A 112205-nucleotide genomic window follows, 5' to 3' on the forward strand; every position below is an offset into this window, starting at 1 on the left:
GGTCGGCCTTCTTCGTCTGCAGGTAAGGGATGCGGTTGGCGCTGGTGACCGGCACCAGCTCGACCTTCACGCCGAGCTTGGCGGCGATCAGCTCGGCCATCGCGACGTCCAGGCCTTGCGGCTTCATGTCGGGACCGACGAAGCCGTACGGCGGGTAGTCGGTCGGGATCGCGATCTTGATGGTCTTGGACTTGGTGATGGTGTCCAGCGCGGTCTGCGCCTGCGCGCCCATCGAGAGGACGCCCAGGCCGAGACCGAGGCCCGCCGCCAGCAGCAGGCGACGCGGCAGGAAAGCGCGGACGGAGGGACGGACGGCGTGGCTCATAACAAGGCTCCTAGGTAGGGGGCGGGGGCGGAATCGGAAGCGTCGACCGCCGCCGTGCGTGCGCGCGATCGGCGCGCCGGCGCGGCGGAAGTCGATGAGACGGAAGACGATGCAGAGGCGCTCGACGCCAACGGCGATAGCGCCTGGCGCAGGTGGTGCAGCGGGTCGTCGGTCTGCGTCTCCAGCTGCAATCCGGCCTGCACGCTGGCGAGGTGTTCGGCCATCAGCGCCTCGGCGCGGACGGCATCGCCCTGTTCAAGCGCGGCCACGATGGCGACGTGCTCCTGGCAGGACTGCGCGGCGTCGTGCGACGACTGGTAGAGCATCGCGATCAACGTGGTGCGCGCGGTGTAGTCGCGCAGCGTGTCGGCGAGCAGGCTGTTGCCCAGGCATTCGGCGAGACAGACGTGGAAGTCGCCGAGCAGGAAGCTGCGCGCGCCAATGTCGTCGCCGCGCAGGGCGGCCTTTTCCTGCGCGAGGTGTTTCTTCAGGCGCGTGAGCGCGGGTTTGTCGAGTGAGCGTCGGCCGCGCAGCAGGCCGAGCTCGATGACGCGTCGTGCCTCGAAGGCTTCACGGGCTTCGTCCCGCGAAGGAGCGATGAGATACCAGCCGCGGCGCGCGCTGACGGTCACGATGCCGCGCGCGGCGAGCCGGGTCAGCGCCTCACGGACGATGGTGCGGCTGCAGTCGAAGAGCAGCGCGAGTTGCTGCTCGCCGAGACGCGTGCCCGGCGCCAGCTTCTGCGCGAGCACGGCATCGATGATGCGTTGGCTGATGTCGGTGGCGGTGATGCCCATGCACGGGGCTTTGCAGCTTCCGTGCCAGCGCGGGTACTCCCTGCCTTCCCAGGCTCATCTGTCTTGTATGCAAGCCAGAACGACACCCGCGCACCGCCGTTGCGCACAAGCTTGGTGTGGCGGGCACTGGCAAGGTGCCCGACCAATCTGGCGCCCAGTCAAGCCGCAAGCATGAACGGCGCATGGCGGAGATGCCGGTCAAGGCCCAGCATCCGCGTCTCTGCGCGCGTGAGCAGCGTCTCGTACAACATCGGCACGATGCTGATGGAATCGCCCCTCTTCGCCACCATCGCCTCACATGGTTCGATCTCATTGCCCAGCACGTAGGCATCTACTCGAGTACCGACGCGCACGTATCCGCGCTCCATGAGTTCCTTGATGTACTTCCAGGCCTGATCGACATCCTTGCCTCCGATGGCGACGTCCGTCGTCTTCAGCTCGACAACCACCACCTGCCCGACACCATTCACCTCGTGTTCTTTGTCCCAAGACGGCTTGGCGTACAGGCCAACGCTGCTGTTGGGCAAGGCGATGAAGTCGGGCCGGTTGCGCGATCCCTTGCCGGTGCTGTCCTTGAAGAGTTGGCGGAGGACACGGGACATGCCCAAGTTGGACGTGAACTCGACGGACTCAAGTTGGACCCCAAACATCCACAGCCCGCGCTCGAACAAGGGCTGAAGCTCATGAAGCTCGTCCACCCCCACCTTCGCGACTCGTTGCCTCAGCTCATTGATGAGCGCTAGTCGCTGTTCGATCTCATCCAGAACGAGCTTTGCTGAACTCGCACTCCACCTCGACAGAAGGTGGTGAAGCTTGTCGTAGTCAGATGATTCACACCGATCGAGCACCTCCAGCAGACCGAATCGCGACGTCGAGTGCTCCAACTTCATCAGCAGCCGCTGCAGGTGGAATGCCTCCTTCTCACCAAAGTAAGGACAGCTCGCAACCACCTCCTCCACAAAGGCGGCAATTCGATCGGGGCCAAACGACGACATTGCTTTCGAGGCTCGTTCAGTCCGATCCATCCGCTCTTCGGGGCTGGCTGACTTGCCTTGCAAGGTCCCGACGACTTCGAACAGTCGCGGTGCCATCGCTTCATCACTTGTTTCCATACTTGCTGTCTCCTTCGGTTGGGAAGACAGCCAGTGTCAGAAAGAGCTTCGGCGCCGAATATGGCGCCGAATTGCAGGAGTCGCTGATATCGAAGTCAGCGTCAGCCGTCGACCCGCATCGAATAGTCAACCGCCTTCGCGTCCTTGGTCAGGCGTCCGACCGAGATGCGGTCGACGCCCGTCGCCGCGATCCAGCGCAGCTGGTCGATGGCCACCCCGCCGGACACTTCCAGCAAGGCCTGACCCCCGGCGATCGCCACCGCCTCGCGCATCATCGGCTCGCTGAAGTTGTCCAGCAGCACGCTGACCGCGCCGGCGTTCAAGGCCTCGCGCAGCTGCTCGAGGGTCTCGACCTCGACCTGGATGGACACGCCGGCCTCCAGCGCCTGCGCCTGCTGCAGCGCCTGGGTGACGCCGCCGGCCGCGGCGATGTGGTTCTCCTTGATCAGGATCCCGTCGTAGAGGGCCAGGCGCTGATTCGCCCCGCCGCCCACGCGCACCGCGTACTTCTGCGCCAGCCGCAGGCCGGGCAGCGTCTTGCGCGTGTCCAGCACCGCGCAGCCGCGCGGGTTCGGGCTGGCGCCCTCGATCGCGCGCGCATGCGCGCGCGTCGTCGTCGCCGTGCCCGAGAGCAGCTGCAGGAAGTTCAGCGCCGGCCGCTCGGCCGACAGCAGCGACCGGCCTTCGGCCTCGATGCGGCAGACCACCGTGTCGGGCGCCATGTCGGCGCCCTCTTCATACGACCACTCGATCCGCGACGACCCGTCCAGCGCGAGGAACACGCCTTCGAACCAGTCGCGCCCGCACAGCACCGCCGCTTCGCGCACGCGGACATGCGCCGTCACGCGCCGGCCCGCCGGCACCAGCCGCGCGGTCCAGTCGCTGACGCCGACGTCCTCGAACAGCGCATCGCGGATGTTGCGCGCGCGGGCCTCGTCCAGGGTCTCGTTGTGGTCGAACATCGTCGCGGGTCTCTGCCTTGCGCTCGTTGAACTTGCTAGTTGACGTTGTTACTCGGCCTCGCCGATCGTGATCGACAGCTCGCCGAAGCCCTCGATCACGCCGGTGATCTGGTCGCCCGGCTTCACCGGACCGACCCCTTCCGGCGTGCCCGTGTAGATCAGGTCGCCCGGCTCCAGGTGGTAGAACTGCGACAGGTTGGCCACCAGCTCCGGAATGCTCCAGATCATGTCCGACAGGTCGCCGCGCTGCTTCTCCACGCCGTTCACCGCCAGCGTGATCGCGCCCTTCGTCAGGTCGCCCTGCTCCGAACGCGGCACCAGCTCGGTGATCACCGCCGAGTGCTCGAAGCCCTTGCCCAGGTCCCAGGGCCGGCCGATGGCCTTGGCCTCGTTCTGCAGGTCGCGGCGCGTCATGTCCAGTCCGGCGGCGTAGCCCCAGACCGCATCGCCGGCCTGCTCGGGCGTCGCCTTGAACACCGGCTTGCCGATCGCGACGACCAGCTCCATCTCATAGTGCAGGTTCTTCGTCCCCGGTGCGTACGGGATCGTGCCGCCCGACGGCGCCAGCGCGCTGGCCGGCTTGGTGAAGTAGAACGGCGGCTCGCGATCCGGGTCGCTGCCCATCTCGCGGGCGTGGGCGGCGTAGTTGCGGCCGACGCAGAAGATGCGGCTGACGGCGTAACGCGCGTCGGTGCCGCGCACGGCCACGGCGGCCTGCGGCGCTGGGGAGAAGATGTAGGTGCTCATGACGGTGCGGACGTAACGATCGAAACGATCATGAAAGGGAAGAAGCGAGCGCGCAGCATAACCTTGGCAAATCCGCGCCGCATTGCTAGGGTTGCGGCCATGTTTGAAGCCCGCCCCGCCGGTCAGCGCCTGACCGTCCTGACGTGTGCCCTGATCCTGGCCGCCTGCGCCAGCCCTGGCCCCTCCTCCAACCGATCCTCGTCCGGCGGCGCCAAGGTCTCCTCCTGGCCCGACCGGGACGGCCCCGACGCCGTCGTCCCGCCCGACCTCAAGAAGGTCCCGGATGCCGTGCCCAGGCTGGAATCCATCCGCAAGGGCGGCCCCAACAAGCCGTATGAGGTGCTCGGCGAACGCTACGAGCCCATCGCCGAGGACAAGCCGCTGGTGCAGAAGGGCCTGGCCTCCTGGTACGGCCGCAAGTTCCACGGCAAGCCGACCTCCAGCGGCGAGATCTACAACATGTACGCGATGACGGCCGCGCACGCGACCATCCCGATCCCCAGCTACGCCCGCGTCCGCAACCCGAAGAACGGCCGCGAGATCATCGTGCGCATCAACGACCGCGGCCCCTTCCACAAGGGCCGCATCATCGACCTGAGCTACACCGCCGCGCTCAAGCTGGACGTGCTCAACGGCGTGGCGCCGGTGGAGATCGAGCGCATCACCTACGAGGACATCCGCACCGGCGCGTGGACGCGCGACCGCGACACGCTGTCGCCCGATCCGAAGGTCGCGCCGGACACGCCCGTCTATGCGGCGGCCACGCCCAGCGGCGCGCCCGACCTGACGACCACCGCGCAACTGCGTCCGCCGGTCACGCCGGTGCCGGCACAGGTGCCGCTGCCGACGCCGGTGATCCCGCCGGTCGCCAAGGCGGATCGCCCCACCACCTCCGCCTCGCCCAACGCCCCGTCCGGCTCGACCTCCACGGCGCCCACGTCCGCGACGACGACCGACGCGGGGATGACGCCGATTCCCATCACGGCCCTGCCGCCCGGCAGCGACCTGCCGCCGTCAGGCCAGTCCAAGGCCGACGCGATGGCGGTCGCCACGGCCGGTGCGATCGCCGCGACCGATTCCCAGGCGCCGGTGCCCGCGCTGAAGATCGCCGCGGCGGCCCAGGGCTACTGGCTGCAGTTCGGCGCGTTCTCGCGCATGGAAGGCGCCGAGCAGCTGCGCGAGCGCTTCACGCGCGGCATGGAGGAGCTCGCGCCGATGCTGACGATCTTCAAGGACAAGAACCTGCACCGGCTGCAGGCCGGCCCGTTCGCGAGCCGCGAGGATGCCCGCGCTGCCGCGGACCGCGTCCGGACGTCGATGGCGCTGACGCCGATCCTGGTCGAACGGCGCTGAACGGCGCTGAGCGGTCGCCGGGCGTCACGGGCGATCCGCGCCCGGCGCGCCGTGATGGCCGCGCTCCGGCGGGGGCGGTCCAGCCGGTCTCAGCGCCCGCCGGCCACGTCCAGCGTGGCGCCGACGGTGAAGCTCGCCGCGTCGGACATCAGCCAGGCGATCGCCTCGGCGATCTCTTCCGCGCGGCCGAGCCGGCCGATGGGAATGCCCTTTGCCGCCTCCGCCAGCAGCGCGGGAAGCGTCTCCGCGGGGAGGCTGTCGGCATGGATATCGGTCTCGATGATCCCGGGGCGCACGCCGTTCACCCGGATGCCCTGCCCGATCAGTTCGTGCGCGAGGCTCAGCGTCAACGTGTCCACCGCGCCCTTGCTGGCGGCGTAGTCCGAATAGAGGTTCGCCGAGCCGCGCTGCGCCGCGCGCGACGACAGGTTGACGATCGCGCCGCCGCGTCCGCCGTGCGCGGTGCTCATCCGCGCGGCGGCCTGCTGCGTGCAATAGATCAGTCCGAAGACGTTGACCTCGAAGACGCGCCGGATGCGATCGGGCGTGAGGCCCGCCAGCGAGGCCATGCGCCCCACCATGCCGGCGTTGTTCACCAGGCCGGTCAGCCGGCGCCAGCAGCAGCGCGGTCGCCGCGCCGATGCCGCGGCCCGCGCCGGTGATCAGCGTGACCGGGCGATCGGTGGCATGGATCGTCGCGGCGGGGGAGCGGCCCCCTCGGAGTCAGGGACATCATTCGTCATGCGCGCGATTGTGCGCGCGACACCGCTTTGCGATGATGGTCCGCATGCCGCCGCTCGACGCCGCCACGCTGCTGATGGTGATCGCCGTGATCGACGCCGTCGCGTGTGTCGTCTGGCTCGCGCTCGGCGATGTGCTGCGCATCGCGCCGCGCGCGTCGCGTCGGATCTCCGCCCATCACGGCCTGCTCGCCTTGAGCTGGTGGCCCGCGCTGCCGGCGTCGATGGAGCGGCTGGTCGGCCTGCCGCTGGACCTCGTCGCCGCCGGCTTCCTCACCGCGGGCGCCCGCGCCCTCACGCGGGATCGCGACAACGCCCGCGACATCATCGCCATCGTCCTGCTCGGCGTCGTCGCCGTCGCCTGCACCGCCGGCGATCCGGATCCCGACCGGGCCCGCGCCTTCTCCAACTTCATCGTCGGCGTGCTGGCGTTGATGGCGGCGCGCGACGTGGCCATCGGCACGGGCTTCCGCATCGCGCTCACCAGCGTCCTGGTCCTGCCCTTCGTGGCCTTCGCCATCGTCTGCATCTGGCGCACGGCGACCTTGCTCGGCTGGCTCTCTCCGGCGTACGTCCTGGCGGGACCCGGCACCAACGTGCCGCTGGTCATGCTGATCCTCGTCGTGGACGTGACCATGGCCACCGGGCTGATCGCACTCGTCATCCAGCGCCTGATCGCGCGGGTGCGCCACCTGATGCGGCGCGACGCGCTGACCGGCCTGCTCAACCGCCGCGCGCTGGAGGAGCACCTCGCCCGCATGCAGGCGCGGACCGACCGGGGCCGGCGCAACGCCGTGCTGGTGCTGGACGTCGACCACTTCAAGCGCATCAACGACGAACTCGGTCATGCCGGCGGCGACGCCGCGCTGCAGCATCTGTCCGCCGTGCTCGGCGAGACGCTGCGCGATGCGGACTGCATCGGCCGCCTGGGGGGCGAGGAGTTCGCGGTGCTGCTGCCCGACACCGACCTCGACGGCGCGCTGCTGGTCGCCGAACGGCTGCGTGACCTGCTGCAGCGGCAGCCGCTGGCCTGGGGCGACAAGATCTGGCCGATCAGCGCGAGCTTCGGCGTGGCGACGATGCGGTCGGGCGACGCCAACGGCCACGGCGCGCTGTCGAGGGCCGACGCGGCCATGTACGCGGCCAAGGCGCGCGGACGCAACCGCGTGCTCAGCGCCGCCGGCGAGGCGGAGTTCGCCTGATGCTGCCCGTCGCCGACCCGGTCTCGCTGATCGCCGCGCTGGTGGTGCTGTTCGGCGTCGCGGCGACGGTCTGGCTGATGATGGCGGTGGGCCTGCGCGAGTCGCCCTGGGCCTGCGCGAGCGTCGCCGCCGCGAACGGGGCGCTCGGTGCGTCCTTCCTGCTGCACGACGCGCTCGGCCTGGTGCCGCGGATGACCTACGGCTGGTCGGACTTCCTGTCGGTGGCCGCCTTCGGCTTCATCCGCGTGACGGTCCCGCTGGTCGGCGACCGGCCGGCGCCGTGGCGCGCCACGCTGTTCGTGATCATCGGCGTCGGCCTGCTCACCGCGCTCTTCACGCACGGGCCGGAAACGCTGCCGCACAAGCTGATCCTCTTCGGCACGATGTGCGTGCTCGCGCTGCTGGCGGCCGTCGATGCCTGGCGGCTGATGCGGGCGCGCGGGCTCCATGTGCGCGCGGCGCTGCTGCTGGCCTCGCCGCTGGTGGTCGTCGGTCTGCTGCTGCTCTCGCGCCCGCTGGAGGCGGCGCTCGCGCCGGGCCGCACCGAGGACATCGACGTGGCCAGCGCCTTCAACCTCGCGTGGCTGTGGGCCTCGCTGGTGCTGGCGCTGCTGATCAACGGCTGGATCGCCTTCTTGCTGCTGATGAAGCTGGTGCTGGAGATCCGCCGGCTGACCGAGCGCGATCCACTCACCGACGCGATCAACCGCCGGGCCTTGTCCGAGGCGGTGGACCTCGAACACGCGCGCCAGATGCGCGGTCATGGCTATGCGCTGGTGCTGCTGGACATGGACCGGTTCAAGCTGTTGAACGACACGCTCGGCCACCCGGCCGGCGACGCGGCGCTGAAGTCGCTCGTGGCGCTGCTGCGGCCCTGCCTGCGCGAGGTGGACCGCTTCGCCCGCCTGGGCGGCGAGGAGTTCTGCGCGCTGCTGCCCGACACCGGCATCGCCGGTGCCGCGCTGGTGGCGGAGCGGATGCGGGCCTTGCTCGCGGAGCACCCGTTCACGTGGGAAGGTCAGGCCTGGCCGCTGACGGCGAGCTTCGGCATCGCCGAGTCCGCCCCCGAGGACGCCAGCGCCGCCGAGGTGCTCAAGCGGGCCGATCAGGCGCTCTACCGGGCGAAGGGTCAGGGGCGCAACGTGGTGCAGGCGGTGGAGCTGGAGCCGGCGCCACGACCGGCGCGCTGAGCCATTCCGCCGGAGCGGTGCGACCCGGCGCCCCGCCGGGTCGCCGCGTCAGAACCGGCCGCGCACGCTCAGCATCACGCTGCGCGGATCCCCGTAGTTGGGATAGTCGAGGTTGGCCCAGTAGGTCTTGTCGAGCGCGTTGCGGACCGACAGGCCCAGACTGAAGTGGTCGTTCAGCTGGTAGTTGGCATGCAGGTTCAACAGCACGTAGCTGCCCTGCGTGACGGTCACCGTGCCCAGCGTCGGATGCGGAATGCCGTAGCCCGCGACGCTGCTCTGGGCGTTCACCCCGGCGCCGACGGTGAGCCGCTCCCACGCGCCGCGCAGCCGGTAGCTGGTGCTGAGCTGCACCGTGTGGCGCGGCAGGTTCGCATAGATCAGGTCCAGCGCATTGCGCGTGATGCGCGTGTTGGCATAGCCCGCGTTCAGGGTCCAGCCGGGCGCCAGCTGACCGGCGACGTCGACCTCGAAGCCCTTGGTCTTCGTGCCATTGACGCCGATGTACGCGGAGCCGCCGTCCGGCAGCGTGCCTTCCGGCACCGACGAGTCGCGCACCGCGTAGTTGTCCTGCTTGGCCTCGAACACCGCGGCCGATACCGCCAGGCGCTTGTCGAGGAACTCGCCCTTGAGGCCGAACTCGGTGTTGCTGCCGCGGACCGGCGCCAGCAGGTTGTCGTTCTTGTCCTTGTAGTTCTGCGGCTTGAACAGGTCGGTGTAGCTGGCGTAGAACGAGACGGCCTCGGTGAGGTCGTAGACGACGCCGAAGTACGGCGACACCTCGTCGGTGACCTTGTACGCGCCGGTCCGGGCCGTGAAGTTGCCGGCCGCATTGAACGCGTCGGTGCCGGTCTTCCAGTAGCTCAGCCGTGCGCCGGTGATCAGCGACAGCGGCTCCAGCAGCTTCCAGCGGCCCATCGCGAAGACGCCACTCTGCTCGGTCTCGGCGACGCGCTTCGCGCCGGTGGCGCTGAAGGTCGGCGCGGGCGCGTTGCCGTCCCAGGTCCGGATGTCGGGGATGTTGTAGCTCCACGAGGCGACCGAGGTCAGCGTCGGCGTGGTCGTGGTCGTCTTCACGCCGTTGGCGCCGATCACCAGATCGTGCCTGCGTCCGAACAGGTCGAGCGTGCCCGAGGCGTAGAGGTCGAGGCTGTCGCGCTTCTCCCAGCTCTTGCCGACGGCCGCCAGCAGCTTGAGCCCCGCGCCGGTCTTCGGATCCGGATACCCGCTGGCATAGGTGCGCAGGCTGAAGGTGTTGCCCTCGCTGTGATTGGCGATGGCCTTCAAGGTCCAGTCGCCGCCCAGCTTCTGCTCGAGCTGCGCATAGGCCGTGCCATTGTGGCGCGACCAGCGCGTCCACGGCGGCGAGAAGCTGGTCTCGCGCGGCAGGCCGGCCAGCGAGCCGTCCGAGGCGAAGCGCGGGATCGTGCCCCAGATCGGGCCCTTGGGCACGTTGTTCTGGTCCTGGTAGCCGAGCGTCAGCGTCGTGCTGTCCGTCAGGTCGGCCTCGACCGTCGCCATGAAGGCGGTCTTGGTTTCGCTGTGGCGGTCGCGGTAGCCGTCCTTCTCCTGTGCCGACGCGATCAGGCGCGCGCGCACGCGGCCATCACGGGTGATCGGCGTGTTGAGGTCGGCCTCGACGCGGTGGAAATCGTTCGAGCCCATCACCAGCCCGCCGTAGGCCGAGAAGACCTTCTCCGGCCGCTTGCGGATCATGTTGACCGTCGCGGACGGAATGCCGGCGCCGGTGGTCAGGCCGTTGGCGCCGCGCACGACGTCGATGCGGGAGTAGAAGACCGTGTCGTACTCCTGCTGCGTGCCGCCGCTGTAGGTCGGCACGCCGTCGATCTGGAAGTCGGTGATCTGGAAGCCGCGCGCGAAATAGAGCGGGCGCTGCGTGTCGTAGAACGACACGTTCACGCCGGTGATGTTCTGCATCACGTCGTTGATGCTGATCAGCGTCTCGTTCTCGAGGCGGCTCGCGTCGAGGCTGCTCATCGACTGCGGGGTCTCGCGCGCGGTCAGCGGCAGGCGCGTGCTCGCGCCTTCGAGCTTCTTGCGCGCGGCACTGATGGTCACGCGGTCGAGCGCGCGACGGCGGTCGGCGCGGGTCGCGCCTTCGCCGGAGGATTCAGCGGCGGCCTCGGCCGCCTGCGCGTCCGGCGCATCGGCATCGTGGGCAGGCACCGGCGTCGACTGGGCCACGGCGGCACCGGCGGACAGGAGGAACGCGACGGCGGCCGCGACAGGGGTTCGGGAGGAGCGTGACATGGGAAAGAGCAGCATCGAGCAGGCGTGAGCCCGCATACCGGCGCGCGCAAGCGCACCAGCCCCGGGGAGGGAGGTGGAGGACGAAGGCTTGCGGGATCGGCTCCGGGGTCGCGCGACGCGGGCAACAGGCGTTGCCGGGCGCGATGGAGCGGAAGATCAGGCTGGCTGGACGCTCATCGACAGGGATTTACCTGCCAGATGAGAACTGTTCTCATTGTAGAAACAGTCTCGAGAGGGGCTGAGGCAAAACCTGTCACCTTGTGCGGTCTTCAGGCCGGGCCTCGTTCGAATCCCAAGCGCGGGCCAAGCGCGGGCTCTCCACGGGGCGTGGGGCGCCCCTCCAGGGACTCCAAGCCCCATGCCGGCCCCAGTGGGAGTCGTTGATCTCGGCGAGAAGAGATCCGCGCGGCAGCGTGGCCGGGTCAAGCCAGGGCGACGCGGTTGCGGCCGAGGTGCTTCGCGCGGTCGACGGCGGCGCTGGCGCGCGCGATGAGGAGATCGGTCGCGTAGGGCGGCGCGCTCGCCAGGCCCATGCTCAGCGTCACGTCCAGGCCCGGCGCGAGCTCGTTCCACGGATGCACCGAGACGCTGGCGCGGATGCGCTCGCAGACCTCGAAGCCGCGGTCCGCGATGGTGTCGGGGAACACGACGAGGAACTCCTCGCCGCTCCAGCGCAGCAGCAGGTCGGAACCGCGCGTGTTCTCGCGCAGCAGTTCGGCGAGTTCCTGCAGCACACGGTCGCCGATCTCGTGACCGTGGCGCTCGTTGATGTTGCGCAGGCCGTCGGCATCGATCAGGGCGACGGTCAGCGGCCGGGATTCCTGCTCCGCCGTGCGCAGCAGCGGCGGCAGGCGCGCCTCCAGGCAGCGACGGTTGCCCAGACCCGTCAGCGGATCCTTGAACTCGGCGGCATCGCGTGCGGCGACGCTGGCCGGGTCGGCAGCGAATTCCGCCTCCATGCGCGAGACGAAGTACTGCGATTGCGCCATCAGTTGGGAGACCGCACGGCGACGCTCCAGCGTGCGCGCCTGCTCGAGGTGGAACAGCGACGGTCCCAGCAGCGCGAGCGCCTTCGCGGCTCGATAGCTGGCCTGGTGCAGGCGCACGCGCAGGAACAGCGGGACGTCGCTCAGCGGGGGATGCCCCGGCGTCGTGGGCGTGGTGGGCGTGGTGGGCGCGATGGGTGTCGCGGGCGTGGCCGGCACGTGACCGCTCGCGCCCTGTTCGGTCTCGTCGCGCAGGGCCTGCAACTGCTGCCAGGCGGCGGTGGCCTGGCCACGCGCGAGTTGCAGCTCGGCGAGCATGCAGCGCAGGCGCCAATCCAGCAGCCGGAAGCCCGCTCGCACGCACTCGTCGCGAGCCTCCGTCAGCAGCGGCTCGGCTTCGTCGAGACGCCCCATCAACAGGAGCACCTCGCCGAAGTTGGAGGCGGTCAGCGCGATGCCGTAGCGGTCGGCGAGTTGCAGCGAATGCGGCCGCGCTTCGCGGGCGAGTTCGAGCGCGCGTTCGAGCGTGCGCGTCGCCTGCTCCGGTGCGGCGCCGTCGCGCTGCAGGTGGTAGGCGCCGATGGCGACGGTGCACAGGTTGGTCAGCGTGACCACGCGTTCGAACGGCGTGGCGTTGGTGCGGAGCAGGCCCGCGGCCTCGCTCATCAGGCGCTCGGCCTGCCACGGGTCGCCCATGCGCTCGAAGCAGGCGCCGAGCCCGTTCAGCGCGACGGCGTGCAGCCGCACGTCGCCGAGCTCGCCGGCGAGCTTCAGCGCCTCATGCGCGCAGGCCAGTCCTTGTTCGTAGGCGCCGAGCTCGCAGGCCGCGAGGCTCATCCAGCGCAGCAGCTCGCACATCGCGGGGCTGGCGCCCAACGGACGCATCAGGCGCAGCGCGCGCTCGCCGACGTCGAGCATGCCGGGCAGGTCGCCCATGCGCAGCCGGAAGAAGCTGCGCAGCTTGCCGGCCTCGGCCTGCTCGTTGATGAAGCCCTCGGCATCGGCGCGGGTCCAGATCGCATCGGCCAGCACGACGCCGTCGTCGAGCCGCGCCTGCTGCTGCGCGAGACGCGCGCGCTCAAGCAGCTCGCTCAGCGGCAGGCCGTCGAAGGCAGCCGCGGAGGTGGGATCGGAAGAGGGGACACCATGCGGAAACATCCGGCAAGGTTAGCCCAACATCGACGCGATCCCGGCAGAACGCCGAGCATCGCGTGGGCATCAGTTGCCTGGGGACATCATTCGCGGACGGATCCCGCCAGCGAGGTCATGCCGCCGCACCGCTCACTTGCTCGTCGGCATCACGAACTCGGCGCCCTTGGCGATGCTGGCGGGCCAGCGCTGCATGACGCTCTTCTGCTTCGTGTAGAAGCGGACGCCCTCTTCGCCGTAGGCGTGCATGTCGCCGAAGAGGCTCTTCTTCCAGCCGCCGAAACCATGCCAGGCCATCGGCACCGGGATCGGCACGTTGATGCCGACCATGCCGACCTGCACGCGACGCGCGAACTCGCGGGCGACATTGCCGTCGCTGGTGAAGCAGGCGACGCCGTTGCCGAACTCGTGCGCGTTGACGAGGTCCAGCGCCTCGCCGAAATCCTTGACCCGCACGCAGGCGAGGACCGGGCCGAAGATCTCTTCCTTGTAGATGCGCATCGTCGGCTGCACGTTGTCGAACAGCGTGCCGCCGGTGAAGAAGCCGTCGGGCAGTCCGTCGACGCGATGGCCGCGGCCGTCGACGACCAGCGTCGCGCCTTCCTCGACGCCGTGGGCGATGGTGCCCTCGATGCGATCGCGCGCCTCGCGCGTGACGATCGGCCCCATCTCGGCGTCGAGCGCCATGCCGTTCTTGATCTTGAGCGCCTTCGCGCGCTCGGCCAGCAGCGGCACGATGCGGTCGCCGACGTCGCCGACCAGCACCGCGACCGAGATCGCCATGCAGCGCTCGCCGGCGGAGCCGTAGGCGGCGCCGATCAACGCATCGACGGCCTGGTCGATGTCGGCGTCGGGCATGACGACCATGTGGTTCTTCGCGCCGCCGAGCGCCTGCACCCGCTTGCCGTTGCGGGCGCCCGTCTCGTAGATGTACTGCGCGATCGGCGTGGAGCCGACGAAGCTCAGCGCCCGCACGTCGGGATGGTGCAGCAGCGCGTCGACCACCTGCTTGTCGCCCTGCACGACCTGGAAGATCCCGTCGGGCAGGCCGGCCTGCTTGAAGAGCTCGGCGATGGCCAGGCTGGGCGACGGATCGCGCTCGCTGGGCTTGAGGATGAAGGCGTTGCCGGTCGCGATGGCCAGCGGCGCCATCCACATCGGGACCATGAACGGGAAGTTGAACGGCGTGATGCCGGCGACCACGCCCAGCGCCTGGCGCGTGGTCCAGTTGTCGATGCCGGTGGAGACCTGCTCGGTGTAGTCGCCCTTGAGCAGCTGCGGCACGCCGCAGGCGAATTCGACGACATCGATGCCGCGGCTCACTTCACCCTGCGCATCGGTGAAGACCTTGCCGTGCTCGGCGGTGATCATCGCGGCGAGGCGGTCGCGGTGCTGGTTCAGCAGCTCGAGGAACTTGAACATCACGCGCGCCCGGCGCAGCGGTGGCGCGTCCGCCCAGGCGGGGAACGCGGCCTGCGCGGCGGCGACGGCGGTGTTCACGTCGTCGGCGCTGCCCAGCTGGAGCTGCCGCGCCACCTGCCCGGTCGCCGGATTGAAGACCGCCTGGCTGCGGCCGGACGTGGCCGGCACCCGCTCGCCGGCGATGAAATGGGTGATGTCGGCACCGTCGGTGAAGGCGGCGGGGGCGTTGGCGGACGAGGTCACGGCGGTCTCCTGCTTCTGGGGCCCTCGCTGCCGCGCGGACCTGTTGGGGTGGGAACGAGTCTAGGCACCGCCCCCTCCCCTGCCTAGCCCAGATCGCCAACCACATTGTTCGATAGACTGAACAATCATGACCCGCCGTTCCCCCTCCCGCCCCCTTTCCCCTTCGGCCCTGGGTACCGGGGTGTCTGCAGCGACCACGCTTGCGGCGCCGCAGGAAGCCGCAGGCTCCGCGCCCCTCCGGGGCGACGCACGGGATGAGTTGCTGTGGTCCCAGCTGCAGGCGCTGATCGCGGTGGCGCGGCTCGGCAGCTTCACCAAGGCGGCGCAGCGTCTGGGCCTGTCGAAGGCGGCGATCAGCCAGCGGGTGGCGGAGCTGGAACGGCACCTCGACCAGCAGCTGGTGCAGCGCACGACGCGTTCGGTGCGTCTCAGCGAGGCGGGATCGCGGCTCGTCGAACAGGCGGAGCCGGGTCTCGCGCTGCTGAGCCGCAGCCTGAGCGAAGCGCGCGAGGCCGCGGGCGCACCGCGCGGGCTGCTGCGCGTGACCGCCCCGGTGGCGCTCGGCAGGCAACACGTGGCCCCGGCGCTGCCGGCGTTCTTCGAGCGCTATCCGGAACTGCGGATCGAACTCGACCTGTCGGACCGGCTGGTGCCGCTGGCGCAGGAGGGCTTCGACCTGGCGATCCGGCACACCAGTGCGCCGCCGGAGACGCATGTGGCCTTCAGGCTCTGCGGCTCACGCGCGTTGCTCACGGCAAGTCCGGCCTATCTGGAGCAGGCCGGCGTTCCGCAGCATCCGGCGGAACTGGCGCGACACCGCTGCCTGCCCTACCTGCGGCCAGGGCCGGCGCAGTGGTTCTTCGAACGGCGCGACGGTGATGCGGAGCCCGAGCGCATCCGCGTGCCGGTCCAGGGCCACGTCCGCGCGAGCAACAGCGAGGTGCTGCGGGACGGGGCACTGTCAGGCCTCGGCATCGCGCTGCTGCCGGACTTCAGCGCACGGGACGCGATGCGGGAGGGCCAGCTGGTCGAGGTGCTGCCCGACTGGCGCGCAGTCGGTTTCTTCGGCGATGCGATCTACGCGATCCACCCGTGGAGCAGCCACACCCCACAAGGGGTGCGCCTGCTGATCGACCACCTCAAGGGAGTCATGCGCGAGGGGTATTGACCGGCCTCCCCCACAGTGGGGAGCTACCCCTTACCCGTGGGGCCTCCACCTCCCTCCCATGGGGGCAGTCATCCCTAGAGCGACAGTTTTTTGCGCGGCGCCGCCGCCGAAAGTCGCCCCGGGCGGTCGATGTTGGCCGTCAGGAGACAGGTATGAATTCGTTGTCAACGATGCGTCGTCGCATGGCCGCCTGGGCGGCCCTGTGCGGTGCAACCGCCGCCCTGCTGGGCATGAACCCGGCCGCGGCACAAACCCTCAAGCCGGACGCCGACCTGGTGCCGGGCGTGCAGTTGCGCACGGGGGAGACCCTGCGCGTGGCCGGTTATGCCGCGCTGCGGGCGAAGGCCTTGCAGTCGCCGCGCAAGGTGCGCGTGATCGCCAGGCTGTCCGCCCTCGCGACCGGCGACGGCGTCAGCGCCGAGCCGCTGCGCGCCCTGGGCGAAACGCCCGCCATCCGCGTCGCGCGTGACCAGCTGGTGCTGCGTCTGCGGGCGCGCGGTGCGGAGGCCGTGGCAGGCCTGCCGGACACCGCGCTGGTGGTGATGGAGGTGGACGCCGCGCAGCTGGACGCGCTCGTCGCCAACGGCGAGGTGGCCGAACTCACCGAGGACGTCCCGGTGCCGACGACGCTGGCCGATTCGGGCCCGCTCGTGCGGGCGCCGCAGGCCCAGGCGCTCGGCGCCCGGGGTGCGGGCACCACGGTCGCGATCCTCGATACCGGCGTGCAGTCCAACCATCCGTTCCTGACCGGACGCGTGGTGGAGGAGGCCTGCTTCTCGACGACGTCGGCGGCCAACAACTCGACTTCGGTGTGCCCGGGCGGCGCCTCGAGCAGCACCGCCGCCGGCTCCGGCGCGGCCTGCGCGATCAGCGGCTGCGACCACGGCACGCACGTGGCCGGCATCGCGGCGGGCCGCGCCAGCGGCGCCACCACCTTCAACGGCATGGCGCCCGACGCCGGCATCATGGCCATACAGGTGTTCTCGCGCTTCACCGACTCACCGGGGAACACGCCCTGCGCGAGCCAGGGCAAGGCCTCGCCCTGCATCCTGAGCTTCACCTCGGACCAGATCCGCGGCCTGCAGCGCGTGCTGGAGCGGGCCGCCGCCCGCAACATCGTCGCGGCCAACATGAGCCTGGGCGGCGGCGTGAACGCGGCGGCCTGCGACGCGGACGCCCGCAAGGACGTCATCGACGACCTGCTCGCGGCGCGCGTGGCGACGGTGATCGCCTCGGGCAACAACGGCGCGTCGACCGGCGTCAGCGCGCCGGGCTGCATCTCGACCGCGGTGACGGTGGGATCGACGACGAAGACCGACGGCATCTCGAGCTTCTCCAACAGCTCGACGCTGGTCGACATCCTGGCACCGGGATCGAGCATCAACTCGTCGGTGACCGGCGGCGGCTTCGGCGTGAAGAGCGGCACCTCGATGGCGACGCCGCACGTCGTGGGCGCCTTCGCCGCGATCCGCTCGATGGTGCCGGGCGCCAACGTCAACGACATCCTCGGCGCGCTGCAGTCGACGGGCGTCGCGATCACGGACAGCCGCAACGGCGTCACGCGCCGCCGGATCAACATCGAGGCGGCCGTCAACCAGCTGGCGCCGCAGCCCTTCGCGCTGTCGGCCGGCATGCTGTTCCAGATGCACGCCAACGGCCGCATCTGGGCCCATACCGGCGTGGCCTGCTCCGGCACCGCGTGCCCGGGCTGGGTGCTGCTCGACGCGAACCCCGCCACACGCGCGATCGCGGCCGGCGGCAACGCGCTGTACCAGCTGCATGCCGACGGCAAGATCTGGCGCTACACCGGCATCCGCTGCGGCGGCGCCTCCTGCCCGGGCTGGCAGATGCTGGACAACAACCCCGCGACCAAGCAGATCGCGGCGGGCGGCACGGCGCTCTACCAGCGGCATGCGGACGGGAAGATCTGGCGCTCGACGGGCGCCGCCTGCTCCGGCAACAGCTGCCCGGGCTGGACGATGCTCGACAACAACCCGGCCGCGGTCGACATCGTCGCGGACGGCACGCGTCTCTACCAGCTGCACAACACCGGCGCGATCTGGCGGTCCACCGGCACGGCCTGCTCGGGCAGCAGCTGCCCCGGCTGGACCATGCTCGACAAGAACGCGCACACCAAGGCGCTGGCGGCGGCGGGCGGACAACTCTTCCAGCTGCATGACACCGGCGCGATCTGGCGCTCCACCGGCGTGGTCTGCTCGGGCAACAGCTGCCCCGGCTGGACGATGCTGGACAACAACCCGGCGGCGCGCGAGATCGCGGCCAATGTCGGTGGTCTGTTCCAGCGCCACGCGGACGGCAAGATCTGGCGCTCCACCGGTGCGGCCTGCTCGGGCAACAGCTGCCCGGGCTGGACGATGCTCGACAACAACGGCGCCACGGTGCAGATCGAGGCGACCGCGAGCGGCCTGTTCCAGCGGCACGGCAACGGCCGCATCTGGCGGTCGACCGGCGCGGCGTGCTCGGGCAGCAGCTGCCCGGGCTGGGTGATGCTGGACAACAATCCGGCCACCAGCACCATCGTCACGGCGCAGCCATGAAGTCCCGGTCACCGCGTCTGTCCCGCATCCCCCTGCCGGTCGGACTGATCGCCGCCCTGGCGGTCATGGCCGCCGTGGTGGTGGGGGAAGGCGGCGCGGTGGTCGGCGGCCCGGGCGCGACGGCGGCCTCCGCCGCCCGCCCGGCGGCTTCCCAGCAGGAGTGTTCCGCGATGGATCGCATCGAAGGCGCCGAGGCGCTGCTCGCCACCATGGACCGCACGCCGACCCAGACCGTGCGCGTGCTCATCAAGGCGAGGTCGGGTCCGAAGGTGTTGGCCGACCTGCGGCGCGCATTGCAGGCGGAGAAGGTGACCATCGATCCCGTCGGTCACGGCCCCTGGCTGGTGGCGGAACTGGATGCCGCTCAATTGCGGGCGCTGCTGGCGACGTGCCAGGTGCTGGCCGTCCAGCCTGATCAAGCCGCGCCGACGGTCTGACGTCCGCTTCCCGCGACCGGCCTGCCGTCGGCCCTAGCCGAGCGTCCGGGCCATGTACCGGACCCACCCGATGCGGCCCTGCTCACGCACGCCTGCGTCGATGAACCCGGCCTTCTCATAGGCACGCCGTCCGGGCGTGTTCCCTTCGTCGACCGAGAGCACCAGGCGCCTCGCCTCCGGCCACTGCTGCCGGACCCAATCGACAACGGCACGGAGCGCCAAGGTGCCGAAGCCCTTGCCCTGGTGCGCGAGGTCGATCCGCATCGCGCTGATGACGGCGTCCGACGCCTGCGCCCAGGCGGGCAGGCTCGCGCCGCGCTTCAGGACGAGGAAGCCGACGATCGGCTGTTCGACGATCGCCAGCCCGGCCACCTGGCCCTCCGCGCTGGCATCGCACACCTGCATGGCCCGCTCGACACTGCCGGCGAATTCGATCTGCTCCTGGGTCACCGACAGCGCCGAGACGGCCTGCCGTTCGGCATCGGTCAAGGCATCCCAGGACTTCAACGAGATGAGAGTCTCGGCGGGACGCAGGTAGTAGCAGTCGAACTCGCCTTCGTCGACCAGCGCGAACCCGTGGCGCTGATAGAAGCGATTCGAGTCGCTCTGCTTCAGCGCACCGACCCTGACCGGCAGCCCGAGCCGCCGCGCTTCCTCGAAGACGTCCGCCAGCACCGCCGCGCCAAGCCCGCGACCCTGGCTGGCCGGATCGATGTAGAGGTGGTCCAGCGACAGGTACGCCGTCTGCGGCGTCGTGACGACGAAGCCGACGCGCCGTCCGTCGACGACGATGTGGCGCGTGCGTGCCGGGTCGAAGCTCGACAGGAAACGCTCTCGGGCACGCTGGGGATCGAAGCGGCCGATGCGCTCGAGGCTTTCGCGCATGGCAGCGATGCGCAGGGCGACAAGTGCTTCGGCGTCGTCGGCGCTCACTGGCGCCAGATGCACCTGTTCAGGCGGAGTCATCAGCGTGGACATGGCGCGGGATAGTAGCGTCGCGAAAGGTCCTCTTGACCGACCCACAAAAAGGACGCCCGACCAGCAGAGCTGACCGGGCGTTGCAAGTCCTAGAAAGGACGTCGTTGGGATCGGTGCCGTCCATCGGGGCCTTGCGGACCGCGCCGTTGGAGGGCGTGAGATGAACTCTAGGGCGAACCCTGAGCATGCGGCATCCCCTCAAGGTGGGATACCTGCATGAAATGGTCAGCAGGTGTAAGAGCAACTCCGCATTACGAAAAAACTCGCCAGCCTTGCCTCTTCCGGACCATGACTTCCGTGCGGCGGCGAACGGAAGACCGGCGAACCCCCTGCCTGGACGGGCCCGCCCGGATAATCACAATCCATGACCGCGCCCAAGCACCCCAACAAATCCGCGCCTCGCCGGCCCGCCCCGAAGACTTCCGGGGGACCCGCCAAGGCCGGCACGCCGTCGCGGGGTCCGCGGCCACAGCAGGGTTTTGCGCCATCGGGGCCGCCCGCGCCGTCCGCCGCCATGGCGCCCGCCGCGCCGCCCGAAGCCTGGAGCGATGCCGATCTCGAAGAGCTTCAATCCCTGCTCGACGAGGTGCCCGCGCCGCTGGAACCGCTCGACGTCTCGATGCTCGACGGCTTCCTGGTCGCGGTGATCCTGCAGCCCAAGCCCGTCCCGCTGTCCGACTGGTGGCGCTGGGTGCTCGACTCCGAGGAAGGCCGGCCCGCCCCCGCCCGCTACGACGCGCGGCCGCTGCTGCAGCTCGTCCAGCGCCGCGAGCACGACCTCCGGCTGGCGATCAATGATCGCCAGTGGTTCGATCCGTGGGTCTTCGAACTCGATGAGGACGCGTCGGCCTCCGAGACCGTGCTGCCGTGGGTCGCCGGCTTCGCGCTCGCCGCGGACCTGTTCCCCGCGCTGATGAACCTGGACGAGACCGAACTCACCGAGCCGCTCGCCCAGCTCTACATGCATCTGGACCCCGACGACCTCGAGGATGCGGACGCGCTGCTCGTGGAAATCGAGAGCCTGGAGCCGCCGGAAGAGCTCGACGACGCGGTCGAAAGCCTGGTGCGCGCCAGCCTGCTGCTGGCCGACGTGTCCCGGCCGATTCCCGCGTCCAAGCCGCAGCGGCCCGGCGGCCACCGCGGGGGCCGGGCGGCCGCGGCGGACCACCGCCGCGTCGCCTGCGCTGAGGTCGTCGGCGCTCCGCCTTCAGGGCTGAGGAATCGGAGCGCCGGGTCCGACCTGGCGCTTCATCCACTCGCTCATCTCCCAGAGCGTGTGACCCACCGACTCGCGCGCCGAGTAGCCGTGCGACTCGAACGGCAGCGTCACGTAGCGCACCGAGCCGCCTGTGCCCGCCAGCGCCTGGTACAGCCGCGCGCTCTGGATCGGGAAGGTGCCCGAGTTGTTGTCCGCCTCGCCGTGGATGAGCAGCAGCGGCTCCTTGAGCTTGTCGGCGTAGTTGAACGGCGAGAGCTTCTGGTAGACGTCCTGCGCTTCCCAGTAGGTGCGACGCTCGCTCTGGAATCCGAAGGGCGTCAGGCTGCGGTTGTAGGCGCCGCTGCGCGCGATGCCCGCCTTGAACAGGTGGGTGTGCGCCAGCAGGTTGGCCGTCATGAACGCGCCGTAGCTGTGGCCGCCGACGACCATGTGCTCGCGGTCGCTGACGCCGAGCTCCACCGCCTTGTCGATGACCGCCTGCGCGTTGGCCGTGATCTGCGCGATGAAGCTGTCGTTCACCGTCTTCGGATCGCCGACCACCGGCATCGTCGCGTCCATCAGCACCACGTAGCCGTCCAGCAGCAGCATCAGCGGGCTGGTGTTCGCGAAGCTGTTGAAGCGGTTGCCGGAGCCGCTCACCTGGCCCGCCGTCGAGGCGTCGGTGTACTCGAGCGGATAGGCCCAGACGAAGGTCGGGCGGCGCTCGCCGGCCTTGTAGCCCGGCGGCTTGTAGAGCCAGAACGAGAGCTCCACGCCGTCCGCGCGCTTGAAGCGGACGAACTCGCGCTGGATGTCGCGCAGTTGCGGCGAGGGATCCTTGGCCTCGGTCAGCACCTGGGCCGTCGCGAGCGCCGCGCCGCCGCGCAGCATCACGTTGCCAGGCTCGCTGGCGCTCTCGCGCACCGTCAGGACGCTCGCGCCTTCGGTGTCGAGCACGGCCAGCGGGCGCTCGTAATGCGCGCTGTCGCCGCCGTTGGCCTCGGAGCCGGACTGGAACACCCGCGTCTTCCTGTTGTCCGCCAGCACGAGCCGGTCGATGAAGGGCTTGTCGCCCTCCGGGCTCGCGCCGGTGCCGAAGTACCAGATCGCATCGCCGTCCAGTCGCACCACCGCGCGTCCCGTCGACTGCATGCGATGGACCGGCGTGCCGGGGTCGCGATAGCGGTCCCGCACGGAGCGCTCGATCAGCGACTGCGCCGGTGACGCCCCGTCCATGGCGACGAGCGCCGTCGACGTGCGCATCTTCGCCAGGTCGAAGTCCTGCACCAGCGCCTGCCTGCCGCCTTCGAGGAACTCGAGCCGCGAGAGCCGCTGCGGCACGCGATGCACCTCGCGTGCCTCGCCGGTGTAGGGCGCGTCCAGGCGCATCAGCCGGTCGCGATGAGGCACCTGGGCGCGGTTGTCGCCGCCGTCCAGCGCCTCGACCCAGTACACCGCGCCGTCCGCGCCGGGCGACGCGAAGAAGTTGCGCGGGCCGGTGATCACGCCTTCCACCGGCACGCCCTCCTTCAGCTTCACCTTGCCGATGGACGCGACCTTGCCGTCGACGCCGCGGACCTCGGCCTGGGCCGCGAAGTCGTCCCAGCCCACCTGGTAGCTGAACGGCGGCAGCAGTCGCATCGTCAAGACCTGACCCGGCGTGCCGAGCGCTTCGAGATGGCTGAAGAGTGCGGGCTCGCCGACCGGCCGCACCGCGCCGGAGTTCAGGTCGATGCGCGCCAGCTGCGAGGTCGCGTGATGCGCGAAGACGGCCGCCTCCTGCGCATTGGTCAGCAGGTCCTGCTGCGTGCGCTCCGGCGAGTTGCGCGCGATGGATTCCTGGATCGACGGCCCCGACGGCGCGGCGAAGGTCGGCGCCGGACCGCGCCTGGCCGGCACGGTCAGCGTGACGAGCTCATGGTCGTTGAGCCACACGACGTCGTTCTCGAGCATCGTGTGCAGCTTGAGCCTGGGCACCGCCTTGAGCCTGCCCGTCGCGACGTCGCCGACCCACAGCTCGACGGCCGTGTCCGTGCGACGGTTCAGCAGGAAGCGCTTGCCGTCCGGCGAGAAACGCAGGTGATGGAACGCGCCGCCCGTCGGCAGCACGACGGGACGTGCCACGCCGCTCGCGCCGTTCTGGAGCGGTCGCAGCGACAGCGACTCGATGGTCGTGATCAGTTGCGGACTGTCGGTGGCCGGGTCGTAACGCAGCCCGGCCTGACGCAGCACGGGCCGGGCCAGCTCGACGATCGCACGGGACTTGCGGTTGACGATGATGGCCAGCGTGCGCTGGTCCGGCGAGACCTGATAGACCGGCAGGGCCTTGGCGTCGAGCACCGCGCGGATCGCCTCGGACGGCTGCTGGTAGATCTGTGCCAGGGTCGCCGCGGAGGTCAGGGCCGAGGTCGACGCGGCCTCTTCCGCCGGTGCCGCGATCGCGGAAAGACCACCGAACGCGGCGGACAGGGACAGGGTCAGCGGAATCAGCGGGATCAGCGACGAGGCGCGAGGCTTGGGCATGTGTCGACACCGTGAAGACAGGGGAAGGCGGCAATCTAGCAGCGCCCTCCCCCGATGTCCGACGTCAGCCCTCGGGGTGATCCCGAGGTTTCAGGCCTGCGGCCTCACGTCCGAATCACGCAGCGAACAGACGCGCCGCATGCAGGCCCAAACCGGTCGCGACCGACGCGAAACGGTCGCCGCGCACCGTCTTGGCGTCGGGGTAGTCCGCCGCGATGCGATCGGCCAGCACGGTCAGGCCGGTCGAGCCGCCGGTGAAGTACAGCGCGTCGATGTCCGACGGCTTCAACCCCGCGCGCTCGACGGTCTCGCGGCCCGCCTGCGCGATGCGCTCGATGTCGCCGCGCAGCGATTCCAGCGCCACGGCTTCGGAGAGCGGCACCGTCAGGCCGGACTCGATCAGCTGCAGGTCGATCATGCAATCGCCGCCGCCGGCGACTTCGATCTTGGCGTCTTCCGCGCGGTTCGCCAGTTCGTGGCCGAGCCGCTCGTCCAGCACCGTCATCAGCCGCTGGTGATGGCGCGGGTCGCCGTAGAAGCCCTTCATGTTGCGCAGCTCCAGCACGCGTTGCGGGCTGTAGCAGGTGTTGATCAGGTGCCAGGTGGCGAGATCGAAATAGACGCCGCTGGGCACCTCGCGCGGCGTCTGGCCCGGCTTGGCGGGGCCGAGCGCGCGATAGCCGAATTCGCGCAGGATGCCGGTCAGCTCGATGTGGCGGTCGAAGTCGGTGCCGGCGATGTGCACGCCGTGGCTCGCGAGGATGTCGTCGCGGCGGTCCAACCGCTTCGCGCGGTCGGGGCCGACACGCACGATCGAGAAGTCCGACGTGCCGCCGCCGATGTCGGCGACCAGCACGAGCTGCTCGCGATCGGCCTGCTGCTCGAAGTCGAACGCGGCGGCGATCGGCTCGAACTGGAAATGCACGTCCTCGAAGCCGACCGCCCGCGCGGCCGCGGCCAGCGAGGCCTGCGCCGCCGCGTCGCGCTCGGGCTCGCCGTCGACGAAATAGACCGGCCGGCCCAGCACGACCCGGCGGGGCTCGTGGCCGCCGGCGTCGGACGCGCCGGCCTGCTTGCGCAGACGCTTGAGGTAGCCGCTGAGCATGTCGATGTACTTCACGCCGCGGCCGCCGCCGACGTCGGTGACCTGATCGATCAGGCTGGAGCCGAGGATGCTCTTCATCGAGCGCATCAGCCGGCCGTCGGTGCCCTCGACATAGGCGCTCATGGCCGCGCGGCCGAAGGCGCGCGGCGGGCCGTCGGCGTCGTGGCGGCCCTCGGCGAAGTAGAAGACCGCCGTCGGCATGGTCACCTTGCCGTCTTCGAGCGGCACCAGGCGCATGGCGCCGGGGCGCCCTGCGTCGGGCACGGCGACCGCCGAATTGGAGGTGCCGAAGTCGATGGCGCAGAAATCGCGCGGCAGGTCGGAAAGCGGAGAGGACATGGCGGCGCGGCGGAAATGCGAAAAGGGCGCGGATTCTAGCCGCGCCCTGGTTTCAGGGGTTCGGGCGCCCGGATGACGCCGTCAGGGGTTCGGTCGGATCAGGCCGGTTGCAAGTTGCGGACCGCCTTGGCGGGCAGCGCGTCGCCGTAGAAGCCGAAGTCCAGTTCCGGACGTTTCCCGCTCATCAGTTCCGCCAGCGCGCGGCCGGAGCCCGCGCCGTGCGTCCAGCCCAGCGTCCCGTGCCCGGCGTTGATCCACAGGTTGGACGCCTTCTGGCTGCGGCCGATGTAGGGCACGTTGGTCGGCGTGCTCGGGCGCAGGCCGGTCCAGAAGTTCGGCTCGGACAGGTCGGCGACGCCGGGGAACAACTCCTCGTAGCGGCGCACCAGCGATTCGCAGCGCACCTTGGAGGTCGGGCTGTCCAGGCTCGTGTCCAGGCCCACCAGCTCGGCCGTGCCGGCGATGCGGACGAAGTCGCCCAGGCGCGAGATCGCGATCTTGCGCGCGTCGTCCAGCAGGCTGACGGTGCTGGCCTGCTCGGGCTTCTTCAGCCGCAGCGTGGCCGAGTAGCCCTTGGCCGGATAGATGTTGAGGTGCTCGCCCAGCGACTTGGTCAGCGCCGGCGCGTACGACGCCAGCGCCACGACATAGGCGTCGCCCTTCAACCATTGCGTCTGGCCGGTCTCGCGCGACTGGATCTGCACGCCGGCGATCTCGTTGCCTTGTGCGCCGCCCTGCGGCTGCAGCGTCACGATGTCGTGATTCCACAGGAACTGCGCGCCGCGCTTCTCGGCCAGCTTCGCCAGCGCCTGCGTGAAGACGCGCGCGTCGCCGGATTCGTCGCTCGGCGTGTAGGTGCCGCCGAACACCGCATGCTGCGCCGAACGCAGCGCGGGCTCGATCGCCAGCACCTCGTCGCGGCTCAGCACGCGGCGGTCGACGCCGTGGCGGCGCATGATCTCGGCGCCCTGCGCGCCGGCCTCGAAGTCGGCCTCGCTGCCGAAGAAGTGCAGGATGCCCTTCTGCAGGCGGTTGTACTCGATGCCCGTGTCCGCGACGAGCGACTGCAGCGACTCGTGGCTGTAGCGGCCCAGGCGCACGAGCTGCTCGACGTTGCGCTCGAACGCGGCCGTCGTGCACTGGCCCAGGAAGGACAGGCCCCAGCGCCATTGCGCCGGATCCATGCGCGGGCGGAACAGCAGCGGCGCATCGTCCTTCAGCAGCCACTTGGCGACCTTGAACGGCGCACCGGCGTTGGCCCAGGGTTCGCAGAAGCAGACCGAGATCTGCGCGCCGTTGGCGAAGCTGGTTTCCAGCGCCGCATCGGGCTGGCGGTCGACGACGACGACATCGTGACCCTGGTCCAGCAGGTACCAGGCGGTGTGGATGCCGATGATGCCGGCGCCGAGGACGATGACCTTCATGGAGAGCTCCAGGTGAACTTGTGGTTCTGCTGCGGTTCAGCGTTGGACATGCAGGGTTCAGGCCAGCGGGCGCAGGATCAGCTGCAGTCCCAGCAAGGCCATCACGAGGGCGATCAAGGCATCGATGCTGCGCCAGACCGCCGGCCGGCGCAACGCCGGCGCCACCGCCGCCGCGCCGAAGCCCAGCAGCGAGAACCACATCCAGGACGCCACCGAGGCGCCCGCCGCGAATGGCCATTGCAGGCCCGCGGGCTGCTGCGCGCCGACGGTGCCCAGCAGCACCACCGTGTCCAGGTAGACATGGGGGTTCAGATACGTCATGGCCAGCGTGCTGCCCAGCACCGTCGTGAGCGAGGCGCTGCCCGCCTGCGCCTGCAGGCCGGCCCGGGGCGACAGCGCGCGCAGCGCCGCCTTGGCACCGTAGGCCAGCAGGAACGCCGCCCCGCCCCAGCGGAAGACTTCCATCAGCAGCGGGCTCGCCGCGATCAGCCGGCCCAGGCCGAACACGCCGAGCCAGATCAGCAGCATGTCCGACAGCGCGCAGACCACCACCACCGGCGCCACGTGCTGTCGCATCAGGCCCTGGCGCAGCACCAGCGCGTTCTGCGCGCCGATGGCGACGATCAGGCCGGCTCCGGTGAGCCAACCTTGCAACAGGGCTGCGCTGGGTGATGACATCGCCGGATTGTCATGAGCCCCCTGGCTTTGATGAAGCAGGATTAATATCTCAGCGAATCCATTAGAGACGCTTATGAAAGACCTGGACGCCGCCGGCCTGGACTGTCTGGCCGCGCTGGCCGATGAACGCAGCTTCGAACGGGCGGCCGAGACCTTGGCCATCACGCAGAGCGCCGTGTCGCAGCGATTGCGCAGCCTGGAGGCGCAGGTGGGCCAGTTGCTGGTCGTGCGTTCACGGCCGCTGCGACTCACCGAACCGGGCAAGCGCCTGCTCCGGTATGCCCGCCAGTTGGCGGCGTTGCGCTCGGACGTCGTCCGCGAACTCGGCGTCCAGGCGGCCCAGGCCGAACGGCTGCCGATCGCCGTGAACGCCGACAGCCTGGCGACCTGGGTCCTGCCGGCGCTCGACCCGCTGGTGCAGCGCGGCATGCGGGAGGGATTCGGACTGGAACTGGTCGTCGACGACCAGGACTTCACCCACGACTGGCTGCGCCAGGGCGAGGTGCTGGGCTGCGTCACGACCGTGCCGCAGGCCTTGCGCGGGTGCATCGCCCAGCCGCTGGGCGTGATGCGTTACGTCGCCGTCGCCAGCCCGGACTTCGCGGCCCGGATGCTGCCCGCCGGGCTGGGCGCGGCCAACTTCGCGCAGGTCCCGTTCCTGGTGTTCAACCGCAAGGACGACGCCCAGCAGCAATGGGTCCGCCAGGCGATGGGGCTGCGCTCCGCGCGCCTGAACGCCCGCTACGTGCCGTCCAGCGAGGGCTACGTGAACGCGGTGCGGATGGGCTGGGGGTGGGGGTCGCGCCAGAACTCCAGGTCAGGCCGCTGCTCGCGAGCGGGGAACTGGTGGCGCTGCGGCCGGAGGTCCAGGTCGAGGTCGCCCTGTACTGGCACCAGTGGAAGCTGGGCGGCGAGACCGCCTCGAATGCCGCAAAGGCGTCGGCGCCGGAAGGCGGGACGCCTCCCGGGTTGCTGGATCAGATCGGGGAGGCGCTGGCTCGAGGGGCCCGGGACGCGCTGGTCAGCGTTTGAGGGAAGCGACCTGGACCTGGACCTGGGCTTGCGCCTGGACCATGGCCGGCGCCGCCGAGGCGGGCTTGGCGCCCTGCTCGACCAGGCGCATCCGGAATCCGCCACGCTCGTGCTTGTCCTGGACGGAGTTGGCCCAGCCAGGCGGAGGTCAGCACGACACTGCTGACGATCGCCCAGGTCATCGACTTGTGAATCAATGGAGACATGAGAAAGCAACGGCGTCCGCAAACCAGGGAAGTCCCGGAGCATAGTCACCCCTGAATGAGGGGGGCATCACACCTAAGTGGGGCACGTGGTTATTTCGCCGCACTGTGGCGGGCACGCCCCAATCTGTGTGTATTTGTGAACACCATTTCGGCGCACCCGCGATCTGGGGATTTGCCTGAAGACGAAGGCGCGCAAACTGTGCTTATCGCGGGGTGCGGCATCGGCACCGCGCGACGGTCACACCCCGTGCTTTCCGACGAGGTCCATCATGCGCATCACTTCCGCCCTCCGCCTTTTCCGTCGCAACTCGCCTGGCAGCCAAGCGCCGGAGCCGGCCGACATGGGTACCGCGTTCGGGATGGAAGCCAGCTTCGGGGACGACAGCGAGTACGAGGACTTCCGACGCAGCGATTACGGGCTGGAGTCCGAGTCGGCACCGCCGGCGACGATCGAGTCGCCCCTGTCCTGGATGGCCGCACGGCGCGGCTGAAGCGACAAGGCGCCCCACGCGGGCGCCTTTTTGCATGGCGGGTGCGTCGTTCCGCGTCCCGGGCGGGCGGATCAGCGGATCAGCAGCACCGGCACGTCGCTGTGGGCCATGACCTTCGTGGCGACCGATCCCAGCACCAGCTTGCCCAGCGCCGTGTGGCCGTGCGAGCCCATCATCAGCAGATCGAAGCGGCCCTTCTCGGCGACGGCCGTGATCGCTTCCGACGCATGCCCGGTCTTGACGACGTACTGGGCCTTGATGCCGCGCTTGTCCATGAACGTGCGGATCGGCTTGAGGACCTTCCCGGCCTCCTCCTGGTAGTACTCGGCGAGCACGGCCTTGTCGAGCACCGCGGCCGCGCGAGGCGGGACGCCCGGGACGACGTGGACCACCGTGTAGTCGTGGGATCCGCCGAGCCACTCATCGTGGGCGGAGAGGTAGGCCAGCATGCGTTTCGAGTACGTGCTGCCATCGACGGCGACGAGGATCTTCATCGTGATCTCCCTCTGTGACGGCCGACGTCCGGCCTCGGACCAGTGTGGCACAGGGTCGCTTCCGGAAAGCCGCACCGATGCCGCAGGCTGCGTCGTCCTTGACGTTGGACAATCGCGCTTTCCGTCCTCTGCTCTCCGCCGACCTGCCGTGCGCCTGCAACTGATCTCCGACCTCCATCTCGAACGCCAGACCGACTTCCAGACGACCGCCGCGCCGGACGTCGACCTGCTGGTGCTCGCGGGCGACGTCGGCTCGTACCAGACCGGCTCGCGGCTGGTGACGGACGATTTCGGCCTGGGCCGCTTCTCGCCGAGGCGCGACGGCGCGCCCTGGTCGCGGGTGCTCTACGTGCCCGGCAACCACGAGTACGACGGCATCGACTTCGTCACCGCGCACGCACGGCTCCGCCAGACCTGCGAAGACCTCGGCATCGACTGGCTGGACCGCGAGGAGATCGTCATCGGCGACGTGCGTTTCCTCGGGACGACGCTGTGGGCGGACTTCGACGCGTTGGCCGCGCGCGAAGCGACACCGACGAAGCAGCTGGCGGCCAGGGAGAAGGCGTTCCGCGCGGCGAATCACTACCTGCGCCGGTTCTCGACGCTGGTCGACGGCCAGCACATGCTGGCGGAACGACAGCGCGACCTGGCGCTGGAGTGCCAGGCCTGGCTGCGCGAGGCGCTCGCGCGGCCTTTCGACGGGAAGACGGTGGCGGTCACCCACTACGCGCCGACCCTGCGCAGCGCCGACCCGCGCTACGGCCTGACGCCGGGCACGGCCGGCTTCTGCAATTCGCTCGACGACCTGCTGCCCTACGCGGACCTGTGGCTGCACGGCCATCTGCATTGCGCCCACGATTACGTCGTCGAGTCCGCTTCCGGGCCACGCGGCGACGTGCCGCACCGCTGCCGCGTCGTCGCGAATCCGCTGGGCTACGCCAACAAGGGCGAGCAGGAAGACTACCGGCCGGACCTCGTCATCGAGGTCTGAGCGCGCGCTGTCGCAGCGCGTTCAGCCGCGCCGAACTTCCTCCGACCGCGTCGGCCCGCCTCAGCGCCTGGCCGGCGGACCGTCGTAGGTCCACAGGTATTCACGCGGCATCGGGCCCTTGTTGCGACCGCCCTGCTGCGTCTGCTCCCAGGCATGCGCCAGGATCCCCACCGAGCGCGAGATGCAGAACAGCCCCTGCGCCAGCGGCGCCGGGAAACCGAGCTCGGCGTAGATCACGGCGGTCGCGCCGTCGATGTTCATCGGGATGCGGCGACCGTCCTTGCGCCGCTGCAGTTCCGCCTCCACCGCGCGACCGATCGTCGCGAAGCGTCCCGACACCACGCCGAGCTGCGCCGCCTCGTCGACCAGCTCCAGCAACCGCGGCGCGCGCGGATCCACCGGATGGAAACGATGTCCGAAACCCGAGACGAACTTGCCCCGCAACTCGATCGCCTCGTCCAGGCCCGCGGCGGTGGCGTCCTCGAGCGAGCCGCCCGCGTCCATGCGCATCGCGATCGACTGCAGCATCTCCACGCACTGCTCGCCCGCGCCGCCGTGCACGTCGCCGAGCACGTTGATCGCCGACGCCATCGCGTTGTTGAGCCCGACGCCGCAGGTCGCGGCCATGCGCGCGATGGCGATGCTCGGCGCCTGCGGACCATGGTCCACGGCGGCCATCAGCGCAACATCCAGCAGCTTGGCCTGCTCCGAACCGGGCAGCTCGCCGCGCGTCATCAGCCAGATCATCTGGGCGAAGCTGACCTGTCCGATCAGGTCCTGGATCGCGTGACCCCCATAGCGGATGACGCCGGGCGACATCTCGATGATCGAGGTGCGCCACCAGTCCGGCACGCGCGGGTCATGCACCGGCCCGCTGCCCGCGACCGCCTTGTCGTTCCCGTTGTCATCGGCGCTCATACGGCCTTCTCCTCTTTCAGCGCGGCGCGCTCGGCGGCGCCATAGCCCAGCTCTTCCAGGATCGCCTCGGTGTCCTGGCCGAGCCGCGGCGGCGGCGTCGACACCGACGGCGCCTGGCCGTTCAGCTTGAAGCCGGTGCGCAGCACGCGGACGTCGCGCCCGACGCCGGGCACGTTCTCGAAATTCGCGACCATCCCGCGATCGGCGACCTGCGGATGCGCGAGCGCCTCCTTCACCGAGTAGACCGGACCCGCCGGCACGCCTGCGTCGTTGAGTCGTTGCCACCACTCGGCGGCCGGACGATCGCTCATGGCGGCTTCCAGCAGATGCTTGAGCTCGGCGCGGTGCTTCAGCCGCGCGTGGCGGTCGACGAAGCGCGGATCGGTCTTCCATTCCGGATGACTGACTGCGTCGCAGACGGCCTCGAACTGCTCCTGCTTGTTCGCCGAGATGTTGAGCAGTCCCTGCCCGGTGCGGAACGTGCCCGAAGGACTGGCCGTCACGTTGTCGTTGCCCATCGGTTGCGGCTCGCGGCCCGCGACGAGCAGGTTCGACACCGCCCATCCCATCGTCGCCATCGCCGCCTCGAGCATCGACACATCGATGAAGGTCGCCTCCGCGCGTTCCTTGTCCGCCAGCGCCGCGGCGATGGCCATCGCCGCCGTCAGGCCGCCGATGGTGTCCGCCACCGGGTGTCCGACGCGACAGGGCGCCGTGTCCGGACCGCCGGTGATGCTCATCATCCCGGACATGCCCTGGATGATCTGGTCATAGGCGGGCAGGTCGCGCAGCGGTCCGTCCTGGCCGAAGCCCGAGATCGCGCAATAGACCAGCCGCGGATTGACCTGCCGCAGCTCGTCGAAGCCCACGCCCAGCCGCTGCATCACGCCGGGCCGGAAGTTCTCGACGACGACGTCGGCCGTCGCCACCAGCTTGCGGAAGACCGCCTTGCCGGCGGGCCGCTTGAGGTCGATGGTGATCGAGCGCTTCCCGGGGTTCTGCGCCAGGAAGGACACGCCCATGTGCGCCTGGTTCAGCGCGGTGTCGGCGCCGAGCTGACGGGCGAGGTCGCCGGTTTCGCATGCCTCGACCTTGATCACGTCGGCGCCCAGGTGCGCCAGCTGGTGGCACGCGAAGGGGCCGGCCAGCACGTTGGTCAGGTCCAGGACGCGGACGCCGCGGAGCGGGGATTGGCTCATGCGAAGCTCCGTCGCGCGCTCAGTCGACCTTGACGTTGCCGCTGCGCACGACGTCACCCCAGCGCTTCTGCTCGCGCGCCAGGAACTGCGCGGCCTGCTGCGGCGTGCCGGCCATCGGCACGCTGCCTTCGGACTGCAGCTGCCCGATCGTGGCCGCCTTCGACAGCGCCTTCTGCACCTGCGCGTTCATCCGGGTGACGACTGCCGCCGGCGTGCCGGCCGGCGCGACGATCATCTTCCAGTCCGAGGTGTCGAACCCCTTGAAGCCGCTCTCGGCGACGGTGGGGACGTCCGGCAGCACCGGCAGGCGCGCGGCGGAACTGATCGCCAGCGCGCGCAGCCGGCCGGCCTTGATGAAGGGCACCACCGTCTGCGGCGTCGCGAAGTAGTAGTCCACCTGGCCGCCGAGCAGGTCCGTCGCCGCCGGGCCGGCGCCCTTGTAGGGGATGTGCGTCACCTGGATGGCGGCCTGCTTCGAGAACAGCTCCCCGTCAGGTGGCCCACCGTGCCGTTGCCGGCGGAGGCCATCGTCAGGGTGCCAGGTTTTGCCTTGGCGGCGGCGACCAGATCGGCGACGGTCCTGTAGCTCGAGGACGAGGAGACCACCAGCACCACCGGCTGGCCGGCAACCAGCGCGACGGGCGTGAAAGCCTTGGCCGCGTCGTAAGGCATCCTGGGGTAGAGCGTCGGGTTGATCGCCAGGTTGGCGGTCTGGCCCATGCCCAGCGTGTAGCCGTCGGCCTTGCTCTTGGCGACGGCATCCAACCCGATGTTGCCGCCCGCGCCGGCCTTGTTGTCCGGAACGAAGGTCCAGCCGGTGTCCTCGCGCATCTTCTCCAGGATCAGGCGCGACACGATGTCCGTGCCGCCCCCCGGCGGGAACGGGACGATCAGCCGGATCGGCTGGGTCGGGAAGGCCGCATCCGCGGCCAGCGCCGCCGTGGCGGTCATGCCCGCGCTCGCGGCGGCGATCAGGGTGACGGCGGCGCCTCGGATCAGGCACGGCGAATTCAGGCACTGCGGAATCTGGAACCGGGTCATGTCGCGTCTCCGTGTTTGTTCTATCTAGAAGAACAGCGGTTTGTTTGATAGAACTGTAGGACGTCTCCGCGATGCCCGAGACGAGGGATTACCCGTGGCCGAATCAGACAGCGCACCTTCCGAGAACCCCGAGGCGTCGACCGAATCCAGTGGCGTCGCCGTGCTCGACCGCGCGTTCGCGCTGCTGGGCGCGTTCGGTCAGGACGACGACGCCCTGTCGCTGGCGGAGCTGTCGCGCCGCACCGGCCTCTACAAGAGCACCGTGCTGCGGCTGCTGGCGGCGCTGGAGCATGGCGGCTTCGTGCGGCGTCTGCCGGACGGGCAGTACGCGATCGGACCGGCGCCGCTGCGCCTGGCGACGATCTACCAGCGCTCGTTCCACGTCGGGCCGATCGTGGAGCCGCTGCTCAAGCAGCTCAGCTCGGACACCGGCGAGACCGCGTCCTTCTACGTCCGGCACGGCGAGGCGCGGATCGCGATCCATCGCTGGGAGCCGGCGCGTTCGGTGCGCGCGGCGGTGGCGGTGGGGCAGCAGTACGCGCTGCACCAGGGCGCGTCGGGCAAGGTGCTGTGCGCGTTCTCGAGCGACCTGCGCGAACGCTTCGCAGCCATCCGCGAGCGCGGATGGGGCGTCTCCTACGGCGAACGCGAACCGGACACGGCCTCGGTCGCCGCGCCGGTGTTCGCCATCGACGGGCGGGTGCAAGGCGCGATCGCCGTCTCGGGGCCGCGGGTGCGGCTGTCTCCCCCGAGACGATGCTGAACGCCTGCCGCGCGGTGCTCGCCGCCGCGCGCGAGGCCAGCCGGTTGCTCGGCGGCGATGTCGCGCTGCTGGACGCGGCGCTGCGGACGGTGTCGATCGACGACTTCGAGACCGGCCACTGACCATGAAAAACGCCGGCGCGAGGGCCGGCGTCGTGCGTCTTCACAGACTTCTTCGTCTTCACCGTCTTCGCCGCGCCTGGGGCGCGGGGTGACGGCCGGCGGCGATCAGGTCGCGCCGTGGCAGTTCTTGAACTTCTTGCCCGAACCGCAGTGGCACGGGTCGTTGCGGCCCAGCTTCGGCGCGTCGCGGCGCACCTGCTCGACGTGATAACGCTGCTGCTCCGTCGCTTCCTGCAGGTCGACGACCGTCACGATCAGGTCTTCGATCGCCTCGTCGATGTTCTTGAGCGGGTGCTCCTGGTCCAGCAGCTCGACGATCTCCACCTCCTCCGGCGTCTCGGCCGGCAGATGGCGGTACAGGCGCGCCAGCAGCGCGTTGATGTTGTCGTCGGCCTGCTCGTGCAGATCGGGGAAGGTCACCGCGGCGTACTCGAAGCCGCCCACCCACGGCAGCAGCGCGCGGGTGATCGGGTCTTCGGGAAGCTGCGGCGCGTCCGGATCGACGGGCTCGTCTGCGGGCGTTTCGGCCGTCGTCTCGGCGGAAACCTCCGCGGTCTCCTCGCCCTTCGTCTCGGTGTCGTCGGCGTCCACCTCGTCCGCGTCCAGATCCAACACCACCGGATAGAACCAGCCCTGCTCCAGCATGCTCTGGTTCAGCGAGGCGAAGCGGCGTTCCACCAGCGAGCGGATGCGGGCCAGCCAAGCGGGATCGACGTCGTCGGGCAGGTCGCGGCCTTCGTAATCGAAGATCGGTGGCAGCCATTCCTCGATCGGGATCAGGCGAGGCTGCACCAGCACGCCGGCCAGGTAGCCGTCCAGCATCGAGGCGTCCAGCGGCTCGAGCGGTTCGGGCGTGATGGCGAGAAGTTCGTCGAGTTCGTCGAACTCGGCGTCGGAAAGGTCGTGGGCAATGCTCATGGGGCGCGATTGTCGCCGCTCACGTCGGCGGGTGTGTCGATGGGCGTGTTGGCGGCCATGCCGGCGGACGGCGGACGCACCGCGTCGATCAGCCGTTCGCGCATCCAGCGCTGGGCGCTGCGGTCCTCGTTGCGCAGGTGCCAGAGCACGTCGACGTGCACCGGCGACAGCGGCATCGGCAGCGGGCGGTAGATCAGCGCCTCCTGGTAGCCGGTGGCGGTGATGAAGGACTGCGGCAGCACCGTCAGCAGGTCCGAGTGCGCGACCACCCGGCCGGCGGTGAAGAACTGGTTGACGGTCAGCGCGATCCGACGGCTGCGCTTGAGCGCCGCCAGCGCCTCGTCGACGAAGCCGTAGGGGCGGCCGGAGAAGCTCACCAGCAGGTGATGCGCCTGACAGAAGGCATCCAGCGTCAATTCCTGGTCGGCCAGCGGATGCGCCCGGCGCATCACGCAGACGTAGTACGAGTCGTACAGCCGCTGCTGCCGGATCGCCGCCATGTCGCCCTGCCCCTTCAGCGCGGCGACCGCGTTCGGGAAGTAGCCGAGCGCGAAGTCCGCCTCGCCCTGCTCCAGCAGCTGGCGCGGGTCGCGCGTGGTGAGCGGCAGCACATGGACGTTGGCCAGGGCGCGCATCTGCTCCAGCTGCTGCATCAGCGGCGGCAGGATCAGCGCGGCCGTCGCGTCGGCCATCGCCAGGCGGAAGGTGTATTCCTCGGAGGTCGGCTGGTAGTCGCCGGGATCCAGCGCCACCCGCAGCCGGGTCAGCGCCGATCGGACTTCCGGCCAGAGCCCTTCCGCCCGCGAGGTCGGCTTCATCCCGAAGGCCTGACGCACGAACAGGTCCTCGCCGAGCGCCTCGCGCAACCGCTTCAGCGCATGGCTGACGGCGGGCTGCGTCATCGACAGCCGCTCCGCGGCGCGGGTCATGGAGCGCTCGGCCATGACGGCGTCGAACACCTTGAGGAGGTTCAGATCGAGGTTCCGGAAGCTCATGACAGGCACTTTTTCACGGAAAACAGTCGGACATGGCAGCCGCACAACGGTCCTGGGCGGCCCCTTGAACCGGGTCAACCAGGCCCCGGTTTGCGCATTCCTTCGCACTCGACTGCGCGCCGCGTGACGCGCATCACGGGCTGGACGCGATCCGCCCAATGATATGCACAGCGTTCATACATTCAATGCCCATCTTTCATTGGCGACATGCCTAGGGCAAACCCTATAGTTCGGTCCATCGGTTCTAACAGAGCCGACCCAACAAGCCAATCAAAGGAAATCGCCATGAGCGTCGCTACCCAAACCTTCGGTCTTCCCCTGAGCCGCACGGTGCGTCGCGGCGGCACGTTCGCCACGATCGGCGCCCGCGTCTGGGCCCGCACGATCACGAACGTCAAGGCCCGCATCGAGTCCGCCAAGATGGCCCGCGCCGAGCGCGAGATCCTGGCCCTCGCCGCTCAGTACGAAGAGAGCATGCCCTCCTTCGCCGCTGAACTGCGCGCCGCGAACGCCCGCCGCAACGGCTGAGCAGCCGACCCCCGCCGGGCGCCGTACGGGCCCGGTCACGACGTCTGGAGACATCGTGATGTGAGCGCAGGCTCTCATTGAAAGTCGCTTCAGACCGAGCAAAGAAAAGCCCGCTTCGAATCACTTCGAGCGGGCTTTGCCTTTTCAGGCTCCCCGGACCCGCCTCTTTCGAGGCGGTCGCCGGGTGGAATCCGGGGAGCGATCAGGCCTGGGCCAGGCGCTGTTCGATCTTGGCCTTGGTGGCGGGCAGTTCCGCCGGCAGGCCTTGGGCCAGCTGGACGAACAGCTCGTCATGGAGCTTGAGCTCCGTCGCCCAGTCCTCGTTCGAGATGTGGGTGACGGTCTTGTACTGTTCCGGCGTGAAGGCCAGGCCTTGCCAGTTCAGGTCCTCGTAGCGCGGGCTGGTGCCGAAGGCGTGTTCGACGCCCTGACCCTGACCGTCGACGCGCTCCAGCATCCACTTCAGCACGCGCATGTTCTCGCCGTAGCCGGGCCAGACGAACTTGCCGTCGGCGCCCTTGCGGAACCAGTTGACGCAGAAGATCGCCGGCAGCTTGGCACCGGACTGGGCCAGCTTGGCGCCCAGCGACAGCCAGTGCTGGAAGTAGTCCGCCATGTTGTAGCCCATGAAGGGCAGCATCGCGAACGGGTCGCGGCGCACGACGCCTTGCTGGCCGGCGGCTGCGGCCGTGGTCTCGGAGCCCATGGTCGCGGCCATGTAGACACCCTCGGTCCAGTCGCGGGCCTCGGTCACCAGCGGCACGGTCGTCGAACGACGGCCGCCGAAGATGAATGCATCGATCGCCACGCCGGCGGGGTTGTCCCACTCGGCGTCCAGCGCCGGGTTGTTGGTCGCGGCCACGGTGAAGCGGGCGTTCGGATGCGCGGCCTTCGCGCCGGTTTCCTTGGCGATCGCCGGCGTCCAGTCCTTGCCTTGCCAGTCGATCAGGTGCGCCGGCGCCGCGTCGGTCATGCCTTCCCACCAGACGTCGCCGTCGTCGGTCAGCGCGACGTTGGTGAAGATGACGTCCTTGTCCAGGCTGGCCATGCAGTTAGGGTTGGTCTTCTCGTTCGTGCCGGGCGCGACGCCGAAGTAACCCGCTTCCGGGTTGATCGCGTACAGGCGGCCGTCCTTGCCGGGCTTGATCCAGGCGATGTCGTCGCCGATGGTCGTGACCTTCCAGCCTTCGAAGCCGCTCGGCGGGATCAGCATCGCGAAATTGGTCTTGCCGCAGGCGCTGGGGAAGGCGGCGGCGACATGGTGCTTCTTGCCTTCGGGCGAGGTCACGCCCAGGACGAGCATGTGTTCGGCCAGCCAACCCTGGTCGCGGCCCATCGTCGAGGCGATGCGCAGCGCGAAGCACTTCTTGCCCAGCAACGCGTTGCCGCCGTAGCCGGAGCCGTAGGACCAGATCTCGCGGGTCTCGGGGTAATGGACGATGTACTTCGTCTTGTTGCAGGGCCACTTGACGTCGGCCTGGCCAGCTTCGAGCGGCGCGCCCACGGTGTGGACGCAGGGGACGAACTCGCCGTTGTCGCCCAGCGTGTCCAGCACCGCGCGACCCATGCGGGTCATGATGCGCATGTTCACGGCGACGTAGGGGCTGTCGGACAGTTCGACGCCGATGTGGGCGATCGGGGAGCCGATCGGACCCATCGAGAACGGGACGACATACAACGTGCGGCCGCGCATGGCGCCGCGGAACAGCGCCTTGTCGCCCTGCTGCAGCAGCGCGCGCATCTCGGCCGGTTCCATCCAGTTGTTGGTCGGACCGGCGTCGAGCTTGTTCCTCGTGCAGATGAAGGTGCGGTCCTCGACGCGCGCCACGTCCGTCGGATCGCTCCACGCGAGGTAGCTGCCCGGGCGCTTGGCCGGGTTCAGCTTCTGGAAGGTGCCGGCGTCGACGAGCTGCTGGCACAGGCGGTCGTACTCGGCCTGGCTGCCGTCGCACCAGTAGACCTCCTTGGCCTCGGTGAGGGCGGCGATCTCGGCGACCCAGGCGACGAGGCGTTGGTGTTTGACGTAGGCCGGTACGTTCAGGCGCAAGCCTTCCATGACGGGTTGGTTCATGACGGTTTCCAATTTGAGGATATGAAAAGCGGAATTGGGTCAGCTCCGTTCCGGTGACTCCCGACCCCGTTTTCAGAGGAGGAGACCGCGGAGCTGACCCAATGCCGCGCCTCAGCGTGGTGCTTCGCCGAACACTGGTTCCAATGTAATCACGCCGTAACTCCAACGCTTGTCGGGGTTATGCGTTTCTGGAATGGATTGATGCGCGGCAAGGGCTCTTGATCGGGCGCGCGTTGGCAATCTGCGTGCGCAAGATGTGTCGAAATGCTTTACACACCGTCCCATCGATCTGGGACAGATTTCTCTAACTTGTTGTCACACAACAAGATTTGGATCTTGGCCCGTGTCGTGCTTTTCAGGGACACACCGTTAGTTTCCGCTTGAAAAAACCATGTCCCTGATCGCTCGTATTGCCGCCGCTGCCGCCCTGACCCTGTCGGCAGTCGCTGGCCAAGCCGCCACCGTCTCCCTGTTGACCACCGACAACGGCTGGTACTCGACGGTCTCGGCCCACAGCCCGTCCAACACCAACACCATCACGGGCTTCTACAACAACGGTGAGTACCGCAGCTTCTACGTGTTCTCGCTGCCAGGCCTGGCCGCCGGCGAGACCATCCTCTCCGCGACGCTGAGCTTCGCCTCGGGCAACGGCACGATGGAAGGCCAGTACGCGCAGAAGCACCTGGGTCTGTTCGACTACACCGGCTCGATCAGCAGCCTGCGCACCGGCGCGGCCGATTCGGCCACCGCCTTCGCCGACCTGGGATCGGGCAAGTCTTACGGCACGGCGACGCTGAACGGCCCGACCGGCACGATGCCCGGCTTCTCGGTCTCGCTGACCAACGACGCCATCGCCGATCTGCTGGCTTTCAGCGCGACGCCCAACCACGCGTTCGTGATCGGCGCCTCGCTGCTGGACCCGTTCGTGTCGGGCCGCGCCGAAACGCTGTGGAGCAGCTCGGGCCAGAACGGCAACGCCGTCGCCGCCCGCCTGACCCTGGTCACCGGCCAGGCCGTGCCGGAGCCGGACTCGATCGCCCTGCTGGGCGCCGCCGCGCTGGCCTTCGGTATCGTTGCCCGCCGCCGCAAGTCCAAGTAAGCACTAGGCCCCCAGGCCCCGACAGGGCGCGGCGGCAACGCTGCGCCCTTTGTCGTTTCAGCGACCGTCGATCAGGACGGGAGATCCGCCTCCCGGCACAGCTCCCACAACGCGGGCACCCACAGCGTCTGCGGCGCCGGCTTCGGCAGCTTGACGAGCCCGACCTCTGCCGGCCAGTGCTGACGCGGCGATGCCGCGCAAAGCAGCGTCTTCATGCGCGGCCAGCACGCGCGCCAACGGTGCCACGCCTCGGCCGATGGCAACGACTCCGGCGACGAGGCCAGCAGCAGTCCCTGCCCCGCCGCCGCCGCTTCCTCGATCGCGTCGGGCAACGCCTCCACCCGTTCGACCTCGCGCGCATCGAAGCCGCACTGCAGCAGGCGCTCCAGCATCACCTCCCGCACCCCCGCGCAGCGGTCCCACACCACCGCGACCCAACCGTCGCCGATGCGATCCATCCCGGCCTGCGTCTGCAAGGCCGGCCATTGGACTTCGGCCTCGGTCGCCTCGATCAGCGGCAGCTCCGCGATGAAACTGCTGCCCCGGCCCGTCGGACTGCGCGCGCTCAACTCGCCGCCCATCGCGCGCACCGTCTGACGCGCGATGGCCAGACCGAGTCCGAGGCCGGGCACGTCGCCCATCCTGCGGCCTCGCGTGAACGGATCGAAGATCCGTTCCAGCTCCTCCGGCGCCAGGCCGGGCCCTCGTCGGAGACCGTCAGCAGCAGCCGGTCGCCCTCGACGCCGGCCTTCAGCACGACGTCGCCCGCCTGTCCATACTTCGCCGCATTCGACAGCAGGTTGAGCAGCACCTGCCGGAGCCGCCGCGCATCCAGCGCCACCACCGCCGGCAGCGAATCGTCCATGACCAGCGAGAGCCGGGTCTTGCCTGCGAGCATCAGCGCCTGCGACTGCAGTGCCAGCTCATGCAGCAGCCCGTGCAGGTAGACCGGCGCGTTCAGCACCTCGAGGTCGGCCTCCGCCGTCGGCTGCCGCGCGAAGCGCTGCAATTCATCGATCGTGTCGAGCAGCATCACGCCGCCGTGCTCCAGCGCCTGACGGGTCGATTCGAAGTCCGCGCCCGGCGTCAGCCGGCGCGTCAACTGCACCATCGATGCCAGCGGCGCGCGCAGGTCGTGGCCGATGTGGCCGAGCAGGCGGCCCTTCGCCGCATCGCTGTCCTGCGCATGCGCGCTGGCGCGGGCCAACTCCGCCGTGCGCTCCAGCACGGCCGCCTCCAGCGTCTGCGCCTGCCGGCGCCGCTCCCGCTGCAGCAACCGCAGCATCGTCACCAGCACCGCCGCCGCGCCCGCGGTGCCCACCATGGAAGGCGCCAGTTCGATCCAGTCGGCATACGGCAGATAGCCGAGCAGGCTGAAGTACCGCGGCGCGATGCCCAGCACGACGCCACCGATCGCGCACAGCCACACGCCGCCCACCGGATCGCCGCGCCGCATCGCGCGGAAGCTCGCGATCAGGCCGATCGCCGTCAGGGCGACGTTGGTCGGCGCCGCCATGCGCGTGCCGGTCTGGTAGTCCGCGACGATGCAGGCGGTCACCGCGACCAGGCTCAGCGCCACCACCGCGACCAGGGCGCGATGCACCGCCGGTTGCGTGGCGCGCAGCCGCAACACCGTCGCCAGCGCCATCAGCTGGAAGACCGTCGTCAGCGCGCCCGTCGTGCCCAGCGCGCGCTGCGCCCAGTCGGTCGCGTCCGGCCAGAAACGCTGGAAGGCGGTGCCTCGCATCGCCATCTCGTAGACCATCGCGCTGGACAGGAAAGCCGCGATCCAGGCATAGCCGCGGTCGCGCAGGGACACCGCCAGCCCCGCCGCCAGCGCCGCCAGCGTCAACCCCACCGCGGACAGCATGCCGTCGCGCCAGACCCGCCACTGCTGCTCCTCGACGAGCGCTTCCGCCACCCAGAGCGTCGGTTCGATCGACAGCGCGCCGCGGCTCGCGGCGCGCAGCCGCAGCTCCCAGACCTCGCCCGGCTCGACGCGCATCGGGAAGGCGCTTTCGCGCAGCGCCAGCGGCCGCTGGCCGAAGGCCAGGTCGGTGCCGGCACGTTCCCGGATCCACGGCGTCGCGCTGCCATCCGGCAGCAGCCGGCGCCGATAGAGCGCCACCGATTCGATCCGCGCCGGGTCCACCATCAGCACGTAGCGTGTCGCCTCGGTCCCGTCCTGGCGCAATGTCCAGCGCAGCCAGTAGGTGTCCCGGGTGTAGCCGGGCGAGAGCGCCGCCCGATCGGCGGCACGCCAGCGCGGCGCGTCGTCACCGGACGGCCGCTCCGCCCGCTCGATCCAGAACTGCCCCCGGTCGACCAGCGCCAGTCGCTCCGGCGACGCGCCGTCCAGCGGAATCACGAGCGATGGTTGCGCATCGGCCAGGGCCTCGGTCGGCGCCTCGGGCAAGGCCATGCGCTGATCGGGCACCGCCCCCGCGGGTGCGGAAAAGCAGGCGGCGACGACCGCCAGTGAGGCCATGCACCCGCGCCAGGCCGCCATCAGGGCTTCCGGCCTTCCGGCGTGCCGGGGCCGCCCGCAGCCCCCCGTCGGCGACGTCGCCGTCCCCCTCGTCGACCATCCCGCCGCCATCGCGGTCACGCGTCCGCAACGTCGTGCGGTAGGCCTGCGGACTGAGCCCGTTGCGCTCGCGGAACGCGGTCGCGAAGTTGCCGGCATTCGCATATCCCACGTGGAACGCGATGTCCGCGATGCTCATGTCGGTGTCGGCCAGCAGGCGCTGTCCGGTACGCACGCGCTCGTCGCTGATGTAGCCGGACACCGTCTGTCCCAGCTCCTCGCGGAACAGTGCCAGCAGCCGCCGCCCGGTCAGCCCGACCTGGCGGCCGATCTGGTTCACCGTCAGCGGCTCCACCAGGTGCTCGCCGATGTATTGCCGCGCCGCGGTCAGCAGGCGCTGGTCGGGCGTACCTGCCTCCGCGGGCGGCGCCGCCTCGACGTCGTCGGGCACCTGCGGCCGGCGCGATGCGGCCAGATGCAGATGCACCCGCACGCGTGCGAGCACCTCCTGCGGATGGAACGGCTTGCTGATGAAGTCCACCGCGCCGTGCGACAGGCCTTCGATGCGGCTGTCCACGTCGTTGTGGGCGCTCAGGAACAGCAGCGGCACGTCGCGCGTCGCGGGGTCGGACTTGAGCAGCCGGCACAGCGCGAAACCGTCCATGTCCGGCAGCCCCACGTCCAGCAGCGCGAGATCGGGTGCCAGGCCTTGCGCCTTCTGCAGCGCGGCGCGACCGCTCTCGGCGAAGGCCAGCCGGTAGAGCGGATGCAGCAGCGCGGTCAACCAGCGCAGGTCCTCGGGCTGGTCATCCACCAGCAGCAACAAGGGGCGATGGATCGCGGGGGCAGGCGCGGCACGGGACATGCGCGAATTGTCCGGGGCCCATCCGCGAAACGTGCCCGCAGGGGCAAGTCCGGTGGGCGCCCAGCGTTCAAAACGCCCATCTGGGGGGACGACGCGAGGAGGAAAAACTACCGGAATCGGGCACGGCCTGACCCCCGTCGCCGCCCGTCAACCAATCGCCAAAGATGCGCGGCGATTTGACAGAACTCCGGACCGTCTCCGCACGGGATAACCGCGCCCTTGCCAAACACAACCGGAGATTGGGAATGAAGTACAGCACGCGCCGAGGCGCGGCCGGCCTGGGGCTGAGTCTGATGAGCCTGTCCGTCAGCCTGGCCTGGGCGGCGGCACCGGACGCCGGTCAGCTGCTCAACGAGCAGCGCCGTCTGACCCCGCCCACCCAGCGCGGCGACCTCGACAAGGCCCCGGCCGTCAACGCCCCCTGGGCGACGACCAGCAGGCGGGCCTGCGCGCGCGCATCGATCGCATCCGCTTCACCGGCGCCGACGGCCTGATCCCCGAGCCCGAGCTGCAGGCGCTGGTCGCCGACGCCAAGGGCCGCCCGCTGTCGCACAGTCAACTGCAATCGCTGGCCGCGCGCGTCACCGCCGCGCTGCAGAAGCGCGGTTTCGTGCTGGCCCGCGCCTACCTGCCGCGGCAGGACCTGACCCAGGGCGAGCTCGAGATCGCCGTGCTGTCCGGCCGGCTGCAGTCGGGCGCGAACCGCGTCCGGGTGACCGGCGCCGACGACGCGCTCGCGCCGCGCCTGGGCGCGATCGCCGATGCCGCACTGGCCGCCGGCCCGGTCCGCTACGAGCAGCTCGAACGCGCACTGCTGCTGATCAACGACGTCCCCGGCGTGCAGGCCCGCGCGACGCTGGAACGCGGCGACGAGCCCGGCACCAGCCGCCTCGACGTCCGCGCCGAGACCGGCCGTGCCTGGGCCCTGGACGCCTCGGTCGACGACTACAACAACCGCTACACCGGCCAGTGGCGCGTCGGCGCCGCCGCCTCGCTGATCCGTCCGCTGAACCGCGAAGACCTGCTGCAGGCCAGCGTGTCGCGCACCGACGGCAGCCGCCAGGCCGCCCTCGCCTACGGCTTCGCCGTCGGCGCCTCGGGCCTGCGCGCCCAGCTGGCGACGACCTGGCTGGACTATCACGTCGGCGAGGAGCTCAAGCCGCTGGACCTGCGCGGCACCGCGCGCACCGTGTCGGCCGGCCTGAGCTACCCGCTGCTGCGCAGCCGCGAGCGCAACCTGTGGGTCTCCGCCGAAGGCGAACAGCGCACGCTGGTCGACGACGCGCTCGGCCAGACGCTGCGCGATCGCCGCCTCAACCGCCTGACGGTCAACGTCTACGGCAACGCCTGGGACAACGTGCTGGGCGGCGCGCAGAACGACTTCGGCCTGAGCGTCACCAACGGCACCGTGGCGCTGCGCGAAGCCGGCGACCAGGTCGCCGACGCGATGACGGCCCGCACCTCGGGCAGCTACGACAAGCTGACCTGGCGCGTCTCGCGCCTGCAGACCGCGCAGGCGCTGCCGGGCTGGGGCCTGTTCGTCGGCGGCTACGGCCAGATGAGCGCGCGCAACCTGGACTCGTCGGAGAAGTTCCTGCTGGGCGGACCGTCGGGCGTGCGCGGCTATCCGGTCGGCGAGGCCAGCGGCGACAACGGCTGGGTCGGCACCGCCGAGCTGCGCCGCGAACTGCGTTTCGGCAACGGCCTGGCCGCACAGCTGATCGCCTTCGCGGACTACGGCCGTGTCGAGCAGCATGAGCGCCCCTGGACCGGCGCGCTGGCCGGACAGCCGAATTCCTACGGGCTGGGCGGCGCGGGCCTGGGCGCCAACCTGGCCGGCGAACGCTGGACCCTGCGCGCCAGCTGGGCGCACGCGGTCGGCCACAACCCCGGGCGCACCGCCGCCGGCCGCGATGCCGATGGCCGCGACGACCGCGAGCGCTTCTGGCTGCAGGCCTCCTTCCACTATTGATCGACGCCGCGACCGATCGACGGCACGCGCCCGGGTCCGCGCCACCGCCTGACTCCCGCCCGCCGATCCGGTCGCCCCACCGCACAGACCGAACAGATCAAAGAGAAACACCATGGGATCGTTGAACCACAGCTACCGGCTCGTCTGGAACGAGCTTTGCGGCGCCTTCGTCGCCGTGCCTGAATTCGCCCGCGGACGCGGCAAGCGCACCGGCGGCACCGTCCGCCGCGCCATCGCCGCCGCCATCGCGGCGGTGGCGGCCATTTCGGCCGGCGGCTTCGCGGGACCCGCCGCCGCGCTCGACGCGGGCGCGCTGCCCACCGGCGCGCAGATCGCCGCCGGCCAGGCCGCGCTGACACAGCAGGGCTCGCAACTGCGCATCGACCAGGGCTCCAGCAAGCTGATCCTCAACTGGAACAGCTTCGACATCGGCAGCGGCGCCTCGGTGCGCTTCAACCAGACCGGCGCCGACGCCGTGGCGCTGAACCGTGTCACCGGTGGCGCGCCCAGCCAGATCTTCGGCGACCTCTCCGCCAACGGTCAGGTCTGGCTGGTCAACAACAGCGGCGTGGTGTTCGGCAAGGGCGCGACGGTCAACGTCGGCGGCCTGGTGGCCAGCACGCTGAACGTCAGCGACGCCGATTTCCTCGGCGGTCGCGCGCGCTTCTCCGGCACCAGCACCGCGCAGGTCCGCAACGACGGCGTCATCCGCGCCGACGGTGTGGTCGCGCTGCTGGGCGCCTCGGTGGTCAACACCGGCACGATCAGCGCCGGCCAGGTCGCGATGGCGGCCGGCCAGCAGGTCGCGCTCGACTTCAACGGCGACGGCCTGCTGCAGGTCCGCGTCGACCAGGCGGCCCTGGACGCCGAGCTGTCGCAGGAAGGCCTCGTGCAAGGCCGCCAGGTCGTGCTGAGCGCGCCCAGCGCGAGCGCGCTGCGCGCCAGCGTCATCAACATGGACGGCGTGATCGAGGCCAAGGGACTGTCCGAACAGGGCGGCCGCATCCTCCTGGACGGCGGCGACAACGGCCAGGTGAACATCACCGGCCGCCTCGACGCCAGTTCGGCCCAAGGCCTGGGCGGCGACGTGCGCGTCACCGGCGGCACGCTCGCGCTGCGCGGCGCGACGATCGACGCCAGCGGCGCCACCGGCGGCGGCCAGATCCACGTCGGCGGCGGCTGGCAAGGGAAGGACGCGAGCCTGGCCAACGCGGAGAACGTCAGCGTCGACGCGGCGACCACGCTGCGCGCCAGCGCGACGGTGAACGGCAACGGCGGCGAGGTCGTGACCTGGTCGGACGGCCGCACCGAATTCGCCGGCCGCGTGGAATCGCGCGGCGGCGATCAAGGCGGCAACGGCGGCCGCATCGAGGTCTCCGGCAAGCAGGAGCTGGCCTACAGCGGCCGCGCCGACGCGCGCGCGGCGAAGGGCACGACGGGCGACCTGCTGCTGGATCCCGCCTCGCTGACCATCAACGGCGGCGGCAGCGGCACCGACGTGCTGACGGGCTCGGTCGTCTATGAGAAGGACATCGAGGCGCAGCAGGCCAACGTGCTGCTGCAGGCCACCGGCGACATCCTCGTCAACGACCTGACCCTGAACGGCGGCGACGGCAAGATCACGATGCAGCCGAACGTCAGCCTGCGCATCGAGGCCGGCACCGGCAGCGGCACCCACCTGACGCCGCCGTCCAACCTGACCGACGGCAGCTTCGCCAGCAACTTCGACCTGATGTTCGCCAACGCGAGCAACGTGCTGGAGGTGTCGGGCAACGGCAGCCTGATGCTCGTGGCGGGGGCGCTCGGCTCGGGCCGCGTGCTCAACGTGCCGACGATGATCGCGCATGGTGCCGGCACCAACCCGTCGGGCGCGCTGCCCACACACACCGTCACCACACCGGGCAGCGGTACGCCGGGCGCGGGCTCCATCACCATCTACGGTGCCGACGGCGCGACCGTGGGCGGCTCGCTGACCACCAACGGCGGCTATGTCCGCATCTGGGCCGACTCCGACAACATGGGCGGCGGCTACTTCACGTTGAATGCCCCGGTCGCCACCAACGGCGGCAACCTGTACGTGTCGACCGGCAGCGGCGACGTGACGCTGAACTCCAGCATGATCCTGGGCACCGGCCGCGTGATCTTCCGCGGCGACGGCAGCTACACCAACGGCAACAAGGTCCTGGCGGGCCTGCTCAGCGTGAACGGCGACGTCACCATCGACACGCCCTTCGTCTTCAAGGGCGGCGCCAGCATCTACACGGACAGCGCGATCAACTTCGGCAGCGTCAACGTCAACATGGACACCGGCACCGGCGTCCTCACGCTGCGCGCCAACCGCATCGACTGGGGCAACTCGACGCTGCAGAACCTGAGCACCGCCTCGCTGCGCCTGGAGCCCTACGACCCGGCGACCAACATGGTGCTGGGCGACGCGAACGGTTTCGCGTCCGCGACGACGCTGGCCAAGCTGCCCGGCATCAAGAACCTGACGATCGGTCGCGCCGACGGCACCGGCACGATCAGCGTGCCGGGCAACTTCAGCTTCAACGCGTCCGGCAGCTTCGAGATGGTGGACCGCACCATCGACGTCACCGCCGGCACCTTGAACAACACCACCGGCAACATCGTGCTGACCGGCGACAACGTCAACCTGTCGCAGACCATCACCGCCAACGGCGGCGCGGGCAAGGTCACGATCCGCCAGATGACGGTCGCCAACGAGCTGCACCTGGGCGGCGGGCTGAGCAACGCGTCCATCGGCCAGGTCAATGCGGCGACGCTGGAAGTCGGCCGCAGCGACGGCGGCAACCTCGTCTTCGACAACGACATCACCACCAACGCCACCACGGTCAGCCTGAAGAGCGGCGGCCAGGTGATCGGCGTGAACGGCGGCGTGGCCGCGGCCAACGTGGCCGTGACCGCCGGCCAGGGCGCGACGTTGACCGACGACACCTTCAGCTTCACCAAGCTGGCGCTGGACGTCGGCGGCACCACCGTCGTGAACCCGGCGAGCGCGAACGGCTTCACGCTGGGCACCGTCGACGGCGTGGCCGGCCTGACCACGCGCGGCGCCGCCAACGTGACGCTCAACAGCGGCACCGGCACGCTGGCGCTCGACGCACCGATCAACTTCACCGGCGGCGCCGCGCAGCTCACGCTGCAGGCGCCGAGCTGGAGCAGCACGACCAACCAGGTGACGAGCAACGGCGCGCTCGCGACGGTCGTCTTCGACCGCACCGGGCCGGCCACCGGCATCACCGTCGGCGGCACGACCACGGCGGACCTGACCAACACGATGCTGGCGCGCTTCAACGGCGTGAACACGTTGCGCGTGGACGCGTCCGACCTCGACCTGGGCGTCGTCGGTCCGGTCCAGCTGTCGCTGGGCAACCGCCTGGAGCTGCTGGGCGGCACCTTCGCACAGGCCGGCGCGATCACGATGACCAACGGCGGCGTGCTCGTGCGCGCCGAAGCCGGCGGCATCAACGTCGCCGGCAACATCAGTTCGAGCGGCACGGTCTCGCTGGACGATCGCAGCACGGTCGGCATCGGCAACCAGCAGGGCGTGCTCATCACCGCCGGCAAGCTGGCACTGCGCAGCGGCGGCGACGCCAGCTTCAGCGGGGCGCAGCAGGTCGGCACGGTCGCGGCGGATGTCCATTCGCTGTCGCTGACCAACACCGGCTCGCTGATCGTCGGCACCGCCGACGGCCTGCAAGGCGTCCAGGCCGACGGCACCGTCGCGCTGCGCGCCCAGGGCGCCGCGGCGGACCTGACGCTGCAGCAGCAGATCGTCGCGGGCAACGACGGCGGCGCGGCGACACCGGTCGTCCTGCGCGCGGGTCGCAACTTCATCAACCAGGCGGGCGCCGGCGCGCTGCAAGCCGGCAACGGCGGGACGTGGCAGGTGTACTCGACCTCGCCGCTGAACGACACGCGCGGTGGCCTTGTCGCGGCATTCAAGCAGTACGACGCCAGCTACGGCGACGCCGTCCTGGGCAACGGCAACGGCTTCCTGTACACGGTGGCGCCGACCTTGACCGCCGGCCTCTCGGGCAGCGCATCCAAGGTCTATGACGGCAACGACGGCGCGGCGACCAGCGGTCTCCAGCTGGGTGCGACCGGCGCGATCGACGGCGACGTCGTGACCCTGGCGATCGGCACGAACGGCGCGGCCCACTACGACACGAAGAACGTCGGCAACGGCAAGACGGTCACGGTCGACGGCGTCGTCATCGACGGCGGCCTGAACGGCGGCACCGCGGTCTACGGCTACCGGCTGGTCTCGGACAGCGCCAGCGCCGCGATCGGCCAGGTCACGCCCAGGACGGTCACCGTCGCCAACGGCGCGGTGCAGGACAAGGTCTACGACGGCAACACGACGGCGCAGCTGTCGGGCGGCGGCGTCTCGGGTCTGGTGCAGGGCGACGACGCCGCGCTGAACGGCGCCGTGAGCTTCCTGGACAAGAACGCGGGACGGGGCAAGACGGTCGATCTGTCGGGCCTCGGCCTGGCGGGCGCCGACGCCGCCAACTACGTGCTGGACACCAGCGCCGGGGCGACGGCCGCGATCACGCCCAAGACGGTGGACGTCGGCGCGATCCAGGTCAGCGGCAAGGTCTACGACGGCACGCGCACGGCGCAGGTCACCACCGGCGGCCTGACCGGCACGGTGTCGGGCGATCAGCTCGACGTCTCGGTCAGCGGCAGCTTCGACACCAGGAATGTCGGCGCCGGCAAGGCCGTCGACGTGCAGCTGGCGCTGACGGGTGCGGACGCGGGGAACTACGTGCTCGCGACCGACGCGGTGCGCGGTGCAGCCTCGATCACGGCCCGCACGGTGGACGTCGGCGCGATCCACGTGGACAACAAGGTCTACGACGGCACGCGCGGCGCGCAGGTCACCACCGGCGGCCTCAGCGGCACCGTGGCGGGCGACCAGCTCGGGGTGACGGCCAGCGGCCAGTTCGACAACAAGAATGCCGGCAACGGCAAGGCCGTGGACGTGCAACTGGCGTTGACCGGCGCGGACGCCGGGAACTACGTGCTGGCATCGGGCTCCGCCCGATCCAGCGCCGACATCGCCGTGCGCACGATCCAGGCGCCGACGGTGACCGTCATCGGCGGCGTCTTCAACAGCGACACCACGGCCACCCTCGTGATCGGTGCGCCGCAGGGCGTGGTCGCGGGCGACCAGGTCAGCGTGGGCGGCTCGGGCCGCTTCGACACGCCGTTCGTCGGTACCGGCAAGCCGGTGGACGTGCAGCTGACGCTGAGCGGCGCCGACGCGGCGAACTACCGGCTGACGCCCGCGTCGCTGACGGTGACCGGCACCATCGATGCGCAGACCGTCCCGCCGGCGATCGACGCGCTGGTGGTCCAGCCCGTCGGCGGCAACGGCACGCAGGACGGCGGCGGCAACAAGACGTCGAACGTGCCCACAGGGAACGGCGGCAACGGCGGCGGCCTGGGCACCAGCGTCGCCGCCGTCGCGGCGGGGCCGTCGGGCAACGCGTCAGGCGCCGTCGACCTGGGCAACGGCGCCGGCAACGGCAGTGGCGCGGGAAATGGCTCCGGCAACGGCAACGGCAACGGCAACGGCAACGGCAACGGCAACGGCAATAGCAACGGTACGGGCAGCGGCGCAGGCAGTAACGCTGGCGCAGGCAACGGCCAAGGCAGCACCGAGGGCAACGCGGCCGGTTCCAGCTCGAACAGTGGCAGCAGCGGAGGCTCGGGCAACGGTGTCGGCAACGGCAACGGCAACGGCACGGGCACGGGCACGGGCAACGCCAATGGCGGTGCCGCTTCCGGGGACGGTAGCGGCTCGGGCCAGAACGCGAACGGCGCCGGCAACAGCGTCGCCGTCGCCACGGTCGGTCTGGAGCAGATGCTGCGAGACAGCGGCCAGATCAGTCTGGCAGTCGAGGCGCCGGCCTATGAGCAGCCGCGTCAGAGCCAGCTGCCGGTCTACGCCGACCAGGGCGGCCCGGCACCGACGCCGCTGGGCATGTTCCGCGTCGACGACCTCGGCGACAGCCTGGCGTTGAAGCCGGTGCAGCAGCCGGTCCCCGCGGCCAGCGCCGCGTCCGGCGGCGTGACCCGCCAGGTGAAGGCCGTCGTGGCGCTCGGCGACGAGCGTTCGGCGACGCTGGACGTCGTCCTGATGGCCGACGGCACGCTGCGGGTGCAGGCGCCCGCGACCGCCGCGGAACTGGACGACGACCTCGTCACCACGCTGGCGCTCAGCGCGCTCAAGCAGCAGACCGGCATCGCGCCCACCAGCGTGCGCGCCGTGCTGCTGCGACGCGGCGGCTGACCCCGGCACGCCCCTGCGCCCCCGCCCGGGGGCCTTCAACGCCGCGGCGCCTCCACGCCGCGGCGTTGTCACATCCGGCACCGGCCAACCGAGGCAGGAAGGACCGGATCGCGCGTCGACACGCAGGACACCTCACCAACGGACACAAGGCCGCCATCGCGACGGGCTAGGATGCGGGCCGTTCGCAAGAACGACACATCAGGATCCGTGGCTTGGAGACGCTCCATCGAAGCGTCGCCGCGATCCTCAAGAGGGAGGATTCCTTGACTCATTGGACAGTCCGCCGCGCGCTGGCCACCGCGGCCGTGCTCGCTTTCTCGGGCGCCGCCACTGCGGCCGCCGGCACCTCGCCCGCCGTGCGGCCGGACAGCACCTCGATCCCGGTGCATGGCGGCTGGGATGGAAATCCGATTCCGCCCGACGAGTTCGAGGCCTCCCGTCTGGCCATGGAGGCCCAGGTACGGGCGCTGGTGACGGCCGGCGACTACGCGGAAATCCTCCGTCAGGTCGAGGTCGACTCGCGCGACGGCGTTCGTCTGTCCAGCGGCGTCTGGCGCTCCACCACCTGGTTGACCTCCTTCCAGAACGTTCTCACCGAGAGGGCCGGCACGGAAGGCGGCTGGCCCCGCTGCTCGCCGCCCTGCGGGATCTGGCCGGCAGGCAGCCCACCGCATGGCTGCTCTACGCGCAAGCGTTGTCCGCGCAGGCCTGGGCGGTCCGCGGTTCCGGTTCCGCCCGCGACGCGGGTCCCGAAGCGATGAACCGCTTCCGCAGTCTTGTCGGCGCCTCGCGGCGCATCCTGGATGAACACAAGGCGGTGCTGGCCGGACTGCCCGACTGGTACGCCCTGCGACTGGACACCGCGCTGGAGACCGGCGAAGCGGAGGTCCTGCGCCAGCGTCTCTTCGTGGAAGGGATGCTGCGCTACCCGCGCTTCCTCCAGCTCTATTTCTCGCGCATCCGTCAGTTGATGCCCCAGTGGGGCGGCAGCGTGGACGACATGCTGGATCTGCTCGACCAGGTCGCGCGCTCCAGCGATCCGGCCGTCGCCGAGGAGGGCCTCTACGCCCGCCTCGCCTGGGTCGCCGAACGGTCAGGCGTCGGGTTGATGCGCGAACCCCGCCTGAACGCCACCGCGTTCGACCGCGCCGTCGACGCCGTGCTCCAGCACTATCCGGCCCAACGCAACCTGCAGCGCTTCTTCCTGATGCAGTGCCAGCGCGGCAACGTGCCTGCGATCCAGCGCCTGCTGCCGCGTCTGCAGCCGCCCATGTCGGCCGATCTGGTGTCGAGCGACAAGCCGACCCAATGGACCTTGGAGAAGTGCCAGTTCCTGGCGGCCGGCCAGACCGACGACATCACCATCGACTACTGGGCGCGAGGCAAGCGGCTCGAGTTCCGCCTGCGGGTCGCACCGGAACAGCCCACGACGGGCCCTGCGGCGACCCGGCGCCAGGAACGGGCTGACGCGCGCCTGGCCCTTCAGCACGAGGTCGAGGTCTGGGTGAGCCGCAACGAATTCGGCAGACTCATGGACCGGTATGCGCGCGATGTCCGCGAAGGCGCGCGGCTGCCCGGCGGCGAGTGGCGATCCGCGGCGACGCTGATCGAATTCAAGCAGGCGGTCATCGCGCGGGCGCAATCCGACGGCGGCTGGCGATCACTCCTGTCCACGCTGCAAGAGCAGGCCGAACGGCGCCCCGCCATCGCACTGCTCCGCGCCGACACCCTGCGGATCGCGGCATGGGCCGAGCGTAGCCAGGGTGGCGCGGAAACCTTCATCCCGCGCGCGCTGACGGCCTTTCATCGTCGCCTGCGCGAGGCGCGCGACACGCTCGACCAGCAGCGCGCCGCCCTGGCGGCGCTGCCCGACTGGCACACGCGACGCCTGGCGATCTCCCACGACCTGGGCGAACCCGACGCCGCGCAGCGGCGGCTGTACGCCGACGCCGTCGCCCGCTTCCCGCGCTACCACGCGCTCTACGCCGAGCGCCTGCGACAGCTCGCACCCCAATCGGGCGGGAACGAAGACGCGATGCTGGACCTGCTGGACGACGTGGCCGCCGCCAAGGATCCCGCCGTGGCGGACGAAGGTCTCTACGCGCGACTGGTCGTCGAGGCCCTGCGGCTCGAGGTGCCGCTGTTCGGCGAGCCGCGCCTGAATGGGCCCGCGCTCAATCGCGCGGTCGACCTGCTGGTGGAGCGGGAGCCCGTCCAGCACAACCTCCAGTCCTTCTTCCTCCTGCAGTGCATGCGCAATGAACAGGGAAGCGTGATGCGCATCTTCCCGATGTTGAAGCGCCCGGTCTCCGAGGACTTCGACACCGGCGGCCCCCTGTGGGGGAACTACGGCTCCTGCCTTCGGTCGGCAGGATCGCCGCGACCTGACGGTCGGAGCTTCTCTTATACGCGGCGCGGCAATCGGGTGTTGACATGGTTGGATTGAAGAGACTCGGGGCGGCCGTCGCGCTGCTGGCCGCCGCCCTCCCCTGCTGCCTGCGACGGTCCAGGCCGCGTCCGGCGACGACGCGCGTCTCGCGCTGCAGAGCCGCACGGCCGCACGCGTCGAGGCGGGCCGCGTGAGCGAGATCGTCGCCGAAGCGAAGGCCGATCTGCGCGCCGGTGCCCGACTGCCCGACGGCAGCTGGCGCGGCCATGAAACCTACCTCGCCGTCGAGGAGGCACTTCGCCCGCGCGCCGTGGACGATCCGCTCTGGGACCGCCTGTTGTCCGACCTGCGCCGACGCACGGCCAAGCCGTCCGACGACGTCTTCCTCCACGTCCAGGTCCTGCACGCGCAGGCCGACAGGCTCCGCGCCGGCAAGCAGGACGGCCCGCTCGCCCAGGACCTGCGCGAACGTGTCGACAGGACGCTGAAGACAGCGCGCGAGTTGCTCGATCGCCATCGACAGGCCCTGGCGTCGTCTCCGCAGTGGTGGGTCCAGCGGATCACGGTCGCGAGCGAACTTGGCGAAACCAGGGAGGCTCAGCGTGCCCTCTTCGATGAAGGACTGCGGCGGTTCCCGGACTTCGAACCGATCGTGCGGGCCCGGGTGCGCGCGTTGTCGCCGGCCCGGGGCGGCAGCGAAGACGGCATGATGGACCTGCTCGACGGCATCGCCCTGATGCCGGCCAGCGCCCTGAAGGAAGGCCTCTATGCCCGGGCCGTCCTGGCCGCCGAGGACGAGGGCGTGCTGGTGTTCCTCGATCCCCGCTTCCAGCGGCCGATCTGGCTCTCCTCGACCGAGTGGCTCCTGCACCGCTGGCCCGACACCCGCCTGCGTCAGCGCTACTTCTTCCTCGCATGCCGGCGCGCGGAGTTCTGGTTCGCGAATGCGCAGCTCGATGCCATGAGCCTCCCGGTCACCGATCCGGTCCTCGTGCGGAACGAGGCGACCCTGGACAAGTGCCGGAGATTTGCCACCACCGGTCAGCCCTTCCCGCTGCAGATGCCATATCGCGGAGAGAACCAGACCGTCTTCATCCGGACCTTTTCGCGCTGATCCCCGCGAAAAGCGGACACGGCCCCCGGCGTACGCCCCCTGACGCGGACCCGGACACCCCCAAGGCTCCGGGGTCGGCGTCCGTGCCGAAACGGCCTATGCTCGGCGCCTCCCCGTCGAGGTCCCCGACGTCCATGTCCGCCCCCACCGGCCTGTCGCTCCGCGCCCGCCTCTATCTGGTCCTGGGTCTGGCGCTCGCGTTGGTCGCGTCCTCCGCGCTGCTCGGCTGGTGGCAGTCGCAGCGGCTGGCCGGCATCGCGAAGTCCCTCTATGAGGACCGCCTGGTCCCCGTCGACCTGCTGCGTGAGCTCGAGTACATGCTCGGCCCGCACCAGCTGGGCGCGCTGCTGATCACGCAGGCGCAGCAGCCCGACACGGCCAAGCTGGAAGGCGCCGGACGCCGCCTCGTCGACACGACCCGCCAGCTCTGGACCCGCTACCTCGCGACACGCATGGCGCCGGCGGAGCGATCCCTGATCGTGCGCACGCAGCCGCTGCTCGACCAGCTCTGGGCCACGCTCGCCACGGGCCAGCCGCCGACGCCCGACACCTTGCGCGAGCTCAACCAGCGCCGGCTCGCGACGATGCGGATGCTCGACGAACTGATCGCCTTCCAGCTCAGCCAGGCCCGCGTCGACACCGAGCGCGCGCAACAGGCCGCCACCGAGGCCGCGCACCTCGGCCTGCTGCTGGTGCTGCTGACCGGCGGGCTGTGCAGCGTCGTCGTCTGCACCGTCTGGACCCGCTACGACGACGAACGCCGCCTCAGCCAGGCATCTCGCGAGCGGCTGCAGCGGCTGTACGTCGCGCTGTCGCAGACCAACCAGCTCATCGTGCGCCGCGAGGCCGAGGCCTTCGACGATCCGCGGTCCGAGCAACGGCTGTTCGAGGGCCTGTGCCGCATCTGCGTCGAGACCGGCCACGCCCGCTTCGCGGCGGTGGTGTTGGCCGACGGCGACCATTTCGAGCGCGTCGCCGAGCACGGCCCCGCCGACCGCCTGATGCCCGGCGCGCCGAAGCAGTGGTCCCGCGACGCGCCCTTCGCGCGCAGCTCGATGGCGACGCGCGCGATCCTCGAAGGCCGGCACCAGGTCAGCAACCGCGCGCTCGAGGATCCCACCCTCGCCACGCCCGGCGCGCCGCTCATCCCGCCCGGCGTCGAGTCGATGGCGGCCTTCCCGCTGCGCCGCGGCGGCGAGGTCGTGGGCGCGGTCAGCCTGCTCGCCGGCGAACGCGGCTACTTCGATCCCCAGGTGCTCGGACTGATGGACGAGATGGCCGGCGACCTGTCCTTCGCGCTCGACCATCTTCGACGCGAACGCGACCAGGCGCGCGAACTCGACGGACTGCGCGACGCGCTGCGTCGCCATGAGTCGGGCCTCGTCGAGACCACGCCGGCGGCTTTCCGGCCCTCGGTGCCGCCGACGCCTGCGGCAGAATCGCCGGATGCAACTGATCAGTCTGAACACGGCCCGCGCTGAACCGCTGCTCATCGACGGGCGCCCGGTCATGACGGGCATCCGCAAGCAGCCGGTGGGCGGTGTGCTCGAGGTGCGGCCGCTCGGCCTGGACGGCGATGAGCAGGCCGATCCCAGCGTCCACGGCGGCCTGTCCAAGGCGGTCTATGCCTATCCGTCGGAGCACTATGCGTTCTGGCGCACGGTGCGTGCGCAGGCGCAGGCGGCCGGCTGGGACGATCCGCTGCCGTGGGGATCGATGGGCGAGAACCTCAGCCTCTCCGGCCTCGCCGAAGGCGACGCCTGGATCGGCGACGTGCTGGTGTTCCCGGACTGCGAGCTCGCCGTGAGCGAGCCGCGTTATCCGTGCTTCAAGTTCAACGCGGTGATGGGCTTCAACAAGGCCGCGAAGATGATGACGCAGAGCGGCTGGTGCGGCTTCTACCTCGCGGTGCGGCAGCCCGGCACGATCACGGCGGGCCAGTCCTTCACCGTGCGCCCCGGGCCGCGCGAAGTCTCCGTCGCGGAACTCTTCCGGGCCAAGGGCAAGCGCTGATCAGGGCAGGCAGCTGCTGCCCGCCACGGCCGCCGGCCCTCAGTCCGCCAGCGCCGGATAGTCGGTGTAGCCCTCCGCGCCACCGCCGTACATCGTCGCCGAATGCGCCTTCTGCAGCGGTGCATTGAGCTTCAGGCGGCGCACCAGATCCGGGTTGGAGATGAAGCTCCGACCGAACGCCACCGCGTCCGCATGCCCCTTGGCGACGGCATCGATCGCCATCTCGCGGGTGTAGCCGTTGTTGGCGATGTAGACGCCCTTGAAACGCTCGCGCAGCGCGTCGTAGTCGAACGGCGCCACATCGCGCGGACCGCCGGTGTGCCCTTCGATGACATGCAGGAATGCCAGCTTCATCGGCGACAGCTGCTCGACCACGTGGTTGAAGAGCTTCTGCGCGTCGCTGTCCTGGCCCGCGTCGTTGACCGGCGTGACCGGCGACAGGCGCAGGCCGGTGCGGTCGGCGCCGATCGCGCCGGCGATGGCCGTCATCACTTCGAGCAGCAGGCGCGCCCGGTTCTCGATCGAGCCGCCGTAGGCGTCGGTGCGGTCATTGATGCTGTCCCGCAGGAACTGGTCCAGCAGGTAGCCGTTGGCGCCGTGCACCTCGACCGCATCGAAGCCCGCCGCCATGGCCGCCTTCGCCGCATGGACGTAGGACTCGACGACGCCGGGCAGCTCGTCGAGCGTCAGCGCGCGCGGCGCGGCGACGTCGACGAAGCCGTCCTTGGTGAAGGTCTTGCTGTGGGCCTGGCGGTCCGTCGCCGACAGCGGCTTGGCGCCGCCCGGCTGGAAGTCCGCGTGGGAGATTCGACCCACGTGCCACAGCTGCACGGCGATCTTGCCGCCGGCCTGGTGGACGGCGTCCGTCACCTGCTTCCAGGCGGCGATCTGTTCAGGCGAGTGGATCCCGGGCGTGTCGAGGTAGCCCTGGCCTTCCTGCGTGATCTGGGCGCCTTCGCTGATGATCAGGCCGGCGCTGGCGCGCTGGCGGTAGTACTCGACCGCGAGCGGTCCCGGCACCAGGCCGACGGAGCGGTTGCGCGTGAGCGGCGCCATGACGACGCGGTTGGCCAGCGAGACGGCGCCGACTTGCAAGGGATCGAAGAGACTGGGCATGACGATGTCGAGGAGGCAGGTGAAGGTGGAGGGCGTCCGGTGGGGGGCCGGACCACGATGGAACGCAGCTTAGCGAGCGAATCCGGCCTTCGCAGCGCCTAGGCGACAGCCCGGACGCCGGCTGGGGCCTTGCGCGACCTTCACGGCCCACCCGTAACGCTTGGCTACACTCGCCCGGCCGCCTCGGGGACGCTGTCCCCACCTCCGCGCGGCACACCCCCTCCACCGTTCCGACCCGGGAGCCTGTCGATGCCCTTTGGTTCCTCGCTCTCCTCGCTTGAATCCCGGCTCCGCGAGCCGCGCGCCGACATCGGCCGCCGCCGCCTGCTGCAGGCCGGCGCCGCGGTGGCGCTGCCCGCCTGGCTGCTGTCGGTCCAGGCCCAGCGAGGCGGCGCCTCGGGCGCCGTGATGCACGTCGGGCCCGACCATCCGGTGAAGACGCTGGCGGCCGCCGCCTCGCAGGCGAAGGCCGGCATGACGATCGAGGTGCAGGCCGGCGACTACACCGGCGACGTTGCCGTCTGGCCGCAGGACGACCTGACGCTGCGCGCCGTCGGTGGCCGCGCGCGGATGCTGGCCAAGGGTGCGCACGCCCAGGGCAAGGGCATCTTCGTCACCACCGGCAAGCGGATGACGATCGAGGGCTTCGACTTCGTCGGCGCGCGCGTGCCGGATCGCAACGGCGCGGGCATCCGGCTGGAGCGCGGTTCGCTCACGCTGCGCGACTGCCGCTTCCAGGACAACGAGAACGGCCTGCTGGCCGGCAACGACGCGAGCATCGAGCTGCGCATCGACGGCTGCGACTTCGGCCCGATCGCGCCCGGCGAGGGCCGCACGCACAACTGCTACGTCGGCGCGATCGGCAGGCTGTCGGTGGTGGGGAGCTACTTCCACCACGGCGCGTCGGGCCATCTGCTGAAGTCGCGCGCGGCGGTGAACCACGTCTTCTACAACCGCCTGACCGACGAGACCGGCCGCGCGAGCTTCGAGCTCGAGTTCCCCAACGGCGGCGTGGCCCTGGTGATGGGCAACGTGATCCAGCAGAGCCCCTCGAGCGAGAACTACCACCTGGTCGCGTATGGCAGCGAAGGGCTCTCGAACCGCCGCAACGAGCTGCACCTGATCAACAACACGCTGGTCGACCGCCGGCCGGCCGGCGGCGTGTACCTGCGCATGGCGCAGCAGGCGCAGAAGCTGCGGCTGATCAACAACCTGCTGTGCGGCAAGCATGAACTGCCGGCCGGCCCGGACCGCGAGCAGCATCACAACTACTTCGTCGAACTGGACAGCTTCGTCGACGCGGACCGCTTCGACTTCCGCCTGCGGCCGGACTCGCCCCTGATCGGACGCGCGGTGGACGCCGGCGCGGTCGACGGGCAGCTGCTCAAGCCAGTGATGCAGTACCAGCATCCTTGCGGGCTCAAGGAAGTGCCGGCCGGCACCGCGTATTCGCCGGGGGCGTTCCAGGTCTGAGGCCGATGGACAGCTGACGGGCGGCCCGCACCGGGTAAAGTGCCGGACATGCTCGCTTACCGACACGCCTTCCACGCCGGCAACCACGCCGACGTGCTCAAACACCTGGTGCTGGCCGAGGTCCTCCGCTACATGGCGGAAAAGGACAAGCCCTACACCCTGGTGGACACCCATGCCGGTGCCGGCGGCTACGCCCTCGACGGCCGCTACGCCCAGAAGAACGCCGAGCACGCCGGTGGCATCGCCGCGCTCTACGCGCGCAAGGACCTGCCCGAACCGCTGCAGCAATACGTGCAGCTGGTGCACGACTTCAATCCCGGCAAGAAGCTCGAGCAGTACCCCGGCTCGCCGGCCATCGCGCGCATGCTGATGCGCTTCGACGACCGCCTGCGCTGCTACGAGCTGCACGGCACCGATCACCGCATCCTCGCCAGCTACCTCGAGGACCGCGCCAACACGCAAGTCCTGCAGCAGGACGGCTTCGCGTCGCTGAAGGCGGAACTGCCGCCGCCGTCGCGCCGCGGCGTCGTGCTGATGGACCCGTCCTACGAGATCAAGGCCGACTACGGCAAGGTCGTCGCCGCGTTGCGCGAGGGGCTGCAGCGCTTCGCCGACGGCACGATCGCGATCTGGTATCCGCAGCTGCAGACCGTCGAGTCCGCGCAGCTGGTGCAGCGCCTGAAATCGGCCTCCGAGCCCGTCGCGAAGAAGGGCTGGCTGCATGTGCGCCTGACCGTCACCCAGGCCGACGAGCGCGGCTTCGGCATGATGGGCAGCGGCATGTTCGTCGTGAACCCGCCCTTCGTGCTGCACGACAAGCTGGCCGAATGCCTGCCCACGCTGGTGGACACGCTCGGCCAGTACGACGACGCCAACTACCTGCTGGAACAGCAGAGCGCGTGACGCGCTGACGCGTGCCAGCCCGCGCTCACACGACGTCCTCGTCCGGAGCAGCGGATGCCGGTGCCCCCGGCCGCGAATTCCGAGCGGCGAGGAGGAGATTGAGCGGACGGGGGCACCGGCATCCGCTGCGATCGCCGTCCTCGCTCAATGCCCGACGGTGAAGCGGCGGCGGATGTGCTGCGGACGTTCCAGCTCGTCGACGATGGCGACCGCCAGGTCGGCCGTCGAGATGTGCGCCGGGCCGTCGGCGTCCATCACCGGCGTGTCCAGGCTGACGCGGTAGCTGCCGCGGCGCTCGCCCGGTTCGAGGTGCGGCGCCGGCGACAGGAAGGTCCAGTCGAGCGACGACTCGAGGCGGATCAGGTTCAGCGCTTCGCGCGCGGCCAGCGCGCCCTGCTTCCACTGGTCCGGGAACTCCGGCAGATCGACGATCTGCACGCCCGGCGCGGCGTACAGGCTGCCGGCACCGCCGACCACCAGCAGACGCTTCACGCCGGCGCGCTTCACGCCGTCGTAGATCGCGCGGGTGCCTTCCAGGAACTCGGTGTGGATGTCCGCCACCGACCACCCCGGGTTGTAGGCGCTGACGACCGCGTCGGTGCCTTCGACGGCGGCGGCGACCTCGGCGGCCTGCTTCGCGTCGGCCTTCACCACGGTCAGGCCGGCACGGGCGTCCAGCTTGGCCGGATCGCGCGCCAGGGCGACGACCTCGTGGCCGCGGGACAGCAGCTCCTTGAGCACTTCCTTGCCGACGAAGCCGGTGGGGCCGATCAGGGCAACTTTCATGGGGATTTCCTTTCGAGGGGTTCCGGGGAGGCCGGGGAGGCCGGGGATTTCAGGGGAGCGACCGGCGTGTCGCGATGAAGTGAACTGTAGAAACTTCACAATCTCCGCAGAAGTCCTCAGAATCCGACTCCATTCTTTAGACGATCTACACAATCCCCGATGCTGGACCAACTCCGCCGGATGGCCGTGCTGGCGACCGTCGTCGAACAGGGCAGCCTGGTCGCGGCGGCACGGCAGCTGCAGACGACGACCTCCGCCGTCAGCCAGCAGCTGCGCGCGCTGGAGCGCGACATGGGCGTGACGCTGCTGCACCGCTCCACCCGCCGCATCGGCCTGACGCCGGCCGGCGAACGCTTCGTGCAGGGTTGCCAGGCGATGCTCGCCGCCGCGCGCGACGCGCAGACCCAGCTCCACCACCTGCGCGACGCGCCCGAAGGCGAGCTGCGCATCAGTGCACCGGTCGGCGCGGCGCGGCAGATCGGGCCGGCGCTGGCGCCGCTGCTGGCGGCGAATCCGGGGATGAGCCTGCACCTGGAGGTCGACGACGGCTTCACCGACCTGGTGGCCAAGCGCATCGATCTGGCCGTGCGTTTCGGCCGGCTGCCCGACAGCAACTGGGTCGCGCAGCGCATCGGTCAGCGCACGGTCGGCCTGTATGCCGCGCCAGCCTATCTGGCGCGACGCGGCGTCCCCACGTCGATGTCGGACCTGACGCGCCACGACTGGGTGTTCCTGCGCTCCGACACCGGCGCGATCCGCAGCCTCTCGATGGTCGGCCCCGAAGGTCGCGAGGAGGTGCTGCGCGTCAGCCCGCGCGCGAGCAGCAACAACCAGCTCAGCCTGCAGCAGTTCTGCGAGGCCGGCATCGGCCTGGCCCTGCTCAGCGCGGAGGACGTCGATGAATCGCAGGCGCAAGGCCGCCTGCTGCCGCTGCTGCCGGGCTGGAAGCTGCCGACGCTGCCCGTCTACGTGATGACGCCCCAGCGCGATGCGCAGCCGGCCAAGGTCCGGCACGCGATTGAAGCGCTTGCCCCTGCGTTTGCCGGCGCGGCAACCCCCAGGAGCGACCCGGATGGCCGATGACCACTGGATCCAGCTGCGACGCGATCCGCGCACCGGCATCGAGACCGTGCGCGCGCACTTCACCGGCCACGCCTACGACCCGCACGGCCACGACGAGCTGCTGATCGGCGTCACGCAGCAAGGCGTGCAGCGCTTCCGCTGCCAGCGCGCGCTGCACACGAGCACGCCCGGCCGCGCGATCCTGATCGAGCCGGGCGCGGTCCACGACGGTCATGCGCCGGAGGACGCCGGCTTCACCTACGCGATGCTCTACCTGCCGCAGGACTGGACGACGCGGTTGCTGGCGCAGCACGGGCTGGGCGGGCTGTCCGCCCTCCAGCCGGCGTTCCGCGACACGCTGGCGGACGACCCTCGCCTCGTCACGGCGATCGAGGCGGCCTTCGACGCCCTCCACGCCGGTGAGGCGCGTCTGGGCTGCGACCAGACCCTCGACCGGCTGATCGGGCGGCTTGCCCGGCATGTCGGTGTCGCGGACGGACCTGTCCGCGGCGACTCGACCCGGCTGGCGGAGCGCGCCCGCGAGTTCCTCCATGACCGGATGGCCTGGGACGTGGGACTGGACGACCTGGTCGCGCACACGGGGATGGACCGCTTCCGGCTGACGCGGCAGTTCAAGCAGTCCTTCGGCCAGTCGCCCCACGCCTACCTCGTGAGCCTGCGGCTGCGCGCGGCACGGGCACTGCTGGCACGCGGCCATCGGCCATCCGAGGTGGCGACCGAGGTCGGCTTCTCCGACCAGAGCCACCTGGGACGCTGGTTCCAGCGCGCCTACCGCCTCACGCCGGCCGACTACCGTCGCCGCTGCACAAACCTTCTAGACCGGGACCCGGGGCCGACGTGACGATGCGGGCTTCGCAGTTGAAGCACGCCGTGCGACGCCCATGTTTGATACGAAAGTGGCCCTCATCGTCCGGAACGACCTCGCGACCTGGCAGCGCCTGAACGTGACCGCCTTCCTCGCGACGGGGATCGCGGCCGCCGCGCCGGAGGCGATCGGCGAGCCCTACGTCGACGCCCTCGGCCGCCGCTACGCGGCCATGCTGGGCCAGCCGATGATGGTCTTCGAAGCCGACCTCGCCGGCCTGCAGGCCGCGCATCAAAAGGGGCTTGAGCACGACCTGACCCTGGTGCCCTACGTCCACGCGATGTTCTCGACCGGCCATGACGAGGCCAACCGCGCCGCCTTCCTCGCGGAGGACGCCGGGCGGCCCGACCTCGTCGGTCTGGCGCTGCGGGGACCGAAGAAGGCCGTGGACAAGGCGATCAAGGGCCTCCCGCTGCACCGCTGACCGCGGCGCCGACTGCACCGCAGGCAGGCTCTCGGTTGTCCGCATGCCGCCGTCACGGCGCGCCGCTACATTGGCGCCATGCAACTGAGTCAAGCCGCCTGGGCCCGCATCGTCCCGTTCGCCCTTTTCATGCTGCTGCTGGCGCTGCGGGGCGCCTTGCCCGAGCAGAACGCCCTGGGCCTCGATCCGCGCTGGATCTACGCGCTGAACCTCGTCGTTGTCGGCGGCGCGCTGGCGTGGTTCTGGCGCGGCTACGGCGAGTTCGACCGGCAGAACCGGCCGAGCCTGCGCGAGGCCGGGCTGGCCATTGCCGTCGGGTTGATCGTCTTCGGCTTGTGGATCCACCTCGACGCGCCCTGGATGCAGCTCGGCGAGGCCACCGCCGCCTTCGTGCCGATGACGGCGGACGGCCGTGTGGACTGGCCGCTGATCGCCATCCGCTGGCTGGGCGCGACGCTGCTGGTGCCGGTGATGGAGGAGCTGTTCTGGCGCAGCTTCCTGATGCGCTGGATCTCGAGCCCGCAGTTCGAGACCGTCGATCCGCGCGCGGCCGGGCTGCGGGCGCTGGTGCTGTCGACCTTCGTCTTCATGCTCGCGCACACGCTGTGGCTCGCGGCGATCATGGCCGGCGCGGCCTACGCGTGGCTCTACATGCGCACCGGCAAGCTGTGGTGCGCCGTCATCGCGCACGCGGTGACGAACGGCGTGCTCGGGCTCTGGGTGGTCTGGAGCGGACGCTGGGAGTTCTGGTGATCCGCCCGACGATGTCGATGTCGATGCCGTCGCGTGCGCCGGCGCGACGCCGGCCGCCGCTCAGCGCTTGAGCGCCTTCGTCACGGCCGCGGGCCGCTGCAGGTGCTTGAAGCGTTCGAACAGCCAGCAGCGCATGCCCATCACCAGCGTGAACTGGCGCTTCTCCTCGTCGGGCAGCTTCTGGTCCAGCAGGTGCTGGCGCGCGAAGTCCTCGGCGACGCGCTGCAGCCGGTCGCGCAACTCGCGCGCCATGCCCGGGCTGAGCTGGCCGTGGACCAGCATCAGCAGTTCCGCGTCGTTGTCGAAGCCGCCGGCGAAGAAGTCCTGCATGACGTTCTCGCGGAAGAAGGCCATCACCGGCCCCTGCGGCCGCCAGCGGAAGGTCTTCGCGACCTGCAGCCGGTAGCGGTTCAACGGCCGCAGCTCGATGATGCCGAGCCGGTCCAGCTGCGCCAGCGCGCGCGTCACGTCGGCCTCGCCCATCCGGTAGGTCGCGACGATCTGCTCGAAGCTCCACTGGCTCAGGCAGCAGATGGCGGTCAGCAGCAGCTTCTCATCGGCGACCACCTCGCGCTCCTGCTGCAGCGTCAGCTCGCTGCGCAGCGAGGTCGACTGGGCCAGGCGCTGCGACAGCTCGGCGAAATCGGTCTTCAGCACGCGGCAGATCTCGTCGACGCGCGACAGCGGCATCTCGCCGCCCGACGCGAACATGCGCTTCACGCTGGACTCGGACAGGTCCAGCGCCGTCGCCAGCTGCGCGTAGCTGATGCCGGACTGCTTCAGCTCGGCCTTGATGAGATCGATGAGGGATTGCGTGCTCGCCATGGGGGCGGACGTTAGCGCAAGTCGGTGGCGGGATCCCAAGGCGGGTAGCGGGATCCGAGACCGGCCGTCCCGCCCCGCGATACCGCCGCAAGCGGATCGCGTCCGCGGCGGCGCGCGTCCCGACCATCGCGTCCGTTCCAACTTCCACGGGCGCGGACCATGCTCAGCCGACGTCATCTCCTGTGCTGCGGCGCCGCCGCGGCGGCGGGCCTCTTCAGCGCACTCGCGGCCGACGCCGCCGGGCCCCTGCGCAATCCCTGCGGTCATGCCTCGCTGCCGATCCCCGGCGTCGATCCGCAATGGCTGGCGCGGATCTGGGACGGCCTCGACCCCACGCAACTCTGGGACGTCCACGCCCACCTGATCGGCACCGGCGACTCGGGGTCGGGCTGCTGGATCGCACCGTCGCTGTCGCAGTGGTGGCATCCGGTCGAATTCGCGCGCAAGCACGCGATCCTCAACGGCGCCTGCGTCGATCCGCGGTCGGTCGCCTCGGGAGACATCGACCGCGCCTACGTGCGCCGGCTCACCGCGCTGGCCGACGCGTTTCCGGCGGGCGCGCGCTGGCTGCTCTTCGCGTTCGACGAGGCCGTGGACGCGGCCGGCCATCGGCGGCCGGACTGGACGACCTTCCACGTCCCCGACGCGTACGCCCGCGCGGTCGCCGCCGAACGTCCCGACCGCTTCGGCTGGGTCGCCAGCATCCATCCGAACCGGGACGATGCGCTGGAACGCCTGGACCGCGCCATCGCCGGCGGCGCGCTGGCGATGAAGTGGCTGCCGAGCAGCATGGCCATCGACCTGCGCGACGCCCGGCTGCGACCGTTCTACGACCGCCTCGCCGCCGCCCGGCTGCCGCTCATCGTCCATTGCGGCGAGGAGCACGCCGTGCCCGGCGCGGACCGCCAGGATCTCGGCAATCCGCTGCTGCTGCGCGAAACGCTGCGCCACGGCGTGCGCGTGATCGCCGCGCATTGCGCCTCGCTGGGCCACGCGATGGACCTGGACCTCCCGCGCCCGCGCTCCGTGCCCGCCTTCGAGCTCTTCGCCCGGCTGATGGACGAGCCCGCCTGGCGAGGCCTGCTGCTGGGCGATGTCTCGGCGATGTTCCAGTTCAACCGCCGGCCCGAGGTGTGGCGGACGGTGCTGCACCGTCAGGACTGGCACGACCGGCTGCTGCACGGGTCCGACTACCCCCTGCCCGGCGTGCTTCCCCTGGTCCGGCTGCCCCGGCTCGTCCAGGCCGGCGTGCTGGACGAGGCCCACGTCGCTCCTTTGGGGGCATTGCGCGACCACCACCCGTTGATGTTTGATCTCGCCCTCAAGCGGCTCGCCCGCTCGCGGGGGACACGCTGGATCCCGCGGTCTTCGCGACCGCCCGGCACTTCCCCGCGCGGGCGGCGTGAAGGAGGCGCCGGACCCCGGGGCCGACCGCGGCGAGCGGGACCGGACCGGGCGGTAGCACCGATCGATACCGGGACAGGCGGCGGGTGATACTCGCCGCAAATCAGCAGCGGGCCCGGGCCGATGGCGACGACAGTCGCGTCATCGCCAACGGGCACCGCGCCACGGGGCGACGACCCCGGCAACCACACCCGGTCCTGACCGACCGGCACACAGGAGGAAACGACCCCATGACCACCCCGCACATCCGCATCCAGCGCGACACGAAAGCCTGGCGCTACCAGGTGTGGATCTCCTTCGGCATCGGCGTCGCGCTGTGCGCGATCGGCCTGGCCTGGCTGCCCGGCGCCGACCTGGACCGCGCCTTCATGGTCATGGGCTACGTGTTCTGCCTGTCCGCCGCCTTCGCGCTGTCCAAGTACATCCGCGACAACCAGGGGGCCCGCACCGACACGCCGATGTGGGGCCTGGTCGTCTGGAGCGGCTTCGCGCTGGCGATGGCGCTCACCGGCTGGGGCCTGTGGCGCATGGAAGTCCAGCCGGTCTGGAAGGCCTACCTGCTGGTCTGCTGGTTCTACCTGATCTCCAACGTCTTCACGCTCGCCAAGATGCTGCGCGACGCCCATGAGGCCGACCTGGCCGACGCCCGCCTGCCAGGCCGCCGCGACGTCCTGCGCGAAGCGTCCGCCGCCGCCGACTGAGTCCACCGGACCCTGTCGGACCCTCTCGGACCTTCTCCGACGCTTCCGGCCTGACCGCCCTCTTCGCCCTCTTCACCCCCTCCGCCCCTTCGCCCGCTTCCGGAGCTCCCGCATGCCTTCCCTGCTCTCCCCCTCACTCCGCCTGAGCCTGTCCATCCTGGCGGCCGCCACGTTCGCCATCACCGCGCCCGCCGCGCACGCCGAAGGCATGCACCACGGCGGCAGCGAAGCCAGCCTGCTGGTCTCCGCCCTGCCGATCGCCTTCTCCGTGGTGGCGCCGTCGGCGGTCCTGGTCGCCGGCGCCAAGTTCGTCGTCGTGGGCATCGAGAAGACCGCTCGCGGGACCGTCTGGGTGCTGGAACGCGTCTCGGACGGCGTCCGCGTCAGTGTCGAGTTCGTCGGCAGCGCCGTCTCGGGCGCCGCGGCCTCGGCCGGTACCGCCATCGCCGTGACGGCGATCAGCACCGGTTTCGTGCTGTCCGCCGCCAGCGAGGCGGTCGCCTTCATCCCCAACGAGATCGGCACCTCGCTGCTCCACAACGAGCGCATCACCGACAAGGACCGCGTGACGCGATGAGCACCTCCAGCAGCCTGAAGGCGGGCCTGCTCGCGCTTGCGTGCGGCCTGCTCGTCACGGCGGGACCGGCTTTGGCCGGCCGCCCCTGCGAAGACGGCAAGCCGACGGTCGACCAGATCCGCCGCGGCATGGACCTCGCGCAGGCGACCGCCGCCGCGCTGGACCGCAGCGGCGCCGATGTGGTGCTGCTGGCGCGCGCGGGACAGGATCTCGGCGAATACGGGCTGCGCTGGTCGCACCTGGGCTTCGTCTATCGCGAGACGGCGGGCAGCGGCGCCGATGCCAGGTCCGTCTGGCGCGTGGTGCACAAGCTCAACCAGTGCGGCACGGCACTGGCCGACCTCTACCGGCAAGGGCTGGGCGAGTTCTTCCTGGACAACCCGCATCGCTACGAGGCGTCGTTCTCGGTGCTCAAGCCCGAACTCCAGCAGGCGCTGCTGCCGGTGCTGCGCGAGAACGCGCGCGCGGCCGCCCTGCACGCGCCGGACTACAACATGGTCGCCTACCCGTGGTCGCGCCAGTACCAGCAGAGCAACCAGTGGGCGCTGGAGACCCTGGCCGCCGCCGCCGCGCCGCGCGAGGTGCTCAACCGTGCGCAGGCGCAGGACTGGCTCCAGCGCCAGGGCTACCAGCCGTCGGACCTGCGCCTGTCGACCGCGAAGCGCCTGGGCGCGCGCATCGGCATGGCCAACGTCGCCTTCGACGATCATCCGTCCGCGAAGCGCTTTGCGGGCCACATCGAGACCACGACGGCCGACACCGTCTTCAGCTGGCTGACGCGCAGCGGTCACGGCCAGGCGCCGCAGAGCGTCAAGGCCGCGCCCTGACGGGCCTGACGGCCCCGTCCCGGATACTGACCGATCTCCTCCCGACTCCCACAGCGAGCCCTCCCATGAGCGACTCTTCCCACACCAGCCAGTTCGCGCTGCTCCGCCAACGCCGATTCGCGCCCTTCTTCTGGACGCAGTTCCTCGGCGCGGGCAACGACAACCTGTTCAAGTTCGCCTTCACGGTGCTGGTGACCTTCCAGCTGAGCGTCAGCTGGCTGCCGCCGGCGCAGGCGGGCCTGGCGATCGGCGCGCTGTTCATCCTGCCGTTCGTGCTGTTCTCGGCCACCAGCGGCCAGCTCGCCGACAAGTACGACAAGGCGCGGCTGATGCGCTTCGTGAAGTCGCTCGAGATCGTCATCATGGCGCTGGCCGCCTACGGCTTCTACGCGGTCAACGTGCCGGTGCTGCTGGGCTGCGTGTTCCTGATGGGGCTGCACTCGACGCTGTTCGGGCCGGTCAAGTACGCCTACCTGCCGCAGCACCTGAGCGAACACGAGATCACCGGCGGCAACGGCATGGTGGAGATGGGGACCTTCGTCTCCATCCTGCTGGGCAACCTGGCGGGCGGGCTGCTGGTCGCGACGCCGATCGTCGGACCGCAGCACGTGGCGATCGCCTGCGTGGTGGTGGCGCTGCTGGGACGCGCGACGGCGCAGGCGATCCCCGCCAGCCCGTCGACCGATCCGAAGCTCGTCATCAACTGGAACCCGGTCACCGAGACCTGGCGCAACCTGAAGCTCGCCCACAGCCAGCTGGCGGTGTTCCGCTCGCTGCTCGGCATCTCGTGGATGTGGTTCTTCGGCGCGGTGTTCCTGGCCAACTTCCCGTCCTTCGCGAAGGAAGTGCTGCACGGCAACGAGCAGGTCGCGTCGCTGCTGCTGATGGTGTTCTCGGTGGGCATCGGCATCGGCTCGCTGCTGTGCGAGGTGCTGTCGCGCCGGCAGGTCGAGATCGGCCTGGTGCCGCTGGGCGCGATCGGCATGAGCGTCTTCGCGATCGACCTGTACTTCGCCTCGCGCGGGCTGCCGCCGTCGGCGGCGATGGGCGTGGGCACCTTCCTGGCGAATCATGCGCACTGGCGCGTGCTGGCCGACCTGGGCCTGCTGGCGCTGTTCGCCGGCCTGTACAGCGTGCCGATGTACGCGCTCATCCAGATGCGTGCGCAGCCTTCGCACCGGGCGCGGATCATCGCGGCCAACAACATCCTCAACGCGCTGTTCATGATCGCCAGCTCGATCCTGGCGGGCGCGCTGCTGGGCGCCGGCCTGACGATCCCGCAGCTGTTCCTGGTGGTCGGCATCGCCAACGCGGTGGTGGCGTTCTACATCTTCCTGGTGGTGCCGGAGTACCTGCTGCGCTTCTTCGCCTTCGTGCTGTCGCGCCTGATCTACCGCTTCCGCGTCAGCGGCGACCAGCACATCCCGACGCAGGGCGCGGCGGTGCTGGTGTGCAACCACGTCAGCTTCGTCGACGCGGTGCTGCTGATGGCCGCGAGTCCGCGGCCGATCCGCTTCTTGATGGACCACCGCATTTTCCGCGTCCCGGTGCTGGGCTGGATGTTCAAGCTGGCCAAGGCGATCCCGATCGCGCCGCAGAAGGAAGACGCCGCGACCTACGACGCGGCCTTCGCCGCCGCGCAGGCAGTGCTGGACGACGGCGAGCTCGTGGGCATCTTCCCGGAAGGTGGCCTCACGCGCGACGGCTCGCTGCAGGCGTTCAAGGGCGGCGTGATGAAGCTGGTGGAAGGACGTCCCGACATCCCGGTGGTGCCGATGGCGCTGCAGAACCTGTGGGGCTCGTTCTTCTCCCGCGTCGAGCAGGGACAGGCGATGGTGCGGCCGTTCCGGCGCGGGCTCTTCAGCCGCGTGGGGCTGGTCGCGTCGGCGCCGATCGCCGCGAAGGACGTGACGCCCGACCTGCTGCGCGAGCGGGTGGCGGCGTTGCTCGGTCCTGAGGAAGCTGCGGCCTCGCGCCCGGTGAAGGCGTGAGCCGACGCGACTGACGCGATCCGGTAGCCAGCAAGAAGGCCTCCGCAAGGAGGCCTTCTGCTTTCGGCCGGCGACGCCGTTGCGCCGCTGCCTCGGGATCAACGGCAGCTTGCCGATGCGATCTTGAAGTCGCTGTTCTTCGAGCGCTTGTAGGTCACTTCGCAGCTCGAGTAGCCGTCGAGCGGGCGCGCCAGCTCGACGCGCGTGCGGAAGTAGCTGCAGACGGCGAAGCCGCCGGACATGCCCTGCAGGTTCCAGCTCTGCGTGCGGGTCGCCCCGCCCTTCCCATCCTTGCGCTCTTCTTCCTTGTCGAAGATTTCCCCGTTGGGCGAGCCGACGGGGCCGCCGTTGACGGCGAAGTTGGTCAGGTCGTGCTGCGTGCGCTCGCTGCCCGCGGTCGTCGCGGACCAGCCTGCCGGTGCGGACGCCAGCGACTGCGTCGTCAGCGGGATCTGGACCGGACAGCTGAACGGCTCGGGCGCGGCCATCGACGTGCCCGCCGCGGCGAGCAGCATCGCGCCGGCGGCGACGTGGAGGATCGACGGACGGAGGGTCGACGGGCGGATTCGCATGGAGGTCACCACTGGATGGTCGCGTAGTCGAGGCCGTTGTTCAGGTAGCTGGCGCGCTTGCCGTGCCTGGCGGGTTCGAAGTACACGGTGCGCTCGGTGATCGCGACGATGCCGTTGTACTGCTCGATGATGCTGAAGCCGATGACCTCGCCGGACTTGTCCCGGACGGCCCCGTTGAACAGGCCCGCGTGCTGTCCCGTCGAGTTGTTGGGATAGAAGCCGCCGGCCGTCCAGCCCGTGGCGATCGGGGTTCCGACGGCCAGGCCCGCGACGAGGCGTCCTGTCAGGTCCATGCCCCGCTTCCAGTTGTTCGGCTGCGTCATCGGCGCGTCCGTGTTCTGCTTGACCAGCTCCACGCACGGGGTGGACGAAGACCCGGGGCGGTTCAGCGGCGCCTTGCCGACGAACTGCGACGGATTGAGGACGGCACCGAGATGCTCGGTGAACACGCGGGGAGGAGCGGAAGTGGCCACGGCGGAGGGAGGGTCGAGTGAGATCGGCTGGAGTCTAGGAAGCCGCCTCGTTCGCCGCTTCGACCAAAGTCACTTTCAAGGGCTCTCGGGGTCACGCGTGGCGATGCCCCCGCCGCATCAGCCGCCGGATCCGCAGCTTGATCGCCCTCGCCGAGCGCCACACGGCGCTCGCGCGCACCCACACCAGCAGGCCTTCCTTCCAGACGGTCCAGCGTCCGTACAGCCGCGCGAACCAGGGCAGACTCATCAATGCGGGTCGTGTCAGCGCGAAGATCCGCGCCACCACCGCCGTGCCGACGACCTTCGCGAGCACGATGACGCTGAGTCCCAGCCCCGGCCGGCCGATGCCGATGAGCCAGAGCGCGAGCAGCTTGATCGGCAGCAGCAGCAGGCCCGGCAGGAAGAACACCACCAGCGCCAGATAAGGCGGCAGCCGGCTCACGACGGCTTCCAGGTGGCGCAGCACGGGCAGGCGGCCGATGGCGGCCATCGCGCGCTGCAGCGGTTCCCAGCCCCATTCCTCGAAGAGGATGACGATGGCCAGGACCACCCGGATCAACCAGCGAAAGGGTGCGAAGAGCAACTTCAGCATCACGCCATCTTTGCACGCCCGAACTTAGGACCCTCTGAAGTCCCCGCTCGCAGAACCGTGGAAGGACGCCGCTCGTTGGGGACGGCAAGGCGTGGGGTTTCGGCGCTTGCCGCCGGGGCCCCATGCCTTGGCGGCCAACGCCCCGCCCTCAGCAGTCAGGTGGCCTCAGCAGGCCGACCGTTTCAAACCCCTCGCGCGCGGTCAGCCGCGAACCGCTGCCGGAAGCCTTCGAAGTCGCCGGCGTCCAGCGACTCGCGGACTTCCTTCATCAGGTTGAGGTAGTAGTGCAGGTTGTGCACGCTCGTCAGCATCGGGCCGAGCATCTCGCCGCAGCGGTCGAGGTGATGCAGGTAGGCGCGGCTGAAGTTCTGGCAGCAGTAGCAGGTGCAGGTCTCGTCGACCGGCTTCTCGTCCGACTTGTAGCGCGCGTTGCGCAGCCGCAGGTCGCCGAAGCGGGTGAACATGTGGCCGTTGCGCGCGTTGCGCGTCGGCATGACGCAGTCGAACATGTCGACGCCCTGGCGCACGCCTTCGACCAGGTCTTCCGGCGTGCCCACGCCCATCAGGTAGCGCGGCTTGTCCGCCGGCAGCTGATGCGCGATGTGGTCGAGGATGCGGAGCATGTCCGCCTTGGGCTCGCCCACCGACAGCCCGCCGATCGCGTAGCCCGGCAGGTCCAGGTCCTTGAGCCCGGCCAGCGACACGTCGCGCAGGTTCTCGAACATGCCGCCCTGCACGATGCCGAACAGCGCGTTCGGGTTCTGCAGCTTGTGGAACTCGTCCTGGCAGCGCTTGGCCCAGCGCAGGCTCATCTCCATCGACAGCCGCGCCTCCTTCTCGGTCGTCAGCTGGCCCTTGGACTCGTAGGGGGTGCACTCGTCGAACTGCATGACGATGTCGCTGTTGAGCACCGTCTGGATCTGCATCGAGATCTCCGGCGTCAGGAACAGCTTGTCGCCGTTGACCGGGGAGGCGAACTTGACGCCCTCCTCGGTGATCTTGCGCATCTCCCCCAGCGACCAGACCTGGAAGCCGCCCGAGTCCGTCAGGATCGGCTTGTTCCAGCTCTCGAAGCGGTGCAGCCCGCCGAACTGCTTCATGATGTCCAGGCCCGGACGCATCCACAGGTGGAAGGTGTTGCCCAGGATGATCTGCGCGCCCATCTCCTCGAGCGAGCGCGGCATCACCCCCTTGACGGTGCCGTAGGTGCCCACCGGCATGAAGATGGGCGTCTGCACGACGCCGTGGTTGAGCGTCATGACGCCGCGTCGCGCGCGGCCTTCGGTCTTGAGCAGTTCGAACTTCAGCATGGCCGCGATTATCGGGCCCCGCGTCCGCCCGGGTTCCCGCGCTGTCGGGGGCACCGGGCCCGGGCGTAGACTCGGCGCGCAATCGGGAGCGCAGACTCCCCGGAGAAGCATCTTGAGGTCCTGGATCGCCGCCCTCGTCGCGACGGCCGCCTGCGCCACCGCGCCGGCGTCGGCGCTCGCCTGCGGGCCGTACACGGTGGGCCTCTACGAATACAGCGGCCTCTACTACCGCGACGCCCAGGGCCGCTGGACCGGCATCGACAAGGATGTCGTCGACGAGGTCGCCCGCCGCAGCGGCTGCAAGCTCAAGGCCGTCACCGAATCGCGCGTGCGCATCTGGGCCCAGATCGCCTCCGGCCAGATGGACATGACGGTCTCCGCGATGATGACGAAGGAGCGCGAGCTGCTCGTCGAGTTCATCCCCTACATCGAGTCCCGGCAGCTGGTCGTGATGCGCCCGGCGCTGGCGGCCTCGAGCGGCACGCCCGCCGCCTTCCTCGCCGACAAGCGGCGCCGCGTCATCGTCGTGCGCGGTTATGTCTTCACGCCGACGGTGGAGTCCTGGCTCACGAGCCTGCGCATTCAGGGCCGGGTCGACGAGGCCCCCGACCAGCCCACCGCGATCCGGATCTTCAAGGCCGGCCGCGGCGACGCGGTGGTGCTGGGCGCGCACAGCCTGGCGCTCGCGCGGCGCGCCGATCCGGTCTTCGCGGGGTTCACCGCGCTGTCGTTCGCGCCGAACGAGCGCAGCATCGGCGCGCTGGCGCTGTCCCGGGAGCGCATCCCGCAGGCCGATCGCGATCTCATGCGACATGCCCTCGACGAGATGCTCAAGGACGGCACCATCGACGAGTACAAGCATCGGCATCTGGGCGAGGTGTCCGAGACGCCGTGACGACGTGCCCGGCAGGGCCGCGACAATCGCGCCCATGCCCCACAGCCTCGCCGCGCCGGTCCACGCCGAACTGATCATCAAGAAGAGCCGCTTCATCGGCTGCGTGGAATCGGTGCCCGATCGCGCGGCGGCGCTGGCGCGGGTCGAGCAGCTGCGCGCCGAGCATCCCGGCGCCGCCCACGTCTGCTGGGCGCTGATGGCCGGCGGCCAGTCCGCCGCCAACGACGACGGCGAGCCCGGCGGCACCGCCGGCAGGCCGATGCTGGAGGTGCTGCGGCACCAGGACCTGGAGGGCGTGCTGGCGACCGTGGTGCGCTACTTCGGCGGCGTGAAGCTGGGCGCCGGCGGCCTGGTGCGCGCCTACACGGACGCGGTGGCACAGGCGCTGCTGAAGGCCGACAAGGTGCCGGTGATCCGGCTGCGGACGCTGCGCTGCACCCTGCCCTACGCGCAGGAAGGCCTGCTGCGCCGCGAGGCCGAGAAGGCCGGCGCGCAGCTGGTGGACGTGGCGCATGGGGCGCTGGTCGAGGTCACGCTGCGGTTGCCGGAGAGCGCCGCCGACGCCTTCATCGCGCTGCTCAACGAGTCCGGGCAAGGGCGGATCGGCTGGCTCAAGCCGGACGACTGAACCTCAGGTCCGCGTCGCCCCGCCGACGTGTCTCGCCCATCCACGAAGCCTCGCCGCCCTCCGCAGCCTAGAATCGCCGGCTGTTTTCCCCACTACCGCGCGAGACTGCCCGTGGCCGCAACCATCCTCCAAAAGATTCCCGCCGGCGAGCGCGTCGGCATCGCCTTCTCGGGCGGCCTGGACACCAGCGCCGCGGTGCACTGGATGCGCGGCAAGGGCGCCGTCCCCTGCGCCTACACCGCCAACCTGGGCCAGCCCGACGAGAGCGACTACGACGAGATCCCCCGCAAGGCCAAGGCCTACGGCGCCGAGATCGCCCGCCTGGTCGACTGCCGCGCGCAGCTGGTCGCCGAAGGCATCGCCGCCCTGCAGTGCGGCGCCTTCCACATCAAGAGCGGCGGCGCCACCTACTTCAACACGACCCCGCTGGGCCGCGCCGTGACCGGCACCGCCCTGGTCGTGGCCATGCGCGACGACGGCGTGAACATCTGGGGCGACGGCTCGACCTTCAAGGGCAACGACATCGAGCGCTTCTACCGCTACGGCCTGCTGGCCAACCCGGCGCTGAAGATCTACAAGCCCTGGCTGGACCAGACCTTCATCGACGAACTCGGCGGCCGCAAGGAGATGAGCGAGTACCTGATCGCCAACGGCTTCGACTACAAGATGAGCGTGGAGAAGGCCTACTCGACCGACTCCAACATGCTGGGCGCCACCCACGAGGCCAAGGACCTGGAGTTCCTGAACCAGGGCATGAACATCGTCAACCCGATCATGGGCGTGGCCTTCTGGAAGGAAGACGTCGTCATCAAGGCGGAGACGGTGTCGGTGCGCTTCGAGGAAGGCGTGCCGGTCGCGATCAACGGCCGGACCTTCCCCGACCTGGTCGAGCTGTTCATGGAAGCGAACCGCGTCGGCGGCCGCCACGGCCTGGGCATGTGCGACCAGATCGAGAACCGCATCATCGAGGCCAAGTCCCGCGGCATCTACGAGGCCCCCGGGATGGCGCTGCTGCACATCGCCTACGAGCGCCTGGTCACCGGCATCCACAACGAGGACACCATCGAGCAGTACCGCATGAACGGCATGAAGCTCGGCCGCCTGCTGTACCAGGGCCGCTGGTTCGACCCGCAATGCCTGATGCTGCGCGAGACCGCCCAGCGCTGGGTCGCCCGCGCGATCACCGGCGAGGTGACGCTGGAGCTGCGCCGCGGCAACGACTACACGATCCTCGACACCGTCAGCCCCAACCTGACCTACGCGCCGGAGCGCCTGTCGATGGAGAAGGTCGAGGACGCCCCGTTCACGCCGGCCGACCGCATCGGCCAGCTGACGATGCGCAACCTGGACATCGCCGACACGCGCGACAAGCTCGGCGTCTACAGCCGCAGCGGCCTGCTGGGCAAGCATTCGGAAGGTTCGATCCCGCTGCTGACCGGCGGCGACGAGTAAGGTCCCCGGGTCGGGTCGCTCGAGCAGCGTCCCGGCCGGTTCCGGTGTGTCCTCGCAGGACCCGGAAAGCAAAAAGCCGCTGATCGCTCAGCGGCTTTTTCGTCCCCGGGGCGGAAGCCCCGATCCCGGCGATCAGCCGCGGCGGCGGCGCGCGATGAAGCCCAGCGCGCCCAGGCCGGCCAGCATCAGCGCGTAGGTGTGCGGTTCCGGGACGGCCGGCGCGACGGTCGCGTTGACGTTGGAGCTCAGGAACTCCGCGCGCAGGCCGGTGAAGTTGTAGGTCTGGTCGACCGTGTCGGTCACGACGAACTGCAGCGTGTTCACGCCCGCGAGGAAGCCGCTCGAGGCCGAGAACGAGGTCCAGTCGGCGTAGCCGCGCTGGCCGGAGATCGACGAGATCGCGACACCGTTGAGCAGCAGCACGCCGTTGTTGTCCGCCGCCCAGTGGCCGCTGAACGAGGCGCTGCTGGCGTCGAAGCCGGTCAGGTCGAAGTTCAGCGTCCAGGTGAACGTCGAGTTGCCCGTCGGGCTGTAGTTGGTGTTCTGGTCGGCACCCGGGATCAGCCACGAGGAGCTGGCCGTGTTGGGCAGCCAGCTCGGGAACGGATCCGCGGCGCCGTTGCTCACGACGCCGAAGCCGGACAGGCCGGCCGCATTGCCGGTGGCCGTGTACTTGTAGTTCGTGTCGGTGCTGCCGGTCGACTGTCCGGCGCCGGTATTCACCAGGCCGCCGATGGAGGCGGCGGCAGCCAGGCCGCTGAACAGCGCGGCGGCGGCGGCGATCGAAGTACGTGCGAACAGCGTCATGGTGAATCCCGAGCGAAAGTAGGTCTTGTGGCTCCGATTGTCCCTAAACATAGGGATTCACAAACACCGGCAACCCCCGTGGGCGCGGGGGGACACCACAGTCCGGAGGAGGGGTCGGGTGTTGCCCGGACGGTCATGACGCGCCAGAACGGCGCCGGATTGCGCCGGATGGGCGCATGGCGCCCGCTTACGGCTCAGCCCGCACCGTCCTCGGGCGCGGCGGGCATGGACGGCGGAACCGGCGTCGACACCGGGTTCGACGCCCGCGCTGACGTCGGCATCGGCTCGATCCTCGGCAGATGACCCAGCTTGTCGGGATTGCGCTGGACGTAGATCGCGCTGATCCGGCCGGGCGCCGTCGCGGGCCGCAGCGCGACGGTCTGGATCGGCTCGCCGGTCGCGCCGTAGACGATGAACCCCGGCAGGCCGTTGACCCGCGCGGGCCGGAGACGCCAATCGCGGCTGGCCGGCATCTTCACGAAACCGACGAAGGTCCGCGCCACCAGCGCCCCGCCCGTCAGCGTCCGCACCGCCGAGACCTTGCCGCCACCGTCGGCCAGCAGCACCACGTCGTCGGTCAGCACCTTCGCCAGGCCGTCGACGTCGAAGGATTGCAGCGCGCCCATGAAGGCCTGGAACAGGCGCTGGCGCTCCTCGTCCTCCACCTCGTGGCGGGCGTAGTCGGTCTTGACGTGCTGTCGCGCGCGGCTCGCCAGTTGCCGGCAGGCCGCGGCGCTGCGGTCCAGGCGGCGGGCGATCTCGTCGAAGTCCAGCTCGAAGACCTCGTGCAGCAGGAAGGCCGCACGCTCGAGCGGCGACAGCCGCTCCAGCGTCAGCAGGAAGGCGACCGACACGTCCTGCGCGAACTCGGCCTGCGCCTCCGGGCTGGGCGACCAGTCGCCGGCGTCGTCGACCAGGGGCTCGGGCAGCCAGGTGCCGACGTACTGCTCGCGCCGCATCGCCGCCGACTGCAGCCGGTCCAGGCAGAGGTTGGTCACCAGCCGCGACAGGAAGGCGCCGGCATGGCGCACGGTCGACTCGTCGACATCGGCCCAGCGCAGCCAGGCTTCCTGGACGATGTCCTCGGCTTCCGCCCGTGAGCCGAGCATCCGGTAGGCCAGCGCCCGCAGCGATCGCGTGTGCTCGCGGTCGTAGCGCAGCGCGCGCGCCGCGGGCGAGGGATCGAACGCCGGGGCGGCGGCAGGGGTACCGGAAGGAGTGTCGGGAGCGGTGTCGGTCATGGCGCGTCGTCCGGAGTCGTCTTGCCCACAAGACGACGCAGCCTACTCCGGTGTGACACGACGGCTGCAGGACATCGACGGACACCCCTCCGAGGCGGCCGGGCGGCCAGGCAGCCGGCCGGCCGGCCCTCAGCGCCCGGCGGAGCGCTCCAGCAGCATGGCGTCGCCGTAGCTGAAGAAGCGGTAGCGCTGCTGGATCGCGTGGCGGTAGAGCGCCATGATCGGCTCGTAGCCGGCGAAGGCCGACACCAGCATCATCAGCGTGCTCTTGGGCAGGTGGAAGTTGGTCACCAGCCGGTCGACGACCTGGAAGTCGAAGCCGGGCGTGATGAAGATGTCGGTCTCCCGCGCGCCGGCCTTCAGCCCGCCGCCGAGCGCGGCCGACTCCAGCGCGCGCAGCGTCGTCGTGCCGACGGCCGTGACCTTGCCGCCCGCGGCGCGGCAGCGTGCGATCGCCTCGACGGTCTCCGGCGTGACCTGGAACCATTCGCTGTGCATCTTGTGCTCGGACAGCGATTCGACGCGCACCGGCTGGAACGTGCCGGCGCCGACGTGCAGCGTCACATGCGCCGTGCCGACACCGCGCCCGGCGAGCCGCGTCAGCAGCGCCTCGTCGAAGTGCAGCGCGGCCGTCGGCGCGGCCACGGCGCCGGGCTCGCGCGCGAACACGGTCTGGTAGCGCCGCACGTCGTCGGCCGAGTCGCCGTGCTCGATGTAGGGCGGCAGCGGCACGTGGCCGTGCCGCTCGAGCAGTTCGAACGGTTCGCCGGACAGGCGCAGGTGGAAGAGGCCGTCGTCCGGCCCGCAGCGGCCGAGGACCTCGGCGTCGAAGGCGTCGGCGAAGCGCACCACGGCGCCCGCCTTCGGGCTCTTGCTGGCACGCATGTGGGCCCAGACCTCGCGCGTGCCGGGCAGCACGCGCTCGACCAGCGCCTCCACCGCGCCGCCGCTGGCCTTGGCGCCGTACAGGCGCGCCTTGATGACCTTGGTGTCGTTGAACACCAGCAGGTCGCCGGGATTCAGCAGGTCGGGCAGCTCACGGAACACGCGATCGACGGGCGGATCGGACCGGCCGTCGAGCAGGCGCGAGGCGCTGCGTTCGGCGGCGGGATGCTGGGCGATGAGATCGGGAGGCAGAGCGAAATCGAAATCGCTCACCGAGTAGGTACGGGACATGGGCGCGATTTTCCCACTACTGCCAACGCGCCCCTTGCTGCAGCAGCATCGCCAGGCGTCCGCTGCCCTGCAGATCGCCGATGCCGCGGCTCAGCGCGGCGGTGAGGCGTTCGCCCTCGGGTCGGACCTTCGAGAACACCGTGTACAGCGGCACTTCCGACACGGCCGGGTCCAGCCAGACCAGCTTGCCGGCGGACTCGCGCAGCTGCGTCTCCAGCAGGTGGGCGCCGACGCCCTTGTCGATCAGCGCCAGATCGACACGTCCGGCCAGCAGCTTGCGCAGGTTGGCAAGGTCGTCGACCGCACCTTCGACCGTCAGGTTGGCGGCGTCGAAGCGCGGCGGATTCGCATACCCGTGGACCACGCCGATGCGCAGGTCGCGCAGCGCGGCGAGATCGTCGATGCGGCGCCGGCGGTCCGCCCGGGCCATGAAACCGACCTGGTTGAGGATGCCCAGCGGTTGCGGGAAACGCATCGTGCGCTCGCGCTCCACCGAGCGCCAGGCGCCGATGACGCCGTCGTGGTCGCCGCGCTGGAACTCGAGCAGGGCCCGCGCCCAGGGGCGGAACGTCAGGCTCATGGACAGCCCCGCCTGGTGCAGCGCGACGCGGGTGATCTCGCAGGCCACGCCGCCGCCGGGCAGGTGGCTGCCGGTGTAGGGCGGGAACTCGGTGGCGACCATCCGCACCGGCCCGTCGGCCGCACGCGCCGGCAGCGCCGGCACGGCGGTGGCGGCAAGCCAGAGCAGGCTCTCGCGACGGGAAATCATGGGGCGTCGGATGGCGGGGAAGGAGGTTGGCCCAGCCTATCAGCCCGGCGTGAAGCGCGTCTCCCCGCCGACCCGGGGGAAATGCCCGGTTGCCCCGGCGGAAGCGGCAATCGGTCACGGCGGTCCATGAAAAAGCCGGCCAGGTCTGGCGACACCGGCCGGCTTCAGACGTCATCGCCCGCGGTTACTGGCCGCCGGTCCCCGTGGCCAGCAGCGTGCCGTTGCTGCCGGCGACCCAGCCCGTGCGGGCGTCGACGAAGAACACTTGCGTCAGCGAATTCTGGGTGCCCACGAACTGCTTCTGCCAGGTCGTGCCGCCGTCGGCCGTCATGAGCACGGTGCCGTTGTCGCCGACCGCCCAGCCTTGCTGCGCGGTGAGGAAACGGATCGCCCGCAGGCTCGTCGTCAGGTTGACGTTGGCCTGGCCGACCCAGCTCGCGCCGCCGTCCTTGCTCGACATCAGCAGACCTGCCTCGCCCGTCGCCCACAGCGTGCCGGCGTCGCTGAAGGCCAGCTGGTTCAGCGCCGCGCCGGTCCCGGAGAACCGTCCCGTCCAGGTCTTGCCGCCGTCCGCAGTCACGGCGACGGCGCCGCCGCTGCCCACCAGCGTGCCGTTGAGGGCTCCGCCGAACTTCAGGTCGTTGTAGAACGCGTCCAGCACCGCCTGCTGCGTCCAGGACTTGCCGCCGTCCGTCGTCGCGATCAGCAACTGGCGCTGCTGCGACTGCTGGATCTCGGTCGCCAGCGCGAAGCCGTTCAGCGCGTCGACGAAGTGGAAGGCGGTGACGGTGCGCGACGACGACTGCAGCGGCGTGAGCCAGCTCACGCCGGCGTCGTCGGTCAGGTAGATGCGACCGTCGGCGGCGAGCAGCCAGCCCTTCTTCGCATCGACGAACTGGAAGCGCGGCAGCGTCGAGTAGTACGAGACCGGTGTCAGCCCGCCGACCTTCACGGCCCAGTCCAACCCGCCGTTGACCGTCTCCATCAGGTCGCCCTTGCCGGAGAGCGCGAGACCGCGCTTCGCATCGAAGAACCAGAAGGCCTGCAGCGTCTTGCCCGCCGCGTCGGCATCCGGGCCCGCGATGCGGGTCCAGGTCTTGAGGCCGTCGGTGCTGATGCGCGTCACGTTGTCCCAGTTGGTCATCAGCCAGGTCCGCGCGTCGATCGCAACCAGCGGCCGATTGCTGTAGTCGAGGCTGGCGACCGTCCAGGTCGCGCCGGAATCGGTGCTCACCTCGGTCACGCGTCTGCCGCTGGTCAGCGAGGCGTAGTTGCGCGACCAGACGCCGCGTCCCACGTTCTCATAGCTGATCGAGAGGCCTTGGGCCGCGTCCGCGGGCAGCGCCAGGGCGATCCAGTTCCGACCGCCGTCGACGGTGCGGTACGGGACAGCGTTGGCCAGGAGCAGACCGTTCGACGTATCCGTGAACTGCGGCGTGCCGAGCGGGATGTACGAGGCGACGGGAAGGCCTTGCGGTGCGATCGTCTCCCAGCCCTGTCCGCCGTCGAGGCTGCGCCGGATCGACAGGGAATAGACATAGCCCTGCCCGTTGACATAGGTCGAGGTGGTGCCGGCCACGATCGCGGCATTGCCGAACAGCTGGAACCCGTAGCCGTAGCTCGGGAACGTATTGCTGGACGCCAGCACGACGGTCGAGGTCCCGCCCAGGTCCGTCGACTTGCGCAGCCCGTCGTTGTCGAACCACCAGAGCGCCCCGTCTGCGGCCAGCACCGGCTCCTGCATCAACGAGGCCCGGCGCCAGGTCGCGCCGCCGTCCGCCGTCGCGCGGATCTGCCCGTTCATCGCCATCACCAGGGTATTGGCGCCGGCGACCTGCAAGGAGGCGCCGGACATCGGCGGTTGCGTGGACGTCTGCAGGCTCCAGTGGGCGCCGCCGTCCGTCGTCCGCAACAGCGCGCCGGCGTCGCCCGCCGCCCAGCCGTTGTTGAGATCGGAGAAGCGCACGGCCGTCAGCCGCGTGGCGATGCCGGTGATCTGCCTGCTCCAGGTGAGGCCGCTGTCGCGGGTGCGCAGGATCTCGCCGCCGTCGCCGACGGACCAGCCGTTGCTCGCGTCCACGAAGAAGAAGGCCTGCGGCACCGTGCCGCTCGGTCGCGGCGCCTGCCAGCACCAGCCCGAGTTGTCGGCGGCGGTGCAGTTCAGGCCTTGCACGTGGGCGCGGTTGAGCACTTTCACCGTCCACTTGACCTCCTTGGAGGCGCCTGCGGCGTTCGACACCTTCAACACCACCGGGTAGTCCCCGACCTTGGCGAAGTCGTGCTTCGGACTGGCGTCCGTGCTGGTGCTGCCGTCGCCGAAGGTCCAGGCGAAGCTCAAGCCCGTGGTCGCTGCCACGTTGCTCGTGAAGGCGGTCGCCGACGCAATGTCGGTGGTCGAGGGCGCCGCGATCGCCAGGTTGTCCGGAATCGCCACACCCTGCACCGGCGGGGGCGGCGTCGGGGCATCGTCACCGCCGCCGCCGCCGCCGCAGGCGCTCAGCAGCGCGGCACTGATCAGCACGCCGGCCCAGCCGGCGCGCATGCGTTCATTCATGCTCAAGGGATCCTCCCGATGTTTCAATTTGTTTGCTTTTTTGCGGGGCGGATTCTGCACCAGCTTCACGTCATCTGAACGCCTCGATGTCTCGCCCGAACGGGGGATCGTCCCGGGGCAAAATCTCATCCACATGACCCAGGCCAGCACCGCCCCCTCCCCTGCGCCACCGCCTGCCAAGTCCGCACCGCAGAAGGCGATGGAAAAGATGGGCCTGGCGCGCGACATCGACCTCGCGCTGCACCTGCCGCTGCGCTACGAGGACGAGACGACCCTGACCCCGCTGGACCGTGCCCATGACGGCGACACGCTCCAATGCGAAGGGGAAGTGATCGAGTGCCGCATCGAGATCCGCGGACGCCGGCAGCTGCTGGTCAAGCTGCGCGACGACGACGGCGCGCTGCTGACGCTGCGCTTCCTCCACTTCTATCCCGCGCACCAGAAGACGATGGCCGTCGGCCAGCGTGTGCGCGTGCGCGGCGAGATCCGCGTCGGTTTCTTCGGCCGCGAGATGGTCCATCCGAACTTCCGCAAGGTCGACGTGGACACGCCGCTCTCGACCTCGCTGACGCCGGTCTACCCGACCAGCGCCCAGCTGCCGCAGGCCTACCTGCGCAAGGCCGTCGCGTCGGCGCTGCGCCGGGCGCCGCTGGACGAGGTGCTGCCGCTGGCGCTGGTGCCCAAGGGGCTGCCCGCGCTGCGCGACGCGCTGAACTTCCTGCACCACCCGCCGCCGTCGGCGGGACTGTCCACGCTGGAAGACCACACCCACCCTGCGTGGCAGCGGCTCAAGTTCGAGGAGCTGCTCGCGCAGCAGCTCAGCCAGCAGCGCGCGCAGCGCGAGCGCGCCCTCCTGCGCGCGCCACCGCTGCGCGCCGCGTCCGGCGGCCTGCAGGAACGGCTGCTCGCCGCCCTCCCCTTCGCACTGACCGGCGCGCAGCACCGTGTCGCCGAAGAGATCGCCGCCGACCTTGGCCGCCCGCAGCCGATGCATCGGCTGCTGCAGGGCGACGTCGGCTCGGGCAAGACCGTGGTGGCCGCGCTCGCGGCCGCCGTGGCGATCGATGCCGGCTGGCAATGCGCACTGATGGCGCCCACCGAGATCCTGGCCGAGCAGCACTTCCGCAAGCTCATCGGCTGGCTGGAGCCGCTGGGCATCCGCGTCGCCTGGATCACCGGCAGCATCAAGGGCAAGGCGCGCCAGAAGATGCTCGACGCGGCCGCCTCGGGCGAGGCCACGCTGATCGTGGGCACGCACGCGGTGATCGAGGACAAGGTGCGCTTCCACCGGCTCGGGCTGGCGATCATCGACGAGCAGCACCGTTTCGGCGTGGCGCAGCGGCTGGCGCTGCGCAAGAAGCTGGCGGACGAGGCGACCGGCGCGGGCCAGGGTTCAGGCCCGCTCGAGCCGCACCTGCTGATGATGAGCGCCACGCCGATCCCGCGCACGCTGGCGATGACCTATTTCGCCGACCTGGACGTGTCCACGATCGACGAGCTGCCGCCGGGCCGCAGTCCGATCGTCACGCGCGTCTTCGCGGACGGCAGACGGGACGACGTCATCGAGAAGATCGCCGCCGCCGTCGAGGACGGACGGCAGGTCTACTGGGTCTGCCCGCTGATCGAGGAATCCGAGGCGCTCGATCTCAAGAATGCCACCGAGACGCATGCCGAACTGGGCGCCGCGCTGCCGGGCAGGATGATCGGGCTGCTGCACGGCCGCATGCCGTCGGCGGAGAAGGCGGCGGTGATGTCGCTGTTCAGCAGCGGCCAGATGCACGTGCTCGTCGCGACGACCGTCATCGAGGTCGGCGTCGACGTGCCCAACGCCAGCGTGATGGTCATCGAGCACGCGGAGCGCTTCGGCCTGTCGCAGCTGCATCAGCTGCGCGGTCGCGTCGGGCGGGGATCGGTCGCCAGCGTGTGCGTGCTCATCTACACCGGGCCGCTGTCGGACACCGGCAAGTCCCGCCTGCGCGCGATGGCCGAGACCACCGACGGCTTCGAGATCGCGCGACGCGACCTCGACATCCGCGGACCGGGGGAATTCATGGGCGCGCGCCAGAGCGGCGCGCAGCTGCTGCGCTTCGCCGACCTGCAGGAGGATGCGCCGCTGCTGAGCGCGGCGCGGGCGTTGGCGCCCCGGCTGCTCGACGAACAGCCGCGCGCCGCGCAGCTGCAGGTCGAGCGGTGGCTCGGTCACAAGACCGAATACCTCAAGGCCTGACGGCCTGGGGAACGCGCCGAACCCGGCGCCGCACAGCGCCCCGGCGGCACGTCTCCCGAACCCCGAGACGTCCGCGAAGCACCCATGGTTCCCTCATCTTGCGTTAGGAGAACCTCGTGCTCATGGCTTCAACACTCTCGCGATCGTGGCTGGCCGCCTTGTCGCTGCTGGCCTGCGGGACCGCCGCCCAGGCCGCGCCCCCGTCCGACTGGAAGGCGAAGGACGGCTATTACTTCCGCCTCGACAGCGACGGCAACGTCGGCTGCTACAGCCCCGACGGCGTGAACTGCACCTCGGGCAAACCCGTCGAACCGGCGCGGACCCTGACCTGCGGTGCCAGGCACAAGGCGATCTGGGGCGACACGGGCTACGTCCACCAGGATCATTGGTGCAACGTGGTCTACGCCAGCTTCTTCGCGAAGTGGACCGACTACAGGATCCTTGGTCACGACATGATGTTGTCCAAGAATCCGGAAGGCGACACGATGTGCCTGTCCAAGGACGGACGCCTCTGCGCGTCGACCTCGGATGCGCCCAGGCAGAACGACTGGAAGGAAGTCCGCCCCGTGGTCTGTGGGCCGTCGAGCCAGGCCAGGGTGGGTCGCACCGGGTATGAGGACCCGTCGCACTGGTGCCGGTCCCGCGAAATCATTGCACGCGGCGTGAACCTGACCAATCAATGGGCGGGGCAGCCGTGGTCGAGCAAGAACGGCCAGTTCGAGATGGCGTTGCCCGACTGGAGTCAGAGCGTCAATCCAGCCTTTGTCGCTCGACTGCGCATGGGTGCCTGGAACAAGGTGCGGATGCAGGCGTTCTCCTCCGGGGGCAGCGTGCTGCTGGCGGCCGATTTCGGTGAACTCGTCGAGTTCTACCTGCCCGGGGAAGACTATTCCTCCGGCTTTCCGGTCCGACCGCTGCAGGGCACCGAACAGACGCTGGCGCTCATGGAGACCGCCGACCGGCTGTACGCCTTCGGCAGCAACGACCTGAGTTCGGCAGTGCTGCCGGCGCCGGCCAGCGACTTCCAGTCGTCGCACCAGCAGCTGCTGAGCTACAAGAAGCGCAATGACTACCCGGGGGCGCACCGCAGGCGCATGGAGGGGGCGACCAGCGGCAGCATCCTGCGCCTGATCGTCGTGGCGCCCTACGAGCGAAGCATCAACCCGGGAGTGCTGGAGGCCGTGATGGTGCAGGACCGGATCCTGCCCAAGCGCTGACGGCGGCGGTCGCTCGCGCCAGGTTCGGGCATCAGGCTGAACCCCGCGGGATATCGCCGTCGGACGGGATATCGCCGCGGGGCGCGCTCATGGCGCGCAGCCGGATCACTTCAGGCGGATGGCCCAGTACAGCAGGACTTCGGTCGCCGGGGTCTCGGCGCCGATGTAGAGCTGCGGCTCGGCGTTGATCTTGTCGACCGTGGCCTGACCGGAGATCACGCGGCCGAAGGTGGCATACCCCGCGTTCGGCGCGGTGGTCGAGGCGCTGTAGTCCAGCTTCGCGCTGTTGTCGGCGCTGTTGAAGAAGAACTGGCTGGTCGCGGAGTCGACCGGCGTCGCCGACCGTGCCATCGCGATCGTGTATTTCACGTTGGAGAGGCCGACATTCACCTCCAGCTTGATCGCCGTGCCCAGGCCGGTGGGGAAAGGCTTGCCGGCGAAACCCGTGGTGAAGCCGCCGCCCTGCGCGACGAAGTCGGGCACCACGCGGTGGAAGAGGGTGTTGTCGTAGTACTTCGCGTCGACGTACTTCATGAAGTTGGCCACGGTGATCGGCGCGCGGGCGTCGAGCTCCACGACGATCTCACCGTCGCTGGTCAGCATGCACACGACGTTCGCGGCGGTGCTGGCGGTGGCAGCCGCCTTGCCTGCGGCGCTGCAGTCCATGGTCGGCGCAACGGTGACCGGATTGGGCTTGGGCACCGGGTTCGAGTTGTCGTCACCGCCGCCGCCGCAGGCGGCAAGCAGGACGGCGGCGGACAGCGCCAGCAGACGCGGTGCGGGCGAGATCGAGGAGAGCAGGGTTTGCGGCTTCATGACGGCGTGTTGTCGGCGCTCGTGGCGCCTGCTTCTGGCAAAGGAGCGCGCAGTATCGTGTCGCAGCCGACACAAAACAGGGCCGTCGGGCGGGCGCCGCACGAAACGCGGCAGGGCTTTCCCTGACGACGGACGGCCTGGGTGAAGCAGCTCACCGTGCGGCCGTCAGAAGGCCCAGGATCACCGACGGAAAGACACCTTCGGTTCAGAACTCGAGGTTGTCGATCAGGCGGGTCTGGCCGATCTTCGCGGCGGCCAACGCCACCAGCGGTTCGCCCTCGCGTGCCGGGCCGAGGTCGTGACGGCGGCGCAGCGTGAGGTAGTCCGGCGCCCAGCCCGCGTTGCGCAGCGAGGCCATCGCATCGGACTCGATGCGGTCGAGGTCCCGCTCGCCCGCCGACCAGCGCGCGATCATGGCCTTCAGCGTGCGCGACAGCAGCAGCGCGTCCTGCTTCTGCTGCCCGCTCAGGTAGCCGTTGCGCGAGGAGAGCGCCAGGCCGTCGGCATTGCGCTCGGTCTCGCCCGCGAGGACGCGGATGGGCATCGCCAACTGGTCGACCATGCGGCGGATCACCATCAGCTGCTGGTAGTCCTTCTTGCCGAAGACGGCCACGTCCGGCTGGACGATCTGGAACAGCTTGGCGACCACCGTGCAGACGCCGATGAAGAAGCCGGGCCGGAAGTGGCCCTCGAGGATGTCGGCCAGCTCGACGGGCGGGTGCACCTTGTAGCCCTGCGGCTCGGGGTACATCTCGCGCTCGTCGGGGGCGAAGACCAGGTCGCAGGTGGCGCCCTCGAGCAGCTCGGCGTCGCGCGTCAGCGTGCGGGGGTAGCGATCGAAGTCCTCGTGCGGCGCGAACTGCAGCCGGTTGACGAAGACACTGGCCACGACGACACCGTCCTGGCCGACCGCCTCGCGCGCCTGGCGCACCAGCGCCAGGTGGCCGTCGTGCAGGTTGCCCATCGTGGGCACGAACGCGACCGGGCGGCCGCCCGCGAGCGCGGCGCGCAGGCCGGCGATGTCATGGTGGATCTTCATGATCAGTAGGTGTGCTCTGCGGCGGGGAAGGCGCCGGACTTCACGTCGGTGACGTAGCGGGAGAAGGCGTCGCCGATCGAGCCCGCGCCCTGCAGGAAGTCGCGCACGAAGCGCGGCTTGCGACCGCCACCCACGCCCAGCATGTCGTGCATCACCAGCACCTGGCCGGAGCACTCCGCGCCGGCGCCGATGCCGATCACCGGCACGCCCAGCGAGCGCGTCAGTTCGCCGGCCAGCGCCGCCGGCACCATCTCCAGCAGCAGCATCTGCGCGCCGGCGTCGACCAGCTCGCGCGCATGCGCCTTGATGCGCGCGGCGCCGGCCTCGTCGCGGCCCTGCACCTTGAAGCCGCTCAGCGCGGTGACCGTCTGCGGCGTCAGGCCCAGGTGGGCGCAGACGGGGATGCCGCGCTCGGTCAGGAAGCGGACCGTCTCGGTGGTCCAGCCGCCGCCTTCGAGCTTGACCATGTGCGCGCCGGCCTGCGCCAGCTGCATCGCGTTCTTCCAGGCCGCCTGCGGCGACTCGTGGTACGTGCCGAACGGCAGGTCCGCGAGGATCCAGGCCGTGCGGCGCGCGCGCGCCACGTTGGCCGTGTGATAGACCATCGCCTCCAGCGTGACCGGCACGGTGGTCTGCAGGCCCTGCACGACGTTGCCCAGCGAATCGCCGATCAGGATCGAGTCCACGCCGGCGTCTTCCATCGCGTGCGCGAAGGTGGCGTCATAGGCCGTCAGCATCGCGATCTTCTCGCCGGCGGCATGCATGTCGAGCAGGCGCTGCAGCGTGACAGGCTTGCGGTCGGGCGACGCGCCCGCCGGACGCGGCACGGCATAGAGGGACGTCGGAGGAGCGGTCGGGGGGAGGTCTGTTCGGTCATGCGAGTCCCCTGGAAGCAGGTCCGGGGAGGGGCCGGGGGGTGGGGCGGCAGTGTACCGGGACGGTGCCACGATGCCGCTTTCTGAGGACAATGCCGGCCATGACCCTGACCGAACTGCGCTACATCGTCGCCGTCGCCCGCGAGCGTCACTTTGGCCGTGCCGCGGAAGCCTGCTTCGTCTCCCAGCCGACCTTGTCGGTGGCGATCAAGAAGCTGGAGGAGGAGCTCGACGTCAAGATCTTCGAGCGCGGCGCCAACGAGGTCACGATGACACCGCTGGGCGAGGACATCGTGCGCCAGGCGCAGTCGGTGATCGAGCAGGCCAGCGCGATCAAGGACATCGCCAAGCGGGGCAAGGATCCGCTGGACGGGCCGCTGCGGCTGGGGATCATCTACACGATCGGGCCCTACCTGCTGCCGGAGCTGGTCAAGCACTGCATCGACCTCTACCCGCGCATGCCGCTGATGCTGCAGGAGAACTTCACCCAGAAGCTGCTGGACATGCTGCGCACCGGCGAGCTGGACTGCGCGATCATGGCCGAGCCCTTCCCCGACGCGGGTCTGGCGGTGGCGCCGCTGTACGACGAGAGCTTCGTCGTGGCGGTGCCGGCGGTGCATCCGCTGGCGAAGAAGCCGCGCATCAGCGCCGAGGAGCTCAAGGCCGAGACGATGCTGCTGCTGGGCAACGGCCACTGCTTCCGCGATCACGTGCTGGAGGTCTGCCCGGAGTTCGCGCGGTTCTCGACGGACGCCGAAGGCATCCGCAAGAGCTTCGAGGGCAGCTCCTTGGAGACGATCAAGCACATGGTGGCGTCCGGGATGGGCGTCACGGTGGTGCCGGCGCTGAGCGTGCCGGACCACGTCCCGCCGCACCTGCGCTATGTGCCCTTCGAGGATCCGGCGCCGACGCGACGCGTCGTGCTCGCCTGGCGCCGCACGTTCACCCGCTACGAGGCGGTCGCGGCACTGCGCAACGCGGTATATGCGTGCACGCTCAAGGGGGTGACCTTGCTGTCGTGACTCCCCGCAAGACCCGCCCTTCCTGAAAGCCGCCTCCGGGCGGCTTTAGTTTTTCCTCATCGTCGCGCTTAAGCTATCCAAATTGATCAATCAATAGCTCCTACCTAAAGTTCACTCCTCCGCGCTGTCGTGACCCTCCTTCCGGGAGATGCCAACGACAGGCGTTTGGGATTTCATCTGCAAGGAGCAAGACATGACCCCACGTTCCGGACAACGCACACTGGGTTGGCTGCTGGTGGCAGCCGGCGCCGCGCTGAACGTGCAGTCGCTGATCGACTGGATGCGACACAGCGTTGCGTGAACAAGGCCGTCGCACCTGCCTCGGTCATGTGGCCGATCCCCTGGATCGGTTAGGCTGCTCAGCGTCTTTTGTCTTCCATTCCCGTAAGGAGTCCCTCGATGGCCAAGAAGAGCCCCTCTCCCGCCAAAGCCGCCTCCGCCAAGGGCGCGCCGTCCATCCAGATCGGCATCAGCGACAAGGACCGCGCCGCGATCGCGCAAGGCCTGTCCAAGCTGCTGGCCGACACCTACACGCTCTACCTGACCACGCACAACTTCCACTGGAACGTGACGGGGCCGATGTTCAACTCGCTGCATGCGATGTTCATGGCCCAGTACACCGAGCTGTGGAACGCCGTGGACCCGGTCGCGGAACGCATCCGCTCGCTGGGCCACAAGGCGCCGGGTTCGTACGCGCAGTTCGCGGCGCTGAGTTCGCTGCCGGACGCGCCGACCACGCCGCCCAAGGCGCTGGACATGGTCCGCATCCTGGTCGACGGCCATGAAGGCGTCGCCCGCACCGCTCGCGCGTTGTTCGACCTGGTCGACAAGGCCAGCGACGAGCCGACCGCCGACCTGCTCACGCAGCGCCTGACGGTGCACGAGCAGACCGCGTGGATGCTGCGCTCGCTGCTGGAAGAGTGATCAGCCCACGGCCTTGATGCGCCCGGCCCGCCCGGCCTCGGCCAGCATCGAGGCCAGCGCGCACGACGCGAGCCGCGCCGTGCGCGAGTCGGCGCGGCTGGTCAGCACGATCGGCACCTTCGCGCCGAGCACCACCCCCGCCGCGTAGGCCTGCGCCAGGAAGCTCAGGCTCTTCGCCAGCATGTTGCCGGCGTCCAGGTCCGGCACGATCAGCACGTTGGCCTTGCCCGCCACCGGCGACACGATGCCCTTGATGCGCGCGGCTTCCGCATCGATGGCGTTGTCCATCGCCAGCGGGCCGTCCAGCACCGCGCCGGTGATCTGCCCGCGGTCCGCCATCTTGCACAGCGCTGCCGCATCCAAGGTCGACGGCACCTTCGGATTCACCGTCTCCATCGCCGACAGCAGCGCCACCCGCACTTCCGGCAGATGCAGCGCGTGCGCGAGGTCGATCGCGTTCTGCACGATGTCGACCTTCTCCTCCAGCGTCGGCGCGATGTTGATCGCCGCGTCCGAGATGATCAGCGGCTGCGCATGTCCCGGCACGTCCATTACGAAGCAATGGCTGATGCGCCGCGCGGTGCGCAGGCCGCCTTCGCGCCGGACCACCGCACCCATCAGTTCATCGGTGTGCAGACTACCCTTCATCAGGGCGTCGACCTCACCCTTGAGCGCCATCGCCACGCCCATCTCCGCCGCCGCATGGCTGTGCGGCACGTCGACGACGGTGTAGCGCGAAAGATCTACGCCGGCCGCGGCGGCAGCCTCCGACACCTTGCCCGCCGGACCGACCAGGATCGGCTCGATCAAGCCCAGCGCCGCTGCTTCCGTCGCCGCGAGCAGGGACACGTCGTTGCAAGGATGAACGACGGCCATGCGCAACGGCGGCAGCTCGCGCACCGCCTCGATGAGGCGGTCGTAGTGCGGATGGGCACCGGGCGCTTGTTCGGTCATGGTTCGATCACCCTGCGTCTCCCTCGGACATTGGCAACGAGTCGCGGACGATGATGCATGCTGCGGTGCAACAAATCAAGCCGAGCGGACTTCGCGAGGCGGGTGCTGGGAGCAAGGCGAATGTCCGGAACGTCCGACTGGATCCACGACTGGCAAGCGTACGCGACCGACGCGTGGCAGCGCTCGCTGCTGACGCTGGACACGATGCGCGAGCGCGGCAACGTGTTCCTCGACCACCTGAAGGCCGGCAAGCCCGCGCTGCTGAAGTTCGAGCATGAACTGCTGATCGACGGCCGCGACCTGCCGCAGCCCTGCAACTATGCGCTGCTGCGCATCCTGCCGGCGGACGGCGACATCGTCGATCCCGCGCGACGGCCCATCGTCGTCATCGATCCGCGCGCGGGCCACGGGCCCGGCATCGGCGGCTTCAAGCCGGACTCCGAGATCGGCGTCGCGCTGCGCGCCGGCCACCCGGTCTACTTCATCACCTTCGAGCCGGAACCGGTCGAGGGTCAGACCTTGCTCGACGTCGCGCGCGCCGAAGCCCACTTCATCGAGGCGGTCACCCGCCGCCATCCGAAGGCGCCGGGACTGCCGGCGGTGATCGGCAACTGCCAGGCCGGCTGGGCCGTCGCGGCGCTGGCGGCCGTGCGCAGCGACCTGATGGGGCCCATCATCCTGAACGGCGCGCCGCTGTCGTACTGGGCCGGCTCGCCGGAGCAGAACCCGATGCGCTACGCGGGTGGCGCGCTCGGCGGCGCGTGGATGTCGGCGCTGTCGGCGGACCTCGGCGGCGACCGCTTCGACGGCGCGCACCTGGTCTCCAACTTCGAGAACCTCAATCTCGCCAACAGCGGGTGGGACAAGTACTACCACCTCTACGCCAACGTCGACACCGAGCGCGACCGCTTCCTCGACTTCGAGCGCTGGTGGGGCGGCTACTTCCGCATGACCGGCGAGGAGATCGAGGCCATCGTCGAGAACCTCTTCATCGGCAACCGCCTGGCGCGCGGCGAGGTCGAGCTCGAAGGCTATCGGCTCGACCTGCGCAACATCGCCGCGCCGATGGTGATCTTCGCGTCCTGGGGCGACAACATCACGCCGCCCCAGCAGGCGCTGGACTGGATCATCGACGTCTGGGGCAGCGAGAAGGCGCTGGTCAAGGCCGGCCGCACCATCGTCTACATGCTGCATCCGAAGATCGGCCATCTGGGCATCTTCGTCGGCGGCGGCATCGCGCGGCGCGAGCATGAGCAGATCCTCGACACGCTCGAGCAGATCGTCGCGCTGCCGCCCGGCCTGTACGAGATGAAGATCGATGCCCGCGACCCCGACGCGCCGCTCGCGGCGCTGGAATCGGGCGACTACTCGGTCAGCTTCGAGACCCGCACCGTCGACGACCTGCGCGCGCTGAACCCGGAATGCCGCCGGGACGAGGCGCTGTTCAGCACGATCGCGCAGGTGTCCGAGATGAACATGCGTCGCTACCGCCAGTGGCTGCAGCCGGCCGTGCGCGCGGTCGGCAGCAAGGCGCTCGGCGATTGGCTGCGCTGGATGCACCCGTTGCGCCAGCAGCATCTGGCGATCTCCGACCTTCACCCGCTGGCCCCGTGGCTCAAGCAGGCCGCCGGCGCTGCCCGCGCGCAGCGTCAGAGCATCGATGCCGAGAACCCCTGGCTGAAATGGGAACAGCTCGGCTCCCGCGCGATCAGCGAATCGCTGGACCGGCTCGGGCATCAGCGCGACGCGACGCTCGTGCACTGGGTGGAAGCGGTCTACGGACCGCACGGGCTGGGCGCGCTGCTGCCGCCACGGGACTCGGACCTCGCCTCCGGTGCCGCGCACGCGGCGGCCGATGAGCGCGAAGGACGTCGCATGGCGCTGGAACAGGTCGAACAGGGCGGGTTCGCCGACGCCGTCTGCCGCATCCTGCTCGCGGGCCTGGCGCATCGCGGGGTCGTGCAACGGCGCGGGCTGGTGCTGGGCCAGCTGCTGGCCGATTCCCACCGCCGCATGGCCGAGGAGGCCGAAGGTGCCGTCTCCGCCGACACGGTGCCCGGCGAGGACTGGGCCACGCTCCTGCATCGGCAGGCGCTGATCGTGACCTTCGCGCCGGACGAGGCGATGGCGGCATTGCCGGCCTTGCTCCCCACCCTGGAAGACCGCGAACAGGCGCTGGCGCTCGCGAGCGCAGTGCTGATGAGCGAATCCGAGCTGGCCGATCCGAAGTCGCCAACGTCGCGCTACGTCCACGAGCTGCTGCACGTCGATCCGGCGCGCGTCGCCGACATGGCGCTCGCGCTGTCGGCGCCCGGCACGGCGTCGACGGCGACCACGGCGACGGTCTCGATCGCGGCCTCGCCGGCGCCCAGGTCCCCGCGCCGCCGCAAGGCGGTCGCATGAACTCCGCCGCGGTGCAGTTCGGCCGGCTGCTGGCCGGGCGCAAGGTGCTGATCACCGGCATCGCCAACGACCAGTCGATCGCCTACGGCTGCGCCCGGGCCTTCCGCGCGATGGGCGCCGACCTGGCGCTGACCTACCTCAACGACAAGGCGCTGCCGCACGTGAAGCCGCTCGCCGACGCGCTCGGCGCCGACATGCTGCTGCCGCTGGACCTGCGCGATCCCGAGGCGCTGGACAGCGTCTTCGCCGCCGTGTCCGAGCGCTGGGGCGTGCTGCACGCGGCGCTGCATTCCATCGCCTTCGCGCCCAAGGACGACCTGCACGGACGCCTCGTCGACAGCAGCGCGGCCGGTTTCGCGATGGCGATGGACATCTCGTGCCACAGCTTCATCCGCCTGGCGCGGCTCGCGGAGCCGCTGATGCGCGCCTCCGGCGGCACGCTGTTCACGATGAGCTTCCAGGGCGCGAGCAAGGTCGTCGAGCACTACAACCTGATGGGTCCGGTCAAGGCCGCGCTGGAGGCCTCGGTGCGCTACCTGGCGCATGAGCTGGGTCCGGTCGGCATCCGCGTGCACGCGATCTCGCCGGGGCCGATCGCGACACGCGCGGCCTCGGGCCTGGAGGAGTTCGACCAGCTGCTCGCCGACGCGGCCGCGCGCGCGCCGGCCCACGCGCTGGCGACGATCGACGACGTCGGCTACGCGACCGCGATGCTCGCGGGCGATCACGCGCGGCTCATCACCGGTTCCACGCTCTACGTGGACGGCGGTTATCACATCATGGGGTGAGCAATGGATGCACGACTGGAAGGCGAATTCATCGCGGTCGTCAACGCGGGCTCATCCAGCATCAAGCTGTCGATGTACTCGCTGCACGAGGACCGCCGGCTGGGGCCGCTGCGGCTCGAACTGCGCGCGCAGGTCGAAGGCATAGGCACGGCCGAACCCCACTTCGAGGCGTCCCATGCCGACGGCTCGAAAGCCGGCTCGCGCGACTGGCCGGTCGGCGAGACGCTGACGCATGAAGGCGCGCTCGATCACCTGGTCGAGTTCGTCACCCATGAGTTCCCCGGCATCCGGATGCTGGGCATCGGCCACCGCGTCGTCCACGGCGGCACGGCGTTCGCGCAGCCGGTGCGGGTGACACCGCCGGTGCTGGCGCAACTGGAGACGCTGACGCCGCTCGCGCCGCTGCACCAGCCGCACAACCTGGCGCCGATCCGCCGCGCCTTCTCGGCGTTGCCTGGGCTGCCGCAGGTCGCGTGTTTCGACACCGCCTTCCACCGCGGCCAGTCCGACATCGCCGATGCCTTCGCCCTGCCCTACGCGCTGTTCGAGGCCGGCGTGCGCCGCTACGGCTTCCACGGCCTGAGCTACGAATACATCGCCTCGCGGCTGCCGGCGCTGTCGCCGCGACTGGCGGACGGTCGCGTCGTCGTCCTGCACCTGGGCAACGGCGCCAGCGCCTGTGCGCTGCACCGCGGCCGCAGCATCGCCAGCAGCATGGGCTTCACCGCCGTCGACGGCCTGCCGATGGGCACGCGCAGCGGCGCGGTCGATCCCGGCGTGCTCCTCTACCTGATGGACGAACAGCGCATGGACGCGCGCGAGCTCGAGACGCTGCTCTACAAGCAGTCCGGACTGCTGGGGCTGTCCGGCATTTCCAGCGACATGCGCCAGCTGCTCGCCAGCGACGCGCCGCGGGCGCGCTTCGCGATCGACGTCTTCGTGCACCGCGTCGCCCGCGAGATCGGCGCGCTCGCCGCGGAAATGGGCGGCCTGGACGGACTGGTCTTCACCGCCGGAATCGGCGAGCATGCCGCGGAGATCCGCCGTCGGGTGCTGTCGCGCTGCCTGTGGCTGGGGCTGTCGGTGCAGGACGCCGCCAACCGCGAGGGACCGGCCGAGCGCCGGATCAGCACCGTCGACAGCCGGTGCGAGGCCTGGGTCATCCCCACCGACGAGGAACTCATGATGGCCCGCCACACGTTCCGGCTGCTCGCCGGGGAGGAGTGACCATGCGAACACCCAAGCAGCGCCACAGCCACGAGGAGTGGGAGAAGACCGTCGAGGACGTGGACCTGCAGATCGCGCAGCTGGCGATCATGTGCCATGTGCGGCTGCTCGATCCCGGCGTCATCGAGCGGGTGCTCGACAACGACCTGCGCATCTGCGGCGACGGCCACGAGAGCGGCTTCGAGAAGCTGCGCGGGATGCTCTACCTGCACTACGAGGTCCAGGCCCGGCTGGCCGAGGAACTCGGCCCGGTCGACGCCGCCGAGGTGGTCCAGCGCGTGCGCCAGCACCTGCTGGTGCGCATCGGTACGCAGCTCGGCACGCTGGGGACGCCACAGGCGCCGGGCAGCGGCAACGGCGGCAACGCCGGCTCCGGCGGTCAATAACCCCGACGGCTTGGGCGGGGCGGTCGTCGGCGCTACAGTGGGCCGCATCGCCTTGCGGGGTCACTCCATGCGCATCGCCATCCTTTCCTTCGACGGCTTCAACGAGATCGACAGCTTCATCCCGCTGGGCTTGCTGAACCGGCTCAAGCCGCTGGGCTGGTCCGCCGAGCTGTGCGGACCGGGGCCGACGGTCACCTCGATGAACGGCGTCACCGTCCAGCTGAAACATCCGCTCGAATGGGCCAACGAGGCCGACGCCGTCTGGTTCGGGTCCGGCATCTACACGCGGGCGATCGCGGAGAACTCGGCCGTGCTGGATCGGCTGCAGCTCGATCCGACGCGGCAGCTGATCGCCTCGCAATGTTCCGGCGCGCTGCTGGTGGCGCGGCTGGGGCTGCTCGGCGACGCGCCGGCCTGCACCGATGCGTCCACGCGTCCCTGGCTGGTCGAGGCGGGCGTGCGCGTGCTCGACGAACCCTTCCACGCCCGCGGCCCCGTGGCGACCTCGGGCGGCTGCCTGGCCTCGCAGTACCTCTCCGCATGGATCATGTGGAGCAAGGCCGGCGAGTCCGCCGCGCGCGATGCCCTGACCTACGCCGCGCCGGTCGGCGAGAAGGACGAGTACGTCGAGCGCCTGCTGGCCTGGGTCCGACCCTTCATGCCTGCGGCATGAAGGGTCTCACGAGGTCCTGACACCGGAGTCGGCGGCAGCCGGCCCCGGGGGATGCGACCTGCGGTGAAGCCCCGCCAGCGTGGGAGCAGACCCCGGGGCCGGCTGCCGCCGACGGGCGCGGTCAAAGAAGCGGGTCCGTGCCCGATAATCGCCGGTTCGCCGCCCCGAGTCGCCATGACCACCGACCAGTCCCGCATCCCCGCCGAAGTGCGCCGTCGCCGCACCTTCGCCATCATTTCCCACCCTGACGCGGGCAAGACCACGCTGACGGAGAAGCTGCTGCTGTTCTCCGGCGCGATCCAGATCGCGGGTTCGGTGAAGGCGCGCAAGGCCTCGCGGCATGCGACCTCGGACTGGATGGAGATCGAGAAGCAGCGGGGCATCTCGGTGGCCTCGTCGGTGATGCAGATGGAGTACCGCGACTGCGTCATCAACCTGCTGGACACCCCGGGCCACCAGGACTTCTCGGAAGACACCTACCGCGTGCTGACCGCGGTCGACGCGGCGCTGATGGTGATCGACGCGGCCAACGGCGTCGAGCCGCAGACCCGCCGGCTGATCCAGGTCTGCCGGGCACGCAACACGCCGATCCTGACCTTCGTCAACAAGATGGACCGCGAGGTCCAGGAACCGCTGGCGCTGATGGACGAGATCGAGCGCGAGCTGGGCATGACGGTGGTCCCGTTCACCTGGCCGGTCGGCATGGGCAAGCATTTCCACGGCGTGATGGACCTGCGCCAGCAGCGCATGCGCGTCTTCGCGCCCGGCGAGGACCGCGCCGCCGGCACCGAGGAAGTGCTGGATGGCCTGGACAACCCGGCCTACGCCGAGCGCTTCGGCATGCAGTACGACAACGCGCAAGGCGAGATCGAACTGGTCAAGGAAGCCGCGCCGGCCTTCGACGAGGACGCCTTCCTCGGCGGGAAGCAGACGCCGATGTTCTTCGGCTCCGCGGTCAACAACTTCGGCGTGCAGGAAGTGCTGGACGCGCTGGTCGAGCTGGCGCCGGCGCCGGCCGAACGCGCCGCGATGCAGCGCGTCGTGCAGCCGGAGGAACCCAAGTTCACCGGCGTCGTCTTCAAGATCCAGGCCAACATGGACCCGGCGCACCGCGACCGGATCGCGTTCCTGCGCGTGGCCTCGGGCCACTTCGAGCGCGGCATGCGCCTGAAGGTCGTGCGCTCGGGCAAGGAGCTGCGCCCGAACACGGTGGTGAGCTTCCTGTCGCAGCGCCGCGAGCTGCTGGACGAGGCCTTCGCCGGCGACATCATCGGCATCCCCAACCACGGCGTGCTGCAGCTCGGCGACACGATCACCGAGGGCGAGGCGCTGCAGTACACCGGCCTGCCCTTCTTCGCGCCGGAAATGTTCCGGTCCGTGGAAGTGGCGGATCCGCTCAAGACCAAGCAGCTGCGCGAGGGCCTGCGCCAGCTCGGCGAGGAAGGCGCGATCCAGGTCTTCCGTCCCGAGGCCGGCAGCGTGCTGCTGCTGGGCGCGGTCGGCCAGCTGCAGTTCGAGGTCGTCGCGCACCGGCTGGAGCACGAATACGGCGTCAAGGCCCGCGTCATGCCGGCGCGCTACAACGTCGCGCGCTGGGTGACCTGCGACGAGGCGGACGGCGGCGAAAAGGAACTGCGCCGCTTCATCGACCACAACGCGCACCGCGTCGCCTGGGACGCGGTGAACGCGCCCACGGTGCTGCTCGAGTACGCCGGCGAGCTGCGCGCGATGCAGGAGAACTGGCCCAAGATCAAGTTCCACGCGCTGCGCGAGCACGCCGGCCTGGTCTTCCAGAAGCAGATGGACGCCTGACGGCGTCCAGCGCCGTGCGCGGGCAGCCCGGATCAGTAGCCGAGCTGCCAGCTGACCAGCCACAGGCCGGCATCGATGCCGGAGTAGCGCTCGTAGCCGGCGGTGAGCGCGACGCGGCGGCCCAGCTCCAGGGCCGCGCCCACGCCGGCGGTCACGCTGGTCTTTTCGGCCGCATGGCCGCCGTCGTCGCGGGACATCCTGGTCTGGCCGACGCCGACCCGGCCGTTCAGGCTGAACATCTGGGCCACGGGATAGCGATAGACCGCGGCAACGCCGGAATGCGTGTCGGGGTAGGCGAAATCGCGGCGCGGTCCCGACAGCCGGAACGAGAGACTGCGTGTGTAGATCTCGGCACCGACGTTCGCGTTGAAGCGATAGCCGAACGAATAACCGACGGACAGCTGGTTGCCGTCGCGCCGGTAGGCCTCCTGACTGCCGTCGACACCGCCGACGCCCACGGACGCATAGATCAGCGAGTCGTCGGCCGCCTGCGCGGCGCCGGCCGCCATCGCCACCACGGCGATCAACCCGCTCCAGAACTTCTTCATTTCTTCTCCCTGTGCTCGTGACGCCCCGGGTGTGTCCCTGGGCGGGGACGCAGGATAACGGCCGGGGTCAGGTCTTTCAGGCGTCGGCCCTCTTTGGAGGGAAAGGGCTTTCCCCGCTCTGGATGCCGTGACCTTGTTGGCGTTATGCGACGACAGCGCTGCCGGTCTGTCATGACGCCTTCCTACACTGCCACGATGCCCCACGAGATCCAGCCCCTGCCGGAGCGCCGTCTGTGCTGCCTCCTGCTGGCGGCGGGTCTGCTGCCGGGCGCGCTGCCCGCGGCGCTGGCCACGCCGGCGCGTCCGCGGGCCCTCCCGGGCACGGCGGCCGGACCGGCCGCACCGGCCGAGCTGGTCGCCTTCACCGAGAACCTGCCCCCGCTGAACTACGCCGAGGGCAACGAGGCGCGCGGCTTCAGCACCGAGCTCCTGACGCTGATGGCGTCCGAGGCCGGCCTGCCGCTGCGCGTCCAGGTCCTCCCCTGGCAGCGGTCGATGCAGGAGGCGGCGCGGCGCACGGACAGCGTGCTGTTCTCGCTGACGCGGACGCCGGAGCGCGAGACCCAGTACCGCTGGATCGGACCCATCAGTCCGCGGCGCATCCTCGTCTACCGGCTGAACCACCGCGCCGATGTCCGCCCCGCGAGCCTGAAGCAGCTCAACGGCCTGCGCCTGGGCGTGACCCGTGATTCGGCCGCGGCGCGGCAATTGATCGCGGACGGCTTGCGCCCCGATGTCGAGCTGGAACTCGCCGTCGACGACGCCACCAACCTGCGCAAGCTGCTGGCCCGCCGCATGGACCTGATCGTCATGCTGGACTGGGCGGCTGCCTGGCATCTGCGCGAGTTGAAGCTGCCCTATTCGACCCTGACGCCGGTGTTGCCGATGGACGTCGACAAGTCCTACTGGTACGGGATGCCGGCGGACAGCGATCCAGCGCTGGCGCGGCGACTGCAGGCCGCGCTGGACCGCATCAGGCGGGACGGGCGCTACGAGCGCCTGCGGCAGCACTACTTCGATTGAAGGGCGCCGCCCCGGGCACGTCGACCGACCCTGCGGCCGGCGCGGCGGGCAGGCAACCCAGTGCTTCCAGCGTGCGCTCGATCGCCATGTCGAGCGGCGTGTGCGGCACGCCCCCGTCGGCCGCCAGTTCGGCCGCCAGGCGCGCCTCGCCCATGCGCAGCGGCTCGCGCCACAGGTAGCGCATCTCGGCCAGTTCACGGAACAGGGGCACGACCGGCTGAGCCAGCCGCACCGCCCACCACGGGAAGCGCGTGATCCGCGCCTGCGTGCCGGTGCGGCGCTGCACGACACGGCGGATCGCCTCCGCCATCTGACGGCCGTCGGCGTCCCAATGACCGGCGAAGTGGAACCGCGCGAAGGCGGGCAGCCTGTCGCAACGCTCGATCAACGCGGCCATCGCGGTCGCGACATCCGGCAGATAGGCCCATTGGTGACCGACACCGTCCGTGCCCGCCTGCTGGATCCGCGTCACGGGCTTGCCCGGTGTCACGAGCCCCTGCGAGAACCAGCTGTTCACCGCGCCCGGGCCGAAGAAGTCCCCGGCGCGCAGGATGACGGCACGGAAGTCGCCGCGCTCGGCGCCCTCCTGGAGGCGGCGCTCCATCTCGACGCGGATCGCGCCCTTGCGCGTCACGGGACGCTGCGGCGAGTCCTCGGCCGGATGCGGCATCGCGTCGGGTCCGAAGTTGTAGACGGTGCCGGGCAGCACGATGGTCGCACCCCGCGCCGACGCGGCGGCGATCGTGTTGTCCAGCATCGGCAGCACCAGTTCACTCCAGCGGCGGTAGCCGGGAGGATTCACTGCATGGACGATCACGCTGCAGCCCTGGGCGGCGCGCTGCACGTCCTGGGCGTCGAGCGCATCGCCGCGCAACCACTCCAGGCCGTCGCGGTGCTCCGACTCGGTGGCCAGTCCGCGCTTGAGCGCCCGCACCGTCCAGCCCGCGTCGCGCAGCGCGCGGGCGACCGCGCCACCGATGCCGCCGCTCGCGCCCAGCACCAGCGCGGTCCGCCGCGCCACCGCCGTCATCGCGGCCAGTACACCGATCGCATCCATCGAGGTCATCGCATCCATCGTCAGCTCCTGCTGGACCGCCGGGGTCCTGTTGGGTGAAGGCATGGGACGGATTCTGGAAAAGGGCGGCTTTCCTGAAAATTACCGAGCGTCGATGAGCGGCTATACATTTCTGCATGGCTTCGACCCACTCGCCGCGACCGGCGCATCCCCTTTCCCCGGCGGACCCCGCCGGCAGCGCCAACAGTCCCACCAGGCCCACCAGCGCGACGAGTGCCTCCAGCGCCGGCATCGCCTGGGAGTGGTATCGCTCCTTCCTGGGGGTACTGCGGGAGGGCTCGCTGTCAGGGGCTGCGCGGGCGCTGGACCTCACGCAGCCGACAGTCGGCCGGCACGTGGCGGCGCTGGAAGCGCAGGTGGGGCAATCGCTCTTCGTGCGGACGCCCGCCGGTCTGCTGCCGACGGAGGCGGCGCTGGCGCTGCGGCCTTATGCCGAGGCGATGGACAGCACGGCGGCCGCGCTGGAGCGCACCGCGCGCAGTCATGGCGACGGCGTCCGCGGCATCGTGCGCGTGACCGCGAGCGAAGTCATCGGCGTGGAGGTGCTGCCGCCATTGATCGCCGAGCTGCGCGAGCGCCATCCGGCCTTGATCGTCGAGCTGGTGCTGAGCAACCGCGTGCAGGATCTGCTGCGACGCGAGGCCGACATCGCGATCCGAATGACGCCACCGAAGCAGGAGCAACTGATCGCGCGACGCGTCGGCGTGATCGAGGTCGGCCTGCATGCGCACGAGCGCTACCTGGCGGCGCGCGGCACGCCGGATTCGATGAAGGCGCTGGTCGCGGACGGCCATGCGCTGATCGGCTACGACCAGCCGGCGCCCTATGTGCGCGAGCTGGCGCGACGCTATCCGGTGATGGTGCCCGAGCACTTCGCGCTGCGCACCGACAGCGACCTCGCCCACCTCGCCCTGGTCCGCGCGGGAGCGGGATTGGGGCTGTGCCAGGTCGCGCTGGCCAAGCGCGATCCGGCGCTGCGCCGCGTGCTCGCGGACGACCTCCGCATCCCTCTGGAGACGTGGATCACCATGCATGAGGACCTGAGGGACAGCCCGCGATGCCGGGCGGTGTTCGATGCGCTGGTCGCCGGCCTCGAACGTCATGTCGAGGCCGGTGGCTCCGCCCGCCTCAGCTGATCACGGCTTGATGCTGTAGTTCGCCGGCACCCAGCGGTAGCCCTTCCCGTCTGCGGCCACGTGGCCGAGGCCGGGGAAGGACACGTGGGCGATCGCGACCCAGTAGCCGTTCTTCGCCGCATCCGCATAGGCCTTCTGGCGCTGCGGCATCGCCTGCTTCGAGTCGCTGTCGAAGTTGATCGTGACCGACGGATCCGGGAACTGCACCGCCGCGACGTGCATCAGGTCCCCCCACACCGCCAGCTTCTGGCCCTGGCTCTCGACCATGTAGACCGTGTGCCCCGGCGTGTGGCCGTAGGCCGCATGCGTGCGGATGCCCGGCACCAGCTCGGTCTCGCCGCTGAACGGCTTGAGGCGGCCGGCGTCCTGGTACGGCTTCAGCGCCGCGATCGCCGCGCCGAAGAAGTCCTTGTGGCCCGGCGCCGCCTTCGAGGCGTTCGCCGCGTTCAGCCAGTAGTCGGCGTCGTGCTGGTCCATCCGGACCACCGCGTTCGGGAACACCGCCTGGCCATCCTTCGTGAGGCCCGCGGCATGGTCCGGATGCAGGTGGGTGATGTAGACCTCGTCGACCTGCTCCGGCTGGTAGCCGGCCGCCTTCAGGTTGGCGAGCAGCTTGCCCGTCGTCGGGCCGAACACGCCGTTGGCGCCCGTGTCGATCAGCACCAGCTTGGTGCCGGTGTTGATCAGGTAGCCGTTGATCGAGGTCTCGACCGGCGGCTTCAGGTAGTTCTTGCTCAAGGCCTTCACCACCGTGCCGGGCTTGGCCTTGTCCATCAGCTGGTCGACCGGCAGATCGATCGTGCCGTCGCTCAGCGCAGTGATCTCGAAGTCGCCCAGCATCAGCCGGTAGTAGCCCGGCGCCTGCGTCTTCACCTGCGGCGCGGCGGCCTGGACGCCCGCGGCGGCGAGTGCGATCGCGAGGCCGAGCGCGGCGAATTTTCCGGAACGGATCATGGGGAACCTCCTGTGCATGGGATGCATGTGTTCGAGCAGGCGCGCAGCATAGCCACGCGGCGGTCCCGCCACCCTCCCCATTCGGAAGAAGCATCGTTCTCCCGCAGGAGATTCCGGTGACATGCGCTCGTGAAGGCGGCGTTGTGGCATGTCCTGGCCCTTTCGAGCAGGCACCGCGCCGGGGGTCCGCGTCAGCCTCGTGAAAGACAGCGGCGGCGTCATGTGGAACCACCGCGCCACCCCGGCTACAAAGGCCCGAGGGTTAGCCCTTGCGCAATGCTGCGTAAAGGGTTTTACGCTGTCGAGGGGCCCCGCCAGGGCCCTAAATTCCTGGCTCCACTACAGAGGCACCGGACCACCGGCGCCCACCCTTGCGCCGATGAGCAACCTCATCCTGGAGACACGCAAACTGACCAAGGAGTTCAAGGGCTTCACCGCCGTGGACTCGGTCGACCTGCAAGTGCAGCGCGGGCATATCCACGCGCTGATCGGCCCCAACGGCGCCGGCAAGACCACCTGCTTCAACCTGCTCACCAAGTTCCTGATCCCGACCCGCGGGCAGATCCTCTTCAACGGTCACGACATCACCGGCGAGAAGCCCGCGCAGATCGCGCGCCGCGGCGTGATCCGCTCGTTCCAGATCAGCGCGGTGTTCCCGCACCTGACGGTGCTGGAGAACGTCCGCATCGGCCTGCAGCGTTTCACCGGCACGAGCTACCACTTCTGGAAGGGCCTGGGCGGCCTGTCGAAGCTGGACGGCCGCGCGCTCGAGCTGCTGGAACTCGTCGACCTGCGCGACATGGCCGCGCTGCGCGCCGCCGACCTGCCCTACGGCCGCAAGCGCGCGCTGGAGATCGCCACGACGATGGCGATGGAGCCCGAACTGATGCTGCTGGACGAGCCGACGCAGGGCATGGGCCACGAGGACGTGGACCGCGTCACCGCGCTGATCAAGCGCGTCGCCGAAGGACGCACCGTGCTGATGGTGGAACACAACATGAAGGTGATCAGCAGCATCGCCGACCGCATCACCGTGCTGGCCCGCGGCGCCGTGCTGGCCGAGGGCGACTACGCCACCGTGTCCCGCCATCCGAAGGTGCTGGAGGCCTACATGGGCTCCGAGGCCACCGAGCTGCAAGGGGCGCATTGATGGCCTACGCGCTCGAGATCAAGGGACTGCAAGCCTGGTACGGCGAGAGCCACATCCTGCACGGCATCGACCTGGCGATCCCGCAGGGTCAGGTCTTGACGCTGCTGGGCCGCAACGGTGCCGGCCGCACGACCACGCTGCGCGCCATCATGGGCCTGACCGACCGCCGCAGCGGCTCGATCAAGGTCCACGGACAGGAGAGCGTCACGCTGCCGACGCATCGCATCGCGCGCCTCGGCCTGGGCTACTGCCCGGAGGAGCGCGGCATCTTCGCCTCGCTCAGCACCGAGGAGAACCTGCGGCTGCCGCCGGTGTTCAAGAGCGGCCGCGGCAAGGTCATGTCCGAGGACGAGATCTACGCGATGTTCCCCAACCTCTCCGAGCGCCGTCACAGCCCGGGCACGCGGCTGTCCGGCGGCGAGCAGCAGATGCTGGCCGTGGCCCGCATCCTGCGCACCGGCGCGGACATCCTGCTGCTGGACGAGATCTCCGAGGGCCTGGCCCCGGTCATCGTCCAGGCGCTGGCCCGCATGATCACCGCGCTGAAGGCGCAGGGCTTCACCATCGTGATGGTGGAACAGAACTTCCGGTTCGCCGCGCCGCTGGCGGATCATTTCGTCGTGATGGAACACGGCCAGGTGGTCGAGTCCTTCAGCGCCGCGCAGCTCGACAGCAAGCGCGCGCTGCTCGACGAGCTGCTGAGCGTGTGACGCACGCACGCCGCCTCCGTCACGCACGAACCCGACATCCGGCTTGCCGAGAGCGACACCGACATTCCGAGCTTCGAGTCTGAAACCCGCATGGGCCCGCTGAGGCCGTTAGAACAAGGAGACAAGCGATGAAGACGACCCTCAAAACCGTTGCCCTGGCCTCGGTGCTGGCCTGCGGCAGCCTGAGCGCGCAGGCGCAGATTTCCGGCGACACGATCAAGATCGGCATCATCACGGACATGTCGAGCGTCTACGCCGACATCGACGGCGCCGGCGGCGTGGAGGCCATCCGCATGGCCATCGCCGACGCGAAGGGCCAGGTCGCCGGCAAGAAGATCGAACTGGTCTTCGCCGACCACCAGAACAAGGCCGACGTCGCCGCCTCCAAGGCGCGCGAGTGGTTCGACACGCAAGGCCTGGACCTGCTGATCGGCGGCACCAACTCCGGCACCAGCCTGGCGATGGCCAAGGTCGCGGCGGAGAAGAAGAAGCCCTTCATCTCGATCGGCGCCGGCACCTCGCGCCTGACCAACGAGGAGTGCACGCCCTACACCATCCACTACGCCTACGACACGGTGGCCCTGGCCAACGGCACCGGCGCGGCGGTGACCAAGTCGGGCGGCAAGACCTGGTACTTCCTGACGGCGGACTACGCCTTCGGCACCTCGCTGCAGGCCGACACCTCGGCGGTGGTGGCCAAGTCCGGCGGCCAGGTGCTGGGCGCGGTGAAGCACCCGCTGAACGCGAGCGACTTCTCCTCCTTCCTGCTGCAGGCGCAGAGCTCCAAGGCGCAGATCCTGGGCCTGGCCAACGCGGGCGGCGACACCATCAACGCGGTGAAGGCGGCCAACGAGTTCGGCATCACCAAGACGATGAAGCTGGCCGGCCTGCTGATGTTCATCAACGACGTGCACTCGCTGGGCCTGAAGACCACCGAAGGCATGTACCTGACCGACAGCTGGTACTGGAACCAGAGCCCCGAGGCACGCGCCTGGGCGCGCCGATTCTTCGAGAAGATGAAGCGCATGCCCTCGTCGCTGCAGGCGGCGGACTACTCCGCGGTGACGCATTACCTGAAGGCGGTCGAGGCGATCAAGTCCGACGACGGTGACAAGGTCGTCGCGCAGATGAAGGCCACGCCGGTCAACGACTTCTACACCAAGGCCACGATCCGCAAGGAGGACGGCCGCGCGGTGCACGACATGTTCCTGCTGCAGGTGAAGTCGCAGAAGGAGTCCACCGAGCCGTGGGACTACTTCAAGGTCGTGACCCGCATCGCGGGCGACGACGCGTTCACCAAGCTGGCCGACTCGAAGTGCCCGCTGGTCAAGAAGTGAGCTGAGGCCGGAGACACCGCATGACCGACTTCTTTGGCGTCCCGTTGCCGGCGCTGCTGGGCCAGCTCCTGCTGGGGCTGGTGAACGGGTCCTTCTACGCGATGCTGTCGCTCGGGCTTGCGGTGATCTTCGGCATGCTGAACATCATCAACTTCGCCCACGGCGCGCTCTACATGATGGGCGCGTTCCTGGCGTGGATGGGGCTGGAGTACTTCGGCATCAACTACTGGGCGATGCTGCTGATCGCGCCGCTGATCGTGGGCGTGTTCGGGCTGGTGATCGAGCGATTGCTGCTGCAGTGGCTCTACAAGCTGGACCACCTCTACGGCCTGCTGCTGACCTTCGGGCTGACGCTGGTGATCGAGGGCGTGTTCCGCTCCTTCTTCGGCGTCGGCGGGCAGCCGTACGCGGCGCCGGAGGCGCTGTCGGGCGCGACCAACCTGGGCTTCATGATCCTGCCGAACTACCGCGCCTGGGTGGTGGCGGCCTCGCTGGTGGTGTGCCTGGGCGTGTGGGTGCTGATCGAGAAGACCTCGCTGGGCGCGACGCTGCGCGCCGGCACCGAGAACCCGAAGCTGGTGCAGGCCTTCGGTGTCAACGTGCCGCGGCTGGTGTCGCTGACCTACGCCGGCGGCGTGGCGCTGGCCGGCTTCGCCGGCGTGCTCGCGGCGCCGATCCTGCAGGTGAATGCGCTGATGGGCTCCAACCTGATCATCGTGGTCTTCGCGGTGGTGGTGATCGGCGGCATGGGCTCGATCCTGGGATCGATCCTGACCGGCCTGGGGCTGGGCGTCGTCGAAGGCCTGACCAAGGTCTTCTATCCGGAGGCGTCCAACACGGTGGTGTTCGTCGTCATGGCCCTGGTCCTGCTGGTGCGTCCCGCCGGCCTGTTCGGCAAAGAGAAATGAACAAGAAACCGCTGGGCTACGTGGCCCTGTTCATCGCCATCGCGCTGCTGCCCTTCCTGGGCGTGTATCCGATCTTCGCGATGAAGGTGATGTGCTACGCGCTGTTCGCATGCGCCTTCAACCTGCTGATCGGCTTCACGGGGCTGCTGAGCTTCGGCCATGCGGCCTTCCTCGGCGCCGCGGCCTATGCCGCCGGGCATGCGATGACGGTCTGGGGCTTCCCCCGCTGGTGGGCATCGCCTTCGGCACGCTGATGGCGGCGGTCGCGGGGCTGGTGTTCGGGCTGCTGGCGATCCGGCGCTCGGGCATCTACTTCTCGATGATCACGCTGGCGCTGGCGCAGATGCTGTTCTTCTACTTCCTGCAGGCGCCGTTCACCGGCGGGGAAGACGGCCTGCAGTCGGTGCCGCGCGGCAGCCTGCTGGGCATCAACCTGGAGAGCGACAGCGCGCTGTACTACCTGGTGCTGGCGATCTTCATCTTCGGCTTCTGGCTGATCTACCGGACGGTGCATTCGCCGTTCGGGCAGGTGCTGACCTCGATCCGCGAGAACGAGGCGCGGGCGACCTCGCTGGGCTACGACGCGGCGCGGTTCAAGCTGATGGCCTTCGTGCTGTCGGCGGCGCTGGCCGGGCTGGCGGGCGCGACCAAGACGCTGGTGCTGGGCTTCGCGACGCTGACCGACGCGATCTGGACGACGTCCGGCCTGGTGATCCTGATGACGCTGGTGGGCGGCATGGGGACGATGGTGGGGCCGATCGTCGGAGCGCTGGTGATCATCGCCCTCGAGAACAAGATCGGCGACCTGGGCCAGTGGCTGGCCGAGCTGACCGGCATCCAGTGGTTCGCCGGGCTGGGCGAATCGGTCAGCCTGGTCACCGGGCTGATCTTCATCGTCTGCGTGCTGGCGTTCCGGCGCGGGTTGGTCGGCGAGGCGGGCGCGCTGTGGGAGCGGGTCCGGAAGACTTGAACCTCACGGCGCGACAATGCGGGCCATGACTTCCGCAGCCCCCGCTCCCGCCGCGCCGTCGCGTCTGTCGCTGTACCTGAACCTGATCCGCTGGGACCGTCCCGCCGGCACCTACCTGCTGCTGTGGCCGACACTGGCCGCGCTGTGGATGGCCGCCGACGGTTGGCCCGGGTGGCACCTGCTGCTGGTCTTCACCCTCGGCACCTTCCTGATGCGCAGCGCGGGCTGCGCGGTCAACGACGTCGCCGACCGCGACTTCGACAAGCACGTCAAGCGCACCGCCCAGCGGCCGGTGACCTCCGGGCTGATCTCCGTGAAGCAGGCGCTCGTGCTCGGCGCCGTCCTGGCGCTGGTGGCCTTCGCGCTCGTGCTGACGACCAACCCGCCGACCATCCTGCTGTCGTTCGCCGCGCTCGCGGTGACCATCCTCTACCCGTTCACCAAGCGCTGGGTCTCGATGCCGCAGGCGGTGCTCGGCGTGGCGTTCTCGTTCGGGATCCCGATGGCGTTCTCCGCGGCGCTCGGCGGCCGCGAATGGAGCCTGCAGGCGATCTCCGCCTCGGTCCCGCTGGCCGCCTGGGGGCTGCTGGTCGCCAACCTGTTCTGGGTGCTCGCCTACGACACCGAGTACGCGATGGTCGACCGCGACGACGACATCCGCATCGGCATCAAGACCTCGGCGCTCACCCTGGGCCGCTTCGACGTCATCGGCGTGATGGCGTTCTACGTCGCGTTCCTCGCGCTGTGGGCCACGCTGGGACTGCGGCTGGGCATGGGGCACTGGTTCCTGGGCGGTCTCGCGGTCGCGGCGGCACAGGTGGTCTGGCACTACACGCTGATCAAGGACCGCAGCCGGGACGGCTGCTTCAGGGCCTTCCGCGAGAACCACTGGGTCGGCTTCGCGATCTTCGCGGGGACGGTGGCGGATCTGATGTTGCGCTGAGACGGTCGTGCAGAACTCCAGGGTTCAAACTCACCTACGTGACCTTAGGGATTTTTTCAGCTCCTGCCACAGAGACTTTGAATCCCCTTTGTGAAAGATTTTCGTAGGCCCTAACGAGATTCACTTTGCTGAAGAATGGAAGATCATTCTTCACTTGGTCGCTCCGCTCGCCCAAAATCAGGAAAACGACCTCAAAATCAGAGCTTTTGATCTCCAGGGGAGTAGATCACGAGCTGCCGCCGAAATCTTGTTTAGTTCAGTTCTTGCCTTCTTTCGGAACGCTCGATCACCTACGGTAACCTCTGCAGACACTGTGCCTTGTGCAAATAAGTGGCTTAATCCAGCCGACCCGCCCTTTCTATGTTTGGCATGAATAAACTGCCTTTTGGGCGTAAGCAAATCGCAAAGTTCGATTGACGTTGTTGTTCGGTTTGTCTTGATGAGTTTTTTGTCGAGAAGATGAAAGCTTTCAGACTTTGCAACTCTTTCGTTGTAATCTCCTTCCGATTCAATTTTTGCGCTTCCTGCATCGTCCCAAACAAAGACTCCGGGGAAATCAATATCCGAAATATCGATGTCATCTAGTGACTCGTTGATTCGAGATGAAAAATCTCGATTAACCTTGTACCACTTCCCGTCAAACAGCAGTCGAACTCCATCAGCCTCCACAATCTCAAAATATACACATCTATAAACGGGAAACGAGATATCGTGATTTGCACCAGCGCGAGAAACGAACACCTTGTCGGAATTCAAACGGTCGATAGAAACTTCGCCAAGCGTGTCGAAATATCTTTCAGCTTCGACCGTAGGTTGTATGTCGTTCTTTGCACGCGTGAAGCTGAAGCCGTCCACCTCATCCCACGAGATAACTTCAGGGACAGTAATAATAATATCCTTGCTGCGAGCGGCAATTGCTTTGCAAAGTAATTCGTCGAGGCGGCTAATTTCCCCTTCGTCCTTAACTCGCTGAACATTATCTACCCAAGCGAAGTTTTCCTTGTAAGTCGATTCTCTATAATATTGTTGTATGCGATCGCACAGTGCCGCCAGAAGGTTACTGGGCACATTCACTGAACAGGAGAACATGGCATCTCCGCCAGTGATCTGAAAAAGACTTACGCCCTTCTTTGCTTGCCCGGTTACGGCTCTAAGGATGTCTCGAAGGATATCAATACCGAAAACTCCAACCTCAGCATCGCGAGGTGCTTGTGCTTTCTTCTGAACCGGCTGTTCTTCGAGAGTGTGTAAATCGACGCTTCTAAGAGTCCGATGATCAAGTGTATTTAACGCCGTTTTTATACCAAAGTCTTGCACGCACCTTGTTTGGTCAAGCAGATACCTACCGTATCCAAATACTAACGCGTAGACACCTGCATCACCCTTGAGAAACAAAACTGCAGAACTGGATCGATTACCAAGATTTTCAATCTTCTTTCCGACAACAGAGTCAAGGGTATCGGCCCAATTTGGACGTCTTTCGATTGAATTCTTCACGAATAGCTGTCCGACAATTCCTGACTCTTCTACAAGCGGAAACTCCGAAACATCCGCTTGATCCGAAATATGTTGTGAGAACGGCTCAGCGCTGAATGATTCTTTTATTAGAAAGAGATTGAGGTGTCGAAAATCCTTGGCCATGTTTCTCTCCTCCGATGAATATCTGGTTTTGACGCCTGTCCCTAAGGAACAACGGAATCCGCAGGCGAAACACGACACGGAAGTGAAGAGCTCAGGGAAGGTCCTACCAAGGAGATGCTGTATTCGCACCCTCCTGCACGAACGCCGTTCGCCGGCACGTAGCCAGCTTCACGATGCGCTGCGGCGGAGCACCCTCGTCTCACGACGCGAAAAGCCGCTCGTCTACACGTCCGATGATCCGTTCACAACTTGCGGAGCTAATTCCAGCTCCCGGCA

At 69.5% G+C, this 112205-nt stretch carries 94 protein-coding genes and 5 pseudogenes (1 of these 99 only partly in view); 54 read left to right on the plus strand and 45 right to left on the minus strand.

All coding sequences use genetic code 11. The annotated features are described in order from the left end of the window. The 5 genes from ACQ86G_RS06295 to ACQ86G_RS06315 form a co-directional block, all read right to left on the minus strand. Positions 1–325, minus strand: the 5' portion of a protein-coding gene (locus ACQ86G_RS06295) for a transporter substrate-binding domain-containing protein (RefSeq protein ID WP_431259796.1). It extends 500 nt beyond the left edge of the window; only the first 325 of its 825 coding nucleotides appear in the window; its start codon is at positions 323–325; its stop codon lies beyond the left edge, outside the window. Further along, on the minus strand, positions 322–1122 hold the full coding sequence (locus tag ACQ86G_RS06300; protein ID WP_431259797.1) for a GntR family transcriptional regulator: 801 nt from the start codon (positions 1120–1122) through the stop codon (positions 322–324). The genes ACQ86G_RS06295 and ACQ86G_RS06300 overlap by 4 nt, the downstream gene beginning before the upstream one ends. 158 nt (positions 1123–1280) lie before the next feature. Next, positions 1281–2234, minus strand: a complete 954-nt coding sequence (locus ACQ86G_RS06305) for a hypothetical protein (RefSeq protein ID WP_431259798.1) — start codon at positions 2232–2234, stop codon at positions 1281–1283. 101 nt (positions 2235–2335) lie between these two features. Next, positions 2336–3196: a carboxylating nicotinate-nucleotide diphosphorylase gene (gene nadC, locus ACQ86G_RS06310; protein WP_431259799.1), complete on the minus strand. Its 861-nt coding sequence runs from the start codon at positions 3194–3196 to the stop codon at positions 2336–2338. Positions 3197–3244: 48 nt separating this feature from the next. Further along, positions 3245–3943: a fumarylacetoacetate hydrolase family protein gene (locus tag ACQ86G_RS06315; RefSeq protein WP_431259800.1), complete on the minus strand. Its 699-nt coding sequence runs from the start codon at positions 3941–3943 to the stop codon at positions 3245–3247. Between the two features lie 99 nt (positions 3944–4042). Between ACQ86G_RS06315 and ACQ86G_RS06320 the strand changes: the two genes are divergently transcribed. Then, positions 4043–5296: a septal ring lytic transglycosylase RlpA family protein gene (locus tag ACQ86G_RS06320; protein ID WP_431259801.1), complete on the plus strand. Its 1254-nt coding sequence runs from the start codon at positions 4043–4045 to the stop codon at positions 5294–5296. Between the two features lie 89 nt (positions 5297–5385). On the opposite strand, the gene ACQ86G_RS06325 is transcribed toward ACQ86G_RS06320, so the two are convergent. Next, a complete protein-coding gene (locus tag ACQ86G_RS06325) occupies positions 5386–5904 on the minus strand; it encodes an SDR family oxidoreductase (protein ID WP_431261347.1) in 519 nt (172 codons plus the stop codon). Between the two features lie 179 nt (positions 5905–6083). On the opposite strand from ACQ86G_RS06325, the gene ACQ86G_RS06330 reads away from it, so the two are divergent. Together ACQ86G_RS06330 and ACQ86G_RS06335 are read left to right on the plus strand one after the other, a co-directional pair. Beyond that, positions 6084–7238 carry a diguanylate cyclase gene (locus tag ACQ86G_RS06330; RefSeq protein ID WP_431259802.1) on the plus strand — a complete coding sequence of 385 codons (1155 nt, stop codon included), beginning with the start codon at positions 6084–6086 and terminating at the stop codon, positions 7236–7238. Beyond that, the gene (locus tag ACQ86G_RS06335) at positions 7238–8428 is read left to right on the plus strand and encodes a GGDEF domain-containing protein (protein ID WP_431259803.1); all 1191 of its coding nucleotides are present in this window, start codon (positions 7238–7240) and stop codon (positions 8426–8428) included. The genes ACQ86G_RS06330 and ACQ86G_RS06335 overlap by 1 nt, the downstream gene beginning before the upstream one ends. A 48-nt stretch (positions 8429–8476) precedes the next feature. Here the strand turns inward: ACQ86G_RS06335 and ACQ86G_RS06340 are convergent, their stop codons facing one another. The 3 genes from ACQ86G_RS06340 to ACQ86G_RS06350 all read right to left on the minus strand — a co-directional run bounded on the left by ACQ86G_RS06340 (position 8477) and on the right by ACQ86G_RS06350 (position 14496). Beyond that, a complete protein-coding gene (locus ACQ86G_RS06340; protein WP_431259804.1) occupies positions 8477–10696 on the minus strand; it encodes a TonB-dependent siderophore receptor in 2220 nt (739 codons plus the stop codon). A 422-nt stretch (positions 10697–11118) separates the two neighbouring features. Next, positions 11119–12840 (minus strand): diguanylate cyclase domain-containing protein, encoded by a 1722-nt coding sequence (locus tag ACQ86G_RS06345; RefSeq protein WP_431259805.1) that lies wholly within the window; start codon positions 12838–12840, stop codon positions 11119–11121. A gap of 123 nt (positions 12841–12963) precedes the next feature. Continuing rightward, positions 12964–14496 carry a CoA-acylating methylmalonate-semialdehyde dehydrogenase gene (locus ACQ86G_RS06350; protein WP_431259806.1) on the minus strand — a complete coding sequence of 511 codons (1533 nt, stop codon included), beginning with the start codon at positions 14494–14496 and terminating at the stop codon, positions 12964–12966. A 259-nt stretch (positions 14497–14755) separates the two neighbouring features. On the opposite strand from ACQ86G_RS06350, the gene ACQ86G_RS06355 reads away from it, so the two are divergent. From ACQ86G_RS06355 to ACQ86G_RS06365, 3 genes are all read left to right on the plus strand, one after another. Next, complete coding sequence (locus ACQ86G_RS06355) at positions 14756–15664, plus strand: LysR substrate-binding domain-containing protein (protein WP_431259807.1); 909 nt, start codon at positions 14756–14758, stop codon at positions 15662–15664. A gap of 152 nt (positions 15665–15816) precedes the next feature. Then, positions 15817–18222, plus strand: a complete 2406-nt coding sequence (locus ACQ86G_RS06360; protein WP_431259808.1) for a S8 family peptidase — start codon at positions 15817–15819, stop codon at positions 18220–18222. Further along, positions 18219–18659 (plus strand): hypothetical protein, encoded by a 441-nt coding sequence (locus ACQ86G_RS06365; RefSeq protein WP_431259809.1) that lies wholly within the window; start codon positions 18219–18221, stop codon positions 18657–18659. Before ACQ86G_RS06360 ends, ACQ86G_RS06365 begins: the two co-directional genes overlap by 4 nt. Positions 18660–18692: 33 nt before the next feature. On the opposite strand, the gene ACQ86G_RS06370 is transcribed toward ACQ86G_RS06365, so the two are convergent. Beyond that, positions 18693–19064, minus strand: coding sequence for a GNAT family N-acetyltransferase (locus tag ACQ86G_RS06370; RefSeq protein ID WP_431261348.1), 372 nt, complete (start codon positions 19062–19064; stop codon positions 18693–18695). Positions 19065–19175: 111 nt separating this feature from the next. Then, a pseudogene (locus tag ACQ86G_RS06375) lies at positions 19176–19625 on the minus strand (GNAT family N-acetyltransferase); the annotation flags it as partial. Between the two features lie 526 nt (positions 19626–20151). Between ACQ86G_RS06375 and ACQ86G_RS06380 the strand changes: the two are divergent. After that, a pseudogene (locus tag ACQ86G_RS06380) lies at positions 20152–20640 on the plus strand (YecA family protein); the annotation flags it as partial. Between the two features lie 204 nt (positions 20641–20844). On the opposite strand, the gene ACQ86G_RS06385 reads toward ACQ86G_RS06380, so the two are convergent. The 4 genes from ACQ86G_RS06385 to ACQ86G_RS06400 all read right to left on the minus strand — a co-directional run bounded on the left by ACQ86G_RS06385 (position 20845) and on the right by ACQ86G_RS06400 (position 26904). Further along, complete coding sequence (locus ACQ86G_RS06385) at positions 20845–23358, minus strand: alpha/beta hydrolase family protein (RefSeq protein ID WP_431259810.1); 2514 nt, start codon at positions 23356–23358, stop codon at positions 20845–20847. A 115-nt stretch (positions 23359–23473) separates the two neighbouring features. Next, positions 23474–24802, minus strand: coding sequence for an Hsp70 family protein (locus ACQ86G_RS06390; protein WP_431259811.1), 1329 nt, complete (start codon positions 24800–24802; stop codon positions 23474–23476). 98 nt (positions 24803–24900) lie between these two features. Beyond that, positions 24901–26226 (minus strand): D-amino acid dehydrogenase, encoded by a 1326-nt coding sequence (locus ACQ86G_RS06395; protein WP_431259812.1) that lies wholly within the window; start codon positions 26224–26226, stop codon positions 24901–24903. A gap of 57 nt (positions 26227–26283) precedes the next feature. Next, the gene (locus tag ACQ86G_RS06400) at positions 26284–26904 is read right to left on the minus strand and encodes a LysE/ArgO family amino acid transporter (RefSeq protein ID WP_431259813.1); all 621 of its coding nucleotides are present in this window, start codon (positions 26902–26904) and stop codon (positions 26284–26286) included. Positions 26905–26977: 73 nt separating this feature from the next. Here ACQ86G_RS06400 and ACQ86G_RS06405 point away from each other — a divergent pair, with 73 nt between their 5' ends. Both ACQ86G_RS06405 and ACQ86G_RS06410 read left to right on the plus strand, forming a co-directional pair. Beyond that, entirely contained in the window at positions 26978–28102 is a 1125-nt protein-coding gene (locus tag ACQ86G_RS06405) for a LysR family transcriptional regulator ArgP (protein ID WP_431259814.1), read from the plus strand. A 309-nt stretch (positions 28103–28411) separates the two neighbouring features. Next, positions 28412–28633: a hypothetical protein gene (locus ACQ86G_RS06410; protein ID WP_431259815.1), complete on the plus strand. Its 222-nt coding sequence runs from the start codon at positions 28412–28414 to the stop codon at positions 28631–28633. Positions 28634–28704: 71 nt separating this feature from the next. Here ACQ86G_RS06410 and ACQ86G_RS06415 read toward each other — a convergent pair whose 3' ends face one another. Next, entirely contained in the window at positions 28705–29127 is a 423-nt protein-coding gene (locus ACQ86G_RS06415; protein ID WP_431259816.1) for a universal stress protein, read from the minus strand. Between the two features lie 148 nt (positions 29128–29275). Between ACQ86G_RS06415 and ACQ86G_RS06420 the strand changes: the two genes are divergently transcribed. Next, positions 29276–30118: a metallophosphoesterase gene (locus ACQ86G_RS06420; RefSeq protein WP_431259817.1), complete on the plus strand. Its 843-nt coding sequence runs from the start codon at positions 29276–29278 to the stop codon at positions 30116–30118. Between the two features lie 60 nt (positions 30119–30178). On the opposite strand, the gene ACQ86G_RS06425 is transcribed toward ACQ86G_RS06420, so the two are convergent. From ACQ86G_RS06425 to ACQ86G_RS06435, 3 genes and pseudogenes are all read right to left on the minus strand, one after another. Beyond that, positions 30179–31036 carry a citryl-CoA lyase gene (locus ACQ86G_RS06425; protein WP_431259818.1) on the minus strand — a complete coding sequence of 286 codons (858 nt, stop codon included), beginning with the start codon at positions 31034–31036 and terminating at the stop codon, positions 30179–30181. Continuing rightward, positions 31033–32235: a CaiB/BaiF CoA transferase family protein gene (locus tag ACQ86G_RS06430; RefSeq protein WP_431259819.1), complete on the minus strand. Its 1203-nt coding sequence runs from the start codon at positions 32233–32235 to the stop codon at positions 31033–31035. Before ACQ86G_RS06430 ends, ACQ86G_RS06425 begins: the two co-directional genes overlap by 4 nt. Positions 32236–32254: 19 nt before the next feature. Then, positions 32255–33186, minus strand: a pseudogene (locus ACQ86G_RS06435) (Bug family tripartite tricarboxylate transporter substrate binding protein). 184 nt (positions 33187–33370) lie between these two features. On the opposite strand from ACQ86G_RS06435, the gene ACQ86G_RS06440 reads away from it, so the two are divergent. Together ACQ86G_RS06440 and ACQ86G_RS06445 are read left to right on the plus strand one after the other, a co-directional pair. Next, positions 33371–34039 (plus strand): IclR family transcriptional regulator, encoded by a 669-nt coding sequence (locus ACQ86G_RS06440; protein WP_431259820.1) that lies wholly within the window; start codon positions 33371–33373, stop codon positions 34037–34039. After that, on the plus strand, positions 34033–34161 hold the full coding sequence (locus ACQ86G_RS06445; RefSeq protein ID WP_431259821.1) for a hypothetical protein: 129 nt from the start codon (positions 34033–34035) through the stop codon (positions 34159–34161). Before ACQ86G_RS06440 ends, ACQ86G_RS06445 begins: the two co-directional genes overlap by 7 nt. Positions 34162–34266: 105 nt before the next feature. Here the strand turns inward: ACQ86G_RS06445 and ACQ86G_RS06450 are convergent, their stop codons facing one another. Together ACQ86G_RS06450 and ACQ86G_RS06455 are read right to left on the minus strand one after the other, a co-directional pair. Continuing rightward, positions 34267–35079 (minus strand): UPF0149 family protein, encoded by an 813-nt coding sequence (locus tag ACQ86G_RS06450; protein WP_431259822.1) that lies wholly within the window; start codon positions 35077–35079, stop codon positions 34267–34269. Beyond that, the gene (locus ACQ86G_RS06455; RefSeq protein ID WP_431259823.1) at positions 35076–36074 is read right to left on the minus strand and encodes a LysR family transcriptional regulator; all 999 of its coding nucleotides are present in this window, start codon (positions 36072–36074) and stop codon (positions 35076–35078) included. The genes ACQ86G_RS06450 and ACQ86G_RS06455 overlap by 4 nt, the downstream gene beginning before the upstream one ends. A 285-nt stretch (positions 36075–36359) precedes the next feature. Here ACQ86G_RS06455 and ACQ86G_RS06460 point away from each other — a divergent pair, with 285 nt between their 5' ends. Then, positions 36360–36602, plus strand: a complete 243-nt coding sequence (locus tag ACQ86G_RS06460) for a hypothetical protein (RefSeq protein WP_067279865.1) — start codon at positions 36360–36362, stop codon at positions 36600–36602. Between the two features lie 202 nt (positions 36603–36804). On the opposite strand, the gene ACQ86G_RS06465 is transcribed toward ACQ86G_RS06460, so the two are convergent. After that, a complete protein-coding gene (locus ACQ86G_RS06465) occupies positions 36805–38673 on the minus strand; it encodes a phosphoenolpyruvate carboxykinase (GTP) (RefSeq protein ID WP_431259824.1) in 1869 nt (622 codons plus the stop codon). Between the two features lie 391 nt (positions 38674–39064). Between ACQ86G_RS06465 and ACQ86G_RS06470 the strand changes: the two genes are divergently transcribed. Then, entirely contained in the window at positions 39065–39772 is a 708-nt protein-coding gene (locus ACQ86G_RS06470; protein ID WP_431259825.1) for a PEP-CTERM sorting domain-containing protein, read from the plus strand. A 71-nt stretch (positions 39773–39843) separates the two neighbouring features. Here the strand turns inward: ACQ86G_RS06470 and ACQ86G_RS06475 are convergent. Both ACQ86G_RS06475 and ACQ86G_RS06480 read right to left on the minus strand, forming a co-directional pair. Next, positions 39844–42140, minus strand: a pseudogene (locus tag ACQ86G_RS06475) (sensor histidine kinase). Then, entirely contained in the window at positions 42049–43164 is a 1116-nt protein-coding gene (locus ACQ86G_RS06480; RefSeq protein ID WP_431259826.1) for a response regulator, read from the minus strand. The pseudogene ACQ86G_RS06475 and the gene ACQ86G_RS06480 overlap by 92 nt, the downstream one beginning before the upstream one ends. A gap of 245 nt (positions 43165–43409) precedes the next feature. Between ACQ86G_RS06480 and ACQ86G_RS06485 the strand changes: the two genes are divergently transcribed. The 8 genes from ACQ86G_RS06485 (at position 43410) to ACQ86G_RS06520 (ending at position 56974) form a co-directional block, all read left to right on the plus strand. Then, positions 43410–43658: a hypothetical protein gene (locus ACQ86G_RS06485; RefSeq protein ID WP_431259827.1), complete on the plus strand. Its 249-nt coding sequence runs from the start codon at positions 43410–43412 to the stop codon at positions 43656–43658. Positions 43659–43672: 14 nt separating this feature from the next. Further along, positions 43673–45136, plus strand: a complete 1464-nt coding sequence (locus tag ACQ86G_RS06490; protein WP_431261349.1) for a ShlB/FhaC/HecB family hemolysin secretion/activation protein — start codon at positions 43673–43675, stop codon at positions 45134–45136. A gap of 112 nt (positions 45137–45248) precedes the next feature. Then, positions 45249–51458 carry a YDG domain-containing protein gene (locus ACQ86G_RS06495; protein ID WP_431259828.1) on the plus strand — a complete coding sequence of 2070 codons (6210 nt, stop codon included), beginning with the start codon at positions 45249–45251 and terminating at the stop codon, positions 51456–51458. A gap of 212 nt (positions 51459–51670) precedes the next feature. Further along, positions 51671–52219 carry a hypothetical protein gene (locus ACQ86G_RS06500; protein WP_431259829.1) on the plus strand — a complete coding sequence of 183 codons (549 nt, stop codon included), beginning with the start codon at positions 51671–51673 and terminating at the stop codon, positions 52217–52219. Next, complete coding sequence (locus ACQ86G_RS06505) at positions 52216–53904, plus strand: hypothetical protein (protein WP_431259830.1); 1689 nt, start codon at positions 52216–52218, stop codon at positions 53902–53904. The genes ACQ86G_RS06500 and ACQ86G_RS06505 overlap by 4 nt, the downstream gene beginning before the upstream one ends. Positions 53905–54037: 133 nt before the next feature. Next, positions 54038–54961, plus strand: a complete 924-nt coding sequence (locus ACQ86G_RS06510) for a hypothetical protein (RefSeq protein WP_431259831.1) — start codon at positions 54038–54040, stop codon at positions 54959–54961. 134 nt (positions 54962–55095) lie between these two features. Then, on the plus strand, positions 55096–56442 hold the full coding sequence (locus ACQ86G_RS06515) for a GAF domain-containing protein (RefSeq protein WP_431259832.1): 1347 nt from the start codon (positions 55096–55098) through the stop codon (positions 56440–56442). Beyond that, the gene (locus tag ACQ86G_RS06520) at positions 56408–56974 is read left to right on the plus strand and encodes an MOSC domain-containing protein (protein ID WP_431259833.1); all 567 of its coding nucleotides are present in this window, start codon (positions 56408–56410) and stop codon (positions 56972–56974) included. The genes ACQ86G_RS06515 and ACQ86G_RS06520 overlap by 35 nt, the downstream gene beginning before the upstream one ends. A 39-nt stretch (positions 56975–57013) precedes the next feature. Here the strand turns inward: ACQ86G_RS06520 and ACQ86G_RS06525 are convergent, their stop codons facing one another. Beyond that, on the minus strand, positions 57014–58090 hold the full coding sequence (locus tag ACQ86G_RS06525) for an alkene reductase (RefSeq protein WP_431259834.1): 1077 nt from the start codon (positions 58088–58090) through the stop codon (positions 57014–57016). A gap of 249 nt (positions 58091–58339) precedes the next feature. Between ACQ86G_RS06525 and ACQ86G_RS06530 the strand changes: the two genes are divergently transcribed. Both ACQ86G_RS06530 and ACQ86G_RS06535 read left to right on the plus strand, forming a co-directional pair. After that, a complete protein-coding gene (locus ACQ86G_RS06530; RefSeq protein ID WP_431259835.1) occupies positions 58340–59563 on the plus strand; it encodes a hypothetical protein in 1224 nt (407 codons plus the stop codon). Between the two features lie 48 nt (positions 59564–59611). After that, complete coding sequence (locus tag ACQ86G_RS06535) at positions 59612–60466, plus strand: 23S rRNA (adenine(2030)-N(6))-methyltransferase RlmJ (RefSeq protein ID WP_088407967.1); 855 nt, start codon at positions 59612–59614, stop codon at positions 60464–60466. Between the two features lie 144 nt (positions 60467–60610). On the opposite strand, the gene ACQ86G_RS06540 is transcribed toward ACQ86G_RS06535, so the two are convergent. Next, complete coding sequence (locus ACQ86G_RS06540; RefSeq protein ID WP_431259836.1) at positions 60611–61252, minus strand: NAD(P)-dependent oxidoreductase; 642 nt, start codon at positions 61250–61252, stop codon at positions 60611–60613. 159 nt (positions 61253–61411) lie between these two features. Here ACQ86G_RS06540 and ACQ86G_RS06545 point away from each other — a divergent pair, with 159 nt between their 5' ends. From ACQ86G_RS06545 to ACQ86G_RS06560, 4 genes are all read left to right on the plus strand, one after another. After that, a complete protein-coding gene (locus ACQ86G_RS06545) occupies positions 61412–62335 on the plus strand; it encodes a LysR family transcriptional regulator (protein ID WP_431259837.1) in 924 nt (307 codons plus the stop codon). Beyond that, the gene (locus ACQ86G_RS06550) at positions 62325–63176 is read left to right on the plus strand and encodes an AraC family ligand binding domain-containing protein (RefSeq protein WP_431259838.1); all 852 of its coding nucleotides are present in this window, start codon (positions 62325–62327) and stop codon (positions 63174–63176) included. The genes ACQ86G_RS06545 and ACQ86G_RS06550 overlap by 11 nt, the downstream gene beginning before the upstream one ends. 40 nt (positions 63177–63216) lie before the next feature. Further along, positions 63217–63624 carry a DUF2000 family protein gene (locus ACQ86G_RS06555; protein ID WP_431259839.1) on the plus strand — a complete coding sequence of 136 codons (408 nt, stop codon included), beginning with the start codon at positions 63217–63219 and terminating at the stop codon, positions 63622–63624. 78 nt (positions 63625–63702) lie between these two features. Then, on the plus strand, positions 63703–64377 hold the full coding sequence (locus ACQ86G_RS06560; RefSeq protein ID WP_431259840.1) for a CAAX prenyl protease-related protein: 675 nt from the start codon (positions 63703–63705) through the stop codon (positions 64375–64377). Between the two features lie 60 nt (positions 64378–64437). Here ACQ86G_RS06560 and ACQ86G_RS06565 read toward each other — a convergent pair whose 3' ends face one another. Further along, complete coding sequence (locus tag ACQ86G_RS06565; protein ID WP_431259841.1) at positions 64438–65202, minus strand: helix-turn-helix domain-containing protein; 765 nt, start codon at positions 65200–65202, stop codon at positions 64438–64440. 159 nt (positions 65203–65361) lie between these two features. Between ACQ86G_RS06565 and ACQ86G_RS06570 the strand changes: the two genes are divergently transcribed. The 5 genes from ACQ86G_RS06570 (at position 65362) to ACQ86G_RS06590 (ending at position 70702) form a co-directional block, all read left to right on the plus strand. Further along, complete coding sequence (locus ACQ86G_RS06570) at positions 65362–66696, plus strand: amidohydrolase family protein (protein ID WP_431259842.1); 1335 nt, start codon at positions 65362–65364, stop codon at positions 66694–66696. A 140-nt stretch (positions 66697–66836) separates the two neighbouring features. Beyond that, the gene (locus ACQ86G_RS06575; protein WP_431259843.1) at positions 66837–67307 is read left to right on the plus strand and encodes a YiaA/YiaB family inner membrane protein; all 471 of its coding nucleotides are present in this window, start codon (positions 66837–66839) and stop codon (positions 67305–67307) included. A gap of 112 nt (positions 67308–67419) precedes the next feature. Beyond that, complete coding sequence (locus ACQ86G_RS06580; protein WP_431259844.1) at positions 67420–67884, plus strand: hypothetical protein; 465 nt, start codon at positions 67420–67422, stop codon at positions 67882–67884. Next, positions 67881–68711, plus strand: a complete 831-nt coding sequence (locus ACQ86G_RS06585) for a DUF2145 domain-containing protein (protein WP_431259845.1) — start codon at positions 67881–67883, stop codon at positions 68709–68711. The genes ACQ86G_RS06580 and ACQ86G_RS06585 overlap by 4 nt, the downstream gene beginning before the upstream one ends. Before the next feature lie 65 nt (positions 68712–68776). Continuing rightward, a complete protein-coding gene (locus ACQ86G_RS06590; protein ID WP_431259846.1) occupies positions 68777–70702 on the plus strand; it encodes an MFS transporter in 1926 nt (641 codons plus the stop codon). A 98-nt stretch (positions 70703–70800) separates the two neighbouring features. On the opposite strand, the gene ACQ86G_RS06595 is transcribed toward ACQ86G_RS06590, so the two are convergent. From ACQ86G_RS06595 to tgt, 4 genes are all read right to left on the minus strand, one after another. Continuing rightward, positions 70801–71274 (minus strand): STY0301 family protein, encoded by a 474-nt coding sequence (locus tag ACQ86G_RS06595; RefSeq protein WP_431259847.1) that lies wholly within the window; start codon positions 71272–71274, stop codon positions 70801–70803. A 5-nt stretch (positions 71275–71279) separates the two neighbouring features. Beyond that, positions 71280–71747 carry a BPSL0067 family protein gene (locus ACQ86G_RS06600; RefSeq protein ID WP_431259848.1) on the minus strand — a complete coding sequence of 156 codons (468 nt, stop codon included), beginning with the start codon at positions 71745–71747 and terminating at the stop codon, positions 71280–71282. A gap of 91 nt (positions 71748–71838) precedes the next feature. Continuing rightward, the gene (locus ACQ86G_RS06605) at positions 71839–72339 is read right to left on the minus strand and encodes a hypothetical protein (RefSeq protein ID WP_431259849.1); all 501 of its coding nucleotides are present in this window, start codon (positions 72337–72339) and stop codon (positions 71839–71841) included. A 182-nt stretch (positions 72340–72521) separates the two neighbouring features. After that, complete coding sequence (gene tgt, locus ACQ86G_RS06610; RefSeq protein ID WP_431259850.1) at positions 72522–73649, minus strand: tRNA guanosine(34) transglycosylase Tgt; 1128 nt, start codon at positions 73647–73649, stop codon at positions 72522–72524. Positions 73650–73761: 112 nt separating this feature from the next. Between tgt and ACQ86G_RS06615 the strand changes: the two genes are divergently transcribed. The 3 genes from ACQ86G_RS06615 to argG all read left to right on the plus strand — a co-directional run bounded on the left by ACQ86G_RS06615 (position 73762) and on the right by argG (position 76624). Further along, positions 73762–74544, plus strand: coding sequence for a substrate-binding periplasmic protein (locus ACQ86G_RS06615; protein WP_431259851.1), 783 nt, complete (start codon positions 73762–73764; stop codon positions 74542–74544). 34 nt (positions 74545–74578) lie between these two features. Continuing rightward, positions 74579–75172: an IMPACT family protein gene (locus tag ACQ86G_RS06620; protein ID WP_431259852.1), complete on the plus strand. Its 594-nt coding sequence runs from the start codon at positions 74579–74581 to the stop codon at positions 75170–75172. A 111-nt stretch (positions 75173–75283) separates the two neighbouring features. Beyond that, positions 75284–76624, plus strand: coding sequence for an argininosuccinate synthase (gene argG, locus ACQ86G_RS06625; RefSeq protein ID WP_421035622.1), 1341 nt, complete (start codon positions 75284–75286; stop codon positions 76622–76624). Between the two features lie 132 nt (positions 76625–76756). Here argG and ACQ86G_RS06630 read toward each other — a convergent pair whose 3' ends face one another. The 5 genes from ACQ86G_RS06630 to ACQ86G_RS06650 all read right to left on the minus strand — a co-directional run bounded on the left by ACQ86G_RS06630 (position 76757) and on the right by ACQ86G_RS06650 (position 83171). Further along, the gene (locus tag ACQ86G_RS06630) at positions 76757–77431 is read right to left on the minus strand and encodes a PEP-CTERM sorting domain-containing protein (protein WP_431259853.1); all 675 of its coding nucleotides are present in this window, start codon (positions 77429–77431) and stop codon (positions 76757–76759) included. A 194-nt stretch (positions 77432–77625) separates the two neighbouring features. Beyond that, positions 77626–78672 (minus strand): RNA polymerase sigma factor SigJ, encoded by a 1047-nt coding sequence (gene sigJ, locus ACQ86G_RS06635; RefSeq protein ID WP_431259854.1) that lies wholly within the window; start codon positions 78670–78672, stop codon positions 77626–77628. A gap of 129 nt (positions 78673–78801) precedes the next feature. Continuing rightward, positions 78802–79848, minus strand: a complete 1047-nt coding sequence (queA, locus tag ACQ86G_RS06640; RefSeq protein WP_431259855.1) for a tRNA preQ1(34) S-adenosylmethionine ribosyltransferase-isomerase QueA — start codon at positions 79846–79848, stop codon at positions 78802–78804. A gap of 16 nt (positions 79849–79864) precedes the next feature. Then, positions 79865–80617, minus strand: coding sequence for a substrate-binding periplasmic protein (locus ACQ86G_RS06645; protein ID WP_431259856.1), 753 nt, complete (start codon positions 80615–80617; stop codon positions 79865–79867). A gap of 184 nt (positions 80618–80801) precedes the next feature. Continuing rightward, the gene (locus tag ACQ86G_RS06650) at positions 80802–83171 is read right to left on the minus strand and encodes a YCF48-related protein (protein ID WP_431261350.1); all 2370 of its coding nucleotides are present in this window, start codon (positions 83169–83171) and stop codon (positions 80802–80804) included. Positions 83172–83304: 133 nt separating this feature from the next. Here ACQ86G_RS06650 and recG point away from each other — a divergent pair, with 133 nt between their 5' ends. Next, positions 83305–85398, plus strand: a complete 2094-nt coding sequence (gene recG, locus ACQ86G_RS06655; protein WP_431259857.1) for an ATP-dependent DNA helicase RecG — start codon at positions 83305–83307, stop codon at positions 85396–85398. A 122-nt stretch (positions 85399–85520) separates the two neighbouring features. Beyond that, entirely contained in the window at positions 85521–86615 is a 1095-nt protein-coding gene (locus ACQ86G_RS06660; RefSeq protein WP_431259858.1) for a hypothetical protein, read from the plus strand. Positions 86616–86720: 105 nt separating this feature from the next. Here the strand turns inward: ACQ86G_RS06660 and ACQ86G_RS06665 are convergent, their stop codons facing one another. From ACQ86G_RS06665 to panB, 3 genes are all read right to left on the minus strand, one after another. Continuing rightward, entirely contained in the window at positions 86721–87431 is a 711-nt protein-coding gene (locus ACQ86G_RS06665; protein ID WP_431259859.1) for a peptidylprolyl isomerase, read from the minus strand. A gap of 205 nt (positions 87432–87636) precedes the next feature. Next, positions 87637–88470, minus strand: coding sequence for a pantoate--beta-alanine ligase (gene panC, locus ACQ86G_RS06670; protein ID WP_431259860.1), 834 nt, complete (start codon positions 88468–88470; stop codon positions 87637–87639). Positions 88471–88472: 2 nt separating this feature from the next. Beyond that, on the minus strand, positions 88473–89297 hold the full coding sequence (gene panB / locus ACQ86G_RS06675) for a 3-methyl-2-oxobutanoate hydroxymethyltransferase (RefSeq protein WP_431259861.1): 825 nt from the start codon (positions 89295–89297) through the stop codon (positions 88473–88475). A gap of 149 nt (positions 89298–89446) precedes the next feature. Here panB and ACQ86G_RS06680 point away from each other — a divergent pair, with 149 nt between their 5' ends. Both ACQ86G_RS06680 and ACQ86G_RS06685 read left to right on the plus strand, forming a co-directional pair. Further along, positions 89447–90367, plus strand: a complete 921-nt coding sequence (locus ACQ86G_RS06680; RefSeq protein WP_297532779.1) for a hydrogen peroxide-inducible genes activator — start codon at positions 89447–89449, stop codon at positions 90365–90367. A gap of 399 nt (positions 90368–90766) precedes the next feature. Next, positions 90767–91291: a Dps family protein gene (locus tag ACQ86G_RS06685; protein ID WP_067280034.1), complete on the plus strand. Its 525-nt coding sequence runs from the start codon at positions 90767–90769 to the stop codon at positions 91289–91291. Here the strand turns inward: ACQ86G_RS06685 and ACQ86G_RS06690 are convergent, their stop codons facing one another. Beyond that, positions 91292–92245 carry a phosphate acetyltransferase gene (locus ACQ86G_RS06690; protein ID WP_431259862.1) on the minus strand — a complete coding sequence of 318 codons (954 nt, stop codon included), beginning with the start codon at positions 92243–92245 and terminating at the stop codon, positions 91292–91294. Positions 92246–92365: 120 nt separating this feature from the next. Between ACQ86G_RS06690 and ACQ86G_RS06695 the strand changes: the two genes are divergently transcribed. The 6 genes from ACQ86G_RS06695 (at position 92366) to ACQ86G_RS06720 (ending at position 99534) form a co-directional block, all read left to right on the plus strand. Beyond that, complete coding sequence (locus ACQ86G_RS06695) at positions 92366–94648, plus strand: DUF3141 domain-containing protein (RefSeq protein ID WP_431259863.1); 2283 nt, start codon at positions 92366–92368, stop codon at positions 94646–94648. Then, entirely contained in the window at positions 94645–95436 is a 792-nt protein-coding gene (fabI, locus tag ACQ86G_RS06700) for an enoyl-ACP reductase FabI (RefSeq protein ID WP_431259864.1), read from the plus strand. Before ACQ86G_RS06695 ends, fabI begins: the two co-directional genes overlap by 4 nt. 3 nt (positions 95437–95439) lie before the next feature. Beyond that, positions 95440–96663: an acetate/propionate family kinase gene (locus ACQ86G_RS06705; RefSeq protein ID WP_431259865.1), complete on the plus strand. Its 1224-nt coding sequence runs from the start codon at positions 95440–95442 to the stop codon at positions 96661–96663. Between the two features lie 2 nt (positions 96664–96665). After that, positions 96666–97049 (plus strand): hypothetical protein, encoded by a 384-nt coding sequence (locus tag ACQ86G_RS06710; protein WP_431259866.1) that lies wholly within the window; start codon positions 96666–96668, stop codon positions 97047–97049. A gap of 67 nt (positions 97050–97116) precedes the next feature. Beyond that, on the plus strand, positions 97117–97722 hold the full coding sequence (locus ACQ86G_RS06715) for a DJ-1/PfpI family protein (RefSeq protein ID WP_431259867.1): 606 nt from the start codon (positions 97117–97119) through the stop codon (positions 97720–97722). A 174-nt stretch (positions 97723–97896) separates the two neighbouring features. Next, positions 97897–99534, plus strand: a complete 1638-nt coding sequence (locus tag ACQ86G_RS06720; RefSeq protein WP_431259868.1) for a peptide chain release factor 3 — start codon at positions 97897–97899, stop codon at positions 99532–99534. 32 nt (positions 99535–99566) lie between these two features. Here ACQ86G_RS06720 and ACQ86G_RS06725 read toward each other — a convergent pair whose 3' ends face one another. Beyond that, on the minus strand, positions 99567–100082 hold the full coding sequence (locus tag ACQ86G_RS06725) for an outer membrane beta-barrel protein (protein ID WP_431259869.1): 516 nt from the start codon (positions 100080–100082) through the stop codon (positions 99567–99569). Between the two features lie 195 nt (positions 100083–100277). Here ACQ86G_RS06725 and ACQ86G_RS06730 point away from each other — a divergent pair, with 195 nt between their 5' ends. Next, positions 100278–101105 carry a substrate-binding periplasmic protein gene (locus ACQ86G_RS06730; RefSeq protein ID WP_431259870.1) on the plus strand — a complete coding sequence of 276 codons (828 nt, stop codon included), beginning with the start codon at positions 100278–100280 and terminating at the stop codon, positions 101103–101105. Here ACQ86G_RS06730 and ACQ86G_RS06735 read toward each other — a convergent pair. Continuing rightward, the gene (locus ACQ86G_RS06735) at positions 101056–102135 is read right to left on the minus strand and encodes an NAD-dependent epimerase/dehydratase family protein (RefSeq protein WP_431261351.1); all 1080 of its coding nucleotides are present in this window, start codon (positions 102133–102135) and stop codon (positions 101056–101058) included. The genes ACQ86G_RS06730 and ACQ86G_RS06735 overlap by 50 nt on opposite strands. A gap of 161 nt (positions 102136–102296) precedes the next feature. Between ACQ86G_RS06735 and ACQ86G_RS06740 the strand changes: the two genes are divergently transcribed. Continuing rightward, positions 102297–103316 (plus strand): LysR family transcriptional regulator, encoded by a 1020-nt coding sequence (locus ACQ86G_RS06740; protein WP_431259871.1) that lies wholly within the window; start codon positions 102297–102299, stop codon positions 103314–103316. Here ACQ86G_RS06740 and ACQ86G_RS06745 read toward each other — a convergent pair whose 3' ends face one another. Beyond that, positions 103317–104270 (minus strand): MBL fold metallo-hydrolase, encoded by a 954-nt coding sequence (locus ACQ86G_RS06745; RefSeq protein WP_431259872.1) that lies wholly within the window; start codon positions 104268–104270, stop codon positions 103317–103319. It abuts the gene before it with no gap. A gap of 379 nt (positions 104271–104649) precedes the next feature. Here ACQ86G_RS06745 and ACQ86G_RS06750 point away from each other — a divergent pair, with 379 nt between their 5' ends. The 6 genes and pseudogenes from ACQ86G_RS06750 to ubiA all read left to right on the plus strand — a co-directional run bounded on the left by ACQ86G_RS06750 (position 104650) and on the right by ubiA (position 110288). Beyond that, the gene (locus ACQ86G_RS06750) at positions 104650–105420 is read left to right on the plus strand and encodes an ABC transporter ATP-binding protein (RefSeq protein WP_297530242.1); all 771 of its coding nucleotides are present in this window, start codon (positions 104650–104652) and stop codon (positions 105418–105420) included. Next, positions 105420–106130, plus strand: coding sequence for an ABC transporter ATP-binding protein (locus ACQ86G_RS06755; protein WP_088408002.1), 711 nt, complete (start codon positions 105420–105422; stop codon positions 106128–106130). The genes ACQ86G_RS06750 and ACQ86G_RS06755 overlap by 1 nt, the downstream gene beginning before the upstream one ends. 128 nt (positions 106131–106258) lie before the next feature. Then, entirely contained in the window at positions 106259–107467 is a 1209-nt protein-coding gene (locus ACQ86G_RS06760) for an ABC transporter substrate-binding protein (protein ID WP_431259873.1), read from the plus strand. Positions 107468–107487: 20 nt separating this feature from the next. Beyond that, a complete protein-coding gene (locus ACQ86G_RS06765; RefSeq protein ID WP_431259874.1) occupies positions 107488–108375 on the plus strand; it encodes a branched-chain amino acid ABC transporter permease in 888 nt (295 codons plus the stop codon). Further along, positions 108372–109345, plus strand: a pseudogene (locus ACQ86G_RS06770) (branched-chain amino acid ABC transporter permease). Before ACQ86G_RS06765 ends, ACQ86G_RS06770 begins: the two are co-directional and overlap by 4 nt. A gap of 25 nt (positions 109346–109370) precedes the next feature. After that, positions 109371–110288, plus strand: coding sequence for a 4-hydroxybenzoate octaprenyltransferase (gene ubiA, locus ACQ86G_RS06775; protein ID WP_431259875.1), 918 nt, complete (start codon positions 109371–109373; stop codon positions 110286–110288). Positions 110289–110322: 34 nt separating this feature from the next. Here the strand turns inward: ubiA and ACQ86G_RS06780 are convergent, their stop codons facing one another. Both ACQ86G_RS06780 and ACQ86G_RS06785 read right to left on the minus strand, forming a co-directional pair. After that, positions 110323–110442, minus strand: a complete 120-nt coding sequence (locus ACQ86G_RS06780; RefSeq protein ID WP_431259876.1) for a DUF6119 family protein — start codon at positions 110440–110442, stop codon at positions 110323–110325. Between the two features lie 23 nt (positions 110443–110465). Beyond that, a complete protein-coding gene (locus tag ACQ86G_RS06785; protein WP_431259877.1) occupies positions 110466–111929 on the minus strand; it encodes a DUF6119 family protein in 1464 nt (487 codons plus the stop codon). Positions 111930–112205: the final 276 nt, after the last annotated feature.

Source organism: Roseateles chitinivorans (assembly GCF_050632145.1).
Lineage (GTDB): Bacteria > Pseudomonadota > Gammaproteobacteria > Burkholderiales > Burkholderiaceae_C > Roseateles > Roseateles chitinivorans_B.

What these genes read in the sequence shown, in the direction of transcription:
- ACQ86G_RS06300 (WP_431259797.1), bottom strand. Translation starts at nt 1,122, where the DNA reads ATGGGCATCACCGCCACCGACATCAGCCAACGCATCATCGATGCCGTG.
- ACQ86G_RS06305 (WP_431259798.1), bottom strand. Translation starts at nt 2,234, where the DNA reads ATGGAAACAAGTGATGAAGCGATGGCACCGCGACTGTTCGAAGTCGTC.
- nadC (WP_431259799.1), bottom strand. Translation starts at nt 3,196, where the DNA reads ATGTTCGACCACAACGAGACCCTGGACGAGGCCCGCGCGCGCAACATC.
- ACQ86G_RS06315 (WP_431259800.1), bottom strand. Translation starts at nt 3,943, where the DNA reads ATGAGCACCTACATCTTCTCCCCAGCGCCGCAGGCCGCCGTGGCCGTG.
- ACQ86G_RS06320 (WP_431259801.1), top strand. Translation starts at nt 4,043, where the DNA reads ATGTTTGAAGCCCGCCCCGCCGGTCAGCGCCTGACCGTCCTGACGTGT.
- ACQ86G_RS06330 (WP_431259802.1), top strand. Translation starts at nt 6,084, where the DNA reads ATGCCGCCGCTCGACGCCGCCACGCTGCTGATGGTGATCGCCGTGATC.
- ACQ86G_RS06335 (WP_431259803.1), top strand. Translation starts at nt 7,238, where the DNA reads ATGCTGCCCGTCGCCGACCCGGTCTCGCTGATCGCCGCGCTGGTGGTG.
- ACQ86G_RS06340 (WP_431259804.1), bottom strand. Translation starts at nt 10,696, where the DNA reads ATGTCACGCTCCTCCCGAACCCCTGTCGCGGCCGCCGTCGCGTTCCTC.
- ACQ86G_RS06345 (WP_431259805.1), bottom strand. Translation starts at nt 12,840, where the DNA reads ATGTTTCCGCATGGTGTCCCCTCTTCCGATCCCACCTCCGCGGCTGCC.
- ACQ86G_RS06360 (WP_431259808.1), top strand. Translation starts at nt 15,817, where the DNA reads ATGAATTCGTTGTCAACGATGCGTCGTCGCATGGCCGCCTGGGCGGCC.
- ACQ86G_RS06365 (WP_431259809.1), top strand. Translation starts at nt 18,219, where the DNA reads ATGAAGTCCCGGTCACCGCGTCTGTCCCGCATCCCCCTGCCGGTCGGA.
- ACQ86G_RS06370 (WP_431261348.1), bottom strand. Translation starts at nt 19,064, where the DNA reads ATGCAGGTGTGCGATGCCAGCGCGGAGGGCCAGGTGGCCGGGCTGGCG.
- ACQ86G_RS06385 (WP_431259810.1), bottom strand. Translation starts at nt 23,358, where the DNA reads ATGCCCAAGCCTCGCGCCTCGTCGCTGATCCCGCTGATTCCGCTGACC.
- ACQ86G_RS06390 (WP_431259811.1), bottom strand. Translation starts at nt 24,802, where the DNA reads ATGTCCTCTCCGCTTTCCGACCTGCCGCGCGATTTCTGCGCCATCGAC.
- ACQ86G_RS06395 (WP_431259812.1), bottom strand. Translation starts at nt 26,226, where the DNA reads ATGAAGGTCATCGTCCTCGGCGCCGGCATCATCGGCATCCACACCGCC.
- ACQ86G_RS06400 (WP_431259813.1), bottom strand. Translation starts at nt 26,904, where the DNA reads ATGTCATCACCCAGCGCAGCCCTGTTGCAAGGTTGGCTCACCGGAGCC.
- ACQ86G_RS06405 (WP_431259814.1), top strand. Translation starts at nt 26,978, where the DNA reads ATGAAAGACCTGGACGCCGCCGGCCTGGACTGTCTGGCCGCGCTGGCC.
- ACQ86G_RS06410 (WP_431259815.1), top strand. Translation starts at nt 28,412, where the DNA reads ATGCGCATCACTTCCGCCCTCCGCCTTTTCCGTCGCAACTCGCCTGGC.
- ACQ86G_RS06415 (WP_431259816.1), bottom strand. Translation starts at nt 29,127, where the DNA reads ATGAAGATCCTCGTCGCCGTCGATGGCAGCACGTACTCGAAACGCATG.
- ACQ86G_RS06425 (WP_431259818.1), bottom strand. Translation starts at nt 31,036, where the DNA reads ATGAGCGCCGATGACAACGGGAACGACAAGGCGGTCGCGGGCAGCGGG.
- ACQ86G_RS06430 (WP_431259819.1), bottom strand. Translation starts at nt 32,235, where the DNA reads ATGAGCCAATCCCCGCTCCGCGGCGTCCGCGTCCTGGACCTGACCAAC.
- ACQ86G_RS06445 (WP_431259821.1), top strand. Translation starts at nt 34,033, where the DNA reads ATGCTGAACGCCTGCCGCGCGGTGCTCGCCGCCGCGCGCGAGGCCAGC.
- ACQ86G_RS06450 (WP_431259822.1), bottom strand. Translation starts at nt 35,079, where the DNA reads ATGAGCATTGCCCACGACCTTTCCGACGCCGAGTTCGACGAACTCGAC.
- ACQ86G_RS06455 (WP_431259823.1), bottom strand. Translation starts at nt 36,074, where the DNA reads ATGAGCTTCCGGAACCTCGATCTGAACCTCCTCAAGGTGTTCGACGCC.
- ACQ86G_RS06460 (WP_067279865.1), top strand. Translation starts at nt 36,360, where the DNA reads ATGAGCGTCGCTACCCAAACCTTCGGTCTTCCCCTGAGCCGCACGGTG.
- ACQ86G_RS06465 (WP_431259824.1), bottom strand. Translation starts at nt 38,673, where the DNA reads ATGAACCAACCCGTCATGGAAGGCTTGCGCCTGAACGTACCGGCCTAC.
- ACQ86G_RS06470 (WP_431259825.1), top strand. Translation starts at nt 39,065, where the DNA reads ATGTCCCTGATCGCTCGTATTGCCGCCGCTGCCGCCCTGACCCTGTCG.
- ACQ86G_RS06480 (WP_431259826.1), bottom strand. Translation starts at nt 43,164, where the DNA reads ATGTCCCGTGCCGCGCCTGCCCCCGCGATCCATCGCCCCTTGTTGCTG.
- ACQ86G_RS06485 (WP_431259827.1), top strand. Translation starts at nt 43,410, where the DNA reads ATGAAGTACAGCACGCGCCGAGGCGCGGCCGGCCTGGGGCTGAGTCTG.
- ACQ86G_RS06495 (WP_431259828.1), top strand. Translation starts at nt 45,249, where the DNA reads ATGGGATCGTTGAACCACAGCTACCGGCTCGTCTGGAACGAGCTTTGC.
- ACQ86G_RS06505 (WP_431259830.1), top strand. Translation starts at nt 52,216, where the DNA reads ATGAACCGCTTCCGCAGTCTTGTCGGCGCCTCGCGGCGCATCCTGGAT.
- ACQ86G_RS06515 (WP_431259832.1), top strand. Translation starts at nt 55,096, where the DNA reads ATGTCCGCCCCCACCGGCCTGTCGCTCCGCGCCCGCCTCTATCTGGTC.
- ACQ86G_RS06520 (WP_431259833.1), top strand. Translation starts at nt 56,408, where the DNA reads ATGCAACTGATCAGTCTGAACACGGCCCGCGCTGAACCGCTGCTCATC.
- ACQ86G_RS06525 (WP_431259834.1), bottom strand. Translation starts at nt 58,090, where the DNA reads ATGCCCAGTCTCTTCGATCCCTTGCAAGTCGGCGCCGTCTCGCTGGCC.
- ACQ86G_RS06530 (WP_431259835.1), top strand. Translation starts at nt 58,340, where the DNA reads ATGCCCTTTGGTTCCTCGCTCTCCTCGCTTGAATCCCGGCTCCGCGAG.
- ACQ86G_RS06535 (WP_088407967.1), top strand. Translation starts at nt 59,612, where the DNA reads ATGCTCGCTTACCGACACGCCTTCCACGCCGGCAACCACGCCGACGTG.
- ACQ86G_RS06540 (WP_431259836.1), bottom strand. Translation starts at nt 61,252, where the DNA reads ATGAAAGTTGCCCTGATCGGCCCCACCGGCTTCGTCGGCAAGGAAGTG.
- ACQ86G_RS06545 (WP_431259837.1), top strand. Translation starts at nt 61,412, where the DNA reads ATGCTGGACCAACTCCGCCGGATGGCCGTGCTGGCGACCGTCGTCGAA.
- ACQ86G_RS06550 (WP_431259838.1), top strand. Translation starts at nt 62,325, where the DNA reads ATGGCCGATGACCACTGGATCCAGCTGCGACGCGATCCGCGCACCGGC.
- ACQ86G_RS06555 (WP_431259839.1), top strand. Translation starts at nt 63,217, where the DNA reads ATGTTTGATACGAAAGTGGCCCTCATCGTCCGGAACGACCTCGCGACC.
- ACQ86G_RS06560 (WP_431259840.1), top strand. Translation starts at nt 63,703, where the DNA reads ATGCAACTGAGTCAAGCCGCCTGGGCCCGCATCGTCCCGTTCGCCCTT.
- ACQ86G_RS06565 (WP_431259841.1), bottom strand. Translation starts at nt 65,202, where the DNA reads ATGGCGAGCACGCAATCCCTCATCGATCTCATCAAGGCCGAGCTGAAG.
- ACQ86G_RS06570 (WP_431259842.1), top strand. Translation starts at nt 65,362, where the DNA reads ATGCTCAGCCGACGTCATCTCCTGTGCTGCGGCGCCGCCGCGGCGGCG.
- ACQ86G_RS06575 (WP_431259843.1), top strand. Translation starts at nt 66,837, where the DNA reads ATGACCACCCCGCACATCCGCATCCAGCGCGACACGAAAGCCTGGCGC.
- ACQ86G_RS06580 (WP_431259844.1), top strand. Translation starts at nt 67,420, where the DNA reads ATGCCTTCCCTGCTCTCCCCCTCACTCCGCCTGAGCCTGTCCATCCTG.
- ACQ86G_RS06585 (WP_431259845.1), top strand. Translation starts at nt 67,881, where the DNA reads ATGAGCACCTCCAGCAGCCTGAAGGCGGGCCTGCTCGCGCTTGCGTGC.
- ACQ86G_RS06590 (WP_431259846.1), top strand. Translation starts at nt 68,777, where the DNA reads ATGAGCGACTCTTCCCACACCAGCCAGTTCGCGCTGCTCCGCCAACGC.
- ACQ86G_RS06595 (WP_431259847.1), bottom strand. Translation starts at nt 71,274, where the DNA reads ATGCGAATCCGCCCGTCGACCCTCCGTCCGTCGATCCTCCACGTCGCC.
- ACQ86G_RS06605 (WP_431259849.1), bottom strand. Translation starts at nt 72,339, where the DNA reads ATGCTGAAGTTGCTCTTCGCACCCTTTCGCTGGTTGATCCGGGTGGTC.
- tgt (WP_431259850.1), bottom strand. Translation starts at nt 73,649, where the DNA reads ATGCTGAAGTTCGAACTGCTCAAGACCGAAGGCCGCGCGCGACGCGGC.
- ACQ86G_RS06620 (WP_431259852.1), top strand. Translation starts at nt 74,579, where the DNA reads ATGCCCCACAGCCTCGCCGCGCCGGTCCACGCCGAACTGATCATCAAG.
- ACQ86G_RS06630 (WP_431259853.1), bottom strand. Translation starts at nt 77,431, where the DNA reads ATGACGCTGTTCGCACGTACTTCGATCGCCGCCGCCGCCGCGCTGTTC.
- sigJ (WP_431259854.1), bottom strand. Translation starts at nt 78,672, where the DNA reads ATGACCGACACCGCTCCCGACACTCCTTCCGGTACCCCTGCCGCCGCC.
- queA (WP_431259855.1), bottom strand. Translation starts at nt 79,848, where the DNA reads ATGTCCCGTACCTACTCGGTGAGCGATTTCGATTTCGCTCTGCCTCCC.
- ACQ86G_RS06645 (WP_431259856.1), bottom strand. Translation starts at nt 80,617, where the DNA reads ATGATTTCCCGTCGCGAGAGCCTGCTCTGGCTTGCCGCCACCGCCGTG.
- ACQ86G_RS06650 (WP_431261350.1), bottom strand. Translation starts at nt 83,171, where the DNA reads ATGAATGAACGCATGCGCGCCGGCTGGGCCGGCGTGCTGATCAGTGCC.
- recG (WP_431259857.1), top strand. Translation starts at nt 83,305, where the DNA reads ATGACCCAGGCCAGCACCGCCCCCTCCCCTGCGCCACCGCCTGCCAAG.
- ACQ86G_RS06660 (WP_431259858.1), top strand. Translation starts at nt 85,521, where the DNA reads ATGGCTTCAACACTCTCGCGATCGTGGCTGGCCGCCTTGTCGCTGCTG.
- ACQ86G_RS06665 (WP_431259859.1), bottom strand. Translation starts at nt 87,431, where the DNA reads ATGAAGCCGCAAACCCTGCTCTCCTCGATCTCGCCCGCACCGCGTCTG.
- panC (WP_431259860.1), bottom strand. Translation starts at nt 88,470, where the DNA reads ATGAAGATCCACCATGACATCGCCGGCCTGCGCGCCGCGCTCGCGGGC.
- ACQ86G_RS06680 (WP_297532779.1), top strand. Translation starts at nt 89,447, where the DNA reads ATGACCCTGACCGAACTGCGCTACATCGTCGCCGTCGCCCGCGAGCGT.
- ACQ86G_RS06685 (WP_067280034.1), top strand. Translation starts at nt 90,767, where the DNA reads ATGGCCAAGAAGAGCCCCTCTCCCGCCAAAGCCGCCTCCGCCAAGGGC.
- ACQ86G_RS06690 (WP_431259862.1), bottom strand. Translation starts at nt 92,245, where the DNA reads ATGACCGAACAAGCGCCCGGTGCCCATCCGCACTACGACCGCCTCATC.
- ACQ86G_RS06695 (WP_431259863.1), top strand. Translation starts at nt 92,366, where the DNA reads ATGTCCGGAACGTCCGACTGGATCCACGACTGGCAAGCGTACGCGACC.
- fabI (WP_431259864.1), top strand. Translation starts at nt 94,645, where the DNA reads ATGAACTCCGCCGCGGTGCAGTTCGGCCGGCTGCTGGCCGGGCGCAAG.
- ACQ86G_RS06705 (WP_431259865.1), top strand. Translation starts at nt 95,440, where the DNA reads ATGGATGCACGACTGGAAGGCGAATTCATCGCGGTCGTCAACGCGGGC.
- ACQ86G_RS06710 (WP_431259866.1), top strand. Translation starts at nt 96,666, where the DNA reads ATGCGAACACCCAAGCAGCGCCACAGCCACGAGGAGTGGGAGAAGACC.
- ACQ86G_RS06715 (WP_431259867.1), top strand. Translation starts at nt 97,117, where the DNA reads ATGCGCATCGCCATCCTTTCCTTCGACGGCTTCAACGAGATCGACAGC.
- ACQ86G_RS06720 (WP_431259868.1), top strand. Translation starts at nt 97,897, where the DNA reads ATGACCACCGACCAGTCCCGCATCCCCGCCGAAGTGCGCCGTCGCCGC.
- ACQ86G_RS06725 (WP_431259869.1), bottom strand. Translation starts at nt 100,082, where the DNA reads ATGAAGAAGTTCTGGAGCGGGTTGATCGCCGTGGTGGCGATGGCGGCC.
- ACQ86G_RS06730 (WP_431259870.1), top strand. Translation starts at nt 100,278, where the DNA reads ATGCCCCACGAGATCCAGCCCCTGCCGGAGCGCCGTCTGTGCTGCCTC.
- ACQ86G_RS06735 (WP_431261351.1), bottom strand. Translation starts at nt 102,135, where the DNA reads ATGACGGCGGTGGCGCGGCGGACCGCGCTGGTGCTGGGCGCGAGCGGC.
- ACQ86G_RS06740 (WP_431259871.1), top strand. Translation starts at nt 102,297, where the DNA reads ATGGCTTCGACCCACTCGCCGCGACCGGCGCATCCCCTTTCCCCGGCG.
- ACQ86G_RS06745 (WP_431259872.1), bottom strand. Translation starts at nt 104,270, where the DNA reads ATGATCCGTTCCGGAAAATTCGCCGCGCTCGGCCTCGCGATCGCACTC.
- ACQ86G_RS06750 (WP_297530242.1), top strand. Translation starts at nt 104,650, where the DNA reads ATGAGCAACCTCATCCTGGAGACACGCAAACTGACCAAGGAGTTCAAG.
- ACQ86G_RS06755 (WP_088408002.1), top strand. Translation starts at nt 105,420, where the DNA reads ATGGCCTACGCGCTCGAGATCAAGGGACTGCAAGCCTGGTACGGCGAG.
- ACQ86G_RS06760 (WP_431259873.1), top strand. Translation starts at nt 106,259, where the DNA reads ATGAAGACGACCCTCAAAACCGTTGCCCTGGCCTCGGTGCTGGCCTGC.
- ACQ86G_RS06765 (WP_431259874.1), top strand. Translation starts at nt 107,488, where the DNA reads ATGACCGACTTCTTTGGCGTCCCGTTGCCGGCGCTGCTGGGCCAGCTC.
- ubiA (WP_431259875.1), top strand. Translation starts at nt 109,371, where the DNA reads ATGACTTCCGCAGCCCCCGCTCCCGCCGCGCCGTCGCGTCTGTCGCTG.
- ACQ86G_RS06785 (WP_431259877.1), bottom strand. Translation starts at nt 111,929, where the DNA reads ATGGCCAAGGATTTTCGACACCTCAATCTCTTTCTAATAAAAGAATCA.